Origin of the sequence: Formosa agariphila KMM 3901 (genome assembly GCF_000723205.1) — a bacterium.
GTDB classification, from domain to species: domain Bacteria; phylum Bacteroidota; class Bacteroidia; order Flavobacteriales; family Flavobacteriaceae; genus Formosa; species Formosa agariphila.
In genome coordinates this window covers 1,648,749-1,764,091 of the sequence record NZ_HG315671.1, presented here as the reverse complement: position 1 = coordinate 1,764,091, position 115,343 = coordinate 1,648,749, and the positions used below count along the sequence as shown (strand labels likewise).

The following is a 115,343-nucleotide window of genomic DNA, read 5'->3' as shown; positions in this document are numbered from 1 at the left end:
TTAAAAAAGGTTTAGAAGAAGTTGGGTATAATGCATTTATTGCCTACGATGGTGAAACTTGCCTAGAACTTGTGCTTCAAAAAGACATTCATTTAATATTATTAGATGTTATTTTACCAGGCATGAATGGTTACGCAATTGCTGCTAAAATTAAAGATTTAGGGTATGGCAGTATTCCAATAATATTTTTATCGGCTTTAGGAAGTACAGATAATATTGTGAAAGGACTTGACGCTGGTGCAGATGATTATTTAACTAAACCTTTTAAATTCAAAGAACTTCTTGCAAGAATTCGAGCGGTAGCACGCCGAAACAATATTGATGTTCCTGATAATTTAATTCTACGATTAGCAGACTTAGAATTAAACAACGATACTAAAATAGTTAAACGAAAAAATACCGAAATAAAGCTAACCTCTACAGAGTTTCGTTTATTAGAATACCTTCTTAAAAACAAAAATAAAGTCTTGTCTAGAATAGATATTTTAGAGCATGTTTGGGACATTGGTTTTAATATGGGAACTAATGTTGTAGATGTATACGTGAATTACTTAAGAAATAAAATTGACAAGAAATTTACACCTAAACTAATACAAACTGTAGTTGGAATGGGTTACATTTTGAAAGCCCCTGAAGATGAAAATTAAAAACAAAATCACTCTTATTTTTGTTTTACTAGTGGCTAGCATGCAAATGGTAATTTTTACAATTATATATCTTTTTGCGGTTGATTATACGACTAATGAGTTCTTTGTGAAATTAAAGAACCGGACATTAATTGCTGAACAATCTCATTTTGAAAAGGATGCATTAAGTACCGAAATTTACGAAGACCTCATTCAGAAACACTTACAAACCTTATCCGAAGAACGCGAATTTATTTATACTGTAGACACACCAAAAACACAGATAAACACAGAGCTTGATGTGGTTTTACCAGAAGAATTTTACTCAGATTTAATTCAAAATAAATACGCTGAAGTTAAAATAGGACATTCTTTTTTCTCCGGAATTAATTACACAGACCATAATACCTCCTATTTTATAATAGTAACAGCAAGCGATGTAGATGGTACTAATGAATTATCGAAACTAAGAAGTCTTTTAATTTTATTATTTCTTTTAACCATTTTCGTATTATTCTTAATTGGTCGTTTTTTTGCAAAACGAACTTTAGATCCTCTTTCTAAAATAATTGAAAAAGTGAATACCATTCGTGTAACCAATTTACATGAACGTTTACATACCTCAGAAAATAAAGACGAACTTAGCCAGTTAACCAATACATTTAACGATATGTTAGACCGATTGGAAACCTCGTTCGAAATACAGAGTAATTTTATTAATAATGCGTCTCACGAGCTTAAAAATCCGCTAACAGCTATTTTAGGGCAAACCGAAATTGCCTTATTAAAAGAACGTTCGCCAGAAGAATACATAAAAGTTTTAGAAGGTGTAGAAACTGAAGCTTTACGTTTAGATGCCTTAATAAATAGTTTACTTAAGTTTGCCCAAACTGAAAATGATGAAAAAGGGTTGCTGATTACGCCCATTCGTTTAGACGAATTAATATTAGAAGTAAAAGATAATATTGATTTGATAAATCCTGAAAATCAAATAGAAATAGATTTTAGCGACTTTCCAGAAAATCCAGACTTATTAATAATAGATGGAAATTATGGTTTAATAAATATCGCGCTTAATAATGTATTAGATAATGCTTCTAAATTTTCTGATAACAAAAAAGTTATAGTCAAAATAGTAACTAATAATTCCGCTATAAAAATTGTGGTTACAGACCATGGTGTTGGTATTCCTTCGGATGAAATAAAAAACATTTATCAACCGTTTTATCGTGCAGCAAATGTTAGAAACGTAAAAGGATATGGTTTTGGTCTGCCTTTAACTTATAAAATAATGAAATTACATAGTGGTACTATAGAAGTGTTTTCTGAACATAAAAAAGGAACTATAGTCACCTTAATTTTTCCCAATAAATACCAGGAATTTTCTGTATCAAAATAGAAAACGCACCTGATTTCTTCTTTTTTTTAGATCAAACTATTTCAACACACTTAAAAACAATTGTTTAAGCAGCATTTAAAACTCTAATCTCATTCTAATCTCATTCTTATACCGCTCTAATACCGTAAAGGTATGTTTGCATCAAGAAAATTAGAATGCATGAAAACCGTAATAATCCCAACAGATTTTAGTGAGAGTTCCCTAAAACTCATTAAAAATGCTGTGCTTCATTATCCAAATGAAGAGATTAAAATTGTGTTAGCTGCTGGATATAAAACTTTACTTAAAAGTTACACGCCTTCAAATTATAAGAATTCTACACTAATACAATCTTTAGCCGATTCTAGTTACCTGACAACACTTAATAGCTTAATACAGGAACATAAAAACAAAATTATTGATGTTGCTATTAGGTTGTATTCGGGAGATACAGACGCAGCTTTTAAAAATTTTCTAATATTAAATGATATCGACGAGGCATTGATTCCTAATAGTACAATGCAGCAGTTTCCAAATAAAAAATGCTTCGATATTACCACTTTAATCAGCATGTTTAGTCCAAAAACTTCACGCGTAAATTATCAAGCTGAAGCTCGAAAAAAACCAACAGGAGATTGGTTATTCCATTTAAAACAACAATTCAATTTTTAATATACATAAAAGAAATCAACCTTAAAACAAAAAAAATAACATATGAAAAATTTAAGTACAAAATATTTAAAAGCCGATTTAAAGGCCGGTTTAGTCGTGTTTTTAGTCGCACTACCGCTTTGTTTAGGAATCGCATTAGCGAGTGGCGCTCCCCTATTTGCCGGAATTATTTCGGGTATTATTGGTGGTATAGTAGTTGGTTTTTTTAGTGGATCTAATTTAAGTGTATCTGGACCTGCAGCAGGACTTACTGCCATTGTTTTAACCGCAATTGCAACATTAGGATCTTGGGAAGCTTTTTTATTAGCTGGACTAATTGCTGGGGTATTTCAATTAATTCTTGGTTTTTTAAAGGCTGGAATTATCTCTAACTACTTACCATCTAACGTTATTGAAGGGATGTTAGCTGCCATTGGAATTATCATTATTTTAACTCAAATTCCACATGCTGTTGGGTACGATGTTATAAACGAAGGTGATTACTTTCATATAAACAAAGAAGGAAAACACGATATGTTTTCTACGTTAATAGACAGTATTAACTACATGCATCTTGGTGCTATAATTGTAGTATTAGTGTCGTTAGGAATTATTATTGCTTTTACAAAAGTACCTGCGCTTCAAAAAATTAAATCAATTCCAAGTTCATTGGTTGCAGTAATTGCAGGTGTTGCAATTAACGAAACTTTTATAGCTACAGGATCTTCTTTAGCCATTACTCCTGCACACTTGGTAAGTTTACCTGTGCCGGAATCTTTCGAAGCATTTAAATCGCAATTTAGTCTTCCTGATTTTTCTCAAATTGGAAATATCAATGTTTGGATAACAGCTTTAACTATTGCAGCTGTTGCGAGTATAGAAACGCTATTATGTATTGAAGCAGCAGATAAATTAGACCCTTTAAAACGCTTTTCTAACACGAATACAGAATTAAAAGCACAAGGAATTGGAAACATTATAAGTAGTATGATTGGTGGATTACCTATGACTTCTGTAATTGTTAGATCATCTGCAAACGTAAACTCTGGTGGACGTACTAAATTATCGGCAATTTCTCATGGGGTATTTTTACTAGTTGCTGTGTTAGCCATTCCAACGTTTTTAAACAAAATTCCATTAGCCTGTTTAGCAGCTGTTTTAATTGCTGTTGGTTTTAAATTAGCAAGTCCAAAAGTATTTGTTCATATGTGGGAAAACAGTAAAAAATTCCAATTCATTCCTTTTGTTGTAACAGTAATCGCTGTTGTATTTACAGATTTATTAAAAGGTGTTGGTATTGGTATGGCTGTAAGTATCTTCTTCATTTTAAGAGGGAATTTAAAATTAGCATATTTCTTTAGAAGAGAACAACATACCGAGCAAAAGACCATACAAATGGAGCTTGCACAAGAGGTTTCTTTTTTGAATAAAGCTGCAATTAAACAAACGTTTGCACACTTACCAGAAAACAGCTCTATAGTTATAGACGCCTCAAACACAGTATACATAGATCATGATGTGTTACAGTTGATAAAAGACTTTGTTAATTATGGTTGTATTGACAAAAATATTAATGTATCTTTGATAGGATTTCGAAAAGAATACAAAATTGAAAATTCAATAAACCACGTAACTTCAATTTTATCTGATAATGAAGATAAAGTTGCATTACACGAGATAGATGAAGGGCAAAAAATTCCTTCAAATGTTTTAAAGGTGAAGGATTTACCTAAAGCTGGATAATGGTTAAAACACCGAATTTAATAAGAGTCTATAGTTATCAAATTTTGATGGCTATAGACTCTTTTCTTTTATATACATTTTATTTAAAATAACTATGAAACAAAAACTAGAACACTACTTTGTTAGACCTATTACAAAATTTGTGCAGGTAGAGAGTTTTGGAGGAATCCTTCTCTTTTCTGCTGCTGTTATTGCCCTACTCTGGGCTAATTCACCGTTTTCAGATTCTTACGTAAATCTTTGGAATTATGAATTGGGATTTGAAGTTGGTGAATTCTCCATTTCTAAAAACCTACTGCATTGGATTAATGACGGTTTAATGGTGATTTTCTTCTTTTTAATAGGTTTAGAAATTAAACGTGAAATTTTAATTGGAGAATTAAACAGTTTAAAAAAAGCATCGTTACCTATTTTCGCTGCTTTAGGTGGTGTTTTTGTACCTATTGGAATATATTTAGCTTTAAATACTAATCCAGAAACATTTGCAGGTTGGGGAATCCCAATGGCTACAGATATCGCCTTTTCTCTTGCCATTATACAATTGTTAGGAAAACGTGTGCCTTTAGCTTTAAAAATCTTTTTAACAGCATTTGCCATTGTAGATGATTTGGTAGCCGTATTAGCGATTGCCGTATTTTACAGTAACAATATCGATTGGGCCTTAATTTTATATTCTTTTATACCATTAGGAATCTTATTTTTCTTAGGTTGGAAAGGCTTTTACCACAAAATAATATACTTTACACTTGCTATTGTTATTTGGTTCTTATTCTTAAAATCAGGTATTCACCCTACAATTGCTGGAATCTTAATAGCCTTAACTATTCCTATACAACGTAAGTCTGAATTATCTATTGATATGATTCAACTAGAGTCGATTACCAATCGATTACTTAAGAAAAGAACTAGCGATAGTCCAATTCTAACACATACTCAAATTAACTTGATAGATGATTTACAAGCTTGGACAAGTCGTGTACAATCACCATTACAACATTTAGAACATATATTCCATGGTTGGGTGGCTTATTTCATAATGCCAATTTTCGCCCTATCTAACGCAGGTATTGTGTTTGGAGCTTCAGATAATTTAGATTTTGATTTAGCATCTCATATTGCGATAGCCTTAATTATTGGTAAATGTGTTGGTGTCGTTGCCTTCTCTTATTTAGCTGTCAAAATAGGTGTGGCTGCTTTTCCTAATAAAGTGAGATTTCAACATATTTTAGGAACAGGATTTTTAGCTGGTGTTGGTTTTACAATGTCTATTTTCGTGTCTAACTTAGCGTTTCACGGAAGCTTACTTTACCAAGATTCTGCCAAAGTGGGAATTTTAATTGGATCATCTATTGCGGGATTAATAGGATACTTTGTTTTAAAAGCTGTTAAACCTGCCAAGGGAGAAATACTTTTAAGTGACGAAGAGGAAGAAGAATAAACCGATCCATTCTATCATATAATTAAAAAAGCGATTTCTAAGGAAGTCGCTTTTTTAATTTATACAAAATTGGGTATACCACTTAGAATATCATTTAATGCAACGAAATCAGGAACTATGTTTTTAATAATTGTATTAAAACCTAAGTCAATCCAAAAATAGCGATTCTTACAGAGCCAACACTTAAACGCTAGACAAAGTACATATTTATCTCTAAAACTTCTTAAAACACGTAAAACCGACTTCAAATTCAGTATAATAATCCTTTTTATAAACTCATATCGCTAACTCAGATTGCTGTACTAACAGTTATAATCAGTACATCATTTTAAATATTATTACAAACAAGATTGTAACATACTGAAAAACAATTCTTTTAAATTGTATTTTAATTATAATACTAAAACAAAAACTACTATAAACAAATTCTGCCAAAAGAAAGCGATAAGAACCTTCCTTTTGGCAGAACACTATTTACTATGTAATTTGGTTAAAGAACAATCTCTAACCACAGCTTGAAGTTTCTTTTACTTCACTTAAACACTTTTATTTAAATTAATTTGGTGAATATCTAAATGACTTAAGAATTTATTTTCACTCTATTTTCACTACTAAAATACTTTTTTCGTAACCAGAACGACACGCGAACTAGTAGAATTAAAGCGGGCACTTCCACTAGCGGTCCTATAACTCCAGTAAATGCTTGTCCAGAATTTAATCCGAATACTGCAATAGCAACTGCTATGGCTAATTCAAAGTTATTCCCTGCTGCTGTAAATGCAATAGCAGCAGTTTTATCATAAGGAGCACCTACTGCTTTACTAATAAAGAACCCTATTAAAAACATTAATGTGAAGTAAATTAATAAAGGCACTGCAATGATTACAACATCCATTGGAATTTCAACAATAAGTTCCCCTTTTAATGAAAACATAACAATAATGGTAAACAACAAAGCAACAAGTGTTAACGGAGAAATTGCAGGAATAAATTTGGTGTTGTACCATGTTTCTCCTTTTAATTTTACTAAAAAATAGCGACTTAAAAAGCCTAGAACAAATGGAATACCTAAATAAATGGCAACACTTTCTGCAATAGTTGCAATAGAAATATCGACTATAGCGCCTTCAAATCCAAAAAACGGAGGTAGAACCGTAATAAAAATCCAAGCATAAAAACTATATCCAAACACCTGAAAAATACTGTTTAAAGCCACCAAACCAGCGCCATATTCACTACTTCCATCTGCCAAATCATTCCACACTAATACCATTGCAATACAACGTGCTAGACCAATTAAAATTAATCCTACCATGTATTCTGGATAATCTCTTAAGAAGGTAATCGCTAAAAAAAACATTAAAAATGGTCCAATAATCCAGTTTAGAACTAATGAAATGGACAATACTTTAACATCTTTAAACACTTTAGGTAATAGCGCGTAATTTACTTTAGCTAAGGGCGGATACATCATTAAAATAAGACCAATCGCAATTGGAATATTTGTTGTGCCTTGACTATAAGAATTTATAACATCAGGAATTTCAGGAAAAAAGTTCCCCAAACCAACTCCAATTAACATGGCTAAGAAAATCCATAAAGTTAGATAATTATCTAGAATACTTAATTTTTTAATTGCTGCCATAACTACTTAATTTTAGAAAACACGTAAAACATTTCTTCTGCAATTTGTAAACTTCGCTCATTATATTTTTCAGCTTGTTGAGCTGTGCCATCAAAAGCTTTAGGGTCTTCATAAGTTACTGCAACACGTTCTTGGGCTCCAGCTATAAACGGACAACCTTCATCTGCTTGAGAACACGTCATGATTGCAACAAATCTTGTTTCTGGATTATACGCATTATCAAAACGTTTAGAAAACCCTACTATTGGTGGCTCATTATGATCGAATTTTATCGCATATACAGGATTATCGCCCTCTGTTATTTTTAAAACATCGAACCCAGTGTTTTCTAATGTTTCGGCTACCATCGGAAACATAGCCGTAGCTTCTGTTCCTCCAGAATAGCAATACACATGTTTAAAATTGTAATAAAATGCTGCCGTTTGTGCCCAAACTTGAGATAAGTGACTGCGTCTTGAGTTATGTGTACAGATAAAATTTAATCTGATTTTTATCTTTTTTGAATGCTTCTCCTGAATAAAATCAATTAATGGTTGCAATACCTGCTTACGTTCTTCTGAAATATTCGAAAAGTTAAAGCTTTTAATTTGATTGGCTATTTTAGTATTCATAGTCTTTATTTTTAACAACATCCAGAATTAGGAGTGCATGTATTAGCAGGTTGAGTTAATTGGTTTAAGTTTTTTTTCGGCTTTTCTTGAGGTATACCACAGTTATCTTTAGCCAAACAATCTGTGAATTTAGATGTTAATTGAAACACACCATTATTAATATCTAAATTATATTTTTGGATGGTTTCGTCCTGATATTCTACTTCGATGTCTAAATTTTCATCTAGTTTTAAAAGGCGTTGAGACAACTCTATAATTGAAACTAATTTTTCTGGATGTAAACGGTGGTCGTAATCATTGGCTTCCCATAATTGGAAATTCACTACAGATTCCGTTCTCACAGTTCCGCCACAGTCTATAAAGTTTTTATCTATTTTTCCTACTTCAGTCACATGAAAATGACTTGGAACTAAATTTCCGTTAGGCAATTGAAAAGCAATTTGATTTAAAGCTTCTAAATGGTTTTTAATTTCTAAAAGTGTCATAATTAAAATTTATTAATTGTAATATTACGATGATTAAGTTTAAATTTTTTTAACAGCAATCTGTTTTATCAGAGACTAAATGTTGGTCAAAAAACAAATTCATGGTTTGCTGAATAGCCTTCCATTTTTCGGTATCTATACAGTAACATACACTAGTTCCTTCTATAGTGCCTTTTATTATACCTGCATTTTTTAATTCTTTTAAATGCTGAGAAATTGTAGGTTGTGCCAGCCCTATTTCTTCTACTAAATCACCACAAATACAACTTGTAGATTTTATTAAGTATTCTAAAATACTTATTCTTGCCGGATGCCCTAACACTTTAGCAATGCGTGCAATGTCGTTTTGTTTATCCGAAAAAATTTCTGACTTAGTAATTCCCATAATCTAATTATTTATTCATTGCAATATTACGATTAAATATATATTGTACAAAAAAAAAGATAGCTATTTAACTATCTTTTAATATTGATTATATGTGTTTAAATCTACCAATCGATAGGAAAATAATCTTTTAAGAATTTTCCACACCAGTGTTTACCTGAATTTATACCATCTATTAACGGATCCATAACACGTGCTGCTCCATCTACAATATCTAGTGGTGGCTGAAAATCGTGTTCTTCAACTTTACGTTTAGATAACTCAGCTGGATCTTCGTCGGTAACCCAACCGGTGTCCACTGCATTCATATATATACCATCTTTAGCCAAGGTTGCAGACGATGTATGCGTCATCATATTTAAAGCGGCTTTTGCCATATTAGTATGCGGATGACGGTCTTCTTTATGGAAACGGTGAAACTTTCCTTCCATAGCGGTTACGTTAATAATATGTTTTTGCCCTGTGTTTTCCTTTTGCATAATAGGTGCTAATCGGTTACACAATACAAACGGTGCTACAGCATTTACTAATTGAACTTCAACCATTTCTGTGGTTTCAATTTCCCCTAAACGTAAGCGCCAACTATTAGTTTTACGTAAATCTACCTGTTGCAAATCGACATCCAACTCCCCTTCTGGAAAGACTTCACTCGCTTGTAACGAATTATCGAAACTATACGGAATTTGAGATAATTTAGCCGAAGCTCTCAACCCGATACCAGGTTCTGGTCCATGCCAAGTCACTGGCATATTTTTATTATCTGAAGCCGCTTGCATTAATGTTTTTAATTCAGTAATACAATCGACATGATCTTTTAAAACACCTTGTGCAAACTTTGGTAATTGCTCTATTGGCAATTCTTCGTTAGCCATTAAATGTTTATAAAACCCAGCAGGTCGTCTTACAGTCTGAGCTGCATTATTAATTAAAATATCTAATCTATCGTATTTCTGTTCAATATAATTACAGAAGATTTCTACACTTGGAATATGTCTTAAATCTAGTCCATGTATATGCAATCTATGTCCCCATTCTGTAAAATCGCTTTCTTTAGAAAATCGTAAAGCAGAATCTGCAGGGAAACGTGTTGTGGCCACTACTGTAGCACCTGAACGCAACAACATTAAAGTAATATGATAGCCGATTTTTAATCGAGACCCTGTAACTACAGCTACTTGATTTTTTAAATCGGCTGTTTGGAAACGCTTCGCATAATTAAAATCACCACATTCTGTACACATAGTGTCGTAAAAATGATGCAGTTTTGTATATACTTTTTTACAGACGTAACAGTTTCTTGGTGATTCTAACTCTAAATCTTTGTCTTCTTTTTTAGTTAAGTCTATAAGTTTAGGAGCCACAAAAACAGGATTTTCACGTGCAGAACGTATACCTGTTTCTTTACGAGCATGCTTATCACGCTCAATCATTTTACGCTTAGCTGCTTTTTTTGCATCCTTACGTCTTTTTTGAAACTCGTCTCTATTGGGTCTTGTAATTTGCCCAGCTGCTTTCATTAAAGCAATGCGTTTCTCCTCTGGAAGTTCGAACAACTGATTGGTGTTATCTACCAATTGTTCTAACATAGCAATACACAAATCAATTTGTTCTTGATCTAATGCCTTGATTTGTTCTTCTTTATTTTCGTTCATTATATAAACTTTAAGCGCGCAAATATAGTTTTAATTTTAGTTGGAAACTGAATATAACTATCTCTATTATTTATTTTACAACTAAAAAAACACAGCTAAAATCTAACTGTGTTTCTAATATTAAAATTTAGTGATTAACTTTTTGTATGCTATCGCGCTAGGAATTAGCCGACCAAATACTCGATTTTTTAATCAATATGCGTCTATTTAATTTTAATTGTGCTATAATAAGTTCTGAAAAATCTTCAGCCTCTTGTTGATCACTTTTATTTAAATCTGTAAAAGATAAATTTTCAGAAGTATTCCTATGTATTGTATTTGGTGTTAATGCACTCACCCGAATATTATGTTTACCAACTTCCTGCATTAAAGATTCTGTTAGACCTAAAACCGCAAATTTAGAGGCAGTATATGCACTTGTTGCTGCATTTCCTGTAAGACCGGCTTTAGAAGCAATATTTACAATATCTCCAGATTTATTAGCAATCATATCTGGCAAGAACGCTCGAGTAACATGGTAAATACCCATAACGTTTATTTTAATAATATGCTCCCACTCTTCTGGCTCAATAGCCATAAACGAACCAAATTTTGCTATACCCGCATTATTAATTAATATATCTATGGTTTTAAATTGATAAAAAATTGTTTTTGCTGCAATATCTACATCTTCTTTAGAAGACACATCTGCAGTTACCGTAATAACTTCTACGCCTAATTTTCGCACAGTTACAGCAACCTCTTCAATTTCTTTAGTCGAATTTGCTAAAAGTGCTATATGTACGCCTTCTTTAGCCAATGCTATCGCTAAAGCTTTTCCGATGCCTTTGCACCCTCCTGTTATTAATGCGCGTTGTCCTTTTAATGACCTCATTTATAAATAAAGATTTTATACTGTTTTTAATTCAATCCAAATTTAGAAATAAATACACGGTAGATAAAACATTTGTTTAGTGAATGAGTTAATATTTTTTTTTAATAGACACGTCAGGTCTAAACGTCTTCTATACTTTTGAATCAGGTTTTTTAGTATAAAGTGTTTTTAAACGCATATTCTGTAATTTAATCGATGTTATTTAAATATTTTTTAAGATTTATCTCACATCAAATCAAATATTTATACTACGAATATTGTAAAACACCTATGCTATAAAATCTATAAACCCGTTTAAATCGTAGATATATTAAACCAAAATAAATAATTATGAAAAGAATTTCAATCGGAGTTATTACTTTATTTCTAATGGCATCTTGTGTTTCAAAAAAGAAATATGTAGCACTTGAACACGAAAATGGAGAAATAAAGAGTCAGCTAACAAAAACTACAGTTGAAAAGGAAGAATTAGAAGCTAAGTTTAGTGAAATTCAATCTCGAGTTGATGCTTATAATTCAAAAATAAACTCTTTAACAGAACAAAATGATGCGCAACTTGTTGCCGTTGGCGATGTTGCTGTAATCTCTAACGATACTAAAAAGAGCATGCGTGAAACATTAAAACATGTGGATCCTACTAAATTAAGTGAAGCTAAAACCCTTAAAGATTCTATGAATCTTGCCGTTTCTTATAATTTACAAAAATCGTTAGATAACAGCACTTTAAATGAAGATGAAGATATTGCAATTGATATTAATGAAACAGTTGTAATGATTTCAATTTCTGATAAAATGTTATTCAATACTGCAAGTTATAGAGTGAGCAGTAAAGCAAACGGTATTCTTCAAAAATTAGCAGATGTTATTAATTCTGAACCAAGTATTGAAGTTATGGTTGAAGGACATACAGATTCTAGAAGCATAAACACTGGAGCGATTAAAGATAACTGGGATTTAAGTGTAATGCGAGCTACTTCTGTAGTACGTAAATTACAAGACGATTACGGTGTAGCACCTGAAAAAATGATTGCTGCTGGACGTAGTAGTTACCACCCAATTGCAGAAAACGATTCTAGCGAGAACCGTTCTAAAAATAGAAGAACACGTATTGTTATATTACCAAATATCAATAAATTCTTTGCCTTAATGAATTCTAACGAATAGGCATTATTAACAATAACATACTTACATGAAAAGGATCGCTCTAGGGCGATCTTTTTTTATTAAATTAATAATTAAAAACATAAAATAATATTCATATCGTATTTATAATATCCTTAACATTTTTTGACAATGTCGTTAGTAATTAAAATTTTAAATTTCAAGATTAAAATTCTAAACAAACATTAATATTGAAGTATTCTTTGTCTACACCTATAAAATGTACGCTAACACGTCCAATTTCTTTTCTAGAACTTATATGCCAATAATAATTACAAAGGTTTATATATTGCACTTTTCACAAAAAAGATATCGAATACAACTCTAGTTTGAGTATTACATTTAAAAAAATGAAACACGTTATATGAAAAAAACATTAACTCCCTGGAAACGTTTTGTTAATCTCTTAAAGCTAGAAAAAAAAGATATCCGGCAAATCTTTTACTACGCCATTTTTGCCGGAATTGTAGCTTTAACATTGCCTTTAGGAATACAAGCCATTATAAATTTAATTCAAGGTGCTCAAGTGTCTTCTTCATGGATTGTGTTAGTTGTAGTTGTTACATTAGGTGTTGCTTTTCAAGGTTTATTACAACTTATGCAAATGCGAATTTTAGAATCTATTCAGCAAAAAATATTCACAAGAGCGTCTTTTGAATTTGCCTATAGGTTTCCTAAAATAAAAATGAAAGAGTTATATAACACCTACCCGCCAGAGTTAGCCAATCGTTTTTTCGATATCTTAATGATTCAAAAAGGGCTTTCTAAAATTCTATTAGACTTTCCTGCAGCTGCTCTTCAAATTGTATTTGGTCTTATTCTACTAAGTTTTTATCATTCTTTTTTCATCTTATACGGACTACTTTTAGTCTTACTTATTTATATCGTGTTTAGATTTACTGCCGAAAAAGGTTTAGAAACAAGCTTACTAGAATCTAAAAACAAATATAAAGTTGCACATTGGATTCAAGAAATATCACGTTCGCTATCTAGTTTTAAATTGTCTGGAAAGACATCTTTAGCAATGGATAGAAATGATTATTTAACCTCTAAATATTTAGATGCCCGTGAAGACCATTTTAAAATTTTAGTCGTTCAGTTTCTACAATTAGTAGGATTTAAAGTTTTGGTTACTGCAGGTTTATTAAGTATTGGTGGATTACTTGTTATTAATCAGCAAATGAACATTGGTCAGTTTGTAGCTGCAGAAATTATTATTTTATTGGTAATTACATCTGTTGAAAAATTAATACATGGTTTAGAATCGTTTTACGACGTACTTACATCTTTAGAAAAAATAGGACAAGTAGTCGATAAAGAATTAGAACCTCAAACTGGCGAAGATCCATTTAGAACCGCCCGCGATTTACATATCGAATTAGATAAACTAACATATCGCGACCCTGAAAACTATAAAGTTTTAAGTCAGATTTCTATCGATATTAATCAGAGTGACCGCATACTTTTAGCAGGACAATCGGGATCAGGAAAAACAACATTGCTAAAAATTCTCTCTGGCTTATTAACCTCGACCTATGGCGCTTTTTATGTGAACGATGTGTCTATGGTTGGTATTTGTCCAAATAAATATAGAGCTTGTGTTGGGCAAGTGTTACCATCTCAATTACCTTTTGAAGGTACCATTCTAGAAAATATAACTTTTGGTAGAACCGATGTTTCTCAAGAGTATTTACACGAAGTTTTAAAAAACACTGGATTATTACCTTTTATTAAAAGACAACCTAATGGTATTGGAACCGTTTTAGATCCTGAAGGTAGTCAAATTCCGTTTACGGTATCTAAACGTATTTTATTAGCTAGAGCAATAGTACATCAGCCTAAATTATTGTTATTAAAAGATCCTCTAGAGTATTTTGAAAATGATGAAGCCGAACGTTTAATTAAATATTTAACAGGTAAAGACAGACCTTGGGCATTAGTTGTTTCTAGCCAAAATATTCATTGGTGGACATATTGCAATAAAACCATCGAAATTTCAAACGGACAAATTATAAACAAATCGAATATATAATGCTAAATATTTCCAAAAATCAGCTTAATAAAGAAGTCTCTTTGAAGAAGTTTAGCGCATATAAAAAAGCTTTTACTTCCAAGACAAATAAAGTTTTCAATAAACTATTAATCATATTCTCGATTATTATTTTAATTGCCATGTTCTTACCATGGACACAAAATGTTAGTGGTAGAGGATTTGTTACAACACTAACTCCGGATCAACGTCCACAAACCATTCAATCTCCTATTCCAGGACGTATAGAACATTGGCATGTTTCTGAAGGACAATTCGTGAAAAAAGGAGATACTCTATTACATATTTCCGAAATTAAAAATGAATATCAAGATCCAAATTTGGTAGCACGAACCAATACTCAAAGAGAAGCAAAAAGCAAATCGGTACTATCGTATAAAGAAAAAATAAATGCTTTAGATCGACAAATTGCCGCATTAAAAAATGAGGAACGTTTAAAACTCTCTCAAGCCAAAAATAAATTAGAACAATCGCGATTTAAGGTTGTAAGCGATAGTATGGATTTAGAAGCCATTAAAAACAACTATATTATTACCGAAGGACAATTTAATCGGACCAAAACATTACAAAGCGAAGGTTTAAAATCTGTTACAGATGTAGAGGAAAAACGCGTTAAACTTCAAGAATCGCAAGCCAAACTTATATCTGCCGAGAATAAATTACTAACAAGCGAAAACAATATTATAAACGCTCGTATTGAAATTAATAGAATTTCTGCCGAATACGCCGATAAAATTGCAAAAGCTAATAGTGATAAATACACCGCAGAAACCAATCAATACGACGCCGAAGCACAAGTCTCTAAATTAGAGAATCAGTCTACAAATTACCAAATGCGAAGTGATTTATATTATATAAAAGCGCCTCAAGACGGTTATATTACTAAAGCCATTAAAGGTGGTATTGGAGAAACATTTAAGGAGGGCGAACAAATTGTTGGGATTATGCCAGCAAATTATCAGCTTGCAGTAGAAACGTATATAAATCCTATTGATCTACCTCTACTACATATTGATGATGAAGTTAGAATTCAATTTGATGGCTGGCCATCTATCTTTTTTAGTGGTTGGCCCAATACGTCTTATGGAACTTTTGCTGGTAAGGTTGTAGCTATAGAATCTTTTATAAGTCCTAATGGAAAATTTAGAGTCCTCATTGCACCTTTAACAGAAGAATTTCCGTGGCCAGAAAAAGTGAGTATCGGTTCGGGAGCATACACTTTTGCGCTTTTAGAAGATGTTCCTATTTGGTTTGAATTGTGGAGAAACCTTAATGGGTTCCCTCCTAACTATTATCAACCCGACCAAGCAAAAAATTCCAAAGACAGTAAAAAATGAGAATACGATTAATTTTTTTAATACTTCAAAGTGTTTTTTGTTTGTCTGTAATGGGGCAAAATGAAATCCCTTCTCAAACCTTATCTTTTGAAGAGTATTTAGGATATGTAAAAAAATATCATCCTATAATGAAGCAAGCAGAACTTACATTGAGTTCTGGAGAAGCGAATCTCTTAAAAGCTCGCGGAGGATTTGATCCAAAAATTGAAGTAGATTATAGTAGAAAGACATTTAAAGGCACCGAATATTACGATATCTTTTATTCAACCTTTAAAGTTCCTACCTGGTATGGAATAGAATTTAAAGCGAATTACGAAAACAATTCAGGATATTATCTAGATCCAAGTTTAACCGTTCCAGAAGATGGATTATACAGTGCCGGTGTTTCTTTTTCATTAGCTCAAGGGCTTTTAATAGATGACCGTATGGCTACTTTAAAAAAGGCAAAATATTTTAAAGAACAATCTCAAGCAGAACGAGACCTTTTAATTAACAATGTACTATTTGCAGCAAGTAAAGCCTATTTTAATTGGTTAGAAGCGAGCAACGAATTACAAATTTATCAAGACTTCTTAGAAAATGCTAAAGTGCGTTTATCTGCAGTAGAAAAAAGCGCTAATGCAGGAGATTTAGCTCAAATAGATATAACAGAAGCTAAAATTATTTATCAAAATCGATTATTAGGATTAGAAGCCGCCAAATTACAGACTAAAAAAACGAGTCTAGAACTAAGTAATTATTTATGGGTAAACGATATTCCTATGGAAGTTCAAGTTGGTATTTTACCAGAGGTTCCTACACTAGAAAACCTTAAAGCATCTTTGCTTTTAGAAGACATAGAAAACAATGATGAATTACTCGATTTTCACCCAAAAATAATGAGTTTAGATGCTAAAATAGGACAGTTAGATATTGATAAATTTTACAAACAAACAAAGTTATTACCTAAACTAGATTTACAATATAATTTCTTAACTCAGGATGTAGACCAATTAAACTCTTTTAATACTTCTAATTATAAAGCATATGTAAATTTTAGTATGCCCCTATTTTTAAGAAAAGAACGTGGCGATTTAAAACTAGCTAAACTTAAGTTACAAGACGCTAAATACGATCGTATAAGCGAAGTACTTAATATAAGAAATAAGGCCGAAGCCATACAAGCAGAAATTAGCTCGTTGAGTACACAAAACGAATTAATTAAAAATATGGTAAGTGATTATGAAATTATGGTGCAAGCAGAAGAACGTAAATTTACCTTAGGAGATAGCTCTCTATTTTTAATAAATTCTCGGGAACAAAAATTGATTGATGCTCAACTTAAAGAAAATAATTTAGCTACAAAACAATTTATTGCTATAGCTAAGCTTTATAATAGCTTAGGGCTTTCTATTTAGCATATATCCGAATTCAAAAGTTGCTTTTTCGTATAAAATAACAGATAAGCCATGTATGCTTTGTTATATTTGCAAAAAATTAAATTTCTTATGAATTCAGTATTAAAAACATTGCGTATTGTTGGTTTTTTAGAAGGTGTCTCTTACATTCTTTTATTGGGTATTGCAGTTCCTGTTAAATATGCTTTAGAAGACCCTACATATGTAAAACTATTAGGAATGCCACATGGTTTATTATTTGTTGCTTATGTTGTTTTAGCCATTTTAGTAGGTATAGAATTAAAGTGGAACGCAAAAACCATGGCTTTAGTTTTATTAGCGTCTTTAGTCCCTTTCGGTACTTTTATTGCTGATTCAAAATATTTTAAACCAGCTTCATAAAATGGAAGACATTACAACTTACTTTCACGACTATTTTATTGCTTTAGATATTGCTAAAACGTCGGCCGAATACCTCAATATGATTGTGTTATTGGCTATACTATTAGTTATATTATTTATCTCAGATTTTATATCTAGAAAGATTATACTTCAAGCATTTTCTACTTTCGCTGCAAAATCGAAAACCAATTTCGACGATTTATTAGTAAGTCATAAAGCGCCAAGAAATGTTGCACATATTGTACCTCTAATTATTGCTTTAAAATGCGTACCTATTGTATTTGTTGATTTTCCTGCGTTTGAAACTATAGTTGAATTGTTATTAAAGCTATATAACGTTGTCCTTGTTATTTGGATTATTAGAAGTGTATTACGCACTTTAGAATCTTACTTTAAAACTATTCCTAGTTTAAAAGACAAACCTATAGATAGTTATATACAAGTGCTCATGTTATTTCTTTGGCTTGTTGGTATTGCGTTTATATTTGTTTTGCTTACTGGAATCGAAATTAAAACTTTCTTTACCACATTAGGAGCTGCTTCTGCTGTGTTATTATTAATCTTTAAAGACACAATTCTTGGTTTTGTTGCTAGTATTCAGGTCGCTATAAACGATACTGTTCGTATAGGAGATTGGATTACTATGGATAAGTTTGGTGCCGATGGTGATGTTATTGAAATTAACTTAAATACACTTCAAGTTCAGAATTTTGATAAAACCATAACTTACATTCCAACATATGCACTTATATCAGAATCGTTTAAAAACTGGAGAGGGATGAGCTCCTCTGGAGGAAGACGAATTAAACGTGCAATAATAATTAAAGCAAAAAGTGTTCATTATTTAACCGATGAAAAAATTGAAGAACTTAAAAAAATTCAATTAATATCTGATTATTTAGGTCAAAGACAAGAGGATATTACTAGTTATAATACCACTAATAACGCTGATAAATCGGTATTAATTAATGGTAGAAACATGACGAATTTGGGTGTGTTTAGAAAATATATCCAGAATTATATTGAAAGTCATTCTGCAATAAACAAAGACATGACCATTATGACACGTCAGCTTGCTCCTACGCCTCAAGGGCTTCCTTTAGAGATATATGCCTTTAGTAGTGACAAACGCTGGCAGAATTACGAATATATCATGTCTGATATCTTTGATCATTCACTAGCAGCTGTACCTTATTTTGATTTAGAAATCTATGAGTTATCAAATTACTCACCAGAATTATCAGAATAAATAGAATATTTAAGACATAAAAAAAGCCGGAGTATTTAATAATACTCGGCTTTTTTATAGAATTTTTTTAGAGGTTTAATCTACTTGTGCTTTTGCATCTTCAATCATTTCTTCATTAGCTGAAACTCCAATCTCTACACGACGGTTTTTAGTTCGTCCTTCTTCTGTAGCGTTATCAAATCTTGGTTTAGTTTCTCCATATGCTGTAACGTCAAAACGATCACCAGTTACACCTTTACTTTTTAAGTATGTAACTACAGACTGTGCTCTCTTTTCAGATAAAGTCATGTTATAAGCATCGTTTCCTGTATTATCTGTATGTCCTTCAACTAATAAGTTTGTATCAGGAAATTCAATAAATACTTCTGCAATAGCATCTAAATTTTCTTTAGCTTTAGCTGTTAAATCTGCTTTATTGGTTGCGAAAGTCACTCCACTTTTATCATCAAAAACAACTTGAATTCCTTCACCTACACGATTAACTTCTGCTCCAGGAAGAGCTTCTTCAATCTTGTCTGCTTGTTTATCCATACTGTGACCAATAACTCCACCTGCTGCACCACCTACTGCTGCACCAATTAGCGCTCCTGTAATGTTACCACCTATAAGACCTCCAATTAAGGCACCTCCGGCAACACCTAATCCTGCTCCTTTTTGTGTGTCATTTGCATTTTTAAGTGAATCGCAACTCACAAAAGATAAAGAAAACACTAAAGCTAGTGCCATTAATATACTTGTTGATTTTTTCATGTTTATTTATTTAATTATATTAAATTATTACATTTCAATACTATCCGAAGTCTTGTTATAAGTTAAAATAACATCAAATGGATTTCCTTCATATTCAGACGGAACTTTAAGAACCATCATATTATCACTAATTTCTTGAATCGTTCCACGGTATCCAGATTTTACATTCTTCGCTTTAATATCGTCACCTACATATTTAAATTGAAACTGTGTAAATCCGTCTGCAGATTCTAAAAACGACCAATGAATAGTTTGCGTATACGCATCGCAAACAGAACTGTTTACATTAGTAGAAAATTTTCCTGAACCATTGTTTGGAATAAACACCCACTCTCCACCTTTAAAACAAGATGAATCTGCTAAATCGAATAAAAAGGCTTTATATAATCCTTTATCTCCTACAAATTTTACGTTTGTTACTTCCCAAGTTCCTTTTAGCATTTTTTTACTTGGCTGGCTTGCTGTTGTCGACTTAGTCCCTGAGCACGAAAACACTAGAAGCGCTAAAGTCATGTAAATTATTTTTTTCATATTTAAAATGGTTATTTATTAATTAATACTAATTTAATATTTTTAGTTCACTATTTATTCATTTTACTTAAAAAACGTAATAAAAGGATTACTTCCTTATTATTGATTACTTAAACGGTCTTTTACAAATTCAATTTCGGTTTTACCATGTGGCTTAGATTTTCCATCTTCACCTAAATTCACCATAATAATATTTTCCACTTCAATAATAGTTTCTCGTGTCATTTTATTTCGGACTTCACATTTTAGGGTTAAAGATGATTTACCAAATTTTTTCACACTAATACCTATTTCTATAATATCGCCTTGTTTTGCAGAACTCACAAAATTAATTTCAGACATATATTTAGTTACAACTCTACTATTCTCTAATTGAATTATAGAATACAAAGCAGCTTCTTCGTCTATCCAAGCTAATAGCGTACCTCCAAATAATGTTCCGTTAGCGTTTAAATCTTCTGGTTTTACCCATTTTCTGGTATGAAATCTCATAAAAATTATTTTTTATGTAAAGGTAAATTAATAATTGTTCATAACAAGGTTAACAACTAATAGCGTCAACAAAATTATGAAATCAGATAATTAATAATTTTAGTAAAAATGTTTAATATTATGACAACAAGACACAACAATCTTAAAGCTATTCGCCCCGCGACCTCGTATGGCAAGCTAAATGAAAACATGAGTAGTGCCGAACGTTTTCAAAACGAAACATTACGGCCTATTATTAAATTTCAGGAAGACTTAGTTATTGAAGTTCTTAAAAATTACATTACTAAACACAAAAGCATGTTCTATGATTTAACCACATCAAAAAAGATTATTTACATTGAAAATGCCATACAGAAAGACATTAAGTTCAGAAATTCTATTAAAGGTATGATTATCGGACAGTTTACTGTCGAGGAATATTTAACCTATATTGAAAATTCTTCTACTCTAAATAAACGTATGATGAATATTGTTAAAGAACAACTTATAAATAACATTCAGGTGTTCGATATTCAACAACTTGCAAAGGTTATTTAACTACAAATTCTATATTATATGAGCGATTCTCCGTTAATATTTGTGGTTAACACGTCGCTCATATAATTAAAATACGGTCTAATTATTTTAAAAGAATTATTAACCTCCTCAAGAAATCCCGGTGCAAGCACTTCTTTGTCGGTAAAAGATTTAGTGAAAATAAATTGTTTTTTTCTAATCAGGTCAATATCTGTATGGGTTTTATCAAATCCTTTAGGTGCCATTTTAAGTTCATCGCCTTCTAAATCTCCCCAAGTCGATTTAAATTTAGCATCTGCCATAATATCTCTCATTTCTTGAGCATCGACTTCAAATTCTTTTCGAATACGAAGTAAATCTTCTTTATTAGGATCCCAAAATCCTACTGCAATAAACGATTTATTATTGGGCTGTATTTGTAAATAATAACCGCCTCTTAAATTCGGTTTTGTACGATGAATAGAACCTCCAAAATGTGTTTTGTACGGGGTTTTATTTTTTGAGAATCTTACGTCTCTATAAATTCTGAAAATTTTCACAGCATCGACATCATCGTGTGTTTTTAACAACGTAAATAATGTATTATACGCTTCTTTTATCTCTTGTTCAACAGCTCTAAATTCAGCTTTATGCTCTTGAAACCATATTCTATCGTTATTTTGTTCTAATTCAGTTAAATAATCAAGTACACGTTTAGAAATCATATCATACATTTTTGTTAGGCTAAAGATATAAAAAAGCCCTAGTAAACTAGGGCTGTAGCAAATTAAACATGCTGTTTTTATTTTATTAAAGTATATACTTTAGATACAATTTCGTTTGTTTTTTTATCGAATTGTTGTACTATAAAATTTCCTTCTTCATCAAAATAACCAATTCCTGTTTTTCCGTTATCATTCAAAACAAATTGGGTTTCATCAGCATCAGATTGTTCAACTTTAGTAGGTTTGGTACTTGCTGAATCAGAAATTAAAAATCCGTTTTCATGCATACTAAATTGACATACTTTTCCGTCTAATTCATATTTCATTGATTTATTATTTGCAGTAAACGGACTATTATCAGTAACACGAACAGTTTCTGTAACCTGTGCAGGTGCATCTACTCGACTCTGATTGATTTTATTTTTATCACCTTCAGCCAGTTTCACATCTTGTTCTTTACGTGTGTTATACTCTACAGTACTTTCTTTAATTTCAGTTCCTGTATTAACTTTTGTGGTGACTGTTTTTGTTTCTTCTATAACCTCTTTGGGTTGAGTTTGCGCATGTACTGTATACACAAATAACATGGCAAACATTACATATATCGTTTTCATGAGTGTTTATTTTAGATTAAAAATTATTTATTGTTTTCTTCTAACCATCTATTTCACTAAACCTTTTAAAAGTGAAAGCACAAAAAGCACTAAAAAAATGTAAAATATTATTTTAGCAATTCCTGCCGATGCTCCGGCAATGCCTCCAAATCCTAAAACCCCTGCGATTATTGCTATAATGATAAATATGATTGTCCAACGTAACATAATTTTATTTTTTAAATGATTAATATTTCAATTATATCATTAAAATTAATTATTTAATCACATGTAGAAGTCCTCTAACACAATTTGTTTTGACGCAAAACAATATGGAAGAATTTAAGTCAATTAATTGCATAACACACAATTAAGCTATTAACTTATTATGAATAGAGAAATGAATGTGAAGTATGAGGTGTAAAATTTAATTTAAAGTTTCGAATTCTACAGCATTTAAAATCAATCCTGAAGCAGGAGCGATATAGTCCATAACTTCTGTACTTTCGGGTTTAAGACTCTCTTTGATATAGTCTAATGTAATTTCGTTTTTGCCTAATTTTATTAGTGCGCCCATCATTAATCGAATCTGATTTCGCATAAAGCCTTTACCTTTAACGCGCAACATAAACGACTGTTCTGGGAAAAAACTCGCAGTAAACAATGTGTTTTCTACCAATTCGCAAGTATCGATTTCACGATTAAAAATCCCCGTGTCTGAAGGTTTGTAACAATAGGTTTTAAAATTATGAGCGCCTTCAAACAGCTTGGCTCCTAACCTCATTTTTTCAATATCTAACTCATCTAAAATTGTAGTCATAAACGGCGCACAAAACGGATGAAATTTAGCGCCATGTGCAAACACGTACACATATTCTTTCATTTTAGACGCGTTAATCACATTGAAATTTTTATCGACTTCAGTAATGGATAATGCTCTTAAATCTTGAGGCAAGTTGTAATTAAACAGTTCTAAAAACGCTACTTCATCTTCAATTTTATCTTCTAAAAATAATTCAAACGCGCCTTGTTGTGCAGAAACCATAGCGTCTGTTCTCCCAGAACCTAAGGTTTTAAACGGTTTACCATCCATAATATAACGCATGGTTTTATCAATCATAAGATGTACCGTCTTTAGTTTTGGCTGTTTTTGCCAACCGTGAAAACGATAGCCTAAATACTGAATTTCGATAAGATAAAAATAACGTTTATTCAACTGAAAAAGATTTTTATAAGGAGGTGCAAGTAACCGATTTTAGTAGACTTCTCAAAAAAATCACTACTTTTAAACCAAATTAAACCACTAATTATTTTAATTTATGACTAACGCGACTAAGCCACCTATTTGGTATTGGATTATAACTGGATTTTATTTACTCTGGAATGGATTGGGTGTTAATCAGTATTTTATACAATCTAATTCTATAGAAGCTCAAACCGAAGGCGTTGCCGAACTCCCTGTCTGGGTTATGCGTGCATACGCTGTAGCCGTCTTGTTTGGTTTTCTAGCAAGTATTTTACTAATGGCTAGAAGAAAATTTGCATATCCTATAGCACTAACTTCGTTAATAGCGGTAATTGCACAAATGGGATATCTGTTTTTTGTAGTTAAACCACCTAGCTTAATTATGCCAATTTTAGTCTTAGTTTTTTCGGTAGGATTACTATTTTTTTCTAAGTATTCTAAATCTAAAAATTTGCTGGCCTAAAAACCAAATCACCATATATAAAAAAAGGAGAATGTAGCACGCTAGATTCTCCTTTTTAATAACTTCTATTTTTCTCTTCCTTTTAATACGTCGATAACATCTTTAATTTCGAAATCTTTGGCTTGAAGTAAAATTAAGTAATGAAATAACAAATCGGCACTTTCGTTTAAGAACAAATTATCGTCGTTATCTTTTGCTTCAATAACAACTTCTACCGCTTCCTCTCCTACTTTCTGTGCAATTTTATTGATTCCTTTTTCAAACAATGAAGACACATACGATTTTGAAGCATCCGAATTTAATCGTCTGTCTTTAATCACATCTTCTAAATGCGAGATAAATCCGTACGATTCTTCGTTTGGTTCTCCCCAACACGTATCTGTTCCTTTATGGCATGTTGGTCCTTTTGGAAGTACAGAAACTAATAATGTATCGTTATCGCAATCTAATTTAATATCAACTAAATTTAAGACATTTCCACTTTCTTCACCTTTAGTCCATAAGCGATTTTTAGTTCTGCTAAAAAAAGTAACTAATTTAGTTGCTTTGGTTTTCTCTAGTGCTTCGGCATTCATATATCCTAACATCAACACTTGCTTTGTTGAAGCGTCTTGTACGATAGCTGGCACTAATCCGTCGTTATTTTTATTGAAATCTATATTCATTACTCTTATTTTGAATCGTAAAATATTACAATCTTACGGCTATATTATTATTCTTTAATTCGTCTTTTAATTCTGAAATAGGAATTTCCCCAAAGTGAAATACGCTTGCAGCAAGTGCGGCATCTGCCTTTCCATCTTTAAACGTATCTACAAAATGTTGCATGGTTCCTGCACCTCCCGAAGCAATAATTGGAATATTTAACATACCCGACAATTTTGCTAAGGCCTCGTTTGCAAAACCGTTTTTAGTGCCATCGTGATTCATCGAAGTGAATAAAATTTCACCAGCACCTAATGCTTCAACTTGCTTTGCCCATTCAAATAAATCGATATCGGTTGGAATACTTCCTCCTGCCAAATGCACTTTCCATTGTCCATCCATTTCTTTAGCGTCAATTGCAACAACCACACACTGACTTCCGAATTTTTCGGCCAATTCTTTAACCAATTCTGGGCGTTTTACAGCCGAAGAATTTATAGACACTTTATCTGCCCCACACTGTAATAAAGCATCGACATGTTCTATTGAAGAAATACCGCCACCCACAGTAAAGGGTATATTCACCTGTTCTGCAACATGCAATACCATATCTAATGTTGTTCCTCGACCTTCTAAAGTTGCCGAGATATCTAAAAACACCAACTCGTCTGCACCTTTTAAAGCATATTGTTTTGCCAATTCTACCGGATCACCAGCATCAATTAAATCGACAAAATTTACACCTTTTACGGTTCTTCCATTTTTAATATCCAAACAAGGGATAATTCGTTTTGTAAGCATATTAATTTATTGAGAGTTTACAACCAGTTTTTCTAAATCCTTCATACTGATTTTGTTTTCGTAAATCGCTTTACCAATAATCACACCTTCGCATCCTAATTCCTTTAATTTTGGTAATTCTTCTTTACTAGAAATTCCACCTGAAGCAATTAGTTTAATGTTTGGATTTTCGGCAATAATCTTTTTATATAAATCGAATGAAGGGCCTTCTAGCATACCGTCTTTAGAGATATCGGTACAAATTACATACTGAATACCTTTACTCATATAGCCTTTTATAAACGGAGTAACTTCTAAACTACTTTCTTCCAACCAACCACTAATAGCTACTTTTTCGTTTTTAGCATCGGCACCCAGAATAATTTTCTGACTTCCGTATTTTTGAATCCAGCTTTCGAACATTGTACTGTCTTTAACAGCAATACTTCCGCCAGTAATTTGTTTTGCTCCAGAACTAAAAGCAATATGTAAATCTTCGTTCGTTTTTAAACCACCTCCAAAATCTACTTTTAAGTTTGTTTTTGAAGCAATTTGGTCTAAAACCTTATAGTTTATAATTGTACTTGCTTTTGCACCATCTAAATCTACTAAGTGTAAATACTCTACACCTGCATCTTCAAAACTCTTAGCTACTTCTAATGGATTTTCGTTATATATTTTCTTTGTATCGTAATCTCCTTTAGTTAAACGGACGCATTTTCCGTCTATAATATCTATGGCTGGTATAATTCTCATTAGTTACGTATTAATCAGTTTATGATTCTAGATTTAAAAAATTCTCAAGCAATTTAGCGCCTGCAATACTGCTTTTTTCTGGATGAAATTGCACACCATAAAAGTTGTTATGTTTTACGGCTGTTGTATAGTTTCCATTATAATTGGTTGTTGCAATGGCCTCTTTACAATCTTCTGCATAATAGCTATGCACTAAATACATATAAGATTCTTCAGGAATATCTTTAAATAAATCGGACTTTAAATTAGTAATGGTATTCCACCCCATTTGCGGTACTTTTACCGTATTGGAGAAACGTTTTACATCGACTTGAAAAATCCCTAATCCTTCCGTATTTCCTTCTTCAGTAGTTTTACACATTAATTGCATCCCTAAACAAATTCCTAAAACAGGTTGTGTTAACGTCGGAATTAATTTGTCTAACTTACTATTTTTAAGCATTTTTAAAGCGGAACTCGCCTCACCAACACCAGGAAAAATAACACGATCTGCTTTTCTAATCGTTTCCGGATCGTTAGACAGTACTGCATCTATGCCTAAACGCTTAAATGCAAACTGAATACTTTTAATATTCCCGGCACCATAATCTATAATTACAACAGATTGAGCCCCTTCTAACTTCCCTGAAGAAGAGGAACTCTCACTTGTATGCTGTAAATTTTCTTTATTTAAACTCATATTCTTTATTCTTTTCACTCCCAAAAACACAAGAGTATCTCTTCCATTTGGGAAGATTAAGATGAACTTCTATTTTACAACATCCCTTTAGTTGATGGTAAAATCATTTTTTCTACATCGCGCTTTACTGCCATTTTTATTGCTTTTGCAAAAGCCTTAAAAATAGCTTCAATTTTATGATGCTCGTTAGTCCCTTCTGCTTTTATGTTTAGATTACATTTTGCTCCATCGGTAAACGATTTAAAGAAATGATAAAACATTTCTGTTGGCATTTTACCAACCATTTCACGTTTAAAATCGGCTTCCCAAACTAACCAGTTTCTTCCTCCAAAATCGATACCAGCAGAAGCTAAACAATCGTCCATTGGTAAATAAAAACCGTAGCGTTCTATTCCTAATTTATTTCCTAAAACAGTATTAAATAATTCGCCTAAAGCAATAGCTGTATCTTCAATAGTATGATGTTCGTCTACTTCTAAATCACCATCCACTTTTATATTTAAATCTAATTGCCCATGACGCGCAATTTGATCTAGCATATGATCGAAAAATGCGATTCCTGTTTCAATATTACTTTTACCAGTTCCGTCTAAATTTAAATCAATTTTAATTTTGGTTTCGTTGGTATTTCGTTCTATGCTTCCTGTACGATCTTCAACCTTTAAATGTTTATAAATGGCTTCCCAATCGTTAGATTCTAAGCTAATAAAATCATTTAAAGCCTCACGTTTAACGGTAATTTCATCAGTACCAAGATTTGTATTATCGTTAATAAAAATCCCTTTAGACCCTAAGTTTTTTGCTAATTCAATATCGGTTAAACGATCACCAATAACATACGAATTCTCTAAATCGTAAGCTTCAGAAAAATATTTTGTTAACAAGCCCGTATTAGGTTTACGTGTAGGTGCATTGTCTTTTGCGAAGGTTCTATCGATAAATTGCTCTTTAAATTCTACACCTTCATTTTTAAAGGCTTCAAGAATAAAATTATGAACAGGCCAAAATGTATCTTCAGGATATACGTCTGTTCCTAAACCATCTTGGTTTGTAATCATTACGATTTCATAGTCCAATTCTTTCGCAATTTTACTTAAATATTGAAAGACTTTCGGATAGAATTCTAACTTCTCGAAACTATCAATTTGTTCGTCGGCAGGTTCTCTTATAATCGTTCCATCACGATCTATAAATAGTACTTTTTGTTTCATTGTAACTTGGTAAGTGCGGTGATTAGCGTTTTATTTTCTGATGGTGTTCCAACGGTTAAACGTAAACAATTTTCGCATAACGGTTGCGTTGTTCGGTTACGAACTACAACACCTTCTTTTATTAATTGATTATAGCGTTTAGTGGCGTCGTCTACTTTTACGAGTACGAAATTAGTATCTGACGGATATATTTTTTCGACATAAGCAATAGATTTTAATTCTGAAATTAAACGACTACGCTCAATTAAAATAGAATCAATTTCATCACTAATAACATCGGTTTGTTTTAACAATTCTACCGCTTTATTTTGCGTTAACACATTAATATTATACGGCGGTTTAATTGTATTTAAAACTTTTATAATTTCTTCTGAAGCATAGCACAGTCCCAATCTTATTCCCGCCATACCATACGCTTTAGATAAAGTTTGGGTAATGACTAAGTTTGGAAATTCACTTAAGCGATCTAACCAACTGTCTTGATTAGAAAAATCGATGTAAGCTTCATCTATAACCACTATACCTTCAAATTTCTTTAATAAGGCTTCTACTTCGTGGTCCTTAAAACTGTTTCCTGACGGATTGTTAGGCGAACATAAAAACAATATTTTACTATTTGAATCGGCTACTTTTAAAATCTGATCCCCTTCTGGTTGAAAATCTTCAGACAATAAAACCTTTCTTGTTTCTACAGCGTTTAAATTTGCCAACACCTCGTACATCCCGTAAGTTGGAGGTAAAATAATGATGTTATCTTTATTAGGTTCGCAAAATGCTCGCACTAATAAATCCAACACTTCGTCACTTCCGTTACCTAATAAAATATTAGATTTTGAAATGTTTTTTATTTCAGATAAAAGGTCCTTTACCGCATTTTGTTGCGGGTCAGGATAACGATTTACACCATTATTAAACGGATTCTCGTTTGCATCTATAAACACCATATTACTGGTTTCTTCTTGAAACTCGTCTCTAGCAGAAGAATATGCTTTTAGTGCTTTTATGGAAGGTCTTAAAAGATCTTGTACAGTTGCCATTAGTTTTTATTTAAATCGTTTAATCGTAAAGTCACTGCATTTTTGTGTGCTTCTAACCCTTCGGCAGCCGCCATTTTTTCAATAATCGGACCTAAATCTAATAAACCTTTATCTGTTATTTTCTGAAATGTGATACTCTTTAAAAAACTATCTAAATTAACGCCAGAATATGCTTTACAAAAACCGTTTGTTGGTAATGTATGATTGGTTCCCGAAGCGTAATCTCCGGCACTTTCAGGTGTATAATTCCCGATAAATACGGAACCTGCATTTCGAATTCCATTTACAAACAGGTCTTCGTTTTTAGAACAAATAATAAAGTGTTCTGGTGCATATTCATTTATTAAATCTAAAGCAATCTCGTCGTTTTCGACTAAAATTAGCTTAGAATTCGCAATGGCTTTCTTCGCAATATCGTGTCGTGGTAATTGTTCTATTTGGACATCTACGGCTTTTAATACATCGTCTATCATGGTTTTAGAAGTAGATACTAAAATCACCTGACTATCTGCCCCGTGTTCTGCTTGACTTAATAAATCTGAAGCCACAAAAGGCGGATTTGCACTATCGTCTGCAACTACTAACAATTCGCTTGGTCCTGCAGGCATATCGATAGCGACACCGTATTTAGTAGCCAATTGCTTAGCAACCGTTACAAACTGATTTCCTGGACCGAAAATTTTATAGACTTGAGGTATGTTTTCCGTACCAAACGTTAAGCCGGCAATGGCCTGAATCCCTCCTACTTTAATAATTTTTGAAACCCCACATAAATCGGCAGCAAATAAAATTTCGTTTGCAATTTTACCTGAAGCATTTGGTGGCGAACATAAAACGATTTCTCTACAACCTGCAATTTTTGCAGGAATAGCTAACATTAAAACGGTAGAAAACAAAGGCGCTGTTCCTCCTGGAATATATAACCCAATTTTTTCTATTGCTCGTTTTTCTTGCCAGCAGTGCACTCCCACCATAGTTTCAACTTCTACTTTAGAAGTTTTTTGAGCGGCATGAAAACGTTCAATGTTTTTATAAGCTATCGTTATCGCATCTTTTAAATCTGCTGACACTTGACTTTTAGCAAATTCAATTTCATCCGAGCTCACTAAATTAGTATCTAAAGTCACGCCGTCGAAACGCTCAGTGTATTTTGCTATAGCTTTATCCCCATTCTGTTTAACATCATCAAAAATCTGAGTAACCGTATTTTCAATGTCATTTACAGTTTGCGTAGGACGTTGTAAAATGTCTGACCAATCTGCTTTATTGGGATTTTCAATAATTTTCATTGTATGTTTCTTTAATTATAAAACCATATTATCGATAGGACAAACTAGAATACCTTCTGCGCCATGTCCTTTAAGTTCGTCGATAATTTCCCAAAATTTATTTTTGTCGATTACAGTGTGAACAGAGCTCCATCCTTCTTGTGCTAAAGGTAATACTGTTGGGCTTTTCATACCCGGTAAAATGGCAATAATTTCGTCTAATTTATCATTCGGTGCGTTTAATAACACATATTTAGAACGACGCCCTTTTAAAACAGATTCTATTCTAAATTTTATGATGTTTAGAATGTCTGAATTAGCTTCAGAAATTAATGGTGAAGAGGCTAAAACTGCTTCAGATTTTAATAAGACTTCAACTTCTTTTAATCCATTTTTAAACAAGGTACTTCCACTAGAAACAATATCTACAATGGCATCTGCTAACCCAATATTAGGAGCAATTTCTACAGAACCATTAATAATATGTAACTGAGCATTTACATTGTTTTTATCTAAGAATTGTTGTACCGTATTTGGGTAAGATGTTGCGATACGTTTACCTTCCAAATCTTGCATACTAGCATACTTAGCCGATTTTGGAACAGCGATAGAAACCTTGCAAGACGAAAATCCTAATTTTTGTACAATTTGGATGTCTCCACCTTTTTCAATTAAAACATTCTCACCAATAATAGCGGCATCTACAACACCATCTTTTAAATACTGAGGAATATCTCCGTTACGTAAATAAAACACCTCTAAAGGGAAATTTTTAGCCGATGCTTTTAATTGATCTCTTCCATTATCTATAGAAATTCCTATGTCTTTAAGGATTTGCATAGATTCGTCGTAAAGTCGACCTGATTTTTGGACTGCAATTTTTAATTTACTCATTTTGTTGATTAATGTGGTTTGAGTAACATCATATGGAGAAAAATAAAAACCCCATCTGATTAACTCAAACGGGGTTTAAAAATATATTATTTTGAAAATTATTCAATACACTTTCAGCTCGTCTAAGTACAAGTATGAAAATGATGATGATGTAATTGAATAAAGTTCATGTTCTTTTTTTGTTATACACAAATATTCAAAAATTTAAAACACTTATGCAAGTTTTAAACTAAAAAATATTAATTAATTATTGATTTCCAAGTATAATCGGTAATCCGCTATCACCTGAACCAATTACAATGACTTTAGAATTTGGAGATTCAGATAATTTAACTGTAGCTTCAATTCCTTTATCTTGTAAAATTTTATCATTTAAAGACTCACTTAAAATTCTGTTTGCATCAGCTTTACCTTGTGCTTCAATAATTTGTTTCTGAGCTTCTTTTTGAGCTGTAACTAATCTAAATTCATATTCTAAAGATTCTTGCTCTTGCTTTAATTTACGCTCGATAGCATCTTTAATTGTAGAAGGTAATGTTACATCTCTAACTAATATCTGATTTAATTGAATGTATTGATCAGCTACAATACTTTTTGTTTCATCAAAAATTTCTTGCTGAATTGCATCACGCTTACTAGAATATAATTGTTCTGGTGTATAACGTCCCACTACACTTCTTGCTGCCGAACGAATGGCAGGAAGTAAAATACGTTCTTTATACATTTCACTTTTTTCTTGGTGAAGTTTTCCTAAATTTTCGAATTGTGGTTGAAACCACGCTGAAGCTTCTAATTTAATATCTAATCCATTAGAAGATAACACATTCATTTTTTCGTAAATTTCTTGTTGTCTCACTTCGTAAATAAAAACTCTGTTCCAAGGCGCAACAACATGAAACCCTTCACCTAAAGGTGGTTCATCTGTAACAACTCCGTCATCAAATGTTCTATATAATACTCCAGCTTCCCCTGAGTTTATGGTGATAGCCGATTTTGAAATTAATATGATTACTGCTACGATAGCAACAAGAATAGGCAATGCAATTTTAGGTAATTTATCCATTATATTTTTATTAAGTTAATCCGTTATATTTTCTTAAAAACCACTCTAAAGATAAGCAGAAAACTATGATTCCTAGCACATATTTCCAATCAATTAAACCTTGAGTGGTCTTTGTACTTTTTTGAATGCTAGTATATTTTTTACTAGAAATTAATTCATTAAAAACTGAATCGTAACTATCTATAAAATAAGACGTTCCGCTTGTTTTATTTGCTAATACATTTAACTTAGAAACATTGGCGTTTAAAAACTGTTGCTCTACATTATATTCTAAAACTGTAAAGCTTCCAGATTTTGAAATCTTTTCGTTAATTGCGCTTACGGTAAAGTCGTAATTAGATGCTGATAAATGACTTAAATCTACTTGATAATTGTTGTTTTTAAGCACGAAAGGCAATTCCGTCTCCTCGTCTGTTTCTTTATTTTTTACTTTTATTTGAAGTGTTTCTCGTCCGTCAAATTCGTAGTTCTTATTAAAAAACTGCGCTTTGATGATCACATTATTTACACCTTCGTAAAACGATTCGAAATCGAGAATCAAACGTGTTTTTCGTTTAGTAGACGCTAAATACTGAATTAACTTTCCTACAAAATTATCGAACATATGAAACGACTTTTCGTTTAAAAAACTTTGCGCTCGCCATTGCCATATGTTCTCGCCTAACAACAGCGCCTCTCGCCTACCATTAATTTCAAAAGTGGCTAATAACGGTTGTTCGGTGGTTAAGTTTCCATATTTTTTATAAAGTAAAGTCTCGTAAGGACCAAAAAAGGTTAAATCTCCAAAGCTAGAATTTAATGGAGGAAACATATCGAAGTTTAAATCGTCTACAATAAACATGGAATAATTAGTATTAAAGACACCTTGATAAACTTCAGACTGCGCTGTAATATCATGTTCATACACATTAGACTGATTATTTAAGAAGAACCAATCTGTATGTGTTCCTGAAATAATAAAAGCATTTTTATTCTCTGCCTTAATTGCATCGAAAATAAATTTAAACTGATTATTAGGTTGGTATAGAATCACTAAATTAAAATCATTCAATTTAGATTTTATTTCATTAGGCTTTAAAATAGTAACTGAACGTTGTTCATTACTTTCAATACTTTTCTTAAGCATACCTAAATCGGGATGATAAAAAGTAGAAATTACAGCAATATTCATTTGCTCGTCTATAACTTCAACAGCAAAGTTTTTTATATTATTAACTGTGTTTTTTTCAGTGTCTAATGGTTTTAAATGGGCTTTATATGTTGATGTGCCAACATGATTTGCTGGTAGTGTAAAGTTTAATACTTCTGAGTTCTGAGTTTCACTGAAAGATATATTTTTAGAATACACCGTTTGCTCACCACTAGTTACTGTAAAAACAGTATTTACAGCCTCTTTCCCGTTGTAGACAAGAATCGTTTCAACTGGGAATTTATTCTTTAAATACGCGTATTTATTTACGTTAAGCTGCCTAATGCTTAAGTCGACATAATGGGTTGTATCACCCAAAATTATAGGATATACGGGATTGCTATAATTTGTAAACTCATAATCACTACCAAATGTTTGGTTTCCATCACTTATTAAAATGGTTGGAGCGACATCGTCTTTATAAATATCCTGAAGTGCATCTAAAGCCGATGCAATATCTGTTTGTTTGTCTTGAAAAGTTAAGGTGTCGCTAGTGCTGAGTGTTTTACCTAATGTGAAATATTCAATATTAAATTTGTTGTTTAAATTTGAATGTGAGCGTATGTTTTCAACAACTTCTTTAGCATTAGCATCTTGTTTAAGTTGTGTAATAGAATTAGAATTATCTACAACAACTAATAGCTTTGGTTTTTCTGTAGTTAACTGAAGTTGATCTAACTTAGGATTGATTAAAAGTAAGAGCACAGAAAAAATGGTAATAAACCGTAAAAAAGCGAAAAGCATGTACTGTTTAGACATGCTTTTCACTTTATATTTATACTGAAATAAAGCTAATAAAAGGGCTACAATTCCAGCAAGAATTATATATAATACTGTTTCTATAGACATATATTATGTTAACATTCCACCATCTACATTAAGCGTTTGTCCTGTAACATACGCACTTAAATCACTTGCTAAAAACACACAAACATTAGCAACATCGTCTGGAGTACCACCACGTTTTAAAGGAATACCTTCTCTCCAACCTTTAACAGTAGCTTCATCTAGTTTTGCTGTCATTTCTGTTTCTATAAATCCTGGAGCCACAACATTACTTCTAATATTTCTAGATCCTAATTCTAAAGCAACAGACTTTGAAAATCCGATAATTCCAGCTTTAGACGCCGCATAGTTAGTCTGACCAGCATTACCTTTTACACCAACTACAGAACTCATGTTAATAATAGACCCTTTACGTTGTTTAAGCATAGTACGTTGTACAGCTTTCGTCATATTAAAAACCGATTTCAAGTTAACTTCAATAACTTGATCGAAATCTGCTTCGCTAATACGCATTAACAAGTTGTCTTTTGTAATTCCTGCGTTATTTATTAATATATCTATACTTCCAAATTCTTTTACAACTTCTTCTGCTAAAGCTTGAGCTTCATTAAAATCAGCAGCATTACTTTGGTATCCTTTAGCTTTTATTCCTAAACCATTTAATTCGGCTTCTAAAGCATTTGCAGCTTCTACAGAAGAACTATAAGTGAATGCGACATTTGCACCATGTTGTGCAAAAACTTGAGCAATTCCTTTACCTATTCCGCGGCTTGCACCTGTAATAATTGCTGTTTTTCCTTGTAATAATTTCATGTGTAATTAGATAAAAATTAATACCTCAAAGATAGTAATTCAAAATCTGACAGTATAAAAAAACCTCACAAATATTTGTGAGGTTTTCTAGCGTTTCTGTTATAAATTAAATTATATCCATAAAAAAATCCGTTAACAGTATCGAGTTAACGGATTTTAAAAGATGTATTATATATTATATCTAGCCAATAAATTAGCTAAACATGTTTTATATTATGCTAATTGTGCTAAAACTTCAGCAACTTTTTTACCAATTTCAGCAGGAGAATCTACAACGTGAATTCCACAAGCAGCCATAATAGCTTTTTTAGCTTGAGCTGTATCATCACTACCTCCTACAATTGCACCAGCGTGTCCCATAGTACGACCAGCAGGAGCAGTTTCACCAGCGATAAAACCAACTACTGGTTTTTTACTTCCACTAGCTTTATACCAGTTTGCAGCATCTGCTTCTAATTGACCTCCAATTTCACCAATCATAACAACAGCTTCAGTTTCTGGGTCGTTAATTAAAAGTTCTACAGCTTCTTTAGTCGTTGTCCCAATAATTGGATCTCCACCAATACCAATAGCAGTCGTGATACCTAAACCTTGTTTTACAACTTGGTCTGCAGCTTCGTAAGTTAAAGTACCTGATTTAGATACAATACCAACATGACCTTTTTTGAATACAAAACCTGGCATAATACCAACTTTAGCTTCACCAGGAGTAATTACACCTGGACAGTTTGGTCCAATTAAACGACAATCTTTACCTTTAATATAATCCGCGGCTTTAATCATATCTGCAACAGGAATTCCTTCTGTAATTGTAATAATTACTTTAATACCTGCATCTGCAGCTTCCATAATAGCATCGGCAGCAAATGCTGGCGGCACAAAAATAATTGTAGTATCTGCACCAGCTTTTTCTACAGCATCTTTTACTGTGTTAAAAACAGGTCTGTCTAAATGTGTTTGACCACCTTTACCTGGAGTTACTCCTCCTACAACATTAGTTCCGTATTCAATCATTTGCTCGGCGTGAAAAGTACCTTCACTTCCTGTAAACCCTTGAACAATTATTTTCGAATTTTTATTTACTAAAACGCTCATTTTTGTTTGTTTTATTTTATTAAAAGCTTTACAAATGTAAAGTTTTAACAATTATATTTAAAGATTTTTTTAGACTTTATTTAAAGTGCTAAATAATGACAATTTATTGAATAATTATTGATTCTCTTTTAACTTTTCAATAATCTTAGGAAGTTGTCTTAACATAGCAAATTCCTTGAGTTTATTTCTAGACTCTTCTACAGGTGTACCAAAATAAGTTTTCCCACCTTCTACAGATTTTGTAACTCCAGTTTGTCCCATAATTACAGCTTTGGCACCTATTCTTATCCCACTAGCTGTACCTACTTGTCCCCAAATAGTTACTTCATCTTCAATAACTACACAACCTGCAATTCCAACTTGAGATGCTATTAAACACTTTTTACCAATTACAGTATCGTGTCCAACCTGAATTTGATTATCTAATTTAGAGCCTGCTCCAATTATTGTATCTCCAGTGACACCTTTGTCTATTGTACACAACGCACCAATATGCACATTATCTTGAATAACGACGCGACCACCAGATTTTAACTGATCGAAGCCTTCTGGTCTATTTTTATAGTAAAAAGCAGATGCTCCTAAAATAGTTCCAGCGTGTACAATAACATTATCTCCAATAACAGCATCGTCATAAATACTTACGTTTGAATGAATGATACTATTTTTTCCAATAGTTACATTATGACCAATAAAACAGTTAGGCTGAATTATAGTGCCTTCACCAACTTGAACTGAATCTGAAACACTTTGGTTTGCGCTTTGGAATGGTTTAAAAAACTCAGTCAATTTATTGAAGTCTCTAAAAGGATCATCAGAAATTAATAAAGCCTTACCTTCTGGACACTCAACTTCTTTGTTAATTAAAACAATTGTTGCTGCCGATTGTAATGCCTTGTTATAATACTTCGGATGATCTACAAATACAATATCGCCTGCTTCTACAACATGAATTTCATTCATACCAAGCACAGGGAATTCATCATGTCCAACAAATTCACAACCAATAATGGTTGCAATTTGTTTTAATGTATATGGATTAGGAAACTTCACAAGAATTATTCTTTAACTCTTTCTTTGTACGTTCCTTTATCTGTTTCTACTTTAATTTTATCGCCTTCATTAATAAATAAAGGTACATTAATTGTAGCTCCAGTTTCTACTGTTGCAGGTTTAGTTGCGTTAGTTGCAGTGTTTCCTTTAATTCCTGGTTCTGTTGCAGTAACTTCTAAAATAACACTAGCAGGCATATCTACTGAAAGCGGCATACCGTCTTCAGAGTTAATTAAAATAGTAACTACTTCGCCTTCTTTTAATAAATCTGGAGTATCTAAAGCATTTACATTTAACATAATTTGCGTGTAATCTTCAACATTCATAAAGTGATATAAATCACCTTCTGGGTATAAATATTGAAATTTATGTGTTTCTACACGTACATCTTCTAATTTGTGTCCTGCAGAAAACGTATTATCTATAACTTTACCTGTTGTTACACTCTTTAATTTTGTTCTTACAAACGCAGGACCTTTACCAGGTTTTACGTGTAAAAATTCAATTACTTTAAAAATATCATGATTATATCTTATGCATAATCCGTTTCTAATATCTGATGTTGTTGCCATTCTATTTTTTTAGTTTGATTTGAAATATCCTTTCATTATTCCGCGTTGTGAATCTCTTATAAATTGAAGGATTTCATCACGTTCTGGAGTAGCTTCCCACTCCGCTTCAATAATTTCTACCGCTTGGGTGTTGTTGTAATTTTTCTGATATAAAACACGATAAATATCCTGTACTTCTCTAATTTTTTCTGTAGTAAATCCTCTACGTCTTAATCCTACTGAATTAATCCCTACATAAGATAACGGTTCACGAGCAGCTTTTACAAATGGTGGCACATCTTTTCTTACTAAAGATCCGCCGGTTACAAAAGCATGGTTTCCTACAGAACAAAATTGATGTACAGCCGTCATTCCTGCTAAAACCACATAATCTCCAAGCGTTATATGTCCTGCTAAAGTACTGTTATTAGAAAAAATACAATTTTTTCCAACTATACAATCGTGAGCGATATGGCAATACGCCATAATTAAACAATTATCGCCAATAACAGTTTTCATACGATCTGTAGTCCCTCTATTAATGGTTACACATTCACGAATAGTAACATTGTTACCAATAACCGTTAAAGTGTCTTCGTCGTTATATTTAAGATCTTGTGGGACTCCAGAAATAACTGCTCCTGGAAAAATGTTACAATTTTTTCCAATACGAGCACCTTCCATAATGGTAACATTACTTCCAATCCAAGTTCCTTCTCCTATTACGACATTATTATGTATCGTTGTAAACGGATCGATAACTACATTTTTTGCAATTTTCGCTCCGGGATGCACGTAAGCTAAAGGTTGATTCATGTGTTGCTTTTTATTTTACTTTTGAAATTTGAGCCATTAATTCTGCTTCTGCACATAGTTTTCCATTGGCATAAGCGTAACCTTGCATATGGCATATTCCTCTTCTAATTGGAGTAATTAGGTCACATTTAAAAATTAAAGTATCTCCTGGAACAACCTTTTGTTTGAATTTCACTTTATCAATTTTCATAAAAAATGTAAGGTAATTTTCTGGATCAGGAACGGTACTTAATACCATTATTCCACCTGTTTGTGCCATTGCTTCAACAATTAAAACACCAGGCATTACTGGAGCTCCTGGAAAATGACCTGCAAAAAACGGTTCGTTCATCGTTACGTTTTTCATACCGATAACCCCAGTTTCTGAAAGTTCAAAAATTTTGTCAATCAATAGGAATGGTTGTCTGTGAGGCAACATATCCATAATTTGATTAACATCCATTAATGGCTCCTGAGATAAATCTACGTAAGGAACATTATTACGTCTTTCGTTTTTTATAATTTTAGACATCTTCTTTGCAAACTGAGTGTTTACAAAATGTCCAGGTTTATTTGCTATTACCTTACCTCTAATACGTGTCCCTATTAAAGCTAAATCACCTATAACATCTAACAATTTATGTCTTGCTGCTTCATTAGGGTGATGTAAAGTTAAATTATCTAAAATTCCGTTAGGTTTAACCGCAATTGAATCTTTCTTAAAAGCAACTTTTAATTTTTCCATCGTTGCTGGAGATAATTCTTTATCTACATAAACTATGGCATTATTTAAATCGCCTCCTTTTATTAACCCATGCTCTAAAAGCATTTCAATTTCATGTAAAAAACTAAACGTTCTAGAATCTGAAATGGTTTTTTTGAAATCTGAAATTTGATTTAAAGTTGCATTTTGAGTACCTAATACTTTAGTTCCAAAATCTACCATAGTAGTAATTTGGTATTCTTTAGCTGGCATTAAAAGTATTTCGCTTCCTGTATCTTCGTTTACAAAAGAAATTACATCGGTTACTACATACTCTTCTCTAAAAGCTTCTTGTTCTAATATTTCTGCGTTTTCTAAAGCTTCTACAAAAAATTTAGAAGACCCATCCATAATTGGAGGTTCAGCAGCACTTAATTCTATTAAAACATTATCAATATCTAAACCTATTAAAGCCGCTAACACATGCTCGCATGTTTGAATAATGACACCATTTTTCTCTAAGCATGTTCCACGTTCTGTATTTGTAACATAAGTAGCATCTGCTTCTATTACTGGCGTTCCTTCTAAATCCATTCGTTTAAAAGCAAATCCAAAATTTTCTGGAGCCGATTTAAAGGTTAGAGAAACATTATTACCTGTATGTAATCCAACACCATTTAAAGACACACTGTTTTTAATGGTTTTTTGTTTGATTTCTGTAGTAACTATTGCCATTATTTATTTTCTATTTCGTTTAATTTTTTAACTATTTTCGGTAAATTCTTAAAGTGAACATAAGATTTACTCCAATCGGCATAAGAAAATGCAGGAGAACCTTGTAATATTTCGTTATCCTTTATATTTCTTCCAATACCTGACTGTGCCTGTATTTTAACATTATTTCCAATAACTAAATGTCCAGCAAATCCTACTTGTCCTCCTATTTGACAATTCTCGCCAATTTTAGTAGACCCTGCAACACCAGTTTGCGCTGCAATTACTGTATTTCTACCTATTTCGACATTATGAGCAATCTGAATTTGATTGTCTAACTTAACACCTTGTCTTATAACAGTAGACCCTAAAGTTGCTCTATCTATAGTAGTACCCGCGCCAACATCTACATAATCTTCTAAAATTACATTTCCAATTTGTGGCACCTTATCGTATTCACCTGACTCATTTGGAGCAAAACCAAATCCATCTGCACCAATAACACATCCGGAATTAATAACACAATTATTTCCAATAATGCATTCCGAATAAATTTTGGCTCCTGCAAAAAGTATTGTATTATCTCCTATAGTTACATTATCTCCAATATAAGAGTTTGGGAAAATTTTTACATTATCACCAATTTTCACATTCTCTCCTATATAAGTAAAAGCACCTATATAAATTTTATCTCCACATTTTGAGGAATCGGATATAAAAGATGGTTGCTCTATTCCCTCTTTACTAAGTTTAACAGAGTTATAATACTCTAATAATTTAGAAAATGCTTTATACGCATCGTTCACCTTTATTAAAGTAGTTTCCAAATCATGCTCTGGAATAAATGTTTTATTTACTATAGTAATAGATGCTTTAGTCGTATATATATAATGCGTATATTTTGGGTTCGCCAAAAATGTAAGCGCACCTTTTATACCTTCTTCAATTTTAGAAAGAGTTGAAACTTCTACGTCGGGATTACCCACAACTTCTCCTTCTAAAATTCCTGCTATTTGTTCTGCTGTAAATTTCATCGTGGCAAAAATAGGAAAAATGTCCTAAAGTTTAGCTTTAGGATAACATATATAATATTTAGTAACGGGTTTCGACAGTGCCTTTAAGTTTAATTGGTCCGATGCCTTTACTATATCTTCTATCTTTCCTGATTTATATAAAATCTTAATTTGTTGTCCGTTTTGTTGATACGCTTGATTTGTAATTTCTCCTTTAAAGACAAAGTAATCGGCTTCTGATTCACTAATATTATAGGTAGACATCAATTCTTTTTCTTTAGCTTTTAACTCGTTTTTCTTTATCTTTTTTTGCTTGACTTTAATTTTAAGTAAATCTCTATTTAAAATCATTTCGCATAAATTACGCAATACAAAATCGTCATGATATTGCCATTCTTTCATGGCTGAAATAATATCATAATCGTCTAACTTAGAAAAGGTTTCAAGTGTGTTTTTATCAAAATTAGTTGCATTAATTTCTGTTTTTAAGAAATAAGATAATGCCCTACTCGCTACCAATTCTACATTATTATGCGATAATTCTTTAGCACGTTTTAATACGCGTATTAATAATTGCTCGGCAACAACACTAGTTTTGTGTAAATACACTTGCCAGTACATTAATCGTCTAGCAACAAGAAATTTTTCCACGCTATAAATACCTTTATTTTCAACCACCAATTCATCGTCTACAACACTTAACATGGTAATTAAACGCTCGCTATTTATATTTCCTTCTGCGACTCCTGTATAAAAACTATCTCGTTTTAAATAATCGGCGCGATCCATATCTAATTGAGAAGAAATTAACTGACACATAAAGTTTCTGTGGTATTCCCCTTTAAAAATAGAGATGGCTAGCGTTAAACTTCCGTTAAATTCATCGTTCAATTGCTCCATAAACAACAGCGAAATATGCTCGTGAGAAATCCCACTAACTATACTATGTTCCATGGCATGAGAAAACGGACCGTGACCAATATCGTGCAAAAGTATAGCTATATTTAATGCAACTTCTTCATCGTCAGAAATGTCAACTCCCTTAAAACGAAGTACATTGATAGCTTTTTGCATTAAATGCATACAACCTATAGCATGATGAAATCGGGTATGATGGGCTCCAGGATACACCAAATAAGACATTCCCATTTGAGTAATTCTTCTTAGCCGCTGAAAGTATTTATGCTCAATTAAATCAAAAATTAACGAATTTGGTATGGTAATAAATCCGTAAATTGGATCGTTTAATATTTTAAGTTTATTCATCTTTATAGTTTAGAAATGCTTAAGATGATCTTCTAAAATATTTAAAAAATCACTTTAATAGTACAAATATAACGATATGAATAACATAAATATACTTTGGGTTGATGATGAAATTGATTTACTTAAACCACACATTCTTTTTCTAGAGAAAAAAAATTATAAGGTTACAAAATGCAATAGCGGTACCGAGGCCCTTGAGGTGTTAGAGGACAATAAATTTGACATTGTTTTTTTAGATGAAAACATGCCTGGTTTAACTGGTCTAGAAACTTTAAATGAAATTAAAGAACTGGACCACACGCTTCCTGTTGTAATGATTACTAAAAGTGAGGAAGAGTATATTATGGAGGAAGCCATTGGTAATAAAATTGCCGATTACCTTATAAAACCCGTAAATCCGAATCAGATTTTATTGAGTTTAAAAAAGAATTTAGACCATTCTCGATTAATTTCAGAGAAAACAACATCTAATTATCAGCAAGAATTTAGAAAAATTGCAATGGATTTAATGTCTGTTAATAGTTTTGAAGATTGGGCTAACCTCTATCAGAAATTGGTGTATTGGGAAATTCAATTAGAAAATATAGAAGATGCTGGCATGTTCGAGATTTTAGAATCTCAAAAAACAGAAGCCAACGCCTTATTCGGAAAATTTATAGCTAAAAATTATGCCGATTGGTTCGAACCAAATACCGAGGCTCCAACCATGTCGCACACCTTGTTTAAAAATAAAGTAGTTCCGGAATTAAGTAAAGAACAACCTACATTACTTGTGGTTATAGATAATTTAAGATACGACCAATGGAAATCGTTCGAGCCCTTTATTGCACCTTACTATAAGAAAGAAACAGAAATTCCGTTTTACAGTATTTTACCTACGGCTACACAATATGCCCGAAATGCTATTTTTTCTGGATTGATGCCAAGCGATATGGAAAAATTACATCCAAACTATTGGAAAAACGATACAGACGAAGGTGGAAAGAATTTATTTGAAGCTGAATTTCTACAAGCACAAATGAAGCGTTTAGGCTTACAAAACTTAACGTGCGAATATCATAAAATTACCAACCTTAAAAACGGTAAAAAATTAGTCGATAATTTTAAAAGTCAGAAAAATAACGACCTTACTGTTGTCGTTTACAATTTTGTAGATATGCTTTCGCATGCCAAAACGGAAATGGATGTAGTAAAAGAATTAGCATCTAACGATAAAGCTTACCGTTCACTAACTCAAAGTTGGTTTAAAAACTCGCCACTATTTGAAATCATTCAACAAGCACAAAATTTAGGATTTAAATTAATTTTAACCACAGACCATGGTACTATAAATGTAAAAAATCCGTCTAAAGTTGTTGGTGATCGGGACACCTCATTAAACTTAAGATATAAAACAGGAAGGAGTTTAACTTACGAATCTAAAGATGTATTAGAATTTAAAACACCTAAAACAGTTCATTTACCAAGTATTACAATGAGTAGTTCCTTTATTTTTGCTAAAAACGACTTCTTTTTTGCATACCCAAATAACTATAATCATTATGTAAGTTATTTTAGAAACACCTATCAGCATGGTGGTGTATCTTTAGAAGAAATGATTATTCCATTTGTCGTTTTAAATCCGAAATAGACTCATATATTTATATTTAATATCCTTTTTTTCATTATGCGAATCATTAGCAAATTTAATTTTTATTACTTATAATTGCATCCTATGCCATGTAAACTATGAAAGAATACCACATAGATGATTTAGAGGATATTGCTAAATATATACTTAGCAAAGCCACATCAAAAACCATATTATTTTATGGTGATATGGGTTCGGGTAAAACAACATTAATTAAAGCCTTAGTTAAAAATTTAGGGTGTAATGACGATGTTAGTAGCCCAACATTCTCAATAGTTAACGAATATAGTACCGATGATGGTTTAGTTTATCATTTCGATTTTTACAGATTAAACGACGAAGAAGAAGCTTATAATTTTGGTATAGAAGATTATTTAGATTCTGATGCTTGGTTATTTATAGAATGGCCAGAACGTGTAGAAAACATTCTTTCGAATGAAAAATCTAATGCTGTAAAAATTGAAAATTTAGATTCGAAAACCAGAAAGTTGACATTTAATATTGATTGATATTTTGTGTTTTTGTGCTGATTTTAAGATTTGATTGAAGCAAAGAAAAAGAAGTACGGTTTTCCCGTAACTGAGTTGCCCAAAAGACGTTAGTTTTAACATGATTTTAACATTTGGGATAAAATTCAATTAGTGTATTCTATATATTTGAATCATTAATTAATTAAATCCCTTACAGAATTATGAAGACTAAAAAACATTTAATCGCTCTTGCGATTTTTGGAGGAATGCTTTTCCCGGCTCAAGCAACAAGTCTAATCAGTTTAAACGAGCAAGAAGCTCCGCAAATTGAAAGATGGAGAATTAAAATCCCAACACACGGATTAAATCTAAATGAACAAGAAGCTCCACAAATTGAAAGATGGAGAATTAAGATTCCAACGCACGGATTAAGTATAAATGAGCAAGAAGCACCACAAATTGAAAGATGGAGAATTAAAATTCCAACTCACGGATAATAGAAGTCTAATAATAGGGAGTATTATAGCGACATTTATTGCTGCTACTCCCTATTTATTTTACTTATATGAAAGTGTACCTAAACAAAAAGTTTGGAAAACATTTTTATTTACCTACGATAGTAAATTTTACGGAAGCATAGATATTGTTGCTTGGACAATAACAGGAAAATTAATTCCTTTATTATTAATGTTTGTTTGGTTTTTTACCTGTAGACATTGGTGGTATCATGTTATCATTGTACCTATTGCAATGTTTACTTTTCAAATCTTCACAATTTTAAATGATGATTTACAATATGTAGATAGTAATGAATTTTTTTACCTATTACCTATAATGGGTTTAATTATTCCATCTATTTATTTAATTCGCGCACAAATATTCAATAAAGTAAATACTGTAAACGATTCTTTTCAAAAACTTGAAGATGAGTTTAAGCTTTCACCTAAAGGGTTTAAAGACAGAGTAAAAGATTATTTTTAAATTAAGGTTTAAGCAATCAAAATATTATTTGTAATTTGACTACATATTCTAGTGTCAAAAACATATGTCTAAATCATTTTCTCCTTTTACTCATCAGCAGTTAATTCCACAAGAAGAAACACTTGAGGTTTATAAAAACAAAGGCAATTTATTTATAGGAATCCCAAAAGAAACTGCATACCAAGAAAAACGAGTCTGTCTCACTCCAGATGCCGTATCGGCATTAATTAGTAACGGGCATCGTGTTTTAATGGAAGCTGGTGCTGGTTTAGGTGCTAAATTTACAGATAAAGATTATAGCGAAGCAGGTGCAGAATTAACAAAAGATACCGCTAAAGTATTTTCATGTCCTATAATTTTAAAGGTTGAACCACCAACTATAGAACAAATTGCACTTATTAACCCGCAAACCATTTTAATTTCTGCATTACAGTTAAAAACTCAACATAAAAAATATTTTGAAGCTCTAGCTACTAAACGTATTACTGCTTTAGCTTTTGAATTTATTCGTGACGACGACGGCCATTACCCTGCCGTACGTTCTTTGAGTGAAATTGCAGGTACCGCATCGGTAATTATTGCATCAGACCTATTATCTAATAGCAATCAAGGAAACGGATTATTGTTTGGTAATATTTGTGGTGTTCCACCCGTTGAAGTTGTAATTCTTGGTGCAGGAACTGTGGGAGAATATGCTGCAAGAAGCGCTATTGGATTAGGTGCTAATGTAAAAGTATTCGACAATTCTATATCTAAATTAAGACGAATTCAGACTAATCTTGGTCGTCCAATTTATACATCTACCGTACAACCAAAAAACTTAACTAAAGCATTAAAACGATGCGATGTTGTAATTGGTGCAGTACGAGGAAAATCTAGATCTCCAATTATTGTCACAGAATCTATGGTGCAATCCATGAAAAAAGGGTCTGTTATAGTAGATGTAAGTATAGATATGGGCGGTTGTTTTGAGACTAGTGAAGTTACATCTCACAAATTCCCTACTTTTAACCGGCACGGCGTTATACATTATTGTGTACCTAATATTCCTGCACGATTTTCTAGAACGGCCTCAATATCAATAAGTAATATTTTTACGCCCTACCTTTTAAAAATTGCTGAAGAAGGTGGCATAGAAAATTCTTTAAGATTTGAGAAAGGTTTAAAAAATGGGTTGTACTTTTATCACGGTATTTTAACGAATCGTTCGGTTGGCGAATGGTTTGACTTAAAATATAGCGATATTAATCTCTTAATTTTTTAAATGACACTTATACAACGAATTGGGTATTATCTTGGAGGATTTTCTTTAGGATTACTACTTTTAGCCTTTTTTCTTAGCGGAAAGAAAACATCTTGTAGCTACGGACTAGATGCTCGTGTGATAAAAAATATCAACACCAAAACAATTATATATAGCGATAATGCTAAATCTATAATTAATGTTAAGCAATTAGATACTGTAGTTTTAAATCATGTTTTAAGAAAAGGCGATGTAGATTTCTCTAAAAGTGAAACCACAACAAAACCTTGTAAAACATACTATCTAGACGGCACCTTTAACAAACAAAGTATTGCACTGCTGGTTAAAAACTGCGATGAGACAGCAACTATAGAAGATATTCAAATTCTTGATTAAAAACGAAAAAGACTGCCTATTACAGACAGTCTTTTTTTATACTTTTATTGTTTCCTTCTTTTTTTCTCTTTCAATAACAAATTAAGCTCTCGCCCTGTTTGTCCTGCCACAGAAGTATTCTCTTCTGCCCTTCTAATTAAATAAGGCATAACATCTTTAACAGGTCCGAAAGGTACATATTTAGCAACATTATAACCCAAATTAGAAAGATTAAAGCTAATATGATCACTCATTCCATATAATTGTCCAAACCAAACGCGTTTATCTGAATTCTCAATGCCTTTTTCTTTCATTAAATCCATAAGAAAATAAGAACTGTATTCATTATGCGTACCGTTGAAAATTGACATATCATCTAAATGATCTAACATATAAGATACACCAGCATTAAAATTAGAATCTGTAGCAGCCTTACTTTCACAAATTGGTGAGGCATATCCTTTTTTTTCAGCACGTTCATTTTCTTTTTCCATATACGCACCTCGAACCAACTTATATCCTAAAAAGAAACCTTCGGTCTTTGCAAGTATATGTTGTTGCTTTAAAAAATCTAAACGATCATGACGATACATTTGCAGCGTATTAAATACAACAGGTTTTTCTGTATTGTATTTGCGCATTAAATCTGTAATTAAATTATCGGCAGCATCCTGCATCCAACTTTCTTCAGCATCAATTAAAATAGAAATCCCTCTATCTTTTGCTGCTTTACAGACTGTATCAAACCTATTTAATACACGATTCCATTCTTTTGTTTCATCAGCACTTAATTGTTCATTATTACCAACTTTTTCGTACAACCGAATTCTACCAAAACCAGATGGCTTAAATACTGCAATTGGAATTGATTTTAATTCTTCTGCAAAATTTATAATCTTTAAAGTGATTTTTAGAGCCGCATCAAATTCTGCTTCATCCTCTTTACCTTCTACAGAATAATCTAAAACTGAACTTACACCTTTTTGATACATTTTATCGATAACAGGTAAACAGTTTTCTTCGCTAACTCCACCACAAAAATGATCAAAAACGGTTGCCCTAATTAAACCTTCTACGGGTAATTTTGCTTTTAACGCAAAATTTGTAGCAGCTGTTCCAATTCGAACCAAAGGTTCTATTGAAATCATTTTGAAAAGAAAATATGCTCTTTCCAACTCCGAATCACTTTTAAGCGCAAAAGCAATTTCAGTATTATCAAAAATGGTGTTATTATTCATTCAATCTCACAATTTTTATAAAAATAACGAAGCCGAACTTACTTAATTGTAAAAAACTCCTTATTTTCACAGCTATTTTTTATTACAATTTTTATGAAAACTATAGAAACAAAGACCTATAATATTCACTTCAATTTAAGTGCTTATAAACATATAAATAATTTTATAGAAGAGAGCAATCCTTCTAGTATTTTTATTTTAGTTGATCAAAATACACATGAGCTTTGTTTACCTCACTTAATGTCTGAAATTTCAACCTCTAAAACTATTGAGATTATTGAAATAGAAGCAGGAGAAATTAACAAAACTATTGAGACCTGTGTTGGTGTTTGGAATGTTTTGTCTGAACTTGGTGCAGATAGAAAAAGTCTACTTATAAATTTAGGTGGTGGTGTAATAACAGATATGGGTGGTTTTGTAGCATCGACTTTTAAACGTGGCATTAATTTTATAAACGTACCTACTACCCTATTATCTATGGTAGATGCTTCCGTTGGTGGAAAAACAGGTGTCGATTTAGGTACTTTAAAAAACCAAATTGGAGTTATTAATAACCCAGAAATGGTAATTATAGATTCTACATATCTTAAAACTTTAGCTCAAAACGAAATGCGTTCTGGCTTAGCAGAAATGCTTAAGCATGGTTTAATTCAAGACAGAATGTATTGGGATAAGTTTAAAGATTTATCGCTGTTAAATTTAGAACACCTTGACCAACTAATTCATGAATCTATACAGATAAAAAAACATGTAGTAGATATAGATCCAAGAGAAAACGGATTAAGAAAAACACTTAATTACGGACATACCTTGGGGCATGCTATAGAATCTTACTATTTAAGTGATCCTAATAAAACAGATTTACTTCATGGCGAAGCTGTAGCCATAGGAATGATTTTAGCGTCTTATATCTCTACTAAACTTTCAGGATTAAGTGATGCTGAAAATACCGAGATTAAAGAGGTTATAAACAACATTTACGATTTTGTAAAAATTGATGAAGCCGATTACGAACCTATAATGGATTTATTAAAATTTGATAAGAAAAATTCTCATGGAAACATAAACTTTGTACTCTTAACAGCTATTGGAGATACAAAAATTGACTGTTTAGTGTCTAATGAATTAATTATTGAAGCGTTAAATTACTATAACAATTCGAATTAATTCAAAATAATTTGTAATTTTAGTCATACCCAAAATGGCTTTTTTAAACAATATTAACCATCTAATACATATTTAGGATGAGAAAAGTTATTGTTGATTACAAAAAATTAACACCTGAGATTTTATCAAAATTAACAGAACGGTTTCCTGATGGTTATGGTGATAACGATATTATAAAATTCGACAACCACCGCAATGAAACCATTGAAGCTGTAGAAGTTAAAACTGAGGATACGATTTATTTAGTTAAAGTAAGTTCGAAGTTACACTACACTATGGTGAATTTTGAAACTAATGACGATTTAGAATTAAATAGTTCTGGCCATATTGTTGTAGATTATCCAGACCATATAAACACTACTTTTGACAAGGAACTCAAACTTAATGACGAGGAAGAAGAATAAAAAAAGAGCCGAATATTAATATTCGGCTCTTTCTTTTTAAAGTTGTATTTATTATAGTTCTTTAAAAATATAATGCATTAAACGTTTTTTGTCGTTTATACTTTCTTCTAAAGAAATCATTGTTTCAGTTCTATATACACCATCGATATCGTCAATCATAAAAATAACATCTTTCGCATGAGCAGTGTTTCTAGCTCTAATTTTACAGAAAATATTAAATTTACCAGTAGTGATATGTGCTACTGTTACGAAAGGTAATTCGTTTATACGCTCTAGTACAAACGTTGTTTGAGACGTGTTGTTTAAATATACACCAATATATGCTATAAAAGAGTATCCTAGTTTTTTGTAATCTAAAGTTAAAGAAGAACCTTTAATTATTCCAGCATCCTCCATTTTCTTAACTCTAACATGTACCGTACCTGCAGAAATCAACAATTTTTTTGCTATATCAGTAAATGGAACTCTTGTATTATCAATTAACATATCAAGAATTTGGTGGTCTATTTCGTCTAATTTAAATTTTGCCATATCTATACTTTTTGTTCTTTAGAGCAAAAATAATACATTTTTATGTATTAATCTTATCAAATTATTAAGGTTTTCACAATTTTAATAAAAAATTATCAGCACCAATAGTCACGAAATCGTTTTCGACACCTACCATTAACGGCTTGTTATCGGCACCTAACACACTCATATTATTAGCATTAACCTCTTTATGTCCGTAGTAATTTGTCAATAATTCAATTTTATCCACTTTTGGGATAAATTCAACCTTACCGTTAATTAATTTTTCTACAAAAAGAATAGCAACATCTAAAATCTGTGGTTCTTCTACTGTTCCTACGTTCGCATTTCTAATAATTACATCATAAAAACACTTATCATTCTCTGGTATCTCAAAATAAGCATTATAATTATCGCCCGAAATTTCTTCACTAGAGATATAATTAAATGCCGTTATATACGAACTAAAGATATAAAATCGAGTTTGATTTCTATCGTAATCGTTCGCATAATGCCCAGCTTCAAATAAAATTGTAGGTACATTAAAAGACTGAAAACTATCTCCAACGCAATTAATATTAAAAGAATCGTCGTAACGCCCTACTTGATTTGGAATTAACTGTTGTAAAGTTGTATTCATTTCAGCAATTATATCCATGCCTATCTTACGCGAATCGGTAATCGTCCTATTTTCATCTTGAGCAGGAGACAAAAAAGATACCGTTGCGACCTTATTAATAGATCCCGCACTAAAAATAGTACGTTGTCCATGTAAATTAAAGCAAAAGTCTGGCTTAAAAGAATCGTAGACTGCTCTAAGCACTTTACTTTCTGGTTGTGTTAACAACTGGGCATCTCTATTTAAATCGACATCTACTGCATTTAGTCTAGTATAGGCTTCTGCACCGTCTGGATTTAGTATAGGTATTATATAAAAGGTACACGTGTCTTTTAAATGTAAAGCTACTTTAGAGTGTTTAAGTACATTAATAAAATCGAAAAGCGCTTTAGTAGTTGTCGACTCATTTCCGTGCATTTGAGACCAAAGTAAAATTCTCTTTTTTCCTGTTCCAATTTTAATTGCTGAAATAGGTTTACCTAAAACTGAAGTTCCAATATCAAACACTTCGAAACTTGAATCTAGATTTTCTAAAAGTGGTTTAATATGAGAATTGGTAATGTAACGTCCATGTAATTTCGGCTCCTTATACGTTTCATAGAGAGCAGTAAGTTCTGTAATAGTCATAGCTTTTTTTATAGGTATACAAATGTAAACATTTTAATATTTACATTTGTAAACAAGTTTTACTAGGTTTCTTGTATACATTTCTATACATGTTTATACTCTTATATATGTCTATTATAACAGATGTTTATAGAAAAAATGTCGATGCAATAAAAAACATTTTATAAATTGTATTTCAGCATATTAGAAAGCAATTATTAAAGTAATTATTTAATATATTTTCACTATATTGTTTACATATATACTAATGCAACAATCTTTTTATTACATTTGTAACCAAGCAACCCCAGACAAATAGTTTACAATGATAAACAGTGATGCATTTACAAAACGTCTACAAAAAGTGATTGATTTTTATGGTGAATCAGCCTCCTCTTTCTCTGAAAAAATTGGAGTGCAGCGTTCTTCAATTTCACATATTCTATCTGGAAGAAATAAACCAAGTTTAGATTTTGTAATGAAAATTTTAACCACCTACCCAGAAGTTGAACTCTATTGGTTGTTAAATGGAAAAGGCACTTTTCCATCGGAATCTAAAAATGAAAATGCTCCAGATTTATTTTCTAATGAAGACAAAACACAAACTGAACCTAAACCTGCCGGCAAACCCTTTCCTAATCAAATTTCAAATCAGATATTAAATTCTAACGACTCAAAACAGATTGAGCGTATTGTGATTTTTTACACAGACGGAAGCTTCAAAAACTTTGAGAACTCCATTTAAGTTCACTATTTTTGAAAAAAAATTATAATCTTATGAAATACGTTGTTCTGTTCGCATTAGCATTAACCATGACTAGCTGCTATAATGTTGAAAGAAATTGCACCGACTTTAAAACAGGACATTATTTTAGCGAAATCACTATTGATGGTTCTGTATTTAAATCGGAGTTTAATAGAACTGATGAATTACAAATTGAAACCTACCAAGGCAAGGTCGATTCTTCTGAAGTACGTTGGATTAATGATTGCGAAGTTATTTTTAGAACCATAAATCCTAAAAACAGAATTGAACGTAAAGACATTCATTTAAAAATATTAACCACAACAGATTCTTCTTACACCTTTGAATATTCTTATGTTGGAGAAGACACAAAACAAAAGGGTGTTGCAAATAGAGTTAAATAAACAACTTTAAAGCGCTTTTAATAAAAAAACGTATTTGGTTATCGTGCGCGTTTTTAAAATCACTGATATTGCTTTAAAATCGTTTTAAACAAAAAAAATCACGATAACTACAGTTGTAATTATCGTGATTTTTTTTTAATTTATTTATTCGCCTAAAACAAAGTAGGCTGAGAATCATCGTCTGAATCTTCATTTTTCAATCCATCTACAGTCTCATCACCAACCACATCAATATCATCGGCATGTACTTCTTCTGCCGGCTGGTAAGGCAATGGTTCAAGTAGATTAATCTGCTTCACTTTATCTGTAGTTAACTGGTTTCCTAAAGCTCTAATTCCTTTTACAGAAATAAACTCTTCAAGATTAACAATTTGATTTTCTCGTTGATCTTTTCCGCGTTCTTTTCCAAAAACAACTTCGGCTACAGGTAACCAATCTGTCGACACGATTTCTAATTGAGACTTTTCATGGTCGGAAATAAAAACTTCTTCCTTGTTTTCATTCTCTATTAAAAAACGCTTTACATAATACCGTTCTTTTTCACCTTCAAAATACACAGCAGCAATAGGTTTATTTGGTACCCATTTTTCGAGAACAATCATATCGTTATCAAAATGTGTGGTTAATTCTGGTAAAATAGTTTTAACGAGACCAGATTGTGTAATAATTAAAATTCGATCTTCACCTCTAAACTCTCCTAACAACTCACCTCGACCATCTACATTTAATCGTTGCACGGTATCATCAAACCAAATGCGTCTTGGCTTAAGAGTAGAAATTCCCTTTTCTTTAAGTTCTATTTTTTTAACAGGATACTTGCTTACCAAATTTCCTTTAGAGGCCCGCCCTTTTATCAAGATATCTGAAAAGTCTAAATCCCACTTCAATTTCTTAACACTCCCTACTTGACGTAGTAAAATAGTGACTACTTCTGCTTCTCCATTTGGATTTGCAGAAAAATATAAACTTGTAGACCCTTTTGCGCCATTAGTTAAATCGTATTCTTTATCTCGGGTAATTGCCGTAACAGCAAAACGCTTAACATAAGTTGGTCCTTTTGCGCCGTCACGATAAATCATATTGTAAATGGTACGCTTGTCTTTCTTCTTGAATATAGCAACGTGAATAATATCTTTACCAACAAAGGTTTTTGAATCTACTTTGGTAATCATCATAACACCAGCCTTAGTAAACACAATTATATCATCTATATCACTACAATCTCCCACATACTCATCACGTTTTAATGAAGTCCCCACGAAACCTTCTGCTCGATTTACATATAACTTTGTATTACGGATTACAACTTTAGTAGCATCTACATCATCAAAAATTCTAATCTCAGTTTTACGCTCACGCCCCTCTCCATATTCTTTTTTTAATCTCGCAAAATATGCTATAGCATAATCGATTAGGTGAGCTAAGTGATGTTTTACTTCAGCTATTTGCTCGTCTAAAGCATCTATTTTTTGTTGCGCTTTATCGATATCGAATTTAGATATACGCTTAATTCTAATTTCGGTTAAACGCACGATGTCATCTTCTGTCACCGCTCTTTTTAAATGTGTAATATGTGGCTTAAGTCCGTTATCAATTGCACGAATTACACCTTCCCAGGTTTCTTCTTCTTCAATATCGCGGTAAATTCTGTTTTCTATAAAAATACGCTCTAACGAAGCAAAGTGCCACATCTCTTCAAGCTCGCTAAGCTTAATTTCTAATTCGCTTTTTAAAAGTTCTACCGTATTATCTGTAGAGCGTCTTAGCATTTCAGACACGCCAATAAATAATGGCTTATTATCTTCAATAACACAACCTAAAGGCGAAATCGATATTTCGCAATTTGTAAACGCATATAACGCATCAATAGTTTTATCTGGTGAAATTCCCGAAGGCAAATGCACCATAATTTCAACATCGGCAGCGGTATTATCTTCTATTTTTTTAATTTTAATTTTCCCTTTATCATTTGCCTTAAGTATAGAATCTATAAGCGTTGATGTATTTGTACCAAAAGGAATCTCGGTAATGACTAAGGTGTTTTTATCGAATTGAGAAATCTTTGCACGAACACGCGCTTTTCCACCTCGCAATCCATCATTATAATTCGTAAAGTCTGCAATTCCCGCTGTCGGAAAATCGGGTAGAATAGTAAAACGCTTCCCTTTTAAATGCTTAATTGACGCATCAATTAATTCGATAAAATTATGAGGCAATATTTTTGTAGATAATCCTACAGCGATTCCTTCTCCACCTTGCGCTAATAATAGCGGAAACATAACCGGTAAATTTACAGGCTCTTTTCGTCTACCGTCATAAGACGATTGCCATTCTGTAATTTTAGGATTATAAACCACATCTAACGCAAACTTAGATAAACGTGCTTCGATATAACGAGATGCCGCAGCAGAATCTCCCGTTAATATATTTCCCCAGTTTCCTTGGGTGTCAATTAAAATATCTTTCTGACCAATTTGCACCATAGCATCAGCAATACTCGCATCTCCGTGTGGATGATACTGCATGGTATGCCCTACAATATTGGCGACTTTGTTATAGCGACCATCATCTAAATCTTTCATAGAATGCATAATCCTACGCTGAACCGGTTTAAAACCATCTTCAATTGCAGGAACGGCACGTTCTAAAATAACATAGGATGCGTAATCTAAAAACCAGTCTTTAAACATACCAGTTACTCTGGTAATTGTTTCTTGACCTTCTACTGGCAGATTATCATTTAATTCGTCACTATCGTTTTCAATCATTAATAATTAAACTTTTTTTGATGTATTATTTTTTACCATTTTACTTAAAGACTGTCTCACGTATTTTCGTTTTCTACGTGTTACCAAACTAATATTAAAATGCTCTTTTACTGTACTTCGTCCTTTACTTTTAACATACAAAACTAAACTTCTATAAACGATGTAGTTGTTAAATTTAAAACCGACTAAATCTTCTTTATTGAATTCAAATTCATGAGCTCTATAATTGAATCTTTCAGACAACAGTAAACCTTTATTTGTCACAAAAACTTTATCGCCATCGCTGTCGTATTCGAAATATTTAGCTATTAAATATACAGCTAAAAAAAGACCTGCAAAAACAAATACAATAATGAAAAATATTATTCCCGCATTATTGGTTAGATCACTAAAAGCACTAAAAACTGTAGCCATAATTACAGCTAAAAGAATTAAAACAAAATATACCGAAACTATAATATTTTTTACTTTTCCGTTATCTGTTCTCATTTTTTTTCAGCGACTAAATCTATTTCTACTTTTAGATTATTGATAATGAATTTTTGACGTGTAGGGGTGTTTTTTCCCATATAGAACTCTAACAATTCTTCGATAGACATATCTTTATCTAGCATTACAGGCTCTAATCGGATATTTTCACCAATAAAGTGCTTAAACTCGTCTGGAGAAATCTCTCCCAACCCTTTAAATCGCGTGATTTCCGGTTTTGGCTTAAGTTCATCTATAGCATTTACACGCTCTTGTTCTGAATAACAATATATGGTTTTCTTTTTGTTACGCACTCTAAATAAAGGCGTCTGAAGAATATACAAATGTCCTTCTTTTATAATTTCAGGAAAAAACTGAAGAAAAAATGTAATTAATAGCAATCTAATGTGCATACCATCTACATCGGCATCTGTAGCGATTACAATATTATTATATCGTAAATCCTCCATAGATTCCTCTATGTTCAGCGCTGCTTGAAGTAAATTAAATTCTTCGTTCTCGTATACAATCTTCTTAGTTAAGCCATAGCAATTTAACGGCTTTCCCTTTAAACTGAAAACCGCCTGCGTATTTACATCTCGAGATTTTGTTATACTTCCCGAGGCAGAATCTCCCTCGGTAATAAATAAAGTCGATTCTAGATTACGTCCGTTTTTAATATCTCCGAAATGAACGCGACAATCTCTTAATTTTTTATTGTGAAGACTCGCTTTTTTAGCGCGGTCTTTAGCTAATTTTCTAATTCCCGATAATTCTTTACGTTCACGTTCTGCTTGAAGAATTTTACGTTGAATTTTATCTGCAGTTTCAGGGTTTTTATGCAAGTAATTATCTAAATATCTTTTAAGAAAATCGTTTACATAAGTTCTTACAGTTGGTAACTCGCCTCCCATATCTGTAGACCCTAATTTCGTTTTCGTCTGACTTTCGAAAACCGGCTCCATAACTTTTATAGCAATAGCCGTTACAATAGATTTCCGAATATCGGAAGCATCATAATTTTTACCATAAAACTCACGAATTGTTTTTACAATCGCTTCTCTGTAGGCCGATAAATGCGTCCCTCCTTGCGTTGTATTTTGTCCGTTAACAAAAGAATGATACTCTTCGGAATACTGTGTTTTACTGTGAGTTAAAGCTACTTCTATATCGTCTCCCTTTAAGTGAATTATTGGATACATCATATCACTTTCGTTGATATTTTCTCCTAATAAATCCTTTAATCCATTCTCACTATAATATTTTTCGCCATTAAAAACTATGGTTAAACCTGGGTTTAAATACACATAATTTTTAAGCATTTTAGAAACGTATTCATTTCTAAATTTGTAATTTTTAAAGATAATCTCATCCGGAACAAAAGACACTTTAGTTCCTTTTCGTCGTGTGGTTTCATCTAAAAACTCTTCATTTACAAGATTTCCTTGTTCAAACTCAGCTGAAGCCGATTTTCCATCTCTAGACGACTCTACCCTAAAATAAGACGATAATGCATTTACCGCTTTTGTACCTACACCATTTAATCCTACCGATTTCTTAAAAGCACGAGAATCATACTTTCCACCGGTGTTCATTTTAGACACAACATCGACTACTTTTCCTAAAGGAATTCCACGACCATAATCACGGACAATAACTTTACTGCCTTGAATAGAAATTTCGATGGTTTTACCCGCCCCCATAACATACTCATCAATAGAGTTATCTAAAACCTCTTTTAGAAGAATATAAATACCATCATCGGCAGAAGAACCATCGCCAAGTTTACCAATATACATCCCTGGTCGCATACGAATATGTTCTTTCCAGTCTAATGAACGTATATTATCTTCGGTATAATTGGATTGGTCTAGCATAGGTTTTTAATGATGAGACGCTAAGATACTATTTCGCCTTTAAAAATGAAATAGGAACAGCACTAATATTAACAAAAAAAGCCAATGTTTTTAACATTGGCTATAATTTTATATAGGAACAAAAGTTTATACGTTGAATAAGAAATGCATAACATCTCCATCCTTAACCACATAATTTTTTCCTTCTACACGCATTTTACCAGCTTCTTTTACTTTAGCCTCACTTCCGTAAGTCACAAAATCGTCGTAACCGATAACTTCTGCACGAATAAATCCTTTTTCAAAGTCTGTATGAATAACTCCTGCCGCTTGTGGCCCTGTGGCTCCGATATCTATAGTCCAAGCACGAACTTCTTTTACTCCAGCCGTAAAATACGTTTGCTGATTTAACAACTTATATGCCGAACGAATTAATTTTGAAGCACCTGGCTCTTCCAAACCTATATCTTGTAAAAACATTTTACGCTCTTCAAAATCATCTAATTCGTTAATATCTGCTTCAGTTCCTACTGCCAACACTAAAACTTCAGCATTTTCATCTTTTACAGCCTCTCTAACTAAATCTACGTAAGCATTGCCTGAGTTAGCCGCACCCTCGTCTACATTACAAACGTACATTACTGGTTTTGCTGTAATAAATTGAGATGGCCCAACAAATTCTTCAAACTCATCATCTTCAAACTCAATAGCACGTACAGAAATACCTGCTTCTAAAGCTGTTTTAATCTTTAGTAAGGTTGCTTCTTCTTTCTGCGCTTCTTTATTTCCAGTTTTAGCCGCTCGTTTAACTTTTTCAAGCTTTTTATCTACGGTTTCTAAATCTTTCAATTGTAACTCCATGTCGATAGTTTCTTTATCGCGAATTGGATTTACATTACCATCTACATGCACAATATTATCGTTATCGAAACAACGTAAAACATGAAGAATCGCATCTGTTTCTCTAATATTAGCTAAGAATTGATTTCCTAACCCTTCACCTTTACTTGCTCCTTTTACCAATCCTGCAATATCTACAATCTCTACAGTTGCAGGCATAACGCGTTCTGGGTTTACAAGTTCTTCAAGCTTTTCAAGTCTTGGATCTGGAACGTTAACCACTCCAATATTGGGTTCAATAGTACAAAACGGAAAGTTTGCACTCTGCGCTTTTGCATTAGATAAACAGTTAAATAAGGTCGATTTTCCTACGTTTGGTAATCCTACTATTCCAGCTTTCATTTTTCTTTAGGTAATTAGATTAAAGATACAAGAACCAAGCCTTTGGTTTTGCGAGTGCAAATGTAAGTAATTATATGAATTAATTTTTATAAAAAAATTCAAACCTTAACTAACGATTTTAACCATAAAAAAAACTCATTTTTCCAAACTTCTTTTAAGTAAACCTCACTAAAACGCTATCGAAATCCTGATATATTTAAAAAAACTATAGCATTTAAACTTTATCAGATTAAATTAAAATGAAAAAACACTCAATTCACAAGCTGTTTTTAGAACGTTTAATAAGAAACCACACTCGTATTTAATAATTAACTAAATCTCAGTAAACAATTAATTATCTGAATACACAAAGCATATTTAAACCACTTATTTTCATATCTTTAAAGAACACGAACCAAGAAAAACCATAACGATATGAAACAATTATCCTTTTTTCTGCTTTTATTCTCAACAGTCCAATTCGCCATTGGCCAAACTGTTACTGGTAATATTAGCGACTCTCAAGGCCTACCAATACCAAGCGTTAATATCATTGAAAAAGGCACAACCAATGGTGTTGTTGCAGATTTCGATGGTAACTACACCATTACCGTCAGCGAAAACGCGACTCTTATTTTTAGCTATGTGGGTTATAATACTCGAGAAATAGAAGTAAATGGCCAATCTAATTTAAATGTCATTCTATTAGAAGGTGTTGGATTAGATGAAATTGTTCTTGTTGGATCCCGAAATCCGAATAGAACATCGTTAGATACTTCGGTACCTGTAGACATTTTAGATGTTGCCGAGATAGCCTCCAATACGGGGAAAGTTGAAGTCAACGAAATTTTACAATATGCCGCACCCTCTTTTAATGCAAGTAAACAATCGGGATCAGATGGTGCCGACCACGTTGTTCCAGCATCTTTAAGAGGTCTAGGTCCAGACCAAACACTTGTATTAATTAATGGTAAACGAAGACATCAATCCTCTCTAGTTAACATATTTGGAACCAGAGGACGTGGAAATTCTGGAACCGACCTAAATGCAATTCCTGCTTCGGCAATTAAAAGAATTGAAGTACTAAGAGATGGCGCATCTGCACAATACGGTTCCGATGCAATTGCAGGTGTTATAAACATTGTACTGAAAGATGACACGGAAGGATTTTCCGGCGGCGTAACTTATGGCGCATATAGCACAGCTATTGGAGATGGCTGGGAAGAAGAAACTGGAGAAACACTATACAATGTAGAAGGTAAAAACAGGTTAGACGGAAAAAACAAGAATTACGATGGAGAAACCATAAAGTTAGATTTAAATTACGGTGTAGATATAGGTAATAACGGAGGTTATATTAATTTCACTACAGAACTCTTATCTAAAGACAATACACTTCGTCCAGGCTTCTCTTGGCGTAAAGGCTATGGTAGCGCTGGTGTAGAAGGATTCAATTTTATGGTAAATACCGCAATCCCAATAGGAAACAAAACTGAAGTGTACGCTTTTGGAGGCCGCAATTTTAGAGACACAGATGCATATGCATTCTCTAGAGACAGTTTTGAAGATGGCGACAACAGAAGTGTCCCAAGCTTATACCCCGACGGCTTCACTCCTAGAATAACATCAAACATAACAGATGTTTCTGTTTCTGCAGGTGTAAAACACGAAATGAGTAATGGTTGGACTTTAGACTTTAACAACACGTATGGTAAGAATGATTTTCACTATTATATAAAAGACAGCAATAACGCCTCGATGAAAGATGCTTCCCCTGTAGATTTTGATGCGGGTGGACACTATCTGTCCCAAAACACAACAGGCGTAAATTTTAATAAATATTTTGAAGAAGCAGCCTCAGGATTAAGTATTGCTTTTGGATTGGAGTACAGAACCGAAAACTTTGGCATTTTTGCAGGAGAAATAGAATCTTATGCTTTATACGATGAAAACGGAGTTGTACTTACAAATCCAAGTACACAAAATGTAGCAACAGACTCTAATGGAGATGCCTTACCTGGCGGATCGCAAGGATTTCCCGGATACAGTCCCGATAACGAAGTAGACAGAAGCAGAACGAATTACGGCATTTATATTGACTCTGAAATAAACATTACAGATGACTTTCTAGTTGGAGGCGCTTTACGTTTTGAAAACTACAGTGATTTTGGAAGCTCTTTTAATTTTAAATTAGCAAGCAGATACAAACTTCTAGATGACGCACTTGCATTTAGAGGATCTATCTCTACAGGTTTTAGAGCACCATCTTTAGCTCAAATTTATTACAATCTTATTTTTACCAATATTGTTGCAGGAGAATCTATTCCATCTTTATTGTCTGCAAACAACAGCACGGTAACTAAAGCCTTTGGTATTGAAGATTTAAAAGAAGAAAATGCTTTTAATGCTAGTTTAGGATTTACATTTAACAAAAATGGATTTACCGCTACAATTGATGGCTATTTAATAAATGTAGACGATAGAATTATTTTAACCGACAATTTTACCGACCAAGCCATTCTAGGACCATTAAATGTAGATGCCGCTCAATTTTTTGCAAACGGTGTAGATACACAAACAACAGGTTTAGACATTGTACTAACATATAAAATGTCTTTAGGAGCAGCTAGCAACTTAAGTTTTGGACTTATAGGTAACTTAAATAATTTAGAAATAAAAAACATTAACACTCCAGAATTCGAAGGAAGCAGTATGACAGACGAAGAAGCACAATTAACCTTCTTCAGTCCTTTTTCACAAGCTTATTTAGAAGCTGCAGCACCAGATTATAAATTCGGTTTAAATATAGGATATTCAATATCTAAATTTAATATTCATACATCTTTAACCCAATTTAGCGAAGTGCAATTACAAGATTTTCAATGGGTCGATTCACCACCAACAACATTTGCAGAAGCAGATGCTTTAAAAGCTGTAGCAACTGACACTTACGAGCATCGTTTAGTTGTAGATTTAAGTTTAGGTTATAAATTTACGGAGAACTTAAATTTAACAGTTGGAGCGAATAACTTATTTAACACGTACCCATCTCCACAATTTGATGGTTGGTCTGACCAAGGAGGTTTAGCCGATTCTGTACAAATGGGATCAGACGGAAGGTACATTTTTACAAGATTAGGATTCGGTTTTTAAAAATCCAATCTATATAAACAGAAAAACCGAGCAGTTTGCTCGGTTTTTTTATTTTTAACATATAGTAAGATTAACCATCAGGGTGCATAAAGCGTTGTTTTCCTAATAATTCATCTTCTGTTTCTTCATGATCCTCATCAGGAACACAACAATCTACCGGGCAAACTGCCGCACATTGTGGTTCTTCATGAAATCCTTTACATTCAGTACATTTATCTGGAACGATATAATAAATCTCGTCGCTCACAGGCTCTTGAGCTTCATCAGCATCAACTTCTTTACCGTTTGGAAGCACCACTTTACCATCTAAGCTCGTACCATCTTTATATCTCCAATCGTCTGCGCCTTCATAAATCGCTGTATTTGGGCACTCTGGTTCACAAGCACCACAATTTATACATTCGTCTGTTATTATAATTGCCATAGCGTTTTTCTTTTCTAACTTTGTGGGGCTAAAATAAAGCCAAAACCTTTCATAACCAAATTAGACTATGAATTTAGAGCAAAGAATTAATGCTTTTTCAAAATTAGGAGATTTTTTAAGTCAGTTTTCAGAAGAAAATCATCAGAAAACGATGACATTCCTTTCAATGATATTTTTTCGATGGCTTTAAACATCAATTAAAAATAGCTCAAGAACAAAACAGATGGTTTAACTCAGACAACCTTTCGTTCGCTTTTAAAGGATGGGCTAACTCGTTAACTAAAAACAACCTTAACACCTGGTTAAACAAGTATACCTTTAACAATATTCAACCAAAAAAAGTAGCTATTATTATGGCTGGAAATATTCCTTTAGTTGGATTTCATGATTTTATTTCGGTGTTAATGTCAGGTCATGATGTTGTTGTAAAGCAATCTTCTAACGACAAACATCTACTCCCTTATCTTGCTAAATATTTAGAATATGTAGAACCTGAGTTTAAGTCTAAAATAAATTTTGTTGAAGGAACATTAGAGAATTTCGATGCTGTAATTGCAACGGGAAGCGACAACACTGCACGTTATTTTGAATACTATTTTAAAGACAAACCCTCTATTATTAGAAAAAATCGAAATTCGGTTGCAGTTTTAACAGGAACAGAAACCCCTGAAGAATTAGAAGGTTTAGCCGACGATATTTTTAGATACTACGGTTTAGGTTGCAGAAACGTGTCTAAGCTATATGTTCCTGAAAATTATGATTTTCAAGGCTTCTTTCACGCTATGTACAAATGGAACCACGTGATTAACGACCATAAATACGCAAACAACTACGACTACAATAAAGCCGTGTATTTAATGAGCGAATTTGAAATGCTTGAAAATGGATTCTTAATGATTAAAGAAGACAAAAGTTTTTCTTCGCCAATTGCCACTGTTTTTTACGAGTACTACAACGATGTAAATGAGCTAAAAACGGAGTTAATTTCAAAAAAATCAGACATCCAATGTATTGTATCTAAAGACTTTATAGATTACGAAATTGTTTTCGGAAACACCCAGTCTCCAGATTTGTGGGATTATGCCGATAACGTTGATACAATGGGCTTTTTATTAAAAATTTAGCATAAAAAATATTAATTTTATTATATAATTTCATCAATAATTTAGCACCTTTGTGCTTATCACAAAATTATCGAAATAATGAAAAAACACAATTTTAGTGCTGGCCCATGTATCCTTCCGCAAGAAGTTTTACTAAAAGCCTCTGAAGCCGTAATCGATTTTAACAACAGCGGTTTATCTCTAATTGAAATATCGCACAGAAGTAAACCTTTTATCGAGGTTATGGATACTGCAACTGCTTTAGCTTTAGAACTACTTGGTTTAGAAGGAAAAGGCTACAAAGCATTATTTTTACAAGGTGGAGCGAGTACGCAATTTTTAATGGCAGCATATAATTTATTAGAAACTAAAGCTGGTTACTTAAACACAGGAACTTGGGCTGCTAAATCTATAAAGGAAGCAAAACTTTTCGGAGATGTTGTAGAAGTTGCCTCTTCTAAAGATGCGAACTACAATTATATTCCAAAAGGATATAGCGTACCATCAGACTTAGATTATTTCCACTGCACATCTAACAACACCATTTTTGGAACACAAATAAAAGACTTCCCTACTAGCCCTGTACCTATGGTATGCGACATGAGTAGTGATATATTTTCTAGAACGTTAGATTTCTCTAAATTTGATCTTATTTATGCTGGAGCTCAAAAAAACATGGGACCTGCAGGAACTACTTTAGTGGTTATTAAAGAAGACCTTTTAGGAAAAGTAACTAGAGTAATCCCTTCAATGTTAGACTACAAAAACTTTATCGAAAAAGATAGTATGTTTAACACACCTCCTGTTTTTGCTGTATACACATCTATGTTAACACTTCAGTGGCTTAAAGACTTAGGTGGAATTGCTGCAATTGAGAAAGAAAACGAAAAGAAAGCTAAATTAATTTATTCTGAAATAGATTTAAACCCATTATTTAAAGGTTTTGCTGCAACAGAAGATCGTTCTACAATGAATGCAACATTCAACTTAGTAGACGACAAATTAAAAGATACTTTTGATACTATGGCTAAAGAAGCTGGAATGAATGGTATTAACGGACACCGTAGTGTTGGTGGATACAGAGCTTCTATGTATAATGCACTACCTTACACTAGTGTTGCAGCTTTAGTTGAAGTGATGAGCGAACTAGAAAGAAAAGCATAAACAAATTAATTAATAATAAAATTTAGTCATCTTAAAAATGACAACAAATCTTATGAAAGTATTAGCAAACGACGGTATTTCTCAAAGCGGAATTGATGCCTTAGAAAAAGACGGATTTGAAGTTATCACAACCACGGTAGCTCAAGAACAGTTAATTAACTACATTAACGAAAATCAAATCGTTGTATTATTAGTTAGAAGTGCAACAACAGTACGTAAAGATTTAATCGACGCCTGCCCTAGTCTAAAAATTATTGGACGTGGTGGTGTTGGAATGGATAATATTGATGTTGAATATGCACGTGAAAAAGGATTAAAAGTAATTAATACTCCTGCTGCATCTTCTCACTCTGTTGCAGAATTAGTTTTTGGTCACTTATATGGTTTATCACGTTTCTTACACAGCTCTAACAGAGAAATGCCTTTAGAAGGAGATAAAAACTTTAAAGGATTAAAGAAAGCTTACGCAAAAGGAACCGAATTAAAAGGTAAAACTTTAGGGGTTTTAGGTTTTGGACGTATTGGTCAAGCTACAGCTAAAGTGGCATTAGGAGCAGGAATGAAAGTTGTGGCTTTTGATCCGTTTTTAGAAAAAGCTAATTTAGAATTAGAATTTTTTGACGGACAAACTGTAAATTTTGACATTGAAACTATTTCTAAGGAAGACGTTTTAAAACAAGCTGACTTTTTAACGCTACACGTACCAGCACAAGATGGTTACGTAATTGGTGAAGCAGAATTAAACAGCATGAAAGACGGCGCTATTTTAGTAAACGCAGCTCGTGGAGGTGTTGTAGACGAATTAGCACTTGTTAAAGCATTAGAGAGCGGTAAAATATCTAGAGCAGCTTTAGATGTTTTTGAAAAAGAACCACAACCAGAAATGGGATTATTGATGAATCCTTCTTTATCGTTAACACCACATACAGGTGCTGCAACAAACGAAGCTCAAGATAGAATTGGAACAGAATTAGCGCAACAAATTGCTAGTATCTTACTATAATTCTTTTCTAAAGATTATAAATTTAAAAAGCCTTCTAAATCATTAGAGGGCTTTTTTTTTATTATTTAACTAATTACCTTGTTTTTAAAATTTTAAGCTATTCAGATTAAAGTTTTAGTTTAATTAAAATACTTGATTTAAAAATGATTTATTTAAACTTCTCAAGAAACACATTAAAACTCTTCTTCAAAAAATTCGTCTTTAAATCCTATTAAGTACAACTTTTCTTTAGCACGAGTTACAGCGGTATAAAGCCATCTTAAATAATCTTTATCGATACCATTTGGCAAATAAGGTTGTTCAACAAAAACAGTGTTCCATTGTCCACCTTGTGATTTGTGGCATGTAATTGCATAAGAAAACTTAACCTGTAGCGCGTTAAAATATTTATTAGCCTTTACTTTAGTGAATTTCTTATAATTACTACTCTCCTCTTCGTAATCCTTCATCACTTCTTGATACAATCGGTTTGAATCTTCATACGTTAATGAAGGAGATTCTGCCGAAATTGTATCTAAAAGCAACACGGTTTCAATAGGCGCCATACGCGGATAATCGACCATTCTCATTTTAACTTCAGCAAAACGGAATCCGTATAATTCCTTAATTGAAAAGATTTCTAAAACTTCAACAATATCTCCGTTAGCTATAAATCCAGCTTCACTTGTAGGCTTCAACCAGAAGTAATTATTTTTTACAATCATTAAATAATCACCAGAAGACAACTCATTTTCATTAAATAATATTCTGCTTCTAATTTGCTGATTATAAAGATTTGCACGCTTGTTACTTCTAACAATAATTGCAGTCTCCTCATTACCTAAATCACTATAACAATCGTTAATAGCATCCATAATTTCTTGACCATCTATAAGCCTAACAATGTCTTTATACGGACCAACATCAAACTTAAAATTATCTAGAAAAACATCCTGTAATGTTTCCCGCAGTATAGTAGCATTAAATAATATTCCAGAATCTTGCTCTTGCCGAACCACTTCATCAAGCTCCATACACGTTACTTCCTTATCGTAATTCATTACAAGTGTTTTTTGATCTAAAGCAGGGCTTACATCTAGCTTAACGGGTGGTAATTGTGCTGTATCTCCTATTAGTAATAATTTACAATTATGACCGCCATACACATACTGCATTAAATCGTCTAACAACGAACCGTTCTCAAATAACTTAGAATCTCCAGGGGTATCTGGAATCATAGAAGCTTCATCTACAATAAAAATTGTGTTTTTATGTTTATTGGGCTGTAAAACAAATTTCACGCCTCCACCTTTATCTTTTTTAGGAAAATAGATTTTTTTATGAATTGTAAAGGCTTCTTTTTTGGAATAATTAGAGATTACTTTAGCGGCACGACCTGTTGGAGCCATAAGTACTGCGCTCTTTTTAATTTTCCACAAATTGCTTACAATCGTACTGACAATGGTGGTTTTACCTGTTCCAGCATATCCTTTTAGTAAATAAAGTGATTTTGGGTCTGTATTAAAAATAAATTCAGATAATTGAATTAATACAATATTTTGTTTTGGAGTAGGATTAAACGGAAACTGCTGTTTTATAAGGGAATAAAATTGTGCTGCGTTCATTTATGAGGCTTCAGAAAAAATTTTATTCAAATATAGTAATGATTTTTACTCTCTTTGGTTTTAACGAATAAAAAAAAATTGTAGATTTGCGTTAGACCTTAAATAAAATTTAATTAACAAAAAACACTATGCTTACAATAATTCTTATTGCTGTTGCTGCTATTCTGCTAACTATTGGTTTAGTTTGGGTAATTGACAAATTCTTACCATCAGGGTTAAAACCTTTTATAATTATTGGACTTTGGTTACTTATAGCTTTCTTAGGCTACCAAACATTCATGTCTGTTTACACGCCTATCCAATTTAATCAAGTTAAAAAGAAACGTTACGCTAAAGTAATCGAAAAACTAATTGACATTAGAGATGCACAATTAGCTCACAGACAAGTTACAGGAAAATTCGCAGGAGACTTTAACAATCTTATTAAGTTTATTGATACAGCAAAATATACAATTACACAACGTCGTGATTCAACTATTATTGATGAAGAAATGACAAAAAGATACGGTGGTGTAGAATCTTATAAGGATATTATCATTATAGATACTTTAGGTTTTGTTTCTGTTAAGGATTCTTTATTTAAGACTTCACCTCGTTATAAAACAATGATGGACCTTCCTGAAGGTATTGGTCCAGAAGGCGCTAAATTTAAATTAGAAGCTGGTTTTTTAGACCAAAACGATGTAAAGATTCCTGTATTCGAATCTTCTGTTAAGAAAGAAGTTATTCTTTTTGACCAAGATAAAGACTTAATCGTTCAAGAAAATCAAATTATAGCAGTAGATGACGTTAACGGAGATGCTATTATGGTTGGATCTATGAATGAAGTTAAAACAAATGGAAACTGGCCAAAAACATATGGCGACGACGAATAGTAGTTTACATACCAATACACATAAAGAATTGTCCATTCAAATTAGTTTGAGTGGACTTTCTTTTTGTATCTTAAATTTAAATACACAACATGTTGATGTTTTAAAACATCAAGCTTTTAAAAAATACGAAACCCCGTATCAATTATTAGAACATGTACAAGCTTTGTTTGCAAACGAAGACTGCCTCAATCAAGAGTTCGATACTATTCAAATTATTCACACAAACGAATTATCTACGCTTGTTCCTAGACCTCTATTCAGTGAAGAGTATTTAGCCGATTATCTAAAGTTTAACTCCAAAATTTTAAAATCGGATTTTATAACTTTTGATGCCATTGACATTAATGATAGTCTTAATGTTTACGTACCTTATGTAAATATTAATAATTATATATACGAGCAGTTTGGTGAATTTACCTATAAACATTTTTCGACAGTTTTAATTGAAAGTGTCTTACAAATTGAAAAAAACACCGACGAACCTAAATTATATATACATATTAATTCGCGACATTTCGAGATTTTAAGTGTAGATTCTGGTGCATTACAATTTTATAATACTTTTGAATACAGTAGTAAAGAAGATTTTATTTATTACTTACTCTTTACAATAGAACAATTACACTTAAACCCTGAAACTATTAAACTGGTTTTCGTGGGCGATATATTAAAAAACAGCGAATTATATAATATTGCCTATGAATATGTTCGACATATTTCCTTTGGGCTACATAAAAATAAATTCACTTTTAATCACCAACCACAAACTCAACATGCCGAGTTTATCATTTTAAATAGTTTTTAATGAGAATAATATCAGGATTACATAAAGGAAGACGAATTAATGCACCTAAAAAGTTGCCCGCTCGTCCAACTACAGATATGGCAAAAGAAGCCTTATTTAATATTTTAAACAATACTTATTATTTCGATGATATTTCGGTTCTAGATTTATTTGCAGGAATAGGGAGTATTAGTTACGAATTTGCATCTCGAGGTACTACACAAATAACAGCTGTAGATCAAGAATTAGGTTGTATTAAATTTATAAATGAAACTGCCGAGAGTTTTGAAATGCCAATACAAGCCATAAAAAGTGATGTATTTAAATTTTTAGAACAAGCTACTTTAAAATCGACTATAATTTTTGCAGATCCTCCTTACGCCTTCCCTATCGAAGAATTTAGTAAAATTCCTGAATTGGTTTTCGAAAATAATTTATTAGAAGACGATGGTGTTTTAATTGTTGAGCACTCTAAGCATACCGATATATCACATTTAGAAAATTACAACTATTCTAAATCGTACGGCGGAAATATGTTTAGCTTTTTTAGTCATCCAACAACAGAGGATTAATAAAAATTTTAAACACAATTCCTAATAACGAGTAAACTACTAACAATCAGTAAATTGATTACTCGTTTTAGAAAACCGATTTCTGTATTACATAAATTTTTTATATTTATTTAAAAAATTATTTCTTCTTTTTTGTTAAAGTTAATATAAAATATGTAATTTAGATTTCGATAATTAAACTTAAGTCACCAAATAAAAACAATTTTAGTATACTTAATATGAAAAAAATCATCTTGTTCGTTTTCTCTTTAGTCGTTATGACTTCATGCACAGAACCCGTTAAACAATACACTACCTCTTCTCCAGAGATAGAAACAATTAAAACTTTGCATGACTATTTTAAAGATAGTAATTATGAAGGTCTTAAAGAACTTTATGCAGAAGATGCTCAGATTTACGAAAACTCTCTAGAACCAAGTTCTGTTGACGATATGATTAAACAAGGAAAAGAAGGTCGTGAATTTATTGAGGCTTACGATTTTCCAAACGGAGTTAAATGTGAAATGATTACTAACGATGCAGGAGAAAAATGGGTTAACAGTTGGGCTGTTTGGTCTGGTAATGTAAAAGGAAGTACTACTGAATTAAAAGTTCCAATTATTTCTAGATTTCAATTTAAAGACGGGAAAATTGTAAAAGAATATAGCTATTGGGATAATTTACAAACCTATAATGCTTTTGAAGAAGTTGCTACAGAAAAATTAGACCTTCTAGAAGAAAGATTAGAAGAAGACCAATAAACAACAACCAACCAATATTTATAACCTACCAACCAAAAGCAAAGCCCTTTTTTATAATATAAAAAAGGGCTTGTTTATTTAAGTAAATCTATAAGCCGAATCCTGTACCTCTTCTAAAAGAACAGGCCCTTATCATTTATCTGAATGTATTATTACTAACACATTTTAGCTGCCCACCCTCCAACATCGAGCGTGCCGCCCTCAAACATTGGTATACATGGCATTGCACCACATAGAGTTTACCTGGTTTCACTACAGCATTACCTGTACATACTTTCTGTTGCACTTTTCCTAACCTCACGGCTGGTGGCCATTAACCACTATGTTGCACTACGGTGTTCGGACTTTCCTCCATTCTATAAATAGAACAGCGATAAGGCGATTTACTTGCGCGCAAAAATACAATAAATACCAACTAATACTATAAAACTTGCTTTTATTAAATTTGAAAAGTTGTTAATAACTCCCCGTAATTTTATCCACCAATACCTTAATATATACACCGAATTTTTAACTTTGTTGTTCTAACATTTTCTATGGAACATTTTATTGTATCGGCTCGTAAATATAGACCTCAAACATTTAAAGATGTTGTTGGGCAACAAGCTATTACTAATACTCTAGTAAATGCTATAGAAAACAATCATTTGGCTCAAGCTCTATTGTTTACAGGCCCTCGTGGTGTTGGTAAAACAAGTTGTGCACGTATTCTTGCCAAAATGATTAACAGTAAAGATGGCGATAATACAGAAGAAGACTTTGCTTTTAATGTATTCGAACTTGATGCTGCTTCTAACAACTCTGTAGATGATATCAGAAATTTAACCGATCAAGTTAGAATTCCACCTCAAATTGGTAAATACAAAGTCTATATTATTGATGAAGTACATATGTTATCTCAAGCTGCTTTTAATGCGTTTTTAAAGACATTAGAAGAACCGCCAAAACATTGCATATTTATCTTAGCTACTACCGAAAAACATAAAATTATTCCTACCATCTTATCTAGATGTCAGATTTTTGATTTTAAACGTATTACGGTTAATGATGCCAAGAATTATTTAAAATATATTGCTGAAGAACAAGGTATAACAGCCGAAGACGATGCTTTGCATATTATTGCACAAAAGGCAGACGGCGCCATGCGAGATGCGCTTTCTATTTTTGATCGTGTAGTTAGTTTCTCTGGTAAAAATTTAACCAGACAAGCTGTTACCGAAAATTTAAACGTTCTCGATTACGAAACCTTCTTTACAAGCACCAATTTTATATTAGAAAACAATATTCCTCAAATATTATTACAATTTAATAACACTTTATCAAAAGGGTTCGATGGTCAGCACTATATTGCTGGACTAGCGTCTCACTTTAGAGATTTATTGGTATGTAGAACTCCACAAACTATTGAGTTATTAGAGGTTGGAGAAGAAACTAAGCAAAAATATTTAGAACAGGCAAATAAATCGTCTCAAGACTTTTTACTTAAAGGAATAGAGTTGGCAAATGACTGCGATTTAAAGTATAAATCCAGTAAGAATCAGCGACTCCTCGTCGAACTTTGTCTCATGCAGCTTGCCTCTATCACTTTCGATGGAGAAAAAAAAAATAGCAAACGTTTCATAATTCCTCCTTCTTACTTCAGAGCTAAAGGTATTACTCCTATTAAGGTAAACAAACCGGTAGTTTCTGAAACTAGTCAAGAGGAAGTAAAAACAGAATCAACTACACCTGCAACGTCTGCTAAAAAAACTGAAACATCGAGGTTTGCAGATCCTAAAGTCCCAAAAATTGTTTTAAACAAAGAAAACAAACGTACTTCTGGCTTATCTTTAAAGAGTATTCGTGCTAAAAAAGAGCATGAAATTAAACAAAACGAAGTTGTTTACGATGAAATAAATCTTCCTACAGACGATTTTATTGAAGAAGATATGCAAACTGCTTGGAAGGATTTTGTGAGCATAATTGAAACAGAAGGACAACATAATTTGGCGTCTATTTTATCTATAGATATACCTAAATTAAAAGACCAAACAACCATTCGAGTTGTATACCCTAACCAAACCAATAAAATTGAAGTTGAGAGAAATCAATTTCATTTAATGAGTTTTATTAGGAAACGTTTAAATAATTTTGATGTGACTTTAGACATCGAAATTAACGAAGAAAAAGAAAAGCAATATGCTTATACGCCTCGCGAGAAATTTGAGAAAATGTGTGAGAAAAACCCGAGTTTAGACCTTTTAAGAAAAGCTTTCGATCTAGATGTTTAATTCGCTAATTAACAAAATAGTATACTTTTTATTTATACTTACTATCATCATCTTTTCTAGTTGCGATGGTCGAGATAAAACACATGTAAAATCATTGCAAATTTTAGAAGATAAAAACAGACTTACCTCTTTTGCAGAACGTATAAAATACTTTCCAGAACACTATTCTGAAACCATTACGGATACTATTCTAAGTACGGGATATACTATTCGTGTTAAAACATTTGTTGATATGAAAACGAATATTTTAACCTCCAATGCTCACACAAGTTACAATACGAAAATACTTTACAGAAATGCAAATGCTAATGTATTGGTTACTCTAGATGATAAAATTTTATTTAATGAAACCATTTCTAAAGGCTTTATACAACACCATAGAAATGATACTTCTAAACTATTAGATTCTTATATATTAAAAAGTATATGGATAGATGACAGTCAAGATTTTTCTAAAGACTCCGTAATTTTTAATATTTTTTATAGTAAACCAGAAGATGCTTCTATCAACAAATCATTTCTACTTACTATTTCAAAACAAGGTGATTTTAAAATCACCGAAACAACAACTAAAATTTAAACGTATGCTAGGCTTAAAATTACCAACAGATCCAAGATGGGTTAATATTGTAGAAAAAAATGTTGAAGACATATTAACCGATCATGCCTATTGCGAACAAAAAGCAACGAGTACGGCCATTTCATTAATTGTAAGTTTCCCTGAATACACCGAATTGGTTCAGGAAATGGTTGCTTTAGTTAAAGAAGAAATCAGTCATTTTAAAATGGTTCACGACTTAATCTTAGAAAACGGTTGGGTTTTAGGGCGTGATAGAAAAGATGAATATGTTCTAAAATTAATAACCTTCTTTCCTAAAGGTGGAAGCAGAACCACACAATTAGTACATCGTTTATTGTATGCCGCATTAATTGAAGCAAGAAGTTGTGAACGCTTCAGATTATTATCTGAAGAATTAGAAGATAAATCATTAGCAGAATTTTACCGAAAACTTATGGTAAGCGAAGCTAATCATTACACCATGTTTTTAGGATTTGCTAGACAGTACGGCGATAAAGATGAAGTGAATGAAAAATGGCAAAGCCTATTAGATTTTGAAGCTGAAATCATGAGAGATTTAAGTAAAAGCCAAACGATTCACGGATAAAATTCAGATTTTCAAATTTAGTTCTTATTAGCAGTAGTAGAAAATGCTTTTAAAGCCTCTATAACATAATCAACTTCGTCTTTTGTGTTATAATGTGAAAAAGAAAATCGAAGAGATGGTTTTTTAAAATCTGCTTCATTTAAAATTTCAGCCAATACATGCGACCCTTTCTGGCTACCACTTTGGCATGCACTTCCTCTAGAACAAGCGATTCCTTTTAAATCTAATTGAAATAATAGCAATTGCGTTTTACTTGCATCAAAAGGGAAACATACATTTAGCATCGTATAAGCGCTATGTTCTAAATTTGAAGAATCGCCATTAAATGTAGCTTCAGGAAAAGCTAATTCTAATTCCGAAATAAAATAACGCTTCAATTCTATAACTGCATCTCGTTCTTCGATTAAATTTTGATAAGCCAACTTAAACGCAGTTTCTAAGCCTACTATATTATGTACAGCCTCTGTGCCTGCTCTTAGTCCACGTTCCTGTTCACCACCATGAATCATAGCGTGTAAACCAGAATGTTTTCTAATAAAAACAAATCCAACACCTTTAGGTCCATGAAATTTATGTCCACTACACGCCAAAAAATCTATAGGAATTGCTTTTAAATCCAACTCGTAATGCCCAATAGATTGCACGGTGTCACTATGAAATAAAGCATTATTCAACTTACAAAGTTCTGCCGTACGCTTTAAATCTAAAATAGAACCTATTTCATTATTAATATGCATCAGGCTTACTAGAGTTTGTTTTTCAGAAGCGTTAAGAAGTCGCTGTAAATCTGAATAATCTACTACACCATGCTTATCTAATTTCACATATTCCACCGAAACACCTTCTGTTTCAACTAAAAAATCTACAGTATGTAAAACCGCATGATGTTCAATTTTAGAAGTGATAATTCGTTTTACTCCCAAATTTTTAACAACACTTAAAAGCACTAAATTATCGGCCTCGGTGCCTCCAGAGGTAAACACTATTTCTGATTCTGAAACATTTAACTGCTTAGCAATAGTCTTTCTAGCCGTTTCAACCAAGGTTTTAGAAGACCTTCCAAAACTATGAGATGACGATGGATTACCATAAACCGTAGTCATAACATCAGACATCTTAACTATAACTTCTTCCCTAATTTTAGTGGTTGCAGCACTATCAAAATACACCTTTTTCATGTTGCAAAATTACTTCAAATAAAATTATTTTCAATAAGTCTAGTTATAATTTGTCAAATCATTATTTTTGCGATTAAATACATTTCTATGCGTAAGTTATCATTCATTATTTTTCTAAGTCTTTTCACATTTTTATCTTGTGATGATGGCGATATTATTATAGTTGATTTTGATTTTGATTATACCTACGAAAGTTGTGGCGAATTGGTATTCTACAATATAGAATCTGATCCTTATGAGTCTTTGTCCTTACAAATTACATCTCCAGCACTTACACTAGAGGATTTATTAGAAGTTGGAGAAGATAATACACTGGTTACAACAATAGATATTAGCTCTTCTAACCCATTTAATTACAGATCTTATAACGCCGATCCAGATGATTTTTTCTGTAACGACGTACCGCCTTCAGATGTTACAATTATTAGCGATTTAGAGAGTACATCTGGTGTGGCTACTATTACTACAATATTGACTGAAGATGATAATGATGGCATTCCTGCAGATGTTGAAGATGAAAATTTAGATGGAGACAACGACCCAAGTACCAACCCGACAGATACGGATGGCGATGGTATTCCAGACTATTTAGACGATGATGACGATGGCGATAATATAAAAACCAGTAGTGAATCTCCTAATTATATAGATGGAGAAGGTTTTGTAAATTCTTTAGATACTGATGCTGATGGTATTCCTGATTATTTAGATGATGATGATGATGGAGACGGAGTATTAACGCGAGATGAAGAAAATAAAAGTCAGGATCAAAATCCAGCAAACGATATTACATTTAGTAGTGTAGGTGCCGATTATTTAAATCCGGAAGTTGCCAATACTGTACCAGCAACGGCATATAGACAACACACCATTGAGCAATCTTACGAGGTTAGTACAATTTTAACCAACATTCAATTGCCCGGTGTGAGTCAAGATATATTTAATTTAGGAACTTTAGATGATAGCTCTACTCAAGATGAGCGTTATGTAACACCAGAGTTTTAATCTAAAATTTGTTCGGCGTGTGCTTTTGTTTTTACTTTTAAGATGATGTCTTCAATAACACCTTCTTCATTAATTACAAATGTAGTTCTGTGAATACCATCGTACTCACGACCCATAAACTTTTTAGGTCCCCAAATTCCAAATGCATTAATAACCGTCTTGTCGTCGTCTGCCAATAACGGATATTGAAATTTGTGTTTGTTTCTAAAATTTGTCTGACGTTTTTCACTATCAGCGCTTACACCAAGAATTTCGTAATTTAACGCTTTAAAACGTTCAAAATTATCTCTAAGATTACAAGCTTCTACTGTACAACCAGGTGTACTCGCTTTTGGATAGAAAAAAATCACTAATTTTTTACCTTTATAATCATTTAAAGAAATTATATTGCCATCTTGATCTTTGGCAGAAAAATCTGGAGCCTTATCTCCTATTTTTAAAGTTGTCATAATATTATAATTTATTCAAAAATACAATAATGACTAAACAAGAAAAAGTAGAGTTTGTTATAAATACCCTAAAAGATTTATATCCTGAAATTCCAATTCCTTTAGATCATAAAGACCCATATACATTATTAATTGCCGTTTTAATGTCGGCACAAAGTACAGACGTTCGTGTAAACCAGATTACACCGCTTTTATTTGAAAAAGCAGATAACCCGTACGACATGGTAAAACTTACTGTTGATGAAATTCGAGATATAATTAGACCCGTTGGCTTATCTCCTATGAAAAGTAAAGGGATTCATGGATTGTCGCAGATTTTAATTGATAAACATAATGGTGAAGTGCCTAGAACTTATGAAGCATTAGAAGAATTACCTGCTGTTGGACATAAAACAGCAGCTGTAGTTTTATCTCAAGCCTACGGAATTCCGGCTTTTCCTGTAGATACACATATTCAGAGACTCATGTATCGGTGGAATTTAAGTAGTGGAAAAAATGTGGTACAAACCGAAAAAGATGCCAAACGTTTATTTCCAGAAGAATTATGGAACGATTTACATTTACAAATAATTTGGTATGGACGTCAATTTTCACCAGCACGAGGCTGGGATTTAGATAAAGATATTATTACAAAAACAATTGGTAGAAAAACTGTAATAGATAACTATTACAAAACAAAAAAGTCCTAATTAAATCAGGACTTTTTTGTTTTTAGTTTAAAATAACTTTAAACTTTTCGGTTTTAACATCTATAACTTTTAATGCTTTAGAATAATCTAACAGAAACTTTAAAGTTTCTTTTTTTGGTGCTAATTTAATTTGACTTGTAGTCTTAGGGTAGAGTTTATCCATGTATAATATTTTAAGTTATTAATATTATAACGGCATTTAAATGTGTTTATTATACTAATTTGTTAAAACCATATTATTTTTTTCAATCAATTTCCGCATATTAATTAGTGCATAACGCATTCTACCTAGTGCTGTGTTTATACTTACCCCTGTTTTATCCGAAATTTCTTTAAAACTCATATCGTTATACATGCGCATCAAAATCACTTCTTTTTGATCTTCAGGTAGTTCGTCAATTAAGCGTCTTACGTCTAATTCTACTTGATCTTTAATAATTTGTTTCTCTGCATTTAAAGACGAATCACTTAAAATTGAAAAAATACTAAATTCACCAGAATTATCGAATTTAGGCATGCGGTTGTTTTTTCTAAAATAATCTATAACAAGGTTGTGAGAGATGCGCATAACCCAAGGAATAAATTTACCTTCTTCGTTATAATTCCCCATTTTAAGAGTATTTATAACTTTTATAAACGTGTCCTGAAAAATATCTTCAGCCACATCCCTATCGTATACTTTAGAATAAATAAAGCTATAAATCTTTTGCTTATGCCTTATAATAAGGGTTTCTAAAGCCTGTTCGTTTCCTTTAATATAGTTGCTTACTAACACAGCGTCGGTGATAAGTTCTTTTTGCATAGTCAATTACTTTTAAGACAAGGAAGGGTGTTAATCTTCTGTACTTGGGTTAAAATGTTTTAAAAGTAAAGGTGCAGTATAGGCTGTATTTTGTTTGAATTATTTGGTCAAATATATAAATATTCTTATACAAATCACAAAATATTATTTATATTTTTTTTAACATTTTAAAGGACAACATTCTACTTTCTTAGCTGAAATACTTATGTTATCTTTGAAAACTAGACCTAAAAGACGCTATGAGTATTAATCTTTCTGAAGTAAACCCTAAACAAAACATCATTATTAAAGGTGCAAAATTGCACAACTTGAAAAATATAGATGTCGTAATTCCTAGAAACAAACTTGTTGTAATTACAGGTCTTTCTGGATCTGGAAAATCAAGTTTAGCTTTCGACACTTTGTATGCAGAAGGTCAACGTCGTTATGTTGAAAGCTTATCTAGTTATGCTAGACAATTTTTAGGCCGACTTAATAAGCCAAAAGTAGATTATATAAAAGGTATAGCTCCAGCCATTGCCATAGAGCAAAAAGTGAACTCTACCAATCCGAGGTCTACAGTTGGAACTACAACAGAAATTTACGATTACTTAAAATTGTTATTTGCTAGAATTGGTCGCACCTACTCCCCTGTTTCAGGTCATGAAGTAAAAAAAGATACCGTTTCCGATGTAATCTCGTATGTAAAAACATTTCAAGATGGTGACAAATTATTACTCCTTGCCCCAATTATTCTTGAAGAAGGTAGAGAATTAAAAGATAAATTGAATGCTTTAAAGCAACAAGGTTACGCTAGAATTAAAATTGACGATAATGTTCTACGTATTGAAGATGCTCCTGACGATGCCAAAGTAGAAACTATAGAACTGGTTGTAGATCGTATTATTTTTAGAGATAATGAAGATTTCTTTAATCGATTAGCCGATGCTGTGCAAACCGCTTTTTACGAAGGAAAAGGAACCTGTTCTATTCAAGCTTTAAGTGACAATACAACACGTACCTTTAGTAATAATTATGAATTAGATGGCATTACATTTTTAGAACCCAATGTCCATTTATTTAGCTTTAATAACCCTTATGGTGCTTGTCCTACTTGCGAGGGTTATGGCGATGTTGTAGGTATAGACGATGATTTAGTAGTACCTAATACAGCACTTTCCGTTTTTGAAAATGCAATTTTCCCATGGCGAGGCGAAAGTATGAGTTGGTACAGAGACCAATTGGTTAATAACTCTCATAAATTCAACTTCCCAATTCATAAACCTTATTTTGAATTGACTGATGCCCAGAAACAACTCGTTTGGAATGGAAATCAGTATTTTGAAGGTTTATCGAGTTTCTTTGCCGAATTAGAAGCTAAAGCTTATAAAATTCAGAACCGTGTTATGCTTTCTCGCTATCGCGGAAAAACAAAATGTAAAACGTGCCAAGGGAAACGTTTACGTATTGAAGCGAATTACGTTAAAATTGGAGGAAAAACCATTACCGATTTAGTAGAATTACCTTTAGATAAATTAGCAGCTTTTTTTGGTCAGCTAGAACTGAATGAAAATGACACAAAAATTTCAAATCGATTATTGAAAGAAATCAATAGTCGTTTAGAATTTTTATCGAATGTCGGCTTAAATTATTTAACGCTTAACAGACGTTCTAACACCTTGTCTGGTGGTGAAAGTCAGCGTATAAATTTAGCCACATCTTTAGGAAGTAGTTTGGTTGGGTCTATGTATATACTAGATGAACCAAGTATTGGATTGCACCCAAAAGATACTGAACGCTTAATTGGCGTTTTAAAAGCCTTACGCGATTTAGGAAACACTGTTATTGTAGTAGAACACGACGAAGACATCATGCAAGCTGCTGACGAAATTATAGATATCGGACCTGAAGCCGGTACATTTGGAGGTGAAGTTGTTGCTACAGGAACCTATCAAGATATATTAAATTCGGAATCTTTAACGGCCAAATATCTAAATGGTGATATGGAAATTAAGGTGCCTAAAAAACGTCTAACTTCAAAATATCAAATAGAAATTTTTGGTGCCCGCGAACATAATCTAAAAAATGTAAATGCTGTATTTCCTTTAAATATGCTTACCGTAGTAACGGGGGTATCTGGAAGTGGAAAAAGTACATTGGTTAAAAAAATCTTGTATCCTGCCATTCAAAAAGAACTAACAGGATTCGGAGACAAACCTGGACAATTTTCAGAATTAAAAGGGAATTATAGTACTATAAAAAACATAGAGTTTATTGATCAAAATCCTATTGGTCGTTCGTCTCGTTCTAATCCTGTAACCTATGTTAAGGCATACGACGATATTAGAAACTTATATGCCAACCAAAAACTAAGTAAAATACGTGATTATAAAGCCAAGCATTTTTCTTTTAATGTAGATGGCGGACGTTGTGAAACCTGTAAAGGAGAAGGTGAAGTTACTATAGAGATGCAATTTATGGCAGATGTGCATTTACAATGTGAAACTTGCAACGGAAAGCGTTTTAAAAAAGAAGTCTTAGAAGTAACGTTTCAGGATAAATCTATAGACGATATTTTAAATATGACTATAGATGATGCGATTGCATTTTTCGATTTATATAAGGAAACCAAAATAAAGAATAAGTTACAACCACTTCAAGATGTTGGTTTAGGATATGTAACTTTGGGTCAAAGCTCTTCTACCCTTTCTGGAGGAGAAGCACAACGTATTAAGTTGGCAACTTTTTTAGGCAAAGGAAACACTAAAGAAAAAGCCTTATTCATTTTCGATGAGCCTACAACAGGATTACATTTTCATGATATTCAGAAACTTTTAAAATCCTTTAGAGCATTAATTGAAAAAGGACACTCTATAATTGTTGTAGAGCATAATTTAGAACTTATAAAATGCGCCGATTATATTATAGATCTTGGTCCTGGTGGCGGTGAATATGGTGGCGAAATTGTTGCTTTTGGAACTCCAGAAGAACTCGTTAAAAATAAGAATAGCGTAACTGCAAAATACTTAAAAGATAAAATTTAAAATACATATTAATAAAACAGAAACGCCGCTGTACCTATAATAGCCAAGGCTACTGGAATAATTAAAGCTATAAACACAACTGAAATTATTGCCGCCTTTGCAAGGCTTGTTCTTTTTCTAGATTTATAAAATTTACGGATTGCAAAATAGAAGTACACAAAACTTAGTATTAATATAAGTTGTTTTGAAAATGAAGGCATTTCAAACAAAAAGTGAGCGACAGTAAAAAAGCTAAACAACATAAATAGAAAAGCAAAATAGTATAGGCTAAATACCAAATGTTCGGCATACTGTCTTTTTCTATAATGCATCATATGTAAAAAGAACGCAAATATAGGTAGTAACACGAATAATGAAATAGGAACATAATTATAAAAGGTGTCTATTAGTGGAGTACTACTTCTGTGTTTATAAAGTTTAAACATTTGCTTGTAAAACTTTTTACTGATAGCACTCTCATTAGAATCTACCCCAAAAGCTTCTAAAACTTGATCACCAGACGCTCCTACTTGTACTAACGAATCTAAGGTAGACCGATTAATATTTGTTTTTTCACCATTAATAAATTGCATTTCAAGATTTTTAATATCTTCTTCATTTAGATTTAAAGAATCTTTTTCTATATGAGCTTTTAAATTTTTAAAATTTTGATTGACTTCAGCATCTATGCGTGCTTCTTCTTTATTTACATGAAAAGAAAACAAAAAGAAAAACACCACACTGGCAAATAAATAAAACTGAGCGGGATTTAAATATTTTAATCGTTTACCCTCCACAAATTGTAAAGCTAAAAACCCAGGTTTAAATAGCAACGGAAAAAAGCTTTTAAAAAAGCGAGCATCTACAGAAAAATAATTGTTAATCGTATTTATAAAAATATCATTAACCGTTAATTTTTCATGGTAATTCTGCCCACAATTGGGGCAATAATTAAATGTTTCATCAAAACTAAAATCGCAGTTTTTACAGGTTTTACTCATAAACGGAATTAAAAAATCTAAAAAGTGAAGATAAGTAACTTTTTTATACATGTTTTAATTAATTACCTTAGCCTCTTATAAGAATCAACTATGAAGTATAGCATTATTAAAGAAGACATCGTTTACAAAGAATTTTTTACTGTAAAAAAAGCTACAATTACTCATGATACATTTAATAGCGACGAACAAGTAGAAGTTGTTAGAGAATGTCTAGACCGTGGAAGTGCTATAGCTGTTGTTTTGGTTGAAAAAGATACAGATACTATTTTATTGGTAAATCAGTTTCGATACCCTACAATTATGCATAACAATTTTGATGGTTGGCTTTTAGAAATCGTTGCGGGCTGTATGGAAGATGATGAAGACCCAATGGAATGCGCAAAACGTGAAATTGCTGAAGAAATTGGTTATCAAGTTAATACTATGGAATTTATTGGCGAATATTTTGCTTCTCCAGGCGGAAGTTCGGAAAAAGTGAATGCATTCTATGCTGAAGTGAATTCTACAGATAAAATTTTTAAAGGAGGTGGATTAGATGCTGAACAAGAAGATATTCAGTTAATTAAAATTCCTATTTCAGAAATTAAAGCTAAATTATATGCAAATGCTTTTAAAGATGCTAAAACCATTATCGGTTTACAATGGATGCTTTTAAATAAATTCTAGAGATAAACATTCTATTAATTGTATTAATAAAATCGTATAAACTAATTAATTTCTATACAGTATCGACATCGAAATTTAGATTTCTTTAATTAAAATTCAAAATTGTTTTGGTTTATGGCACGTTGTTTGTATTTCATTCAATGTTAATCAAAAACTGATGCTATGAAATCAATTTTTACTCTCCTATTCGTATTCCTATTAGCTATACCGGCGACTCAGGCTTCTATATATAAGAATTCAGAAGTTACATCTTTACATTATAACGAGCTCAAATCTTTTATATTCATTGAACAAGATGTAGAGTTCTCTATTTTTCAAGATGGTCAGTTCGACTTTTACATGCAAGGTGTTAATAACTCAACGAATATTGTTTTTAATTCTCCAAATGTTCAATTTAGTTTTAACACTGGATATAATTACAATCCATATGTACAATACGATGAATACGGAGCTATAATTCAAATTCAGAATATCCCAATTTATTACGATAACTATGGAAGAATTGCACAAGCTGGACATGTGGTTATTAATTACAATGCTTATGGTTTAGTTTCCCATATTGGTAATATGAATATATACTATAATAACTATGTCTATACTCATTTTTCTGGGTATATAAATCCTCGTAATATGGGGTATATGTATAAACCTTGGCACAGTTATTATCAAATTCCAAGACCAAATTATTCGGTAGTCTATAACAAACCTTATAGAAAAAATTATCGTCCTGTAAGACGTTCTTATACAAAACCTTATAGAAACAACAGTCGACCAGTAGTAAGCAGAACTTATAATTCTAACACCTACCGAAGAAACACTCAATCTAATACAAATACAGCAACAACTACAAGGCCAAGTTATTCCACTAGAACAACTGCAGTAAATAGCAGGTCTAGAACTAATAATTATAATACCCGAAATACAGTTACAAGCAGTTCACGTTCTAATAACGCTAACACAAAAAATACAGCAGCGAATACGAGAACAAGTACGAGGTCAACTTCTAACAAAGCGTATTCTAATAATACAGCAAACTCTAGAACGCCACGTGTGCAACAGTCTAATACTACTAATTCGAACACTACATCGTCTCGTACAAATAAGAATTCACAAAAGATTAACACCAATTCTAGACGGGAAGCACAACCAAAATCGACTACTACACGTAAATCTAATACACAAAGTAATACATCTAGTAATACCAAAGCTCGAACTAAAAACACAAGTTCTAGAACATCGAATTACTCTAGACAAAGTAGTTAATCATTCTTTAATAAAAAACAAATATACAGAAGGTCTTGATCTATAGTTCGCCCCAAAGCGTCTTTCAGGATCTTCTTATTTTACAAACTGTTTTAATATGTTATTTAAAATGGTTGTAATATCCTCTGAAAGATTAAAGATATAACAAATACCACCGTACAGCAGTCCTATAATTATTGATTTTAAACCAATATTTACTACAGGATGAAACGGAAAATCCCAAAAATAAAAGATTAAAGCTGTTATTGTAATTAACCCAAATACTTTCAATGTATTCTCAGAAAAAGGCAGCATTTTAAACTTCCTATAAACAAAAGATATTTTTATGGTATTGTATAAAAATACAGAGATAAATGTTGCATAAGCTGCTCCATTTAAACCATAAAGAGGAATAAAATATATATTGAGTAAAACTGAAATCAATGCTAAAAACATCCCTTGAATTAATACAATTCTATAGTAGTCGCTGTTAAACAAAATGGCGTTATTATTTCCTAAAAGATTATCGAATAATTTAGCAATACCAATAAGAAAAACAACCAATATTCCACTTCCAAATTGTTCTGGAATTAGTTTATACAACTCGTTGATATTAAGTATGATTAGTAGGAATATAAAGCCACTAATTATTAATAAGTTCAATGAAGATTTTTTGTATAAATCCTCTAATCCCTCTTTGTTTTTTTCATTTAGATATTTTGCAGTCAACGGATTTGTAATCTGATGCATCGACCTTGAAGGCACACCCACTACCGAAGCAATATAAATGGCCACACTGTAATACGCTACGTTTTCAAGAATATTATAGAAACCAATCATAAACTTATCGATTTCTAGAATAATGTTAGCTACAGAACCTGCAATGATAATTAAAGAAGTGTATTTTAATATATCAGAAACATTAGTGAGCTTAGAAAACTTAATTACTGGACGTTTTATGCTAAAAGCATAAATCATCATGATACAGGTTCGTATCACGTAAACCAAAACAATTAAAATAATAAGCTGGTCTACAGAAACAATATCTAAGTATAATAAAAACAATAGCACCATAGTCCCTAGTCTATGGAAAACTTCTTTCATAAAATTTCCAAATACCGATTGCATTTGGACTTTGGCCCAAGAATAATAAACCTCGAAATATGCAAACACTATAGCTGCAATATAAATTAACCACACATATTCTTTAACCAACTCGTTGTCGTTAGCAATCCAATTACTAATAAAATCGAAAGCCAGATATCCAATAGTTCCAAAAGGAATAATAACCACTAAAGGTAAAAACAGAATTAAAGTTAAAAACGAATTTTGGGTATGTCGAGTTTTAAAAGTAGAATAGAATTTTATTATGGTATTATTCACCCCAAAGGCCATTAAAGGCATTAAAATATTTGCTGTAGATAATATAAAAGTTATTAAACCAAAATACTCATCGCTTAAAAAACGCGTAAATAAAAACAACGTATTTATAGCACCTAAACCAAAACCCAAATACGTTATAATAGTATTCTTAATTGATTGATTGATTACAACTCCCATTATAGTATTTTTGAAAGCGATTCGGTAAGCGAACGCCTACTGTATTTTTGTAATCCGATAGGGTAAGTTTGTAAATTCCCGTTTTGAAAAGCTTCGTAATATTTTAAGATTTCTTTTTTCAATCCGTTATAATCGTTATACAAAAAGTATTGTCCAGTATTCGTGTTTTTTATAATAGTTTCTACATCTGAATCTTCTGGACCCATTGCCAAAATTGGACGATTAGACACCATGTATTCGAATAACTTTCCAGGAATAATACATTTAGTGTCTTCAGAATCAATTTCAATTAATAATAAAATTTGAGATTGTTTCTGATATTTAATTGCTTCTTCATGAGAAACATAACCAACATTATTTACATATGTACTTAAACCTGATTTTTCAATGGATTGAAGCACATCTTCCCCAATGCTTCCTATAATGTTTAGCTGAAAATCCTGAGCAAATTCTGTTCTCGCTTTTACAAGATCACTTAAAACACGCCATAATACTTTAGGATTTCGCTTAGATAATAATGAACCAATATGGGCTAATGTAAATTTTTCATCAATAGTAATTGCTTCCGTTTTTACAGTATCATAGCCATTTGTAATTACATGAATTGGTTTACTTGTAAGAGCTTCAAATTCAGTTTTAGTTGGATTACTTGTTACAATAACTGCATCTGCAGAATTCAATACCTCCGACTCTAATTGCTTATGTTTGGCCTGAGATGATTTAGTTAATTTTAGTTCTTTATGATACCCTATCGTGGTCCAAGGATCCCTAAAATCGGCAATCCATTTTATATTTAAATGCTTTTTTAATTTTAAACCTATTAAGTGCAAACTGTGAGGCGGTCCTGTAGTAATTACAGTTTCAATATTATGTTCAGTAATATAATTATTTAATAGTGCTACAGATGGTTTTACCCAAGACTTTCTAGCATCTGGAATAAAAAAATTACCCCTGATGTAAAGCATAAGTTGTTCCATTTTACTCTGCTTTCCTGTTTCTGTAATTATCCCTTTACTAATTGTATTAGCTTTCTTTCCCGATAACAACCTTGCAAACTTATAAGGTTCGCTAATAGGTGATTTTAAAATGGTTATATCTGGTGAAATCTCATGTATTAAACTTTGATCAAGTAGCGGATAGTTAGCATTTTCAGGAATATAAACAATAGGATTTATATTAAATTCGGGTAAGTATTTTACAAATTTTAGCCAACGTTGTACTCCTGGACCTCCCGCAGGTGGCCAGTAATAGGTAACGATAAGCACATTTTTTTTCATTGTAAAATGAAATTAATCTTCTGTTGAAGATAATTTTTTAAATCCGAAAAACAATCCAATCAAAATTAAAATACCAAGAACAGCCGAACTTGCTAGCGCAATAGTACTTCCCTTTTTAATAACAGCAGGTTCAAATTTAAATTCTATAGTATGATTTCCAGCAGGAATATCTAAACCTCTTAAAATATAATTTACGCGTTCGTGAGGCACTAATGTATTATCGATGTATGCATTCCAACCTTCAGAATAATAAATCTCTGAAAACACTGCGAAACCGTTTTGAGTATTATTCGATTTATATTTAATATAGTTAGGCTTATATGTTATAGCTTGTATTGAAGCTGTAGAATCGATGACATTTTTAGAATATTTTATAACTTTTGAAGTAGACACAGCAACATGTTTCGTATTTAAACTGTCTAATTTCTGAATCTCTTGATTGGCAGTTTCTACAGTTTCTACACGATTAACAAACCATGCATTTCCGTTTGCATCGGTATTCTCATAAGGGAAATATCCGCCTTTTTCGTCTTGAGCAATAATGTATTTTGTATTCAACATGTTTAACACGTTGATGTTGTTTTTTGAAATATAAAAATCGAAAACTTCATTATAACGTCCCAACTTAGCCGCATGATATCCGTTTAAAGAATTATGAAAATAAGACGCTCGTGCTGCACCAGAAGTCACATCGAACACTCTAAAATGGGTGGTATCTTTTAAAATCTGTAAATCTGCTGCATTAGGCTGAAATGGTCTATTGATTTGACTAGACGATCTAAAGTCATCGTTATTCACATAACGTCTATCCACGCCTATTAAATCAAATAATATCAATACTGCAAAACTCACGACGACAAGTGTTTCAGACATTTTTTTCTTTATAAAAAGAAAAACCAATCCTGCCGACAACACCACAAAGAGTAATGTTCTTAATGTATCGCTAGTAAACATAGATGCACGATCTGCTCGAATAGCATCAATAAACTCTGGACCGTAATTCTGAGCATAATACCCATCGTTTCCTCCAACAAAATCGAACAATGTAGATTTAACTAGCAATAAAAGCACAGCCAATCCTGCAGTGATTCCTGCAGTATATTTAAATGCTTTAAATTTATCGTCATCAGAAACTGAAGGTTTAAATAACTCTACCAATCCGAAAACTCCCAATATAGGAATACACAATTCTAAAATAATTTGAATAGAACTTACTGCCCTAAACTTATTGTACATCGGTACATAATCGATAAATAAATCGGTTAACAGACCGAAGTTTTTTCCAAACGATAATAATAATGACAACACCGTTCCGCCAACTAACCACCATTTTAAACGCCCTTTAACCAAGAATAATCCAAGAACAAATAAAAATAATATTACCGCACCTACATAGGCAGGCGCTTCAACAATAGGCTGAATTCCCCAATATGTCGGTGCTTGTTTAACAATTTCTCTAGCCTGAACAGGTGTTGCACCACGTTTTAAATTAAATTGGTAGTATTCGGAATCTGTACCTACATCTTCATGACTTCCTCCACCAAATATTCGAGGGATAAATAGGTTTAAAGCTTCTAATTTTCCGTAACTATATTCCGTAATATAGTCTTTATCTAATCCTGTAGATACCGCTTTTGCCGAACCATCTGCATTTATAGTTAACTCACTCTGGCCTCGTGTGCTTTCTTTAACATATTCCTGAGTTGCTAAAATATTGGTTGCATTTAATCCGATAGACAAAATAACGGCTACCAACAAAATACCTACAGCTTTAAAAAACTCTGGTAATTCTTTTTTCTGGTACGCATCTACTAAATAAGCAACGCCTAAAATTAAGACCAGTAGCATTAAATAATAGGTCATTTGGTAGTGATTAGCCACCAATTCTAATCCCATCGCCACTGTGGTTAACAGAAATCCTGCAATATATTTGCGTTGAAACGTGAGTAAAATACCGCTTAAAACTAACGGCATATAAGCAATAGCGTGTGCTTTACTATTATGCCCCACGCCTAGTATAATAATTAAATAGGTAGAAAAACCAAATGCCAAGGCTCCTAAAGCCGCGAGTTTAAAATTGACTTTTAAAGTCAGAAGCAAAATGTAAAACCCTATAAGATATAGAAATAGATAGTCGGCCGGCCTTGGTAAAAACCGAATCGTTAAATCTAATTTTTTAATGTAGTTATGCGGATATTTTGCACCAAGCTGATACGTTGGCATTCCACCAAAAGCACTATTAGTCCAATAGGTTTCTTCTCCCGTTTGAGCCTTAAAATCCTTTTGCTGTTTAGACATCCCAATATAATGCATGATGTCGCTCTGAAAAATTTCTTTTCCTTTTAAAACGGGACTAAAATAGGCTAACGAAATAATTACAAAACCTATAAGTACTAAGAAATGTGGTAGTAGTTTTTTAACTGAAAATGACATGAAAATGTGTTAAACTTAGATTCCGAAAATTAATCAATTTCTTCGTAATCTACATATTCACCTACATTTTTATTTGAAGTTTCTTGTTTTGGTATTTTATCTATAACAACTTCCCCCTCTGGTGGAGCTTGCTGACGTTTTTGTTGGTTAGGATTGAATTGGGAACCGAATTTTTCTTCCGCTTTTTTCACAAAAAACTGCATAATAACAGGAGCGAATAATCTTAAAAGAATCTTCCCACCAAACCAAATTAGTAAAATTATTAATATCGTTCTCATTAAACCTGTCGCCGAAGCGTATTGAAGCATAGTTAGAATTTTGAACAAAAATACAATTCTTATATTTTAAAATGAATTGTAAATTGATAAAAAAAATATAAAATCTCTATATTTGATGACTGAGACCTCAAATCACAATCTACATGAAAACCTATATTGCTATAATCATTTGTACTTTACCACTCTTTGTTTTCGGACAATATACAGAAGTTATTAACTCTAATAGACCTGGTGTGTCTAAAAGTGCCTTTGCCGTAGGTGTAAATGTTATACAGTTAGAAGCTGGTCCTTATTATATTAAAGAAGACCATATACCCTTAGAATATGATGTTAAAGGTGGTGGTGTAGATTTTGCAGCACGTTATGGTTTACTATGGGAACCTTTAGAAATTATTGTAGATGGTACCTTTCAAAGCGATAGGTATACCGATAATAGATCCAGCATTTCAAACGACTATAGCCGTTCTAATTTTAAATATTTGTCTGCAGGTGCTAAATATTTGCTTTATGATCCGTATAAAGATTCTGAAGCAGACAAACCCAACCTTTATAGTTATAAAGCGAATCATTCTTTTAAATGGAAACGTTTAATTCCTGCTGTTTCGGTTTATGCCGGAGTAAATTATGATACAGATCTAAATCCATACACACCACAAGGTGTTGAAGGTATTAGTCCTAAAGTAGAAATTATGACTCAAAATAATTTTGCAAGCGGATGGGTTTTTATTATGAATTTATCTAAAAACAGAATAGGCATGAAAGATGCTAACGATTTAGATGCATCAGACTTACAATATATTTTCACTTTAACTCATGGTTTTGGAGAAAAATGGGTGGCTTTTGGAGAATATCAAGGTATTAAAAGTAATTTTTATTCAGATGATTTATTTCGATTAGGAGGTGCTTATTTATGGAATAAAGATTTACAATTCGACGCCTCTGCGACTTTTAACGTAAAAGACACGCCTACAATGTTTAGCTTTAACTTTGGAGCATCTTACAGAATCGATTTACATAAAGACAAAGAAGTAGAAGTAGATGGCGCTTCTGCTAGAGAGGAAGCTGAAAAAAATAGAAACGAAAAAGAATTATATAATTTTGGACAGGATACTGATTCTGCTCCTACAGAATATAATATGGATAATTAAAACACCCATATTAATAATTCTAAACCTCAATTTTCGTACTTTAAAAACTAATAGAATCCAGCACCCCTAAATGATTACACTTAAAGAAGTACATACTAAAAAAGAACTTAAAGATTTTGTGAAATTTCCATTCGAACTTTACAAAGGGTCTCCATATTGGGTTCCTCCTATTATTTCGCAAGAAATGGAAGTCTTTAACATAGATGTAAACCCTGTATTTCAAGATGCCGATGCTAATTTATTTGTTGCTATTAAGAACAATAAAATTGTAGGTAGAATTGCTGTAATTATAAACAAGCTAGATCTAAAACAATCTAATAATAAAGTGCGTTTTGGATGGTTTGATACGATTGATGATATTGAAGTCACCAAAGCTCTACTTAATAAAGCCAACGACATAGGGAAACAAAACAATCTAGACTATATAGAAGGGCCAATTGGTTTTTCTAACCTTGATAAAGTTGGGGCTTTAACCGAAGGTTACGATCATATTGGTTCAATGATAACTTGGTATAACTATCCGTATTATGTCGAGCATTTCACAAAATTAGGCATGGTACAAGAAAAGGAATATCAAGAGAATAAATTCCCTTTCTCGAATGTAAAGCCAGAGTTCTTTTATCGCGTAAATAATTTAGTAAAAAAGCGTTATGGTTTACGTCCGTTAAATTTCACTAAAACGAAAGATTTGATGCCTTACGTGGATCAGATGTTCGATTTATTCAACAAAAGCTACTCAGAATTGTCTTCTTTTGTTGAAATTACTGAAGTACAGAAAGCTTATTTTAAGAAAAAATTCATCTCCTTTATCAATCCTGAATTTATAAAATTTGTGATGGATGAAAATGATAACATGGTCGCTTTTGCAGTGGTAATGCCTTCATTTGCTGAAGCACTACAAAAAGCTAAAGGAAAATTGTATCCGTTTGGATTTTTTCACCTTTTAAAAGCCAAGAAAGAATGTAAAACGGTTTCTTTTTATTTAATAGGAGTTGATCCAAAATATAAAAACAAAGGTGTTACGGCCATTATATTTAATGAATATTACGAAACATTAAAACCTATGGGCGTTGAGAATTGTATACGAACACCAGAACTTGAAGAGAATTTCGCTTCACATCAAATCTGGAAACATTTTGATGCTACAACATATAAGCGTAGAAAAACTTTCCGTAAGGATTTAGTTTAATTCTAAAACATAAAAAAAATCCGAAACTCTAGAGTTTCGGATTTTTTATATAATATAGTAAAACAGTTTATCTACTACTCCATTGCAGCTGCAACAGAAGCGGATAAACGTTTATACGTTCCATTTTCTAATCGTGAGCGAATTGCTTCAAAAGCATCTAATGTTTCATTCACATCTTGAATATCGTGTGTTGCTGTAGGAATTAATCTTAATAAAATTAGTCCTTTAGGAATTACAGGATACACTACAATAGAACAGAAAATTCCGTGATTTTCGCGTAAATCTTTTACTAAAGCCATAGCTTCAGGAATACTACCTTTTAAATACACTGGCGTTACACAACTTTGTGTTGTTCCGATATCGAAACCACGAGATTTTAAACCAGACTGTAATGCATTTGTGTTTTCCCAAAGTTTAGCTTTAAGTTCAGGCATGGTTTTAAGCATTTCTAAACGTTTTAAAGCTCCTGCTACTAATTGCATTTGCAATGATTTAGCAAACATTTGAGAGCGTAAATTATATTTTAGGTAATCAATAATTTCTTGATCTGCCGCAATAAAAGCTCCAGTACTTGCTAAAGATTTAGCAAACGTTGCGAAGTATACATCTATACCATCTTGAACTCCTTGCTCTTCTCCTGCTCCAGCACCTGTTTTACCTAAAGTACCAAAACCATGAGCATCATCGACTAAAAATCTGAAATTATATTTTTCTTTTAAAGCTACAATCTCCTTTAAACGACCTTGTTCTCCACGCATTCCAAATACACCTTCAGAAATCACTAAAATCCCTCCTCCAGTATGTTCAGCCATTTTAGTAGCACGTTCAAGGTTTTTTTCTAGACTTTCAATATCGTTATGCTTATAAGTAAAACGTTTACCCATATGTAAACGAACACCATCAATAATACAAGCGTGTGCATCTACATCGTAAACAATAATATCGTCTTTAGAAACCAAAGCATCAATTGTAGATACCATTCCTTGATAACCAAAGTTTAATAAATAAGCTGCTTCTTTACTAACGAAATCAGCTAATTCATTTTGTAATTTTTCATGAAGATCAGTATGTCCCGACATCATTCTCGCTCCCATAGGATACGCTGAACCATAAGCGGCACCTGCTTCTGCATCTGCTTTCCTTACTTCTGGGTGATTCGCTAAACCTAAATAATCATTTATACTCCAAGTAATTACATCCTTACCTTGGAATTTCATCCTATTAGAAATTTGGCCTTCAATTTTTGGAAATACAAAATATCCTTCTGCTTGAGATGCCCATTTACCTAAAGGTCCTTTATCCTTATATATTTTTTCAAATAAATCTTTCATGTAAGCTACTAATCTTAATTTTGTTGCAAAAATAGCTATTTATGCTATGATAGCATAATATTTTCACAATCTGTTGTTAACAAACTTAATAACAAAGCACAACGCTTCTCGACGAAAACACAATCCTTTGTTATTATTATTTTATATATTGAATATCTTGAACAGACTCGACATTAACACTGTCAAAAAAGCCTTGTTCGTTCATCCACTTATCACTATATATCTTACTCATGTAACGCGAACCGTGATCTGGAAAAATTACAACTACTACATCATTAGTAGAAAATGTTTTCGTTTTTCCTAATTGTAATACAGCTTGCATTGCAGCTCCAGAAGTGTATCCTACAAACAAACCTTCAGATTTTGCAATCTGTCTAGCTGTATGTGCACTTTCTTCGTCTGTTACTTTTATAAATTCATCAATGATATTAAAATCTGTAGCTGCAGGAATTAAATTTTTTCCTAAACCTTCAATGCGATATGGATAAATTTCCTTTTCATCGAACTCTTTGGTTTCGTGGAACTTTTTAAGTACCGAACCAAAAGCATCTACACCTAATATTTTAATATCTGGATTTTGTTCTTTTAAATACTTTGCTGTGCCAGAAATTGTTCCTCCTGTTCCACTACACGCTACTAAATGTGTAATTTTACCTTCGGTTTGTTTCCAAATTTCTGGTCCAGTAGATTGGTAATGTGTATCAATATTTAACTGATTAAAATACTGATTAATATATACCGAACCTTTTATTTCTTCATGTAATCTTTTAGCTACTTCATAGTACGACCTAGGATCGTCTGCACTAACATTTGCAGGACAAACATAAACCTTGGCTCCCATGGTGCGTAACATATCTATTTTGTCGGCAGAAGATTTAGAGCTTACAGCCAATATACAATCATATCCTTTTATAATACTCACCATAGCAATACTGAATCCGGTATTTCCAGATGTTGTTTCTATAATGGTATCTCCAGGTTTTAAAAGGCCTTGTTTTTCAGCTTGCTCAATAATATATAGAGCTATTCTATCTTTAGAAGAATGTCCAGGATTAAAAGCTTCTACTTTAGCATAAAAATGACCGTTAAGTTGAGAAGTTATTTTATTTAGTTTAACTAAGGGTGTGTTCCCGACTAAATCCAATACATTATCAAAAACCTGATTTTTATGTTTCATAGATGCTGTTTAAAAACTGTTTTCTGATTGTTAAACCAACCAAAACCTGACAAAAATACGATTTTTTTTTATTTTAAGACGTAATTCCCTCCAATTCCAATAGAAACACGTATTCTAAAGCGACTTCTTTTAAACTTTCAAATCGGCCAGAAGCACCACCGTGACCTGCATCCATGTCGGTTTGAAATAACAATAGATTATCATCAGTTTTAACATCTCTTAACTTTGCAACCCACTTTGCAGGCTCCCAATATTGCACTTGAGAATCGTGTAATCCTGTTGTAACTAACATATTTGGATACTCTTTTGCTTCAACATTGTCGTAAGGTGAGTACGATTTCATGTAGTGATAGTACGCTTCTTCATTAGGATTTCCCCACTCATCATATTCCCCAGTTGTTAAAGGAATAGTATCGTCTAACATTGTCGTTACTACATCTACAAAAGGAACAGCTGCTAAAACACCATTATATAATTCGGGATTCATATTAATAATTGCCCCCATTAATAATCCTCCTGCAGAACCTCCGTAGGCATACATATGCTTTTCTGTGGTGTAATTTTCTTTTATTAAATGTTTGGTACAATCAATAAAATCGTGAAACGTATTCAGTTTAGTAAGTAATTTACCATTTTCGTACCAATCGCGTCCCAAATACTCACCTCCTCTAATATGAGCAATAGCATAAATAAAACCACGATCCAATAAACTTAGTCTAACAGTTGAAAAATAGGGGTCTATTGTAGAACCATAAGAGCCGTACGCATAAAGCAATAACGGATTTTCTCCGTTCAATTTTAATCCTTTTTTATAAACTAAAGACACCGGAACTTTAACACCGTCTCGAGCTGTTGCCCAAATACGTTCAGAGGTATAATTATCTTTATTAAATGTGTCGCTTAACACCTCTTGTTCTTTCTTTACAACTTTGGCTTTTGTTTTAAAATTATAATCGATTACTGAACTTGGTGTGGTTAACGAATTGTAGCTATAACGTAGAAACTCACTATCGAAATCGGGATTACTTCCCGTATTTGCGGTATACGTTTCACTATCGAATGGTAAATAATAATCCTCGTTACCATCCCAACTAATAATTCTTATTTTATTTAAACCATTTTCTCGTTCACTAACTACTAAGTAATCTTTAAAGATTTCTATATCTTCAAGTAAAACATCTTTACGATGCGGTAAAACTTCTTTCCAATGCCTTTTTTCTGTATGAATTTCGTCTGTTTTTAGAAGTTTAAAATTAGTTGCACCATCTGCATTTGTAATAACATAAAAACTATCCTTATAATGCGCAATGGCGTAATCGAGTTCTCGAACACGTTCTTGAAATATTTTAAATTCTTCGTCTGGTGTATTTGCATTAACAAATCTGTATTCAGAAGTTAAGGTACTCGCCGAGCCAATAACTAAAAACTTATGCGATTTTGTTTTATAAACAAACGTATTATAGGTTTCATCTGCTTCATGAAACACTTCAACATCCTCTATATTTTCGTGTAATTTATGTTTATAAACTTTGTCCGATCGCAGTGTAACTTCATCTTTACGTGTGTAAAAAATGGTTTTATTATCGTTCGCCCACGTGGCACTTCCTGTCGTATTTAATATTTGGTCGTCGTAAACTTCACCTGTTATCAGGTTTTTAATTTGAAGTGTATATTGTCTACGGCTAACCGTATCTGTAGAAAAAGCAGCTAGAGTATTGTCTTCACTTATTGAAATTCCTCCTAATTTAAAATAAGAAAACCCCTTAGCCATTTCATTACAGTCGAAAAGAACTTCTTCTTCTGCTCCTAATGTATCTTTCTTTCGTGTATAAATAGGATAATCTTTACCTTTTTCATAACGGGTAATATACCAATACCCATTAAGTTTGTAAGGCACCGACTCATCGTCTTCTTTAATTCTAGATTTCATTTCTTCGAACAAATCCTTTTGAAATTGTTCGGTATGTGCCATTTTATGCTTGGTATAATCATTCTCGGCATTCAAATACGCAATAACGTCTTCATTTTCTCTATCGTTTAACCAAAAGTAATTATCGATTCTCACATCGTTATGAGCAATCAATTTTTCTGGATTCTTTTTTGCTATTGGTGGTTGAATTTCTTTTTTCAAATGTTTATAATTTATTCTTGATTTTAACTTTCAAAAGTATAAAAATTAAATAATTTTGTATTGAATTTTAAAATATTAAAAATATGTTTGGAGACCTAATGGGCATGATGGGTAAATTAAAAGAAACCCAACAGAAAGTTGAAGATACTAAAAAGCGTTTAAATACGGTTTTAGTTGATGAGCAAAGCAACGACGGTAAATTGAAAGTTACATTAACTGCAAATAGAGAAATTAAGTCTATTGAGGTAGACGAATCGTTACTTGAAGATAAAGAACAGCTTGAAGATTATTTAATATTAACACTAAATAGAGCTATTGAAAAGGCAACTAAAATAAATGAAGCTGAATTAGGTGCTGTAGCTAAAGACGGTATGCCAGATATTCCTGGAATGGATATGTTTAAATAATTTTAAACTATAACGCATAAAAAAAGGAAGCTAAAATTTAGCTTCCTTTTTTTGATGAATATTGTATAGAAATTAAAGCGCTTCTCTTTTTGCTTTCTTTTCTTCTTTTATTTCTTGAAAACGTTCTAATAAAGCTCCACCAATCCAATAAGGAACAACGAAGGTTAATAAAAATACCATTAACCAAAATCCTATGGTTAAAATTGTTAAAAACGCTAAAAAGCCTAAATATTGGTCGAATTCGAACATAATTGGTGTGTGTCTATATTATAATTAACGCAAATATATATTAAAAGCTTTTTTTATACAATAGGAATTAATATAATTTTAAAAAGATTTAAATTTATTTTAAATCTGGTTGCGGTGTCATTCTTAAATACGGCTTAACTTCTTTAAATCCTTTCGGGAAATGATTTGGAATATCTTTAGTTTCTATACTCGGAGAAACGACGCAATCCTCTCCACTTTTCCAGTTTGCAGGCGTTGCCACTTTATGATACGCTGTTAATTGTAACGAATCTATTACACGTAACAATTCATCGAAATTACGACCTGTAGATGCTGGATAAGTAATAATAAGTTTTACTTTTTTGTCTGGATCAATTATAAATACCGAACGTACAGTTAAATTATTATTCGCATTAGGATGAATCATATCATACAAGTCCGACACGTTATGGTCTTCATCTGCAATAATTGGAAAATTAACAGTGGTGTGCTGAGTTTCGTTAATATCCTTAACCCAACCTTTATGCGATTCTACACCATCAACACTTAATGCTACAACCTTAACATTACGTTTATCAAATTCATCTTTATATTTTGCTACAGTTCCTAATTCTGTTGTACAAACTGGCGTATAATCTGCTGGATGCGAAAATAAAATACCCCAACTATCTCCTAACCATTCATGAAAATTTAAATCTCCTTCTGTAGATTTTGCTGTAAAATTTGGAGCTTCATCTCCTAGTCTTATTGTTGCCATAATATTTATAATGTTTAGTGTTTAATTAATGCCTACTAAATTAATAGGTTTATAAGAGACTATCAACAATCTATTCTTAAATTTTTGTTATAAAAATATCCTGAATAAGAATAAAAAATAAACTTCAAAATTGTTAAATTTGTTACTCATTAAATATAATAAAATGGACTATCGTATAGAAAAAGACACCATGGGCGAAGTAAAAGTGCCTGCCGATAAACTTTGGGGTGCACAAACAGAACGTTCTCGTAACAACTTTAAAATTGGTGTACCGGCTTCAATGCCATTAGAAATTGTTTATGGATTTGCATATTTGAAAAAAGCTGCGGCCTATTCAAACTGTGAATTGGGCGTACTTTCGGTTGAAAAACGCGATTTAATAGGACAAGTTTGCGATGAAATTATTGCAGGACAACACGACGACCAATTTCCTTTAGTGGTTTGGCAAACAGGTTCTGGTACGCAAAGCAACATGAATGCTAACGAAGTTATTGCTAACCGTGCGCATCAAATCGCTGGAAAAGTAATTGGTGAAGGTGAAAAAACCATACAACCAAACGATGATGTTAACAAATCGCAATCGTCTAACGACACCTTCCCTACTGGAATGCACATTGCTGCTTACAAAAAAGTTGTAGAAAACACTATTCCTGCGGTAACTCAACTTCGCGATACGCTTAAGAAAAAATCTGAAGCATTTAAAGATGTCGTTAAAATTGGACGTACACACTTAATGGATGCTACACCTTTAACCTTAGGTCAAGAATTCTCTGGTTACGTATCTCAATTAGATCACGGCTTAAAAGCTTTAAAAAATACACTTCCACATTTAAGCGAATTGGCTTTAGGAGGAACAGCGGTTGGAACAGGTTTAAATACACCTAAAGGGTATTCTGAAAATGTAGCTGGTTACATCGCTAAATTTACAGGCCTTCCATTTATAACTGCCGAAAATAAATTCGAAGCTTTAGCTGCTCACGATGCGATTGTAGAATCTCACGGTGCTTTAAAGCAATTAGCGGTATCTTTAAATAAAATTGCTAATGATGTTAGAATGATGGCATCAGGACCACGAAGTGGAATTGGTGAAATTATTATACCTGCCAACGAACCAGGAAGTTCAATTATGCCTGGAAAAGTAAACCCTACACAGTGTGAGGCGTTAACTATGGTTTGCGCCCAAGTTATTGGTAACGATGTTGCCATTTCTATTGCAGGAACTCAAGGTCATTACGAGCTTAATGTGTTTAAACCAATTATGGCTTTAAATTTCTTACAATCTGCTCAATTATTGGGAGATGCTTGTGTGAGTTTTGATATTCACTGTGCTACTGGAATTGAACCAAATCATCCTAAAATTAAAGAACTATTGAACAATTCTTTAATGCTTGTAACAGCCTTAAACACTAAAATTGGATACTATAAAGCTGCAGAAATTGCAAACACTGCTCATGAAAACGGAACTACTTTAAAAGAAGAAGCCGTAAACTTAGGTTATGTTACTGCTGAAGAATATGATCAATGGGTAAAACCAGAAGATATGATTGGATCACTTTAACCAACATATTTTATAACATTAAAAAATCCCATGTCTAATTTTAAAATGACAGTGGATTTTTTTTTTACTTCTTAACTTCTTCAGGTTTTTGTTCTTTTTCAGACAAAGGTGTATCCGCTTGTTTAAATAAATCTAAGTACGCCTGACCTAAATACGATATAACATCTGAAGCTATTAAGCTTTGATAGCCTTTAAATTCGATAGCCAAATCGGCAGATTTTCCATGTAAATACGTTCCAAAACAAGCCGATTCTAACGCTGTATACCCTTGGGCTCGTAAACCTGTAATTATTCCAGTTAATACATCTCCAGTTCCTCCTGTAGCTAAACCTGGATTTCCAGTAGAATTTATATATAATTTATCCTGATACACAGAAATAGAATTAGCTCCTTTTATAATCACCAATACCTTGTGTTTTTTAACAAAGGCTTTTGTTTTACTTAATTTGTCGAAATCATCTTCCCAATCACCAATAAGTCGTTTTAACTCTTTTGGGTGTGGTGTTAATATGGTATCCTCTTTTAAATACTTTAATAACGCTTTATTTTTAGAGAGTATATTTAAACCATCTGCATCAATAACCAAAGGCGCTGTATTGTTTTTTAAAAACGACTCAAAAGCTTTAACTGTTTTTTCATCTGTTCCTAACCCTATACCTATTCCTACAGCATCTGGGATGATATCGAACACGATATCAGTAATTAATTTCTTATCTGCATCTGTAATTACCATGGCTTCCGGAAGTGCGGTTTGCAATGGTATGTAACCACATTTAGGAACAAATGCAGTTATTAAACCTACGCCAGATAATAATGCTGAGCGACTTGACAGTTGCACTGCTCCTATTTTTCCGTAACTCCCACCAATAATTAAAGCATGCCCGTAGCTTCCTTTATGCGAAAACTTATCGCGCTGCTTGTACATTGGCAACACATCATACTTTCCTAAGACTTCTGCTTCAGTTTCGGTAGTTTCTAGATAAGTAGCATCTATATCAATATTAAGGATTTCCCATTGATCGATATACTTATCTGTTTCAGGCAAGAAAAACACCAATTTAGGGGTTTGAAAACTTAAAATTAAATTAGATGTTACCACATCATCTTCATGCTTAGGAGTTTTATCTGTGTATAATCCAGAAGGAATATCTACAGAAACCGTAAGTGCTTTCGATGCTTTAAAATGCTTAAACAAAGCTATAACCCAATCAGAAATAGGCCGATTTAATCCAACTCCAAATATGGCATCGATTATAATATCTTGACTTGAAATTTCAGGAAAATCATCAACAGAATGTATGGATACAGGCCAATCTTTAGTGGTTTCCTTTAAACGTTCATAATTTATTAGAAAGTCTTTCGAACGTTTATCGCTAAAATCTACAATAAATGTTTTAACGTTATAGCCATGAGAAATTAAGTGCCTTGCCAGCACCAATCCATCGCCTCCATTATTTCCTATTCCACAGAAAATTAAAATTGGTACCGGTGCACCTTGTAAACGGGCATCTAACCAATTAAACAAACTTATGCCTGCGCGTTCCATTAATTCAGACGAACTAATATTTTGTTTTTTTATAGTAAACCTATCACCTTCGTAGATTTGTTCTTTAGAAAATATTTTCATCGCTGTTTTATTTAAGAAAATTCATTAGAGATTATTCAGTTAAATAGATTTAAATTAGATTTAAATAAACGATTCAAGCTTAACACTAAATAATCTGCAAAAAATTATAATACATTTTTTTATTAATGTAAAAGTAATACATTTGAGAAGTTTAGTAGTAGAAAATGCAAAATACAGGAAACACATCTCAGTTCATTTCAAGACCAACAATCGTTGGGAGCATTGCTATTATTATTACTAACATTATTACCCCTTGGGGTAATTAAATATATATCTTCCGTCCACACAATTTGTAATATTATGTTACAAAATCAAAATAACAAGCTATTAAATTTATACAATCTACTTTAAAATGAAAGTATTAAAATTCGGAGGAACATCTGTAGGGTCCTCAAAAAACATAACTAACGTCGTATCAATCTTAACCAAATATGCCCAAACAGACAAAGTTATTTGTGTCGTTTCTGCAGTTGGTGGAGTTACCGATAAATTATTAGAAGCTGGCCAATTGGCACAATCTAAAAACAGTGCATATTCAGACGCTTTTTCAAATATAAGAACAATTCATTTAAATATTATTAAGGAATTAATTCCCACTAATAATGAAGCTGTTTTAGAAGAAATCGAGACTAGATTAGCCGCTTTAAAAAACCTTTTAGATGGCATTTACTTAATTAATGAATTGTCGCCTAAAACCTCTGACAAATTAGTGAGTTTTGGAGAATTAATGTCCTCTTTCATTATTGCTGAAACTTTAAAAAGCAAAGGTGCTAATGCCGAACGTAAAAACAGTCAGGAGTTAGTCACTACGAATTCTAACTTTACAAAAGCTGAAGTAAATTACAGTATTACAAATAAAAATATTCAGGATTATTTTAAAGATAGTTCATTCGATATTACCATTTTACCTGGTTTTATTTCGAAATCGGTAAATGGAGAAATCACAACTTTAGGTCGTGGTGGTTCAGACTTTACTGCAGCCATTGTTGCTGCAGCCTTAAATGTAGACCAATTAGAAATTTGGACCGATGTTAGTGGTATGTACACCGCAAACCCTAAAATGGTTAAACAAGCGCTTCCGATAGACAAATTATCGTATCAAGAGGCGATGGAATTATCTCATTTCGGAGCGAAAGTATTGTATCCTCCAACGGTTCAACCGGTATTGAGTTTACAAATCCCAATTCATATTAAAAATACCTTAGAGCCGGATGCTGTAGGAACCATTATTTCTAAAGACGGAAGTAATGTTAGCAATGCTGCAAAAGGAATTACTAATATTAGTAGTGTGGCGTTATTAACGCTTCAAGGAAATGGAATGGTTGGAATCCCAGGATTCTCAAGACGCTTATTCCAAACCTTAGCTCAAGAAAAAATAAATGTAATTTTAATTACGCAAGCGTCTTCAGAACATTCTATTTGTTTTGGTATAGACGATAAAGATGCGATTTCGGCAAAAGCAGCTATCGATGCTGAATTTGAAAATGAAATTTCGCTTAAAAAAATAGACCCTATTCTTGTTGAAAGCAACTTATCTATTATCGCCTTAATTGGAGATAGTATGAAGAGTCACCAAGGTATTAGCGGTAAAATGTTTAGTGCTCTAGGTAAAAACAACATAAATATTCGTGCTATTGCACAAGGTGCTTCAGAGCGCAACATCTCTGCTGTTATTGCGCAAAACGATGTTAAAAAAGCATTGAATATTTTACACGAAGTCTTCTTTGAAGGGAATATTAAACAATTAAACGTATTCATTACAGGTGTTGGAAATGTTGGCGAGCGTTTAGTTGAACAAATTAAACAACAACGTAAATATTTAAAAGAAAACTTAAAAATCAATCTTCGTGTTGCTGGGCTTTCGAATTCAAGAAAAATGCTTTTTGATACGGATGGTTTGTCTTTAAAAAACTGGAAAGAACAATTAGAAAAAGATGGTGAAGCTGCAACTTTAGAAGGGTTTTACCAGTCTGTTAAAGAATTAAATTTACGTAATAGTGTATTCGTGGATGTTACAGCAAATAAAGAGGTGGCCGACTTATACGCTATGTATTTAAAGCAAAGTATTGCTGTTGTAGCTTGTAATAAAATTGCGTGTTCTAGTAAATTAGAAAAATATAAAGAATTAAAGCAATTATCGTATAAATACAACGCACCTTATTTATTCGAAACTAATGTTGGAGCAGGTTTACCAGTAATCGATACGTTAAACAACTTAATTGCTTCTGGAGATAAAGTAACCTCTATTCAAGCGGTATTATCGGGTAGTTTAAACTTTGTATTTAACAACTTTAACGATACAACTAAGTTTTACGATGTGGTTAAACAAGCGGCTGCCGAAGGGTACACCGAACCAGACCCACGTATAGATTTAAGCGGTGTAGATGTCGCTAGAAAAATATTAATTCTTGCTCGTGAAAGTGGAACTGAAATGAATTTAGAAGATATTGAAAACACTCCATTCTTATCTGAAGCTGGTGTAAAAAGCGATACTGTAGACGATTTCTACCAAACGTTAATTGCAGACGAAGCACATTACCAAAAATTATACGCTTCAGCAAAAGCAAATAACAGTCAATTAAAATATGTAGCCGAATTCAACAACGGTGAAGCTAAAGTGGGATTAAAAGAAATTCCGGAAGGTCACCCATTCTACAATTTAGAAGGAAAAGACAATATCGTTATGTTTTACACCCAACGTTATCCAGAACAACCTATGATTATTAAAGGTGCTGGTGCTGGTGCAGATGTAACTGCTTCTGGTTTATTTGCTGATATTATACGTATAGGAAACAACTAATTTAATCTCAAAAGACAATTTTTATCCACGGATTTAATTGAAGTTGTCGACTTAGAACACATGAACGAAATAAAAATATTTTCGCCTGCTACTGTGGCAAACGTTTCTTGCGGATTCGACGTTTTAGGCTTTTGCTTAGATAGTATTGGTGATGAGATGGTGATTAGAAAAACCGATAGAAAAGGAATTTTTATTACTAAAATTGAAGGTTACGATTTACCGTTCGAAGCCGAAAAAAATGTCGCAGGAGTTTCTGCATTAGCCATGTACGCCGATGCTAAACCTGATTTTGGTTTCGAAATAGAAATTTATAAAAACATTAAACCGGGAAGTGGTGTTGGTAGTAGTTCGGCCAGTGCTGCAGGTAGTGTTTTTGGTATGAATGTATTATTAGGTAATCCTTATAACAATACAGAGTTGTCTTACTTTGCCATGAAAGGCGAAGCTTTAGCAAGTCAAAGTGAACATGCCGACAATATTGCTCCTGCCCTATTTGGAGGTTTTACATTGGTAAAAAGTGTTTCGCCTTTAGAGATTTTAGAAATCCCTACGCCTAATAATTTATACGCCACAATTATTCATCCGCAAATAGAAATTAAAACATCCGAAGCCCGTGCTATTTTACCAAAAGAAGTGGCTTTAAAAGATGCCATTTCCCAATGGGCAAATGTAGGAAGTTTAATTCATGGGTTACACACTAGTAACTACGGATTAATTGAGCGTTCGTTACACGATGCGATTGTAGAACCGCATAGAAGTAAACTCATACCATTGTACCACGATGTAAAAGCTTCAGCAAAAGCAGCAGGTGCGTTAGGATGTGGTATTTCAGGTTCTGGGCCATCTATATTCTCGCTTTGCGAAGGTATTGATGCCGCTAAAAAGGTAGAACTAGCCATACGTAAAGTATATGCAAATAGTGATATTGAATTCGACACTTATGTTTCAAAAATTAATGCTGAAGGCATGAAAATCCTGAAGTAATACAATAAAAAAGAAAAAGCTTAGACAAAAACCAAAACAAACTGCTATGAATTATTTTAGTTTAAACAAAGAAGCTTCAAATACAACATTTAAAGATGCTGTAATTAGAGGACTTGCCCCTGACCGTGGTTTATATTTCCCAGAAACCATAACGCCATTACCAGAATCTTTTTTCAAGAATATCGATAATTTATCACATTCAGAAATAGCTTTTGAGGCGATTAAACAATTCGTATCTCCAGAAATTCCTGAAGCCGACTTAAAGACCATTGTTGAAGACACTTTAAATTTCGATTTTCCGATTGTAGAACTAAATAAAAACATTTCATTTTTAGAATTGTTCCATGGTCCAACTATGGCATTTAAAGATGTTGGTGCTCGCTTTATGGCACGTTGTTTAAGTCATTTTTCTAAGGAAGATGCTAAACAAGATGTGACCGTTTTAGTGGCGACTTCTGGAGATACTGGAGGTGCTGTAGCTAGCGGTTTTTTAGGCGTTGAAGGTGTAAAAGTTGTCATTCTTTATCCTAGCGGAAAAGTTAGTGATATTCAAGAAAAGCAATTAACAACGCTTAAAAAGAACATCACTGCTCTAGAAGTAGATGGTACATTTGATGATTGTCAGGATATGGTAAAGCAAGCATTTTTAGATGCTGAATTAACCGATCATATGAAATTAACTTCTGCTAACTCTATTAACGTGGCACGTTGGTTACCTCAATTATTTTATTTTATGTTTGCGTATAAAGCTTTGCATAATAAATATGATAACTTGGTATTCTCTATCCCAAGTGGGAATTTTGGAAACGTTTGTGCCGGAATGATGGCACAACAATTAGGTTTACCTGTTAAACATTACATTGCATCTAATAACGAAAACAATGTGGTTACAAGATATCTTGAATCTGAAAACTACGATGTAAAACCTTCGATACAAACAATTTCTAACGCTATGGACGTTGGAAATCCAAGTAACTTTATTAGAATTCAGGAAATCTATAAAAATGATTTCAATTTATTAAAAGAAAATTTATCGTCTTACAGTTTCACAGATGAAGAAACAAAAGTCGCGATGAAAGAAATTTATAACGACTTTAGTTATGTTGCAGATCCACATGGTGCTGTAGGATATTTAGGTGCTAAAAATTATGTAGAATCACATCCAGATGTACATTGCGTATGTTTAGAAACGGCACATCCAACTAAATTTTTAGATGTTGTAGGTGAAGTTATTCGTGAAAACATAGAACTACCTGCTCAAATAGCGGCTGTTATGGATAAAAAGAAAAAATCTATAAAAGTTAGTACGTATACCGATTTAAAACAATACCTTTTAAATCGCTAAGAAAAATTCAATTCATATTTAAAAAATGGTCATAATCCTAAGCTATTATGGCCATTTTTTATACCCATAACTTTCGTTTACTGTACGCTCTCAATTCTTTATTCTAGACTTTAAATCAATATACAGCAGACTTTAAGCCGCCATTCATTTTATTCCGATTACTCTATAACAGGATAATTAATATGTCCCCAATCTTCAGAAATATTGGTGAGCATAATATCGATAATAATAGGAACTAAGAACTCTAAAATACGGCTTGCATCATTAACTTGCGAACGATTTAGCGAACTACTGTAAGTGGCTCCACCATGAACCAATTGGTTTCTTACAGTGTATAATCGACTTAAAACAACCTCTAATAGTTTATCGACTTTCTCATCGGCCAAATAGTTTCTAGAATCATTTTTTGATTGATTAAACAAAGTTTCCCAATCAATATGTTCGCCACGGTTAGCATCCCAAAAGGGTTTATACGCAAACTGATTATCTATTAATAAACGAACTGGACCAGAAAATTTAAACCAGAGTAGTTGAAAGAATTTTTTATCGGTATCGCATTGCACCAACTGCGAAATAAATCGACTGAATTGTCTCCGTTCTGAAATATTTAAATCTATAGATTCATTTTGCGCATAACAGGCGTTAAAAGCAATCCAAAGTGAAATGAATTTTAAATCAACATCATTAGATTGTGCTTCAGCACATTTAAGCCAACTAACAGCTCTATGTAAACGAATACAATCGTTTTTATACTTAACATTATCTAAAGCTTTTATTTTAATTTTTAATTCGGCTGCCGAAATAACAAAAATTGAATCACTTATATGTTTCATAATTTAACCATCAAAATTCATAATATTTCACTAAAAATATGACTTTCAATAGAAAATATTTTATGGGAAACCGTAAACACGCTATGTATTCAGTAGAAATTCTAATCTTCAACTTAAAAGTTCATCGGTTTATTTAGAATATTATCATTTCCAAATCCACCATTCTGCCTTAAATCCTAAATAATATCCCCAACGTTTTTCTCCTACAAATTGAAGATATGGCGAGTATAAACTCTCCATTGCATAATCATTATAGCGCGCTACAGAGGCTACAAATCTTAAATGTGGCCGAGCCCAAATATTTCGTTTTCCTGTAGGCACAAGCACAGGAGACACACTTAACTTAGTCATACTTGCTGTGGGATTTTCTCCGTCTTTACGCTGAGAATAATGAAGTTCTGCCAAGAGATGAAAATAATCTGAAATAAAAAATTCGTTTCTAGATCCTATTGTAAAATCTGTTTTCCGATTGTAAACCTCCTTTCCAAAATAGGTAGGCGCTAAACCATTAGAGTCTGCTCCACCCTTACTATGTGTTAAAATAACATAACCATTAAAGGCATAATTATCGGATACATTTAAAACGGTATGATTTACTAAAGCCAACGAGTAAGCACCTTTAAACGTTAAAGATTCATTTGGAGCGCCATAAGTTAGCCATGTTTTAGACATTCCACCATCACCGCCGTTAGCAATTCCTGTGCCGTATCTTAAAGTGAAATCGTTAAAAGAACCTGCTTTCATTCTACTAAATTCGTTATGATAGCGTCCACCAATTACAAATCCACGGTCTGAAGGAAAGTTAACTGCATCTTCAATATCTTCATTTTCTGTAGTCTCATTTCCATTATTACCATCGCCTATATAATGAAGTTCTGCTAATGCCGAAATGGTAGAATTTTCATTCACTTTAAAATCATGTTCTCCAACCAAAACCGTTCGCTGCCTTAAAGCTGCACTTGGTGTTCCTGTTTCAATATTTAAATAAAAATAGGGTGGTAAAGTAGATGTCGTATCTACAGAACTTACAAATATGGCTGCCAGACGCGATTTTTTATATTCTACACCAACACCTTGTCCAGAGTGATCGTTATAATAAAAGTGATCGGCAATATGCACATCTGGACCACGATACACTCTAGAGCCAATCCAAATGTTTAAATCTTTACCTCTAATATTTCGAGCTTCTGCATACAATTCTGGTAGCTGAAAAGTTAATCCTCCTGTGCCCGAGGTAGAGGTGTTACCTATGTACGTTAAACTTCTCGAATATATTGACAGGCGAACTTGCACATGTATTTCTGTACTGTCTCCAGCCTTAGGTCTAAACATAAAATTAGGAACTAATTCTACATAATCTTGTTCTTCTAAACGGCCACCAATACTTCCCATATTGTTCAAGTTTAATCGTCGACCAATAGATTCTCCATTTTCAAAACTCCAATCTACGCCTACGCGACCATAAGATCCTAGAGCAAAATTTTTGTTATTAGAGTATTCGTAATTTATTTGAGCATTTGTAAGTTGTGTACCTAAAGCAAAGAGTACAACAAACACAAAAGTAATACGGCATTTAAAATACTGATTGCTAGTCATAAGGTTAGTTTGGTTGTTAATCAAATATACATGTAAAGCCTTCTAATCACAAAAAAATGTTAAAATATATAGTTATCAGTTAGCTTTCCAAGGGGTTTTCTACCAGCATTTAACCTTATTTTATAAAGTCTCAACTCCTATAAACAGATAAATTTCTATACTTTTGCTCAACAATCAATTCAGTATAAATGAAAAATACAGCTTTAACAACAACTCACGAAGCACTTGGTGCTAAAATGGTTCCTTTTGCAGGATATAACATGCCTGTGCAATACGACGGTGTAAATATAGAACACGAAACAGTTAGAACATCTGTTGGTGTGTTTGATGTAAGCCATATGGGAGAATTCTTAATTGAAGGTCCTAATGCTCTAGCTCTTATTCAAAAAGTTAGTAGTAACGATGCTACAAAATTAACTATTGGAAAAGCGCAATACAGTTATTTACCTAACGATAAAGGTGGTGTTGTAGACGATTTATTGATTTACAAATTAAAAGAAGAAACGTATTTATTAGTTGTTAATGCGAGTAATATTGAAAAAGATTGGAATTGGATTTCATCTAAAAACGATGTTGGTGCAGACATGCGTAATTTAAGTGATGCCTACTCGCTCTTAGCCATTCAAGGTCCAAAAGCTGTAGAAGCAATGCAACCACTTACTAGTCATGATTTATCGGCTATAAAATTTTACAATTTTGAAGTTGGTGATTTTGCTGGTATTGAAAATGTAATTATTTCTGCGACTGGATATACTGGAAGTGGCGGATTTGAAATTTACTGTAAAAACGAAGAAGCCAAACAAATTTGGGATAAAGTTGTTGAAGCTGGCGCAAAACCAATTGGATTAGCGGCACGTGATACTTTACGTTTAGAAATGGGATATTGTTTATACGGAAATGATATTAACGATACTACATCTCCTTTAGAAGCTGGTTTAGGATGGGTTACTAAATTCACTAAAGAGTTTACTAATTCTGAAGCTTTATTAGCAGAAAAAACAGAAGGTGTTAAAAATAAATTAGTTGCATTTACATTAGACGAACGTGGAATTCCACGTCACGATTATGATATTGTAGATAATGACGGAAACAAAATTGGAGTCGTTACTTCGGGAACGATGTCGCCTTCTTTAGGTATCGGAATTGGTTTAGGTTATGTACCTAAAGATTTTGCTGTAGTAGATGGTAAAATCAATATTCAAATTCGTAAAAAAGCGATTCCTGCTACAGTGGTAAAATTACCTTTTTACAAAGGTTAGAAAACTTAAACTTCTCAGGAAGGAGATAGAATGAAGGGGAACGAAGTTAAACATAGAGTCTTAATTATAGGAGCAAGCGGCTTTATTGGCAACGCCATATATAAAGAGCTTTGCTCCTATTTTAATACGTTTGGCACCTATAATATTGCAAGAAAAGAATTTGAAGAAAATCAACATTTTTTTCAATATAATGTTGAAGAAGACGATGTATTTGAAATTCTAGAAGCCGTTCGACCTACCATAATTATTTCGGCTTTACGAGGCGATTTTTCTGCTCAGATTATTGCTCACAATCACATGGCCGAATACATTTTAGCTACCAATACAAGACTCTTTTTTGTCTCTTCGGCAAATGTTTTCGATGCATATAGCCAGTTTCCAAGTTACGAATTAGACAAAACGCTTAGTCATAGTGTTTACGGGCATTTCAAAATTAAAATTGAAAATATGCTCATGCGTCTTCCTAAAAAGCAAATCGCAATTTTAAGATTGCCTATGGTTTTTGGTGCACAATCACCTAGAGTTAAAGAAATAAAACAGCATTTACACGATAAAACGTCTATTGAAGTTTTTCCTAATTTAATAATGAATGTGACCACCGATTCTAAAATCACACAACAAATTCATTATTTAATCAATAGAAATAAATACGGCATTTTTCATTTAGGAAGCACAGACTTAGTACATCACGATGAGTTTATTAGAGAAATAATTTCATCTATAGGTTTATATAATCCTATAATTAAACAAGTTTACACCACGAATAACGATCGATATTTAGCTGTTTTACCAAAGGAAAATCTACTACCCAAACACTTACAAGTTTTAAGTAAACAAATCTTGACAGAATTAGAGGTCTAATAGATTTTACGCTTAAATTTCACTATTTTTAATGTATCAAAAACAGATACAACTATGAGTAAATTATCGGAACAAGATATCGAGAAACGTCTATTAGAATTTCCTGGATGGGACTATTATGACGATGCCATTCATTCAGAATTTGAATTCGAAAATTTCAAAGATTGTTTTAGTGCCATGAGCAGAATTGCTTTTGAATGCGAAGCCTTAAACCATCATCCAGAGTGGACTAATGTATACAATGTGCTAACAGTTTCTTTAACAACACACAGTAAAAATGGTGTAACAGAAAAAGATTTTAAATTAGCCGCTGCAATAGAATCTATATTAGAACCAGAAGAAGATTAAAATATATCACAGTTGGCTTAATTTTTTTAAATTTGCAACCGACTTAATACAAAATTAAAATACATAAGAAATGGGAAGAGCTTTTGAATTTCGTAAAGCACGCAAAATGAAACGTTGGTCTGCCATGAGTAAAGCTTTTACTCGAATTGGGAAAGACATTGTAATGGCTGTTAAAGAAGGTGGTCCTGACCCAGATAGTAATGCAAGGTTAAGGGCGGTAATCCAAAATGCCAAGGCCGTTAACATGCCTAAAGACAATGTAGAACGTGCCATAAAACGTGCAAGCGACAAAAGTTTAGGCGATTTTAAAGAAGTCCTTTTTGAAGGTTATGCACCTCATGGAATTGCTATTTTAGTTGAAACTGCAACAGATAACAATACTCGAACTGTTGCCAATGTACGTAGCTATTTTAATAAATGCGACGGAAGTCTAGGAACCTCTGGCTCTGTAGTTTTTATGTTCGACCATACTTGTAATTTTAGAATTACTGCTGAAGGATTAGATCCTGAAGAATTAGAGTTAGAATTAATCGATTTTGGTGCCGAAGAAGTTTTTGCAGACGACGATGGAATTTTAATCTATGCGCCGTTTGAAAGCTTTGGGGCAATTCAATCGGAATTAGAATCTAGAGGTATAGAAATTTTATCTTCTGGATTTGAGCGCATTCCGCAAGTAACTAAAGAATTGTCTGCTGAGGATGCTGCCGATGTAGAAAAACTTTTAGAGAAAATTGAAGAAGATGATGATGTACAAAATGTATATCATACAATGACTGAAGCTTCTAACGAAGAAGAATAAGATTTTCTAAAAATATATATTTATAAAAAAGAGGTCCAAAAATGGCCCTCTTTTTTATCTTACAACCCTAAAACGTAGTAGAATTTTAATAAAATTTTAAAACGTATAAATAAGTGATTAGGGTTTTGTAAATTTGAAATCCTTAAAATTATTCATTTATCCATTTCAACATATGCCTCATATTAAGCGTATAGAATCAGAATTATCGGAATTACAATACGAAATTCGTCATCATAAATTATACAGCATCCTTAAAACACCAGAGGATGTAAAGTTATTCATGGAGCACCATGTATACACCGCTTGGGATTTTATGTCGTTATTAAAAACATTGCAATTACAATTTGTTACGTTTAAATTACCATGGGTGCCTAATAAATATCCAGAGATTTTTAAATTTATAAACGAGATTGTTGCCGCAGAAGAAAGTGATGTTAACGAGTTGGGACAAACCAAAAGTCATTTTGAAATGTACTTAGACGGAATGGAACAAATTGGAGCTAATACCACTTTAATAACTACGTTTACAGAACTTATAGAAAATAACATAGCGGTATCTAAAGCCGCACACTTGGTTTATATTCCTAGTTTTATAAAAGATTTTATTGAGTTTACTTTTGAAATTATTGAAACAGGTAAACCTCATTTAATGGCTTCAGTATTTATTTTTGGAAGAGAAGATATTAACTCTGAAAAAGTTTTAAATGTAGTAAGTACTATTGCTACGGAGGAAAACCCATGTAACAAACTTACATTTTTATTAAATCGGTATCTATATTTAAAGCAAGACAATCACCGTGCGTTGTCTTATAAAATGCTTAGAGAATTATGCGGTACAGATATGGTTAAATGGGAAGAAGTGCTAACCGTAGCTAAACAAGCTTTAGAACACCGTATCATTCTATGGGATAATATTTATCATATCATTAATACCAATAAAGAAGAATTGGTGTAATCTTATACTTAAAAACTATTTAGTTTTTCGCACATTATAACTATTGTATTATGAATTGGGTTTTACTTATCATAGCTGGATTATTTGAAATTGGTTTTGCAACATGTTTAGGTAAAGCCAAATATGCAGAAGGCCCTATCGCCACATATTGGTATATTGGTTTTTTAGTGTGTTTAACCATAAGCATGGTACTTTTAGTTAAAGCTACAGAAACTTTACCCATAGGAACGGCATATGCGGTATGGACAGGAGTTGGTGCTGTAGGAACAGCATTAGTGGGTATTTTCATATTTAAAGAACCTGCAGACTTTTGGCGAGTATTCTTTATTTCGACCTTAATACTTTCTATTGTAGGATTAAAATTTGTATCTAATTAATCTACATCAAAACTATATTCTGGAACTTTACCTTTTACGTCTTTAAAAAAGCTGTGCATATATTTAAAATCGGCTTCCATATTATCTGTAGGATAAAAAGGTTCTGAAATTACATTCTGTTTTTTACCAAAATCGAAAGTAATCATAACAATAGGCACATTAGCCTCTTTAGCGATGTAATAGAATCCTGTTTTCCATTTATCTACTTTTTTACGCGTGCCTTCTGGCGCTATATTCAAACGGAATTCATCTCGCGTTTCAAACAATTTTGCAATAGACTCTACTTTATTCTGTCCTGGAGTTCTATCTAATTCTACACCGCCAACTTGTTTTAAATACCATCCTAAAGGGCCTTTAAACAACTCTTTTTTACCAACAAAATTAATTGGTGTGTCTTTTATTTTCCGAAGTAATATACCAATATAAAAATCGTGCCAGCTGGTATGCGGAACAGCAATCACCATATACTTCTTTAAATCGGCTGGAAAATCACCTATTATTTTCCATTTCATTAGTTTATAATAAATAAACGTATAAAGCGATTTCATCATATTATTCTACTTTAATGTACATTACATTTGTTCGTACATGCTACGTAATTTAGCTCTCGTTATTGTTTTTTGCCAATTCGACCCCAGTGCATTTTCCCAAAGCGGTACTAATCCTAAAGCCACATCAATCATAGTATTAAAATCGGCATCAGATAAATCTTTACATATACCAGTAGGTAATTGTATATCATGTTTTAATTTCATCTCCTTAAATAGCTTTACCCCTTCTGGATAAAATTCTTCTAATTGGTCGAACACAATACAGTTACCAATACCATGTTTAGTACCTAATAAATACGATAAACCATAACTCATTGCATGTGCAATACCTACTTGCGAATAGGCAATACTCATACCACCGTGCCATGAGGCCATCATTAATTTATCTTGAGATTCTACCGGAGATAAGTCGTTACCTAAGAAAATTTCTTTGCATAACTCTAATGCTTTCTCGCCGTAACTCTGACTAAAGGCATTTAAATACGTACCCGTTAACGATTCGATACAGTGAATGTAACAATCCATACCCGTATAAAACCATTGCTGTTTTGGTACATCTGCAATTAACTCTGGATCTAACACCACCTGATCAAAAGGTGTATAATCTGAGTTTATTCCTAATTTTTTTTCTGGACCAGTTAAAACAGTAGTCCTAGAAACTTCGGAACCCGTTCCTGAAATTGTAGGAATACCAACATGAAAAATAGCTGGGTTTTTAACTAAATCCCACCCCTGATAATCGCTAGTTTCACCTTCATTAGTTATCATAATAGCAACAGCTTTCGCTAAATCTAGAAGTGTGCCCCCACCAATACCTATGATCCCAGAAGGGCGGTCTTTAAATTTTAAAATAATATGTTCTACTAATGCATCAACTTGCGATGTTTTAGGTTCTTCTTCTGCGGAGATAAAAATTATTTCATCTTCGTAAGACAACGGAATTCTTGATGTTATTTTCTCGTTACCTTGAAAAACATCATCAACTAAAAATATAAATGGAGCATTTACATTTAACCGCTTAAGAAGTAAAATTTCTTCGAGTTGATTAAAACTACCTCGTCCAAAAACTACATTGGACACCATAGGAAAATTTTTAAAATTCATTATATATTGGGTAATAATGTGTATTATATCTTATTTTAAAAACTGCAACAAATCTGATAATTTCTGTACAGTTTTATAGGCTTTACCATTTGTTTCTTGCGCTGTAACTTGTTCGTGTACCCAAGTTGTGTGAAATGGAACGTGAATGGCTTGTGCTTTTATAT

At 32.5% G+C, this 115,343-nt stretch carries 112 protein-coding genes and 1 other RNA gene (2 of these 113 cut by a window edge); 52 read left to right on the top strand and 61 right to left on the bottom strand.

Annotation, left to right across the window (positions count from 1 at the left end):
- From BN863_RS07580 to nhaA, 5 genes are all read left to right on the top strand, one after another.
- Positions 1 to 647, top strand: the 3' portion of a protein-coding gene (locus tag BN863_RS07580) for a response regulator transcription factor (RefSeq protein ID WP_038529247.1). It extends 52 nt beyond the left edge of the window; 647 of the gene's 699 nt are visible here — the last part of the coding sequence; its start codon lies beyond the left edge, outside the window; the stop codon is at positions 645 to 647.
- Positions 637 to 2,025: a HAMP domain-containing sensor histidine kinase gene (locus BN863_RS07575; RefSeq protein ID WP_051774606.1), complete on the top strand. Its 1,389-nt coding sequence runs from the start codon at positions 637 to 639 to the stop codon at positions 2,023 to 2,025. The genes BN863_RS07580 and BN863_RS07575 overlap by 11 nt, the downstream gene beginning before the upstream one ends.
- 159 nt (positions 2,026 to 2,184) lie before the next feature.
- A complete protein-coding gene (locus tag BN863_RS07570; protein WP_038529245.1) occupies positions 2,185 to 2,676 on the top strand; it encodes a hypothetical protein in 492 nt (163 codons plus the stop codon).
- Positions 2,677 to 2,718: 42 nt separating this feature from the next.
- Complete coding sequence (locus BN863_RS07565) at positions 2,719 to 4,398, top strand: SulP family inorganic anion transporter (RefSeq protein WP_051774604.1); 1,680 nt, start codon at positions 2,719 to 2,721, stop codon at positions 4,396 to 4,398.
- A 94-nt stretch (positions 4,399 to 4,492) separates the two neighbouring features.
- Positions 4,493 to 5,836, top strand: a complete 1,344-nt coding sequence (gene nhaA, locus BN863_RS07560; protein WP_038529243.1) for a Na+/H+ antiporter NhaA — start codon at positions 4,493 to 4,495, stop codon at positions 5,834 to 5,836.
- Positions 5,837 to 6,416: 580 nt separating this feature from the next.
- Here the strand turns inward: nhaA and arsB are convergent.
- The 6 genes from arsB to BN863_RS07530 form a co-directional block, all read right to left on the bottom strand.
- On the bottom strand, positions 6,417 to 7,481 hold the full coding sequence (arsB, locus tag BN863_RS07555; RefSeq protein ID WP_038529241.1) for an ACR3 family arsenite efflux transporter: 1,065 nt from the start codon (positions 7,479 to 7,481) through the stop codon (positions 6,417 to 6,419).
- A gap of 2 nt (positions 7,482 to 7,483) precedes the next feature.
- A complete protein-coding gene (locus tag BN863_RS07550) occupies positions 7,484 to 8,092 on the bottom strand; it encodes an arsenate-mycothiol transferase ArsC (RefSeq protein WP_084817590.1) in 609 nt (202 codons plus the stop codon).
- Positions 8,093 to 8,103: 11 nt separating this feature from the next.
- Positions 8,104 to 8,577: a DUF6428 family protein gene (locus tag BN863_RS07545; RefSeq protein WP_038529237.1), complete on the bottom strand. Its 474-nt coding sequence runs from the start codon at positions 8,575 to 8,577 to the stop codon at positions 8,104 to 8,106.
- A 49-nt stretch (positions 8,578 to 8,626) separates the two neighbouring features.
- Positions 8,627 to 8,962: an ArsR/SmtB family transcription factor gene (locus BN863_RS07540; RefSeq protein ID WP_038529235.1), complete on the bottom strand. Its 336-nt coding sequence runs from the start codon at positions 8,960 to 8,962 to the stop codon at positions 8,627 to 8,629.
- 104 nt (positions 8,963 to 9,066) lie between these two features.
- Positions 9,067 to 10,614: an SDR family NAD(P)-dependent oxidoreductase gene (locus tag BN863_RS07535; protein ID WP_038529232.1), complete on the bottom strand. Its 1,548-nt coding sequence runs from the start codon at positions 10,612 to 10,614 to the stop codon at positions 9,067 to 9,069.
- Positions 10,615 to 10,771: 157 nt separating this feature from the next.
- Positions 10,772 to 11,488 (bottom strand): 3-ketoacyl-ACP reductase, encoded by a 717-nt coding sequence (locus BN863_RS07530; protein ID WP_038529230.1) that lies wholly within the window; start codon positions 11,486 to 11,488, stop codon positions 10,772 to 10,774.
- A 330-nt stretch (positions 11,489 to 11,818) separates the two neighbouring features.
- Between BN863_RS07530 and BN863_RS07525 the strand changes: the two genes are divergently transcribed.
- The 6 genes from BN863_RS07525 to BN863_RS07500 all read left to right on the top strand — a co-directional run bounded on the left by BN863_RS07525 (position 11,819) and on the right by BN863_RS07500 (position 19,063).
- Complete coding sequence (locus tag BN863_RS07525) at positions 11,819 to 12,652, top strand: OmpA/MotB family protein (protein WP_038529228.1); 834 nt, start codon at positions 11,819 to 11,821, stop codon at positions 12,650 to 12,652.
- A 361-nt stretch (positions 12,653 to 13,013) separates the two neighbouring features.
- The gene (locus BN863_RS07520; protein WP_038529226.1) at positions 13,014 to 14,681 is read left to right on the top strand and encodes a peptidase domain-containing ABC transporter; all 1,668 of its coding nucleotides are present in this window, start codon (positions 13,014 to 13,016) and stop codon (positions 14,679 to 14,681) included.
- Positions 14,681 to 16,036 (top strand): HlyD family secretion protein, encoded by a 1,356-nt coding sequence (locus BN863_RS07515; protein WP_038529224.1) that lies wholly within the window; start codon positions 14,681 to 14,683, stop codon positions 16,034 to 16,036. The genes BN863_RS07520 and BN863_RS07515 overlap by 1 nt, the downstream gene beginning before the upstream one ends.
- Complete coding sequence (locus BN863_RS07510) at positions 16,033 to 17,433, top strand: TolC family protein (protein WP_038529222.1); 1,401 nt, start codon at positions 16,033 to 16,035, stop codon at positions 17,431 to 17,433. The genes BN863_RS07515 and BN863_RS07510 overlap by 4 nt, the downstream gene beginning before the upstream one ends.
- 90 nt (positions 17,434 to 17,523) lie before the next feature.
- Positions 17,524 to 17,814, top strand: a complete 291-nt coding sequence (locus BN863_RS07505) for a DUF3817 domain-containing protein (protein WP_038533310.1) — start codon at positions 17,524 to 17,526, stop codon at positions 17,812 to 17,814.
- 1 nt (position 17,815) lies between these two features.
- Positions 17,816 to 19,063 (top strand): mechanosensitive ion channel family protein, encoded by a 1,248-nt coding sequence (locus tag BN863_RS07500; protein ID WP_038529220.1) that lies wholly within the window; start codon positions 17,816 to 17,818, stop codon positions 19,061 to 19,063.
- 75 nt (positions 19,064 to 19,138) lie between these two features.
- Here the strand turns inward: BN863_RS07500 and BN863_RS07495 are convergent, their stop codons facing one another.
- The 3 genes from BN863_RS07495 to BN863_RS07485 all read right to left on the bottom strand — a co-directional run bounded on the left by BN863_RS07495 (position 19,139) and on the right by BN863_RS07485 (position 20,836).
- Positions 19,139 to 19,813: an OmpA family protein gene (locus BN863_RS07495; protein ID WP_038529218.1), complete on the bottom strand. Its 675-nt coding sequence runs from the start codon at positions 19,811 to 19,813 to the stop codon at positions 19,139 to 19,141.
- Between the two features lie 27 nt (positions 19,814 to 19,840).
- Positions 19,841 to 20,344, bottom strand: a complete 504-nt coding sequence (locus BN863_RS17975) for a lipocalin family protein (RefSeq protein ID WP_084817487.1) — start codon at positions 20,342 to 20,344, stop codon at positions 19,841 to 19,843.
- Positions 20,345 to 20,443: 99 nt separating this feature from the next.
- Positions 20,444 to 20,836, bottom strand: a complete 393-nt coding sequence (locus BN863_RS07485; protein WP_038529216.1) for an acyl-CoA thioesterase — start codon at positions 20,834 to 20,836, stop codon at positions 20,444 to 20,446.
- 120 nt (positions 20,837 to 20,956) lie between these two features.
- Here BN863_RS07485 and BN863_RS07480 point away from each other — a divergent pair, with 120 nt between their 5' ends.
- On the top strand, positions 20,957 to 21,373 hold the full coding sequence (locus tag BN863_RS07480; RefSeq protein WP_038529214.1) for a hypothetical protein: 417 nt from the start codon (positions 20,957 to 20,959) through the stop codon (positions 21,371 to 21,373).
- A gap of 14 nt (positions 21,374 to 21,387) precedes the next feature.
- On the opposite strand, the gene BN863_RS07475 is transcribed toward BN863_RS07480, so the two are convergent.
- The 4 genes from BN863_RS07475 to BN863_RS07460 all read right to left on the bottom strand — a co-directional run bounded on the left by BN863_RS07475 (position 21,388) and on the right by BN863_RS07460 (position 23,865).
- Positions 21,388 to 22,065: a DUF2461 domain-containing protein gene (locus tag BN863_RS07475; RefSeq protein ID WP_038529212.1), complete on the bottom strand. Its 678-nt coding sequence runs from the start codon at positions 22,063 to 22,065 to the stop codon at positions 21,388 to 21,390.
- A gap of 68 nt (positions 22,066 to 22,133) precedes the next feature.
- Entirely contained in the window at positions 22,134 to 22,670 is a 537-nt protein-coding gene (locus BN863_RS07470) for a hypothetical protein (RefSeq protein WP_038529211.1), read from the bottom strand.
- A gap of 48 nt (positions 22,671 to 22,718) precedes the next feature.
- Entirely contained in the window at positions 22,719 to 22,877 is a 159-nt protein-coding gene (locus BN863_RS18245; RefSeq protein WP_038529209.1) for a DUF1328 domain-containing protein, read from the bottom strand.
- Between the two features lie 199 nt (positions 22,878 to 23,076).
- Positions 23,077 to 23,865 (bottom strand): tRNA pseudouridine synthase A, encoded by a 789-nt coding sequence (locus BN863_RS07460; RefSeq protein WP_038529207.1) that lies wholly within the window; start codon positions 23,863 to 23,865, stop codon positions 23,077 to 23,079.
- 103 nt (positions 23,866 to 23,968) lie between these two features.
- Here BN863_RS07460 and BN863_RS07455 point away from each other — a divergent pair, with 103 nt between their 5' ends.
- Complete coding sequence (locus BN863_RS07455; RefSeq protein ID WP_038529205.1) at positions 23,969 to 24,358, top strand: hypothetical protein; 390 nt, start codon at positions 23,969 to 23,971, stop codon at positions 24,356 to 24,358.
- A gap of 65 nt (positions 24,359 to 24,423) precedes the next feature.
- Here the strand turns inward: BN863_RS07455 and hisIE are convergent, their stop codons facing one another.
- From hisIE to BN863_RS07365, 18 genes are all read right to left on the bottom strand, one after another.
- Entirely contained in the window at positions 24,424 to 25,023 is a 600-nt protein-coding gene (hisIE, locus tag BN863_RS07450) for a bifunctional phosphoribosyl-AMP cyclohydrolase/phosphoribosyl-ATP diphosphatase HisIE (RefSeq protein ID WP_038529204.1), read from the bottom strand.
- Positions 25,024 to 25,048: 25 nt separating this feature from the next.
- Positions 25,049 to 25,804 carry an imidazole glycerol phosphate synthase subunit HisF gene (gene hisF / locus BN863_RS07445; RefSeq protein ID WP_038529202.1) on the bottom strand — a complete coding sequence of 252 codons (756 nt, stop codon included), beginning with the start codon at positions 25,802 to 25,804 and terminating at the stop codon, positions 25,049 to 25,051.
- Between the two features lie 6 nt (positions 25,805 to 25,810).
- On the bottom strand, positions 25,811 to 26,539 hold the full coding sequence (gene hisA, locus BN863_RS07440) for a 1-(5-phosphoribosyl)-5-[(5-phosphoribosylamino)methylideneamino]imidazole-4-carboxamide isomerase (RefSeq protein WP_038529200.1): 729 nt from the start codon (positions 26,537 to 26,539) through the stop codon (positions 25,811 to 25,813).
- A 19-nt stretch (positions 26,540 to 26,558) separates the two neighbouring features.
- Entirely contained in the window at positions 26,559 to 27,218 is a 660-nt protein-coding gene (hisH, locus tag BN863_RS07435; RefSeq protein ID WP_084817486.1) for an imidazole glycerol phosphate synthase subunit HisH, read from the bottom strand.
- Between the two features lie 74 nt (positions 27,219 to 27,292).
- Positions 27,293 to 28,429 (bottom strand): bifunctional histidinol-phosphatase/imidazoleglycerol-phosphate dehydratase HisB, encoded by a 1,137-nt coding sequence (gene hisB / locus BN863_RS07430; protein WP_038529198.1) that lies wholly within the window; start codon positions 28,427 to 28,429, stop codon positions 27,293 to 27,295.
- The gene (hisC, locus tag BN863_RS07425; RefSeq protein ID WP_038529196.1) at positions 28,426 to 29,466 is read right to left on the bottom strand and encodes a histidinol-phosphate transaminase; all 1,041 of its coding nucleotides are present in this window, start codon (positions 29,464 to 29,466) and stop codon (positions 28,426 to 28,428) included. The genes hisB and hisC overlap by 4 nt, the downstream gene beginning before the upstream one ends.
- Complete coding sequence (gene hisD, locus BN863_RS07420; protein WP_038529194.1) at positions 29,466 to 30,755, bottom strand: histidinol dehydrogenase; 1,290 nt, start codon at positions 30,753 to 30,755, stop codon at positions 29,466 to 29,468. Before hisD ends, hisC begins: the two co-directional genes overlap by 1 nt.
- A gap of 15 nt (positions 30,756 to 30,770) precedes the next feature.
- On the bottom strand, positions 30,771 to 31,628 hold the full coding sequence (gene hisG / locus BN863_RS07415; protein WP_038529192.1) for an ATP phosphoribosyltransferase: 858 nt from the start codon (positions 31,626 to 31,628) through the stop codon (positions 30,771 to 30,773).
- A gap of 247 nt (positions 31,629 to 31,875) precedes the next feature.
- Positions 31,876 to 32,691, bottom strand: coding sequence for a prohibitin family protein (locus BN863_RS07410; protein WP_038529190.1), 816 nt, complete (start codon positions 32,689 to 32,691; stop codon positions 31,876 to 31,878).
- Positions 32,692 to 32,701: 10 nt separating this feature from the next.
- Entirely contained in the window at positions 32,702 to 34,729 is a 2,028-nt protein-coding gene (locus tag BN863_RS07405; protein ID WP_038529188.1) for a hypothetical protein, read from the bottom strand.
- Between the two features lie 3 nt (positions 34,730 to 34,732).
- Positions 34,733 to 35,479 (bottom strand): 3-oxoacyl-[acyl-carrier-protein] reductase, encoded by a 747-nt coding sequence (gene fabG, locus BN863_RS07400; protein WP_038529186.1) that lies wholly within the window; start codon positions 35,477 to 35,479, stop codon positions 34,733 to 34,735.
- Positions 35,480 to 35,692: 213 nt separating this feature from the next.
- Positions 35,693 to 36,574, bottom strand: coding sequence for a succinate--CoA ligase subunit alpha (sucD, locus tag BN863_RS07395; protein WP_038529185.1), 882 nt, complete (start codon positions 36,572 to 36,574; stop codon positions 35,693 to 35,695).
- Between the two features lie 114 nt (positions 36,575 to 36,688).
- On the bottom strand, positions 36,689 to 37,627 hold the full coding sequence (locus tag BN863_RS07390) for a UDP-3-O-(3-hydroxymyristoyl)glucosamine N-acyltransferase (protein WP_038529183.1): 939 nt from the start codon (positions 37,625 to 37,627) through the stop codon (positions 36,689 to 36,691).
- 5 nt (positions 37,628 to 37,632) lie between these two features.
- Positions 37,633 to 38,199 carry an elongation factor P gene (gene efp / locus BN863_RS07385; protein WP_038529181.1) on the bottom strand — a complete coding sequence of 189 codons (567 nt, stop codon included), beginning with the start codon at positions 38,197 to 38,199 and terminating at the stop codon, positions 37,633 to 37,635.
- 9 nt (positions 38,200 to 38,208) lie between these two features.
- Complete coding sequence (lpxA, locus tag BN863_RS07380; RefSeq protein ID WP_038529179.1) at positions 38,209 to 38,994, bottom strand: acyl-ACP--UDP-N-acetylglucosamine O-acyltransferase; 786 nt, start codon at positions 38,992 to 38,994, stop codon at positions 38,209 to 38,211.
- Between the two features lie 10 nt (positions 38,995 to 39,004).
- A complete protein-coding gene (locus BN863_RS07375) occupies positions 39,005 to 40,411 on the bottom strand; it encodes a bifunctional UDP-3-O-[3-hydroxymyristoyl] N-acetylglucosamine deacetylase/3-hydroxyacyl-ACP dehydratase (RefSeq protein ID WP_038529177.1) in 1,407 nt (468 codons plus the stop codon).
- Positions 40,411 to 41,424 (bottom strand): UDP-3-O-(3-hydroxymyristoyl)glucosamine N-acyltransferase, encoded by a 1,014-nt coding sequence (gene lpxD, locus BN863_RS07370; RefSeq protein ID WP_038529175.1) that lies wholly within the window; start codon positions 41,422 to 41,424, stop codon positions 40,411 to 40,413. The genes BN863_RS07375 and lpxD overlap by 1 nt, the downstream gene beginning before the upstream one ends.
- Before the next feature lie 24 nt (positions 41,425 to 41,448).
- The gene (locus BN863_RS07365) at positions 41,449 to 42,669 is read right to left on the bottom strand and encodes an HD domain-containing protein (protein ID WP_038529173.1); all 1,221 of its coding nucleotides are present in this window, start codon (positions 42,667 to 42,669) and stop codon (positions 41,449 to 41,451) included.
- A 76-nt stretch (positions 42,670 to 42,745) separates the two neighbouring features.
- On the opposite strand from BN863_RS07365, the gene porX reads away from it, so the two are divergent.
- The 6 genes from porX (at position 42,746) to BN863_RS07335 (ending at position 47,389) form a co-directional block, all read left to right on the top strand.
- On the top strand, positions 42,746 to 44,299 hold the full coding sequence (gene porX / locus BN863_RS07360; RefSeq protein ID WP_038529171.1) for a T9SS response regulator signal transducer PorX: 1,554 nt from the start codon (positions 42,746 to 42,748) through the stop codon (positions 44,297 to 44,299).
- 98 nt (positions 44,300 to 44,397) lie between these two features.
- A complete protein-coding gene (gene tsaE, locus BN863_RS07355; RefSeq protein WP_038529169.1) occupies positions 44,398 to 44,808 on the top strand; it encodes a tRNA (adenosine(37)-N6)-threonylcarbamoyltransferase complex ATPase subunit type 1 TsaE in 411 nt (136 codons plus the stop codon).
- Positions 44,809 to 44,990: 182 nt separating this feature from the next.
- A complete protein-coding gene (locus BN863_RS07350) occupies positions 44,991 to 45,266 on the top strand; it encodes a hypothetical protein (protein ID WP_038529167.1) in 276 nt (91 codons plus the stop codon).
- A complete protein-coding gene (locus BN863_RS07345) occupies positions 45,229 to 45,750 on the top strand; it encodes a hypothetical protein (protein ID WP_084817485.1) in 522 nt (173 codons plus the stop codon). Before BN863_RS07350 ends, BN863_RS07345 begins: the two co-directional genes overlap by 38 nt.
- A gap of 64 nt (positions 45,751 to 45,814) precedes the next feature.
- Positions 45,815 to 47,014 (top strand): alanine dehydrogenase, encoded by a 1,200-nt coding sequence (locus BN863_RS07340; RefSeq protein ID WP_038529163.1) that lies wholly within the window; start codon positions 45,815 to 45,817, stop codon positions 47,012 to 47,014.
- Positions 47,015 to 47,389, top strand: coding sequence for a hypothetical protein (locus BN863_RS07335; protein WP_038529161.1), 375 nt, complete (start codon positions 47,015 to 47,017; stop codon positions 47,387 to 47,389). It begins immediately after the preceding gene.
- Between the two features lie 44 nt (positions 47,390 to 47,433).
- Here BN863_RS07335 and BN863_RS07330 read toward each other — a convergent pair whose 3' ends face one another.
- On the bottom strand, positions 47,434 to 48,606 hold the full coding sequence (locus tag BN863_RS07330; protein WP_038529159.1) for a proline dehydrogenase family protein: 1,173 nt from the start codon (positions 48,604 to 48,606) through the stop codon (positions 47,434 to 47,436).
- A 93-nt stretch (positions 48,607 to 48,699) separates the two neighbouring features.
- Here BN863_RS07330 and aroB point away from each other — a divergent pair, with 93 nt between their 5' ends.
- Positions 48,700 to 49,773, top strand: a complete 1,074-nt coding sequence (gene aroB / locus BN863_RS07325) for a 3-dehydroquinate synthase (RefSeq protein WP_038529157.1) — start codon at positions 48,700 to 48,702, stop codon at positions 49,771 to 49,773.
- A 77-nt stretch (positions 49,774 to 49,850) separates the two neighbouring features.
- Entirely contained in the window at positions 49,851 to 50,177 is a 327-nt protein-coding gene (locus tag BN863_RS07320; RefSeq protein WP_038529155.1) for a hypothetical protein, read from the top strand.
- Positions 50,178 to 50,228: 51 nt separating this feature from the next.
- Here BN863_RS07320 and BN863_RS07315 read toward each other — a convergent pair whose 3' ends face one another.
- Positions 50,229 to 50,708, bottom strand: coding sequence for an Lrp/AsnC family transcriptional regulator (locus BN863_RS07315; protein WP_038529153.1), 480 nt, complete (start codon positions 50,706 to 50,708; stop codon positions 50,229 to 50,231).
- Between the two features lie 73 nt (positions 50,709 to 50,781).
- A complete protein-coding gene (locus BN863_RS07310) occupies positions 50,782 to 51,933 on the bottom strand; it encodes a M14 family metallopeptidase (protein WP_038529151.1) in 1,152 nt (383 codons plus the stop codon).
- Between the two features lie 304 nt (positions 51,934 to 52,237).
- On the opposite strand from BN863_RS07310, the gene BN863_RS07305 reads away from it, so the two are divergent.
- Both BN863_RS07305 and BN863_RS07300 read left to right on the top strand, forming a co-directional pair.
- Positions 52,238 to 52,657, top strand: a complete 420-nt coding sequence (locus tag BN863_RS07305; protein ID WP_038529149.1) for a helix-turn-helix domain-containing protein — start codon at positions 52,238 to 52,240, stop codon at positions 52,655 to 52,657.
- 32 nt (positions 52,658 to 52,689) lie between these two features.
- Positions 52,690 to 53,061 (top strand): hypothetical protein, encoded by a 372-nt coding sequence (locus tag BN863_RS07300; protein WP_038529147.1) that lies wholly within the window; start codon positions 52,690 to 52,692, stop codon positions 53,059 to 53,061.
- A 152-nt stretch (positions 53,062 to 53,213) separates the two neighbouring features.
- On the opposite strand, the gene BN863_RS07295 is transcribed toward BN863_RS07300, so the two are convergent.
- From BN863_RS07295 to ychF, 4 genes are all read right to left on the bottom strand, one after another.
- Positions 53,214 to 55,829 carry a DNA gyrase/topoisomerase IV subunit A gene (locus tag BN863_RS07295; protein ID WP_038529145.1) on the bottom strand — a complete coding sequence of 872 codons (2,616 nt, stop codon included), beginning with the start codon at positions 55,827 to 55,829 and terminating at the stop codon, positions 53,214 to 53,216.
- A 6-nt stretch (positions 55,830 to 55,835) separates the two neighbouring features.
- Positions 55,836 to 56,318 carry a hypothetical protein gene (locus BN863_RS07290; protein WP_038529143.1) on the bottom strand — a complete coding sequence of 161 codons (483 nt, stop codon included), beginning with the start codon at positions 56,316 to 56,318 and terminating at the stop codon, positions 55,836 to 55,838.
- Complete coding sequence (locus BN863_RS07285; RefSeq protein ID WP_038529141.1) at positions 56,315 to 58,174, bottom strand: DNA topoisomerase IV subunit B; 1,860 nt, start codon at positions 58,172 to 58,174, stop codon at positions 56,315 to 56,317. Before BN863_RS07285 ends, BN863_RS07290 begins: the two co-directional genes overlap by 4 nt.
- A gap of 126 nt (positions 58,175 to 58,300) precedes the next feature.
- Complete coding sequence (gene ychF / locus BN863_RS07280; protein ID WP_038529139.1) at positions 58,301 to 59,395, bottom strand: redox-regulated ATPase YchF; 1,095 nt, start codon at positions 59,393 to 59,395, stop codon at positions 58,301 to 58,303.
- 414 nt (positions 59,396 to 59,809) lie between these two features.
- Between ychF and BN863_RS07275 the strand changes: the two genes are divergently transcribed.
- On the top strand, positions 59,810 to 62,527 hold the full coding sequence (locus tag BN863_RS07275) for a TonB-dependent receptor (protein ID WP_038529137.1): 2,718 nt from the start codon (positions 59,810 to 59,812) through the stop codon (positions 62,525 to 62,527).
- Between the two features lie 70 nt (positions 62,528 to 62,597).
- Here BN863_RS07275 and BN863_RS07270 read toward each other — a convergent pair whose 3' ends face one another.
- Positions 62,598 to 62,951: a 4Fe-4S dicluster domain-containing protein gene (locus tag BN863_RS07270; protein ID WP_038529135.1), complete on the bottom strand. Its 354-nt coding sequence runs from the start codon at positions 62,949 to 62,951 to the stop codon at positions 62,598 to 62,600.
- A 353-nt stretch (positions 62,952 to 63,304) separates the two neighbouring features.
- Between BN863_RS07270 and BN863_RS07265 the strand changes: the two genes are divergently transcribed.
- From BN863_RS07265 to BN863_RS07255, 3 genes are all read left to right on the top strand, one after another.
- Positions 63,305 to 64,075: an acyl-CoA reductase gene (locus BN863_RS07265; RefSeq protein WP_242404082.1), complete on the top strand. Its 771-nt coding sequence runs from the start codon at positions 63,305 to 63,307 to the stop codon at positions 64,073 to 64,075.
- 78 nt (positions 64,076 to 64,153) lie between these two features.
- Positions 64,154 to 65,218, top strand: coding sequence for a 3-phosphoserine/phosphohydroxythreonine transaminase (gene serC, locus BN863_RS07260; protein WP_038529133.1), 1,065 nt, complete (start codon positions 64,154 to 64,156; stop codon positions 65,216 to 65,218).
- A 52-nt stretch (positions 65,219 to 65,270) separates the two neighbouring features.
- On the top strand, positions 65,271 to 66,221 hold the full coding sequence (locus tag BN863_RS07255; RefSeq protein ID WP_038533303.1) for a D-2-hydroxyacid dehydrogenase: 951 nt from the start codon (positions 65,271 to 65,273) through the stop codon (positions 66,219 to 66,221).
- A 173-nt stretch (positions 66,222 to 66,394) separates the two neighbouring features.
- Here BN863_RS07255 and BN863_RS07250 read toward each other — a convergent pair whose 3' ends face one another.
- Entirely contained in the window at positions 66,395 to 67,825 is a 1,431-nt protein-coding gene (locus tag BN863_RS07250; RefSeq protein ID WP_038529131.1) for an ATP-dependent DNA helicase, read from the bottom strand.
- Between the two features lie 128 nt (positions 67,826 to 67,953).
- Here BN863_RS07250 and BN863_RS07245 point away from each other — a divergent pair, with 128 nt between their 5' ends.
- The 4 genes from BN863_RS07245 to BN863_RS07230 all read left to right on the top strand — a co-directional run bounded on the left by BN863_RS07245 (position 67,954) and on the right by BN863_RS07230 (position 70,796).
- On the top strand, positions 67,954 to 68,700 hold the full coding sequence (locus tag BN863_RS07245) for a hypothetical protein (RefSeq protein WP_038529129.1): 747 nt from the start codon (positions 67,954 to 67,956) through the stop codon (positions 68,698 to 68,700).
- Positions 68,663 to 69,505 carry a DUF3822 family protein gene (locus tag BN863_RS07240; protein ID WP_242404081.1) on the top strand — a complete coding sequence of 281 codons (843 nt, stop codon included), beginning with the start codon at positions 68,663 to 68,665 and terminating at the stop codon, positions 69,503 to 69,505. Before BN863_RS07245 ends, BN863_RS07240 begins: the two co-directional genes overlap by 38 nt.
- Positions 69,505 to 70,056 (top strand): RsmD family RNA methyltransferase, encoded by a 552-nt coding sequence (locus BN863_RS07235; RefSeq protein ID WP_038529127.1) that lies wholly within the window; start codon positions 69,505 to 69,507, stop codon positions 70,054 to 70,056. Before BN863_RS07240 ends, BN863_RS07235 begins: the two co-directional genes overlap by 1 nt.
- A gap of 218 nt (positions 70,057 to 70,274) precedes the next feature.
- Positions 70,275 to 70,796 carry a nuclear transport factor 2 family protein gene (locus BN863_RS07230; RefSeq protein ID WP_148304577.1) on the top strand — a complete coding sequence of 174 codons (522 nt, stop codon included), beginning with the start codon at positions 70,275 to 70,277 and terminating at the stop codon, positions 70,794 to 70,796.
- Positions 70,797 to 70,871: 75 nt separating this feature from the next.
- Here BN863_RS07230 and rnpB read toward each other — a convergent pair.
- Positions 70,872 to 71,186: RNase P RNA component class A (rnpB, locus tag BN863_RS18180), an RNA gene on the bottom strand.
- 146 nt (positions 71,187 to 71,332) lie between these two features.
- Here rnpB and BN863_RS07225 point away from each other — a divergent pair.
- From BN863_RS07225 to miaE, 3 genes are read left to right on the top strand one after another with little or no spacing between them, the layout of a single operon-like run.
- On the top strand, positions 71,333 to 73,066 hold the full coding sequence (locus BN863_RS07225; protein ID WP_038529123.1) for a DNA polymerase III subunit gamma/tau: 1,734 nt from the start codon (positions 71,333 to 71,335) through the stop codon (positions 73,064 to 73,066).
- Positions 73,059 to 73,646: a hypothetical protein gene (locus tag BN863_RS07220; protein ID WP_038529121.1), complete on the top strand. Its 588-nt coding sequence runs from the start codon at positions 73,059 to 73,061 to the stop codon at positions 73,644 to 73,646. Before BN863_RS07225 ends, BN863_RS07220 begins: the two co-directional genes overlap by 8 nt.
- A 4-nt stretch (positions 73,647 to 73,650) precedes the next feature.
- Entirely contained in the window at positions 73,651 to 74,232 is a 582-nt protein-coding gene (gene miaE, locus BN863_RS07215; protein WP_038529119.1) for a tRNA-(ms[2]io[6]A)-hydroxylase, read from the top strand.
- 17 nt (positions 74,233 to 74,249) lie between these two features.
- Here miaE and BN863_RS07210 read toward each other — a convergent pair whose 3' ends face one another.
- Positions 74,250 to 75,410, bottom strand: coding sequence for a cysteine desulfurase family protein (locus BN863_RS07210; protein ID WP_038529117.1), 1,161 nt, complete (start codon positions 75,408 to 75,410; stop codon positions 74,250 to 74,252).
- Positions 75,411 to 75,497: 87 nt separating this feature from the next.
- On the opposite strand from BN863_RS07210, the gene BN863_RS07205 reads away from it, so the two are divergent.
- Positions 75,498 to 76,415, top strand: a complete 918-nt coding sequence (locus BN863_RS07205) for a hypothetical protein (protein WP_038529115.1) — start codon at positions 75,498 to 75,500, stop codon at positions 76,413 to 76,415.
- Here BN863_RS07205 and bcp read toward each other — a convergent pair.
- On the bottom strand, positions 76,412 to 76,864 hold the full coding sequence (gene bcp / locus BN863_RS07200) for a thioredoxin-dependent thiol peroxidase (protein WP_038529113.1): 453 nt from the start codon (positions 76,862 to 76,864) through the stop codon (positions 76,412 to 76,414). The genes BN863_RS07205 and bcp overlap by 4 nt on opposite strands.
- Positions 76,865 to 76,893: 29 nt before the next feature.
- On the opposite strand from bcp, the gene BN863_RS07195 reads away from it, so the two are divergent.
- Positions 76,894 to 77,553 carry an endonuclease III domain-containing protein gene (locus BN863_RS07195; protein WP_038529111.1) on the top strand — a complete coding sequence of 220 codons (660 nt, stop codon included), beginning with the start codon at positions 76,894 to 76,896 and terminating at the stop codon, positions 77,551 to 77,553.
- 22 nt (positions 77,554 to 77,575) lie between these two features.
- Here the strand turns inward: BN863_RS07195 and BN863_RS18600 are convergent, their stop codons facing one another.
- Both BN863_RS18600 and BN863_RS07190 read right to left on the bottom strand, forming a co-directional pair.
- On the bottom strand, positions 77,576 to 77,716 hold the full coding sequence (locus tag BN863_RS18600; RefSeq protein ID WP_169740920.1) for a hypothetical protein: 141 nt from the start codon (positions 77,714 to 77,716) through the stop codon (positions 77,576 to 77,578).
- Between the two features lie 54 nt (positions 77,717 to 77,770).
- Complete coding sequence (locus BN863_RS07190) at positions 77,771 to 78,355, bottom strand: RNA polymerase sigma factor (RefSeq protein WP_038529109.1); 585 nt, start codon at positions 78,353 to 78,355, stop codon at positions 77,771 to 77,773.
- 239 nt (positions 78,356 to 78,594) lie between these two features.
- Here BN863_RS07190 and uvrA point away from each other — a divergent pair, with 239 nt between their 5' ends.
- On the top strand, positions 78,595 to 81,378 hold the full coding sequence (gene uvrA, locus BN863_RS07185) for an excinuclease ABC subunit UvrA (RefSeq protein ID WP_038529107.1): 2,784 nt from the start codon (positions 78,595 to 78,597) through the stop codon (positions 81,376 to 81,378).
- Between the two features lie 8 nt (positions 81,379 to 81,386).
- Here the strand turns inward: uvrA and BN863_RS07180 are convergent, their stop codons facing one another.
- The gene (locus BN863_RS07180) at positions 81,387 to 82,409 is read right to left on the bottom strand and encodes a DUF3667 domain-containing protein (protein WP_051774599.1); all 1,023 of its coding nucleotides are present in this window, start codon (positions 82,407 to 82,409) and stop codon (positions 81,387 to 81,389) included.
- 39 nt (positions 82,410 to 82,448) lie between these two features.
- Between BN863_RS07180 and BN863_RS07175 the strand changes: the two genes are divergently transcribed.
- Positions 82,449 to 83,024: an NUDIX domain-containing protein gene (locus BN863_RS07175; protein ID WP_038529105.1), complete on the top strand. Its 576-nt coding sequence runs from the start codon at positions 82,449 to 82,451 to the stop codon at positions 83,022 to 83,024.
- Positions 83,025 to 83,186: 162 nt separating this feature from the next.
- Positions 83,187 to 84,287, top strand: coding sequence for a hypothetical protein (locus tag BN863_RS07170; RefSeq protein WP_038529103.1), 1,101 nt, complete (start codon positions 83,187 to 83,189; stop codon positions 84,285 to 84,287).
- 75 nt (positions 84,288 to 84,362) lie between these two features.
- Here BN863_RS07170 and BN863_RS07165 read toward each other — a convergent pair whose 3' ends face one another.
- The 4 genes from BN863_RS07165 to BN863_RS07150 are packed head-to-tail and all read right to left on the bottom strand — an operon-like array spanning position 84,363 to position 89,844.
- Entirely contained in the window at positions 84,363 to 85,826 is a 1,464-nt protein-coding gene (locus tag BN863_RS07165) for a lipopolysaccharide biosynthesis protein (RefSeq protein ID WP_038529101.1), read from the bottom strand.
- A complete protein-coding gene (locus BN863_RS07160) occupies positions 85,826 to 87,103 on the bottom strand; it encodes a glycosyltransferase family 4 protein (protein ID WP_038529099.1) in 1,278 nt (425 codons plus the stop codon). Before BN863_RS07160 ends, BN863_RS07165 begins: the two co-directional genes overlap by 1 nt.
- 12 nt (positions 87,104 to 87,115) lie before the next feature.
- Positions 87,116 to 89,536 carry a YfhO family protein gene (locus BN863_RS07155; RefSeq protein ID WP_038529097.1) on the bottom strand — a complete coding sequence of 807 codons (2,421 nt, stop codon included), beginning with the start codon at positions 89,534 to 89,536 and terminating at the stop codon, positions 87,116 to 87,118.
- A 29-nt stretch (positions 89,537 to 89,565) separates the two neighbouring features.
- A complete protein-coding gene (locus BN863_RS07150) occupies positions 89,566 to 89,844 on the bottom strand; it encodes a DUF4834 family protein (RefSeq protein WP_038529095.1) in 279 nt (92 codons plus the stop codon).
- Positions 89,845 to 89,957: 113 nt separating this feature from the next.
- On the opposite strand from BN863_RS07150, the gene BN863_RS07145 reads away from it, so the two are divergent.
- On the top strand, positions 89,958 to 90,962 hold the full coding sequence (locus tag BN863_RS07145) for a transporter (RefSeq protein WP_051774597.1): 1,005 nt from the start codon (positions 89,958 to 89,960) through the stop codon (positions 90,960 to 90,962).
- A gap of 70 nt (positions 90,963 to 91,032) precedes the next feature.
- The gene (locus BN863_RS07140; RefSeq protein WP_038529092.1) at positions 91,033 to 92,151 is read left to right on the top strand and encodes a hypothetical protein; all 1,119 of its coding nucleotides are present in this window, start codon (positions 91,033 to 91,035) and stop codon (positions 92,149 to 92,151) included.
- A 74-nt stretch (positions 92,152 to 92,225) separates the two neighbouring features.
- Here BN863_RS07140 and BN863_RS07135 read toward each other — a convergent pair whose 3' ends face one another.
- The 3 genes from BN863_RS07135 to BN863_RS07125 all read right to left on the bottom strand — a co-directional run bounded on the left by BN863_RS07135 (position 92,226) and on the right by BN863_RS07125 (position 96,790).
- Positions 92,226 to 93,482, bottom strand: coding sequence for an aminotransferase class I/II-fold pyridoxal phosphate-dependent enzyme (locus BN863_RS07135; protein ID WP_038529091.1), 1,257 nt, complete (start codon positions 93,480 to 93,482; stop codon positions 92,226 to 92,228).
- 136 nt (positions 93,483 to 93,618) lie between these two features.
- Positions 93,619 to 94,659: a PLP-dependent cysteine synthase family protein gene (locus tag BN863_RS07130; protein WP_038529089.1), complete on the bottom strand. Its 1,041-nt coding sequence runs from the start codon at positions 94,657 to 94,659 to the stop codon at positions 93,619 to 93,621.
- A gap of 73 nt (positions 94,660 to 94,732) precedes the next feature.
- A complete protein-coding gene (locus BN863_RS07125; protein WP_038529087.1) occupies positions 94,733 to 96,790 on the bottom strand; it encodes a S9 family peptidase in 2,058 nt (685 codons plus the stop codon).
- An 83-nt stretch (positions 96,791 to 96,873) separates the two neighbouring features.
- Here BN863_RS07125 and BN863_RS07120 point away from each other — a divergent pair, with 83 nt between their 5' ends.
- A complete protein-coding gene (locus BN863_RS07120; RefSeq protein WP_038529085.1) occupies positions 96,874 to 97,197 on the top strand; it encodes a YbaB/EbfC family nucleoid-associated protein in 324 nt (107 codons plus the stop codon).
- 72 nt (positions 97,198 to 97,269) lie between these two features.
- Here the strand turns inward: BN863_RS07120 and BN863_RS18595 are convergent, their stop codons facing one another.
- Entirely contained in the window at positions 97,270 to 97,446 is a 177-nt protein-coding gene (locus BN863_RS18595) for a hypothetical protein (protein ID WP_169740919.1), read from the bottom strand.
- Positions 97,447 to 97,540: 94 nt separating this feature from the next.
- Positions 97,541 to 98,182 (bottom strand): peroxiredoxin, encoded by a 642-nt coding sequence (locus BN863_RS07115; protein ID WP_038529083.1) that lies wholly within the window; start codon positions 98,180 to 98,182, stop codon positions 97,541 to 97,543.
- 163 nt (positions 98,183 to 98,345) lie between these two features.
- On the opposite strand from BN863_RS07115, the gene fumC reads away from it, so the two are divergent.
- The gene (fumC, locus tag BN863_RS07110) at positions 98,346 to 99,740 is read left to right on the top strand and encodes a class II fumarate hydratase (RefSeq protein ID WP_038529082.1); all 1,395 of its coding nucleotides are present in this window, start codon (positions 98,346 to 98,348) and stop codon (positions 99,738 to 99,740) included.
- A gap of 64 nt (positions 99,741 to 99,804) precedes the next feature.
- Here fumC and BN863_RS07105 read toward each other — a convergent pair whose 3' ends face one another.
- Complete coding sequence (locus tag BN863_RS07105; RefSeq protein ID WP_038529080.1) at positions 99,805 to 101,367, bottom strand: bifunctional ADP-dependent NAD(P)H-hydrate dehydratase/NAD(P)H-hydrate epimerase; 1,563 nt, start codon at positions 101,365 to 101,367, stop codon at positions 99,805 to 99,807.
- A gap of 352 nt (positions 101,368 to 101,719) precedes the next feature.
- Between BN863_RS07105 and thrA the strand changes: the two genes are divergently transcribed.
- Genes thrA through thrC form a run of 3 tightly spaced genes read left to right on the top strand, consistent with a single transcriptional unit; the run spans position 101,720 to position 106,496 of the window.
- Entirely contained in the window at positions 101,720 to 104,167 is a 2,448-nt protein-coding gene (gene thrA / locus BN863_RS07100) for a bifunctional aspartate kinase/homoserine dehydrogenase I (protein WP_038529077.1), read from the top strand.
- Positions 104,168 to 104,227: 60 nt separating this feature from the next.
- A complete protein-coding gene (locus tag BN863_RS07095) occupies positions 104,228 to 105,151 on the top strand; it encodes a homoserine kinase (RefSeq protein ID WP_038529074.1) in 924 nt (307 codons plus the stop codon).
- A 46-nt stretch (positions 105,152 to 105,197) separates the two neighbouring features.
- The gene (gene thrC, locus BN863_RS07090; protein WP_038529071.1) at positions 105,198 to 106,496 is read left to right on the top strand and encodes a threonine synthase; all 1,299 of its coding nucleotides are present in this window, start codon (positions 105,198 to 105,200) and stop codon (positions 106,494 to 106,496) included.
- 158 nt (positions 106,497 to 106,654) lie between these two features.
- Here thrC and BN863_RS07085 read toward each other — a convergent pair whose 3' ends face one another.
- Positions 106,655 to 107,329, bottom strand: coding sequence for a HEPN domain-containing protein (locus BN863_RS07085; RefSeq protein WP_038529068.1), 675 nt, complete (start codon positions 107,327 to 107,329; stop codon positions 106,655 to 106,657).
- A gap of 144 nt (positions 107,330 to 107,473) precedes the next feature.
- On the bottom strand, positions 107,474 to 108,925 hold the full coding sequence (locus tag BN863_RS07080; RefSeq protein WP_038529066.1) for a carbohydrate porin: 1,452 nt from the start codon (positions 108,923 to 108,925) through the stop codon (positions 107,474 to 107,476).
- Between the two features lie 188 nt (positions 108,926 to 109,113).
- On the opposite strand from BN863_RS07080, the gene gcvT reads away from it, so the two are divergent.
- From gcvT to BN863_RS07050, 6 genes are all read left to right on the top strand, one after another.
- A complete protein-coding gene (gcvT, locus tag BN863_RS07075; RefSeq protein ID WP_038529064.1) occupies positions 109,114 to 110,184 on the top strand; it encodes a glycine cleavage system aminomethyltransferase GcvT in 1,071 nt (356 codons plus the stop codon).
- A 30-nt stretch (positions 110,185 to 110,214) separates the two neighbouring features.
- The gene (locus tag BN863_RS07070; RefSeq protein ID WP_038529060.1) at positions 110,215 to 111,045 is read left to right on the top strand and encodes a sugar nucleotide-binding protein; all 831 of its coding nucleotides are present in this window, start codon (positions 110,215 to 110,217) and stop codon (positions 111,043 to 111,045) included.
- A gap of 54 nt (positions 111,046 to 111,099) precedes the next feature.
- Positions 111,100 to 111,393 (top strand): 4a-hydroxytetrahydrobiopterin dehydratase, encoded by a 294-nt coding sequence (locus BN863_RS07065; protein ID WP_038529056.1) that lies wholly within the window; start codon positions 111,100 to 111,102, stop codon positions 111,391 to 111,393.
- A 70-nt stretch (positions 111,394 to 111,463) separates the two neighbouring features.
- Entirely contained in the window at positions 111,464 to 112,192 is a 729-nt protein-coding gene (locus BN863_RS07060) for a YebC/PmpR family DNA-binding transcriptional regulator (protein WP_038529053.1), read from the top strand.
- 172 nt (positions 112,193 to 112,364) lie between these two features.
- Positions 112,365 to 113,147 (top strand): DUF3050 domain-containing protein, encoded by a 783-nt coding sequence (locus BN863_RS07055; RefSeq protein WP_038529051.1) that lies wholly within the window; start codon positions 112,365 to 112,367, stop codon positions 113,145 to 113,147.
- A 50-nt stretch (positions 113,148 to 113,197) separates the two neighbouring features.
- Positions 113,198 to 113,524, top strand: a complete 327-nt coding sequence (locus BN863_RS07050) for a DMT family transporter (RefSeq protein ID WP_038529048.1) — start codon at positions 113,198 to 113,200, stop codon at positions 113,522 to 113,524.
- Here the strand turns inward: BN863_RS07050 and BN863_RS07045 are convergent.
- The 3 genes in view from BN863_RS07045 to BN863_RS07035 are tightly spaced (at most 30 nt apart) and all read right to left on the bottom strand, a layout consistent with a single transcriptional unit that may run on beyond the window.
- Positions 113,521 to 114,072, bottom strand: a complete 552-nt coding sequence (locus BN863_RS07045) for a 1-acyl-sn-glycerol-3-phosphate acyltransferase (RefSeq protein ID WP_038529045.1) — start codon at positions 114,070 to 114,072, stop codon at positions 113,521 to 113,523. The genes BN863_RS07050 and BN863_RS07045 overlap by 4 nt on opposite strands.
- Before the next feature lie 24 nt (positions 114,073 to 114,096).
- Positions 114,097 to 115,179: an iron-containing alcohol dehydrogenase family protein gene (locus BN863_RS07040; RefSeq protein ID WP_038529042.1), complete on the bottom strand. Its 1,083-nt coding sequence runs from the start codon at positions 115,177 to 115,179 to the stop codon at positions 114,097 to 114,099.
- A 30-nt stretch (positions 115,180 to 115,209) separates the two neighbouring features.
- Positions 115,210 to 115,343, bottom strand: partial view of an HAD family hydrolase gene (locus BN863_RS07035; RefSeq protein ID WP_038529039.1) — the end only. The gene runs 571 nt beyond the window's last position; the window shows 134 of its 705 coding nt (coding positions 572–705); its start codon lies beyond the right edge, outside the window — the gene reads right to left on this strand; it ends in the stop codon at positions 115,210 to 115,212.

Excerpts from the sequence above, each read along its gene's own strand:
- BN863_RS07520 (WP_038529226.1), top strand. The coding sequence starts at position 13,014 with ATGAAAAAAACATTAACTCCCTGGAAACGTTTTGTTAATCTCTTAAAG.
- efp (WP_038529181.1), bottom strand. The coding sequence starts at position 38,199 with ATGGCAACAACATCAGATATTAGAAACGGATTATGCATAAGATATAAT.
- lpxA (WP_038529179.1), bottom strand. The coding sequence starts at position 38,994 with ATGAATCAACCTTTAGCTTACGTGCATCCCGGAGCGAAAATTGCAAAA.
- BN863_RS07575 (WP_051774606.1), top strand. The coding sequence starts at position 637 with ATGAAAATTAAAAACAAAATCACTCTTATTTTTGTTTTACTAGTGGCT.
- BN863_RS07180 (WP_051774599.1), bottom strand. The coding sequence starts at position 82,409 with ATGTATAAAAAAGTTACTTATCTTCACTTTTTAGATTTTTTAATTCCG.
- BN863_RS07545 (WP_038529237.1), bottom strand. The coding sequence starts at position 8,577 with ATGACACTTTTAGAAATTAAAAACCATTTAGAAGCTTTAAATCAAATT.
- fumC (WP_038529082.1), top strand. The coding sequence starts at position 98,346 with ATGGACTATCGTATAGAAAAAGACACCATGGGCGAAGTAAAAGTGCCT.
- BN863_RS07475 (WP_038529212.1), bottom strand. The coding sequence starts at position 22,065 with ATGTATGATATGATTTCTAAACGTGTACTTGATTATTTAACTGAATTA.
- BN863_RS07135 (WP_038529091.1), bottom strand. The coding sequence starts at position 93,482 with ATGAAAGATTTATTTGAAAAAATATATAAGGATAAAGGACCTTTAGGT.
- BN863_RS07130 (WP_038529089.1), bottom strand. The coding sequence starts at position 94,659 with ATGAAACATAAAAATCAGGTTTTTGATAATGTATTGGATTTAGTCGGG.
- BN863_RS07290 (WP_038529143.1), bottom strand. The coding sequence starts at position 56,318 with ATGAGAACAGATAACGGAAAAGTAAAAAATATTATAGTTTCGGTATAT.
- BN863_RS07510 (WP_038529222.1), top strand. The coding sequence starts at position 16,033 with ATGAGAATACGATTAATTTTTTTAATACTTCAAAGTGTTTTTTGTTTG.
- BN863_RS07140 (WP_038529092.1), top strand. The coding sequence starts at position 91,033 with ATGATTACACTTAAAGAAGTACATACTAAAAAAGAACTTAAAGATTTT.
- BN863_RS07340 (WP_038529163.1), top strand. The coding sequence starts at position 45,815 with ATGTCTAAATCATTTTCTCCTTTTACTCATCAGCAGTTAATTCCACAA.
- BN863_RS07230 (WP_148304577.1), top strand. The coding sequence starts at position 70,275 with ATGAAAAAAATCATCTTGTTCGTTTTCTCTTTAGTCGTTATGACTTCA.
- BN863_RS07505 (WP_038533310.1), top strand. The coding sequence starts at position 17,524 with ATGAATTCAGTATTAAAAACATTGCGTATTGTTGGTTTTTTAGAAGGT.
- BN863_RS07335 (WP_038529161.1), top strand. The coding sequence starts at position 47,015 with ATGACACTTATACAACGAATTGGGTATTATCTTGGAGGATTTTCTTTA.
- fabG (WP_038529186.1), bottom strand. The coding sequence starts at position 35,479 with ATGAAATTATTACAAGGAAAAACAGCAATTATTACAGGTGCAAGCCGC.
- BN863_RS07105 (WP_038529080.1), bottom strand. The coding sequence starts at position 101,367 with ATGAAAATATTTTCTAAAGAACAAATCTACGAAGGTGATAGGTTTACT.
- BN863_RS07210 (WP_038529117.1), bottom strand. The coding sequence starts at position 75,410 with ATGAAAAAGGTGTATTTTGATAGTGCTGCAACCACTAAAATTAGGGAA.
- BN863_RS07330 (WP_038529159.1), bottom strand. The coding sequence starts at position 48,606 with ATGAATAATAACACCATTTTTGATAATACTGAAATTGCTTTTGCGCTT.
- BN863_RS07285 (WP_038529141.1), bottom strand. The coding sequence starts at position 58,174 with ATGCTAGACCAATCCAATTATACCGAAGATAATATACGTTCATTAGAC.
- BN863_RS07080 (WP_038529066.1), bottom strand. The coding sequence starts at position 108,925 with ATGACTAGCAATCAGTATTTTAAATGCCGTATTACTTTTGTGTTTGTT.
- BN863_RS07550 (WP_084817590.1), bottom strand. The coding sequence starts at position 8,092 with ATGAATACTAAAATAGCCAATCAAATTAAAAGCTTTAACTTTTCGAAT.
- BN863_RS07190 (WP_038529109.1), bottom strand. The coding sequence starts at position 78,355 with ATGCAAAAAGAACTTATCACCGACGCTGTGTTAGTAAGCAACTATATT.
- BN863_RS07305 (WP_038529149.1), top strand. The coding sequence starts at position 52,238 with ATGATAAACAGTGATGCATTTACAAAACGTCTACAAAAAGTGATTGAT.
- hisH (WP_084817486.1), bottom strand. The coding sequence starts at position 27,218 with ATGAGTTTAAATAAAGAAAATTTACAGCATACAAGTGAGAGTTCCTCT.
- BN863_RS07225 (WP_038529123.1), top strand. The coding sequence starts at position 71,333 with ATGGAACATTTTATTGTATCGGCTCGTAAATATAGACCTCAAACATTT.
- BN863_RS07375 (WP_038529177.1), bottom strand. The coding sequence starts at position 40,411 with ATGGCAATAGTTACTACAGAAATCAAACAAAAAACCATTAAAAACAGT.
- uvrA (WP_038529107.1), top strand. The coding sequence starts at position 78,595 with ATGAGTATTAATCTTTCTGAAGTAAACCCTAAACAAAACATCATTATT.
- BN863_RS07195 (WP_038529111.1), top strand. The coding sequence starts at position 76,894 with ATGACTAAACAAGAAAAAGTAGAGTTTGTTATAAATACCCTAAAAGAT.
- BN863_RS07240 (WP_242404081.1), top strand. The coding sequence starts at position 68,663 with ATGGAAACTGGCCAAAAACATATGGCGACGACGAATAGTAGTTTACAT.
- BN863_RS07405 (WP_038529188.1), bottom strand. The coding sequence starts at position 34,729 with ATGTCTATAGAAACAGTATTATATATAATTCTTGCTGGAATTGTAGCC.
- BN863_RS07050 (WP_038529048.1), top strand. The coding sequence starts at position 113,198 with ATGAATTGGGTTTTACTTATCATAGCTGGATTATTTGAAATTGGTTTT.
- BN863_RS07115 (WP_038529083.1), bottom strand. The coding sequence starts at position 98,182 with ATGGCAACAATAAGACTAGGAGATGAAGCTCCAAATTTTACAGCAAAA.
- BN863_RS07250 (WP_038529131.1), bottom strand. The coding sequence starts at position 67,825 with ATGAACGCAGCACAATTTTATTCCCTTATAAAACAGCAGTTTCCGTTT.
- BN863_RS07350 (WP_038529167.1), top strand. The coding sequence starts at position 44,991 with ATGAAGACTAAAAAACATTTAATCGCTCTTGCGATTTTTGGAGGAATG.
- BN863_RS07570 (WP_038529245.1), top strand. The coding sequence starts at position 2,185 with ATGAAAACCGTAATAATCCCAACAGATTTTAGTGAGAGTTCCCTAAAA.
- BN863_RS18600 (WP_169740920.1), bottom strand. The coding sequence starts at position 77,716 with ATGGATAAACTCTACCCTAAGACTACAAGTCAAATTAAATTAGCACCA.
- BN863_RS07495 (WP_038529218.1), bottom strand. The coding sequence starts at position 19,813 with ATGAAAAAATCAACAAGTATATTAATGGCACTAGCTTTAGTGTTTTCT.
- miaE (WP_038529119.1), top strand. The coding sequence starts at position 73,651 with ATGCTAGGCTTAAAATTACCAACAGATCCAAGATGGGTTAATATTGTA.
- hisA (WP_038529200.1), bottom strand. The coding sequence starts at position 26,539 with ATGAGAATTATACCAGCCATAGATATTATAGACGGAAAATGCGTCCGT.
- BN863_RS07515 (WP_038529224.1), top strand. The coding sequence starts at position 14,681 with ATGCTAAATATTTCCAAAAATCAGCTTAATAAAGAAGTCTCTTTGAAG.
- arsB (WP_038529241.1), bottom strand. The coding sequence starts at position 7,481 with ATGGCAGCAATTAAAAAATTAAGTATTCTAGATAATTATCTAACTTTA.
- BN863_RS07540 (WP_038529235.1), bottom strand. The coding sequence starts at position 8,962 with ATGGGAATTACTAAGTCAGAAATTTTTTCGGATAAACAAAACGACATT.
- BN863_RS07310 (WP_038529151.1), bottom strand. The coding sequence starts at position 51,933 with ATGACTATTACAGAACTTACTGCTCTCTATGAAACGTATAAGGAGCCG.
- BN863_RS18245 (WP_038529209.1), bottom strand. The coding sequence starts at position 22,877 with ATGTTACGTTGGACAATCATATTTATCATTATAGCAATAATCGCAGGG.
- hisC (WP_038529196.1), bottom strand. The coding sequence starts at position 29,466 with ATGGCAACTGTACAAGATCTTTTAAGACCTTCCATAAAAGCACTAAAA.
- BN863_RS07410 (WP_038529190.1), bottom strand. The coding sequence starts at position 32,691 with ATGGATAAATTACCTAAAATTGCATTGCCTATTCTTGTTGCTATCGTA.
- hisIE (WP_038529204.1), bottom strand. The coding sequence starts at position 25,023 with ATGAATATAGATTTCAATAAAAATAACGACGGATTAGTGCCAGCTATC.
- BN863_RS07470 (WP_038529211.1), bottom strand. The coding sequence starts at position 22,670 with ATGAAAACGATATATGTAATGTTTGCCATGTTATTTGTGTATACAGTA.
- hisB (WP_038529198.1), bottom strand. The coding sequence starts at position 28,429 with ATGAAACAAAAAGTACTATTTATAGATCGTGATGGAACGATTATAAGA.
- porX (WP_038529171.1), top strand. The coding sequence starts at position 42,746 with ATGAATAACATAAATATACTTTGGGTTGATGATGAAATTGATTTACTT.
- BN863_RS07155 (WP_038529097.1), bottom strand. The coding sequence starts at position 89,536 with ATGTCATTTTCAGTTAAAAAACTACTACCACATTTCTTAGTACTTATA.
- BN863_RS07065 (WP_038529056.1), top strand. The coding sequence starts at position 111,100 with ATGAGTAAATTATCGGAACAAGATATCGAGAAACGTCTATTAGAATTT.
- BN863_RS07265 (WP_242404082.1), top strand. The coding sequence starts at position 63,305 with ATGGCTGGAAATATTCCTTTAGTTGGATTTCATGATTTTATTTCGGTG.
- BN863_RS07245 (WP_038529129.1), top strand. The coding sequence starts at position 67,954 with ATGCTTACAATAATTCTTATTGCTGTTGCTGCTATTCTGCTAACTATT.
- BN863_RS07480 (WP_038529214.1), top strand. The coding sequence starts at position 20,957 with ATGACAACAAGACACAACAATCTTAAAGCTATTCGCCCCGCGACCTCG.
- bcp (WP_038529113.1), bottom strand. The coding sequence starts at position 76,864 with ATGACAACTTTAAAAATAGGAGATAAGGCTCCAGATTTTTCTGCCAAA.
- BN863_RS17975 (WP_084817487.1), bottom strand. The coding sequence starts at position 20,344 with ATGAAAAAAATAATTTACATGACTTTAGCGCTTCTAGTGTTTTCGTGC.
- BN863_RS07235 (WP_038529127.1), top strand. The coding sequence starts at position 69,505 with ATGAGAATAATATCAGGATTACATAAAGGAAGACGAATTAATGCACCT.
- tsaE (WP_038529169.1), top strand. The coding sequence starts at position 44,398 with ATGAAAGAATACCACATAGATGATTTAGAGGATATTGCTAAATATATA.
- BN863_RS07150 (WP_038529095.1), bottom strand. The coding sequence starts at position 89,844 with ATGCTTCAATACGCTTCGGCGACAGGTTTAATGAGAACGATATTAATA.
- BN863_RS07275 (WP_038529137.1), top strand. The coding sequence starts at position 59,810 with ATGAAACAATTATCCTTTTTTCTGCTTTTATTCTCAACAGTCCAATTC.
- BN863_RS07270 (WP_038529135.1), bottom strand. The coding sequence starts at position 62,951 with ATGGCAATTATAATAACAGACGAATGTATAAATTGTGGTGCTTGTGAA.
- BN863_RS07145 (WP_051774597.1), top strand. The coding sequence starts at position 89,958 with ATGAAAACCTATATTGCTATAATCATTTGTACTTTACCACTCTTTGTT.
- BN863_RS07095 (WP_038529074.1), top strand. The coding sequence starts at position 104,228 with ATGAACGAAATAAAAATATTTTCGCCTGCTACTGTGGCAAACGTTTCT.
- thrC (WP_038529071.1), top strand. The coding sequence starts at position 105,198 with ATGAATTATTTTAGTTTAAACAAAGAAGCTTCAAATACAACATTTAAA.
- nhaA (WP_038529243.1), top strand. The coding sequence starts at position 4,493 with ATGAAACAAAAACTAGAACACTACTTTGTTAGACCTATTACAAAATTT.
- thrA (WP_038529077.1), top strand. The coding sequence starts at position 101,720 with ATGAAAGTATTAAAATTCGGAGGAACATCTGTAGGGTCCTCAAAAAAC.
- BN863_RS07500 (WP_038529220.1), top strand. The coding sequence starts at position 17,816 with ATGGAAGACATTACAACTTACTTTCACGACTATTTTATTGCTTTAGAT.
- BN863_RS07485 (WP_038529216.1), bottom strand. The coding sequence starts at position 20,836 with ATGAGATTTCATACCAGAAAATGGGTAAAACCAGAAGATTTAAACGCT.
- BN863_RS07565 (WP_051774604.1), top strand. The coding sequence starts at position 2,719 with ATGAAAAATTTAAGTACAAAATATTTAAAAGCCGATTTAAAGGCCGGT.
- BN863_RS07320 (WP_038529155.1), top strand. The coding sequence starts at position 49,851 with ATGAGAAAAGTTATTGTTGATTACAAAAAATTAACACCTGAGATTTTA.
- BN863_RS07535 (WP_038529232.1), bottom strand. The coding sequence starts at position 10,614 with ATGAACGAAAATAAAGAAGAACAAATCAAGGCATTAGATCAAGAACAA.
- BN863_RS07530 (WP_038529230.1), bottom strand. The coding sequence starts at position 11,488 with ATGAGGTCATTAAAAGGACAACGCGCATTAATAACAGGAGGGTGCAAA.
- BN863_RS07085 (WP_038529068.1), bottom strand. The coding sequence starts at position 107,329 with ATGAAACATATAAGTGATTCAATTTTTGTTATTTCGGCAGCCGAATTA.
- sucD (WP_038529185.1), bottom strand. The coding sequence starts at position 36,574 with ATGAGCGTTTTAGTAAATAAAAATTCGAAAATAATTGTTCAAGGGTTT.
- BN863_RS07120 (WP_038529085.1), top strand. The coding sequence starts at position 96,874 with ATGTTTGGAGACCTAATGGGCATGATGGGTAAATTAAAAGAAACCCAA.
- BN863_RS07165 (WP_038529101.1), bottom strand. The coding sequence starts at position 85,826 with ATGGGAGTTGTAATCAATCAATCAATTAAGAATACTATTATAACGTAT.
- hisF (WP_038529202.1), bottom strand. The coding sequence starts at position 25,804 with ATGCTTACAAAACGAATTATCCCTTGTTTGGATATTAAAAATGGAAGA.
- BN863_RS07295 (WP_038529145.1), bottom strand. The coding sequence starts at position 55,829 with ATGATTGAAAACGATAGTGACGAATTAAATGATAATCTGCCAGTAGAA.
- BN863_RS07055 (WP_038529051.1), top strand. The coding sequence starts at position 112,365 with ATGCCTCATATTAAGCGTATAGAATCAGAATTATCGGAATTACAATAC.
- BN863_RS07220 (WP_038529121.1), top strand. The coding sequence starts at position 73,059 with ATGTTTAATTCGCTAATTAACAAAATAGTATACTTTTTATTTATACTT.
- BN863_RS07040 (WP_038529042.1), bottom strand. The coding sequence starts at position 115,179 with ATGAATTTTAAAAATTTTCCTATGGTGTCCAATGTAGTTTTTGGACGA.
- aroB (WP_038529157.1), top strand. The coding sequence starts at position 48,700 with ATGAAAACTATAGAAACAAAGACCTATAATATTCACTTCAATTTAAGT.
- BN863_RS07045 (WP_038529045.1), bottom strand. The coding sequence starts at position 114,072 with ATGAAATCGCTTTATACGTTTATTTATTATAAACTAATGAAATGGAAA.
- hisD (WP_038529194.1), bottom strand. The coding sequence starts at position 30,755 with ATGAAAATTATTGAAAATCCCAATAAAGCAGATTGGTCAGACATTTTA.
- serC (WP_038529133.1), top strand. The coding sequence starts at position 64,154 with ATGAAAAAACACAATTTTAGTGCTGGCCCATGTATCCTTCCGCAAGAA.
- BN863_RS07525 (WP_038529228.1), top strand. The coding sequence starts at position 11,819 with ATGAAAAGAATTTCAATCGGAGTTATTACTTTATTTCTAATGGCATCT.
- BN863_RS07160 (WP_038529099.1), bottom strand. The coding sequence starts at position 87,103 with ATGAAAAAAAATGTGCTTATCGTTACCTATTACTGGCCACCTGCGGGA.
- BN863_RS07455 (WP_038529205.1), top strand. The coding sequence starts at position 23,969 with ATGACTAACGCGACTAAGCCACCTATTTGGTATTGGATTATAACTGGA.
- hisG (WP_038529192.1), bottom strand. The coding sequence starts at position 31,628 with ATGAGTAAATTAAAAATTGCAGTCCAAAAATCAGGTCGACTTTACGAC.
- ychF (WP_038529139.1), bottom strand. The coding sequence starts at position 59,395 with ATGAAAGCTGGAATAGTAGGATTACCAAACGTAGGAAAATCGACCTTA.
- BN863_RS18595 (WP_169740919.1), bottom strand. The coding sequence starts at position 97,446 with ATGTTCGAATTCGACCAATATTTAGGCTTTTTAGCGTTTTTAACAATT.
- BN863_RS07315 (WP_038529153.1), bottom strand. The coding sequence starts at position 50,708 with ATGGCAAAATTTAAATTAGACGAAATAGACCACCAAATTCTTGATATG.
- gcvT (WP_038529064.1), top strand. The coding sequence starts at position 109,114 with ATGAAAAATACAGCTTTAACAACAACTCACGAAGCACTTGGTGCTAAA.
- lpxD (WP_038529175.1), bottom strand. The coding sequence starts at position 41,424 with ATGAAATTTACAGCAGAACAAATAGCAGGAATTTTAGAAGGAGAAGTT.
- BN863_RS07365 (WP_038529173.1), bottom strand. The coding sequence starts at position 42,669 with ATGAATAAACTTAAAATATTAAACGATCCAATTTACGGATTTATTACC.
- BN863_RS07300 (WP_038529147.1), top strand. The coding sequence starts at position 52,690 with ATGAAATACGTTGTTCTGTTCGCATTAGCATTAACCATGACTAGCTGC.
- BN863_RS07170 (WP_038529103.1), top strand. The coding sequence starts at position 83,187 with ATGAAATCAATTTTTACTCTCCTATTCGTATTCCTATTAGCTATACCG.
- BN863_RS07255 (WP_038533303.1), top strand. The coding sequence starts at position 65,271 with ATGAAAGTATTAGCAAACGACGGTATTTCTCAAAGCGGAATTGATGCC.
- BN863_RS07060 (WP_038529053.1), top strand. The coding sequence starts at position 111,464 with ATGGGAAGAGCTTTTGAATTTCGTAAAGCACGCAAAATGAAACGTTGG.
- BN863_RS07070 (WP_038529060.1), top strand. The coding sequence starts at position 110,215 with ATGAAGGGGAACGAAGTTAAACATAGAGTCTTAATTATAGGAGCAAGC.
- BN863_RS07205 (WP_038529115.1), top strand. The coding sequence starts at position 75,498 with ATGCGTAAGTTATCATTCATTATTTTTCTAAGTCTTTTCACATTTTTA.
- BN863_RS07175 (WP_038529105.1), top strand. The coding sequence starts at position 82,449 with ATGAAGTATAGCATTATTAAAGAAGACATCGTTTACAAAGAATTTTTT.